The organism is Flavonifractor sp. An10, assembly GCF_002161215.1.
GTDB lineage: Bacteria > Bacillota > Clostridia > Oscillospirales > Oscillospiraceae > Flavonifractor > Flavonifractor avistercoris.
The window spans coordinates 113,012-228,354 of the sequence record NZ_NFMB01000006.1; the positions used below are offsets into that span (position 1 = coordinate 113,012).

A 115,343-nucleotide genomic window follows, 5' to 3' on the forward strand; every position below is an offset into this window, starting at 1 on the left:
CGTGCCCCGGCACGTCGGGGGCGCCCTCCGGCCGGAGGGCGTACCAGGTGCCGTCCTCCATCCAGTCCGGGCCGAAGCCCACCACCCGCTTCAGGCCGGACTCCCGGCGGAACCAGGCGTCCCGGGAGGGCTTCATCATCACCCGCTCCTGGATGAGCCGCCAGTCCAGGCCGGTGTCCCGGCCCAGCTCCACCGTCACCCAGGTGCCCACCACGAATTCGTGGTGGGTTTTCCCGTCCATGGGGAAGGAGTTGGTAAAGCCCGCGTCCCCCAGGCGCACCGGCCGGTTCCGCCAGCGGCCGGCGCCCCCCTCCTTGATCAGGACGGAGCCCTTGGCCTCGCTGGCGGCCACCAGCCTGGCCCGGCACAGCTCCTCCTCGGTCAGGGTGGGCTCCGCCGTGTGGCGGGGCTCCTCCAGCCGGCGGGCCAGGGTGTACTGCCCGCAGGCGTGGATGAAGGCGCGCTGATAGGCCCTGCCGGCGGGGCGCACCACCACCAGGTGGTAGATCAGGCTGGCCGCCACCAGAACCAGGGTCACCCGCCTGTCCACAAAGAAAAAGATCAGCGCCAGCACCGCCGCGGCCAGGTAGGCCAGATAGAGCAGCCGCAGCCGCCGGTATTGACGGCGCAGGCCGTCCACCAGTTCCAGGTTTTCCGCTTTCATCGCCAGACGCTCCTTTTATAATACGAATTGAAATACTGCGGGGCCCGGCCGTCCGGGCCGCCAGATTCAGTGTATCAAAGTTCTCCGCCGGAGACAAGGGATTGTGCGCCAAACTGGAACCCGGTGCAGATTGTGCGTTTTAGCCAAAAAATATTTCTGATTTTATTGCAGACTATCAAAAACAACGGGGAGATCCCAAGATTTTACAAAAAATGGAGAAATGATGATTTCACGGATGAAACGATTTCCGGGGTGATTTGAAAAATCCCGTTCAAATTGATGAACTGGCGACAGACTTTACAATTTTTTCACCGCGATTCAAGGCTATTTGCGAATAGAAATCCGGCCTTCCATCCTGCTATGATATGCACGGTAGTGAAGCGGTTCCCAGTTCAGCAACTCATTTCAGCAACCCAAACCCCAGGCAAGCAGCGACAAATCTGAAGAGATTGAAAGGAAGGAATGAACAATGAAGTTCAAAAAACTGATTGCTCTGCTTCTGTCCGCGTCCATGGCGGTGGGCCTGCTGGCCGGCTGCGGCGGCACCGGCGGCACCAGCAGCACCCCCAGCGGCGACGCCGGCTCCGGCACCGAGGAGAGCAGCGCCCCCGCTGACAACGCCTCCGGCGAGAGCAGCCTGAAGGGCAAGCGCGTGCGCGTGGTCATCGGCTCCACCTCCACCGGCGGCGACTCCTACATGATCGCCGACATGGTGACCCGCTATCTGGGCGAGGAGATGGGCTTCAACGGCAAGGTGGACGCCATCGGCAACGCCCAGGCTCTGGACACCATCTCCAAGGCCAAGGGCGACGGCACCACCATCATGATGTTCCACGACATGGCCTACCTGAGCGTCCTGTTCGGCGCCGTGGGTGAGCAGTACTCCCTGGACAACCTGACCGTGGGCCCCCGCATCGGCATCAACCCCGGCGGCTGCTTCGTGTCCCACGCCGACGCCCCCTACAACAACCTGAGCGAGGCCGCCCAGTGGCTGGCCGACAACCCCAGCGAGACCATCACCGTGAACATTGAGTCCGGCTCCGCCTCCCACCTGGACTTCGTGGTCTGGTACATGTGGGTGCAGGAGCAGTACGGCGACGAGGTGGCCAGCCGCATCCGCGCTCTGGTGGGCGGCACCACCGACGAGAAGAAGCAGCGCCTGTGGGACGGCAACGCCGACATCATCTACGCCGACTACTCCTCCTGCGTGGAGTTCACCCGCGAGGGCGTGGACGCCCAGTTGGCCATGAAGCTGTTTGACACCTGCGGCAACCTGGAGGGCTCCGGCGTCATCTCCATGGAGGAGGACGGCATCACCTTCAACGGCGAGCCCTTCGTGTTCGACAAGGACTTCTTCATGCTCTTCCCCAAGGATATGGACGAGGGCATCCTGAACGAGATCACCGCCGCCATGCAGAAGGTGTGCGAGAACCCCGACTTCCAGGCCGAGCTGGCCAACCTGCTGTACAGCAACGTGACCGCTGAGGACGCCGATCTGGAGGCCTCCCGCGCCTTCATCGAGAACAAGGCCGCCATCGCCCAGGAGATCATCGACGTGGCTCCCACCCTGGACGAGCTGACCTGATCCTCACCCTTTCCACCGCACCTGTATGGAATCGGGCGCCCCGCCGGGGCACGGCCGGAGTCTGGCCCTTCGGCGGGGCGCCCGCCCATTCCTGATGAAAGAGAGGTAACGAGATGCGTATCAACGTAGAGTACTCGACCCAGCACTGGATCTTCCCCATCATCACCATCGGCGTGCTGGTCATCCTGGGCGTGCTGCTCATCGCCCTGGAGGGCCGGGCCCGGGTGAAGGCGGGGGGCAGCTTCTTCGCCAAGCCCGGCCGCTTCTTCGCCGAGAACTATGACAAGTTCAAGTTCTGGGGCTGCATCGTGCTGATGATCGTCTATTTCTTCTTCCTGGACAAACTGGGCTTCACCTTCTGGTCTATGATCTGCCTGTATCTGTTCAACACCCTGTTTGCCAACAAGGCCCAGCTGAAGAGCGCCAAGTACCACGTGATCAGCGTGATCATCTCCGTGGTGGCCTGCCTGCTCATCAGCATCGTGTTCGGCACCCTGTTCGCAATCACCCTGCCCTCCGGACTCTTCACCATCGAGATTCCGTCCCTGGGCTTCATCCTGTACTGAGAAAGGCTGGTGAACGTTTATGCCATTCGCTTTTGGCCCTGAATATCTGGCCGTGGCGCTGTTCGGCGTCGTGATCGGCATCATCTTCGGCGCAATCCCCGGCATGACGGCCACCATGGCCGTGGCCGTGTTCCTCCCCCTGACCTACGCCTACTCCATGGAGATGGCCCTCTACCTGCTGCTGGGCCTCTACGTGGGCGGCATTTCCGGCGGCCTGGTTCCCGCCATTCTCATCAACATCCCCGGCACCCCCTCGTCGGTGTGCACCACCTTTGACGGACACCCAATGGCCCTGAAGGGCCAGGGCGAGCGGGCCCTGAAGATCGGCATCACCTCCTCCTTCATCGGCGGCATGATCTCCCTGGTGGTGCTGGCCCTGTTCACCCCCGTGCTGGCCGCCTGGGCCATCAAGTTCTCCGCCGTGGAAAAGTTCCTCATCATCCTCTTCGCCCTCACCGTCATCGCCGCCCTGTCCCGGGGTCAGATGCTCCGCGGCATCTGGATCGGCATGCTGGGCGTGCTCATTGCCATGATGAACCAGTTCTCCGTGAACAACATGTACCGCATGGTGCCCAAGTTCCTGGAGAGCCAGATGCAGAGCGGCTTCCAGCTCTTCCCCGTGCTCATCGGCCTGTTCGCCGTGTCCGAGATGCTGGAGCAGTGCGAGACCGGCATGCACGCCTCCTACAGCAAGGACGACACCCTGGAGATCAAGAACGACGTGAAGTTCAACTTCTTCCGGGACTTCAAGGGTCAGGTGATCAACGTCATCCGCTCCGCCCTGCTGGGCACCTTCATGGGCATCCTCCCCGGCGTGGGCGGCTCCGCGGCCTCCCTCATCGCCTACTCCCAGGCCAAGAGCTGGTCTAAGCACCCCGAGCTGCTGGGCACCGGCGTGCCTGAGGGCCTGATCGCCTCCGAGACCTCCAACAACGGCCTGACCGGCGGCGCCCTGGTGCCCCTGCTGAGCCTGGGCATCCCCGGCGACTCCACCACCGCCGTGCTCATCGGCGCCTTCATGCTCCAGGGCATCCAGGTGGGCCCCCTCTTCATCACCAACAACCCGGAGATCTGGAACACCGTGCTGGTGGCCCTGCTGTGCTGCAACATCCTGATGTACCTGGTCATGTTCTTCCCGGTGAAGCTGCTGGCCAAGATCATCCTGATCCCCCAGGAGCGGCTCTACCCCGTGGTGCTGATGATGTGCACCGTGGGCGCCTACGCCACCCTCAACGGCCGCATGTTCGACGTGTGGTGCCTGCTGGTCTTCGGCATCGTGGGCCTGCTCATCAAGAAGTTCCACTTCCCCGTGTCCTGCTTCCTCATCGGCTTCATCCTGGGCGGCGATTTGGAGGACTACTTCATCCAGGTGCTCACCACCTACAACGGCTATCTCACCGGCCTGTTCGTGCGCCCCATGGCCTGGGTCATCTGGGCGCTGATCATCCTGTCCGTCGTCTACGCCGTGCTGGACAACCGCAAGGCCAAGCGCCAGGCCGCGGAAGAGGCCGCCGCCAAAAAGTAAGAGAGGGGGTCGCGCTGTGAGCGCACCGCTGTACATCAAGGTCAAGGACGAGGACAACGTGGCCATCGCCGTGGAAGACATCGCCGCGGGCACCCAGGTGATGCCCGGCGTGATCACCCGGCAGGACATCCCCCAGGCCCACAAGATCGCCCTGACCGACATCCCCAAGGGGGGAGAGATCATCCGCTACGGGGTGGTTCTGGGCTACGCCAAGGATCCCATCCCCGTGGGGGCCTGGATCAACGAGCACATGCTGGAGCTGCCCCAGTCCCCCGGCCTGGACGACATGCCCTACGGCACCAACATCGTCCCCCCGGAGAAGCTGCCCGACCCGCCCCGCACCACCTGGCTGGGCTACCGCAATGAGCACGGCCCCGCCGGCACCCGCAACCTGCTGGGCATCGTCACCACCGTTCAGTGCGCCGCCGGCGTGGTCAACGTGGCGGTGGAGCGCATCAAGCGCGAGCTGCTGCCCAAGTACCCCAACGTGGACGGCGTGGTGGCGGTGAACCACCCCTACGGCTGCGGCGTGGCCATCAAGGCCCGGGAGGCCCACATCCCCATCCGGGCGGTGACCAACCTCATCCGCCACCCCAACTTCGGCGGGGAGCTGATGGTGGTGGGCCTGGGCTGTGAAAAGCTCACCTACGACATGGTGCTGCCCCCCGAGGACATCACCCCCGAGAACACCCTCACCCTCCAGGACTACCCCGGCCACGACGCCATGATGGACGCCCTGATGGCCATGGCGGAGAAGAAGCTGGAGAAGCTCAACCGGCGCCGCCGGGAGGAGCTGCCCCTCAGCGAGCTGCTCATCGGCATGCAGTGCGGCGGCAGCGACGCCTTCTCCGGCCTCACCGCCAACCCCAGCGCCGGCTACGCCGCCGACATGCTGGTGAAGGGCGGAGCCACCGTGCTGTTCAGCGAGGTCACCGAGGTGCGGGACGGCGTCCACCTGCTGGCCGCCCGGTGCCGCGACGCGGCCGCCCGCGACAAGCTGGCCGCCGAGATGAAGTGGTACGACGACTACCTGGACGCCGGCGGGGTGGATCGGGACGCCAACCCCACCCCCGGCAACAAGAAGGGCGGCCTGGCCAACATCGTGGAGAAGGCCATGGGCTCCATCGCCAAGTCGGGCACCGCCCCCATCGAGGAGGTGCTCTCCCCCGCGGAGAAGCCCCACAAGCACGGCCTGATCTACGCCGCCACCCCCGCCAGCGACATCGTCTGCGGCCCCTCCCAGCTGGCCAGCGGCATCGGCCTGCAGGTCTTCATGACCGGCCGGGGCACCCCCTACGGCCTGGCCGCCGCGCCGGTGATCAAGGTCTGCTCCCGCAATGAGATGAAGGAGCACTGGTTCGACCTCATCGACGTGAACGCCGGCCCCATCGCCACCGGGGAGAAGACCATCGCCGACGTGGGCACCGAGCTGTTCCACCTGATCCTGGACGTGGCCAGCGGCATCAAGCAGCCCTACTCCGACCAGTACGGGTTCCACAACGACCTGTGCATCTTCAACCCCGCGCCCATCACTTAAATACGGAAAGGTTTGTTTCGCATGGAAATCAGACAGGGGGGCGTGGTCTCGCGCCTGCTGGCCGACGTGGCCATTCCCCGCATGTTCCGGGCGGAACAGGTATTTCCCCGGGAGCATATCGCACCCGGGGAAATACCCTCTGTGGTGGAGCGTGAGCTCTCCAGAGAGCCCTTCCGCTCCAAAATCCGGCCCGGCATGACCGTGGCCGTCACCGCCGGCAGCCGGGGCATCGCCAACGTGGACATCATCACCCGGGCCGTGGTGGACTTCGTCAAGGCCCGGGGGGCCGTCCCCTTCATCGTGCCCGCCATGGGCAGCCACGGCGGCGCCACCGCCCAGGGCCAGCTGGACATCCTGGCCGGCTACGGCATCACCCCCGACACCATGGGCTGCGAGATCCGCAGCAGCATGGAGGTGGTGGAGCTGGGCGTCTCCGACACCGGCATGCCGGTGTACCTGGACAAAAACGCCTACAGCGCCGACGGCATCATCCTGTCCTGCCGCCTCAAGCCCCACAACGCCTTCCGGGGCCCCTACGAGAGCGGCCCCTGCAAGATGATGACCGTGGGCCTGGGCAAGCAGAGGGGGGCCGAGCGGGTTCACGCCGCCGGCATGGACAAGATCGGCGAGAACATCCCCTCCATGGCCAAAGTGGTGCTGGAAAAGGCCCCCATCCTCTTCGCCATCCCCTGCATCGAGAACGCCTACGACCAGACCTGGCGTATCGAGGCCATCGACAGGGACGACATCCTGACCCGGGAGCCGGAGCTGCTCCGGGAGGCCTTCGCCCGCATGCCCTCCCTGCTGGTGGGCGAGGGCGACGTGCTGGTGGTGGACGAGACGGGAAAAAACTACTCCGGCACCGGGGTGGATCCCAACATCACCGGCACCTTTTCCACCCCCTACGCCCACGGCGGCGTGAAAGTCCAGCGCACCTGCTTCCTGGATCTCAGCGCCGCCAGCCACGGCAACGCCCTGGGGGTGGGCCTGGCCAATGTGATCACCAGGCGGTTTTTTGACAAGATCGACCCGGAGATGATGTATCCCAACTGCATCACCTCCACCGTCCTCACCTCCGCCCGCATCCCCTGCGTGGTGGCCACCGACAAGGAGGCCGTCCAGATGTGCATCCGCACCTGCAACGGCATCGACCCCGCCCGGGTTCGGGTGATCCGCATCCCCAACAGCCTGCACATCGGCCATATCATGCTCAGCGAGGCCTACTATCAGGACATGCTGGCCGGGAAATGGCCGGGCCTCATTGCCCGGTCTGCGCCGGAGGAGCTCTCCTTCGACCCGTCCGGGGCGCTGACCACCCCCATCGAGGCGTAGGCATGGACAGCTTTTTCAAAATGGCGGACGTGCAGACGGTGCTGTTCATCTACATGGCGGTGGGCTTCGGGTGCCGCAAGGCAGGCATCTTCAACGACGCGGCCCGGGATAAGCTCACCGACTTCGTGGTGTTCGTCACCCTGCCCTGCATGATCTTCGAGTCCTTCCACATGGCCTTCAGCCTGGAGGCCCTCAGGCAGGGGGCCGTGGCCCTGCTTATCGCGGTGTGCATGGCCGGCGTGGCCCTGCTGCTGGGCAAGGTGCTCTACAACCGCTTCCCCTATGAGGAGAAGAGCATCCTCCAGTACGGCACCCTGGTGAGCAACTCCGGCTTCGCCGGCCTGCCGGTGGTCAGCGGGACTTACGGGGACGAGGGGCTCTTCCTGGGCTCCCTGTTCATCATCCCCACCCGCATCCTCATGTGGAGCGCCGGCATCTCCCTGTTCACCAGGGCCGACGCCAAACAGGCCGTTAAGAAGGTGCTGCTCAACCCCGGCATCATCGCCGTGGAGGTGGGCCTGGTGCGCATGGTGCTCCAGCTCCCCCTTCCCCACTTTGTGGACACGGCGGTGGACAATCTGGGGGCCTGCACCTCCCCCATGGCCATGGCCCTGGTGGGGGCCATCCTGGCCGACGTGCCCCTCAAGACCGTATTCGATCCCAAGAGCTTCTACCTGGTGGCGGTGCGGCAGTTCCTGCTGCCCGGCATCTGCCTGGCGGCCCTGCGGCTGCTGCAGGTGGATCCCCTCACCATCGGGGTGAGCGTGGCCCTCACCGGCATGCCCATCGGCTCCACCACCGCCATCCTGGCCCAGAAGTACGGGGCGGACGCCCAGTTCGCCTCCAAGTGCGTGTTCATCTCGACGCTGACCAGCCTGGTCACCGTCCCCATACTGACCCTGTTCCTTTAGGGCTTGTCTGAAACATGTCAACATGCCCGACCGACGGGTCTTTTGTCCCCTGGACGGCGCAATTTTTCCTTGAAATCCGCCGGGATTCCTGCGAAAGAATTGCTTGCCAGCGGCGCAAAACCCCTCGCCGCTGGGCACATCGCCAAGTTTCAAACAAGCCCTAGGAAGAAAGGACGAGAGCCTATGCAGCAGTCCTACGACGTAGTCGTCATCGGCGGCGGCGTGGTGGGCAGCGCCATCGCCCGGGAGCTGTCCCGCTGGCGGCTGCGCATCGCGGTGCTGGAGAAGGAGAGCGACGTGTGCACCCAGACCAGCGGCCGCAACACCGGCATGCTCCACGCCGGCTTTCTCTACAAGACCGGCTCCCTCAAGGCCATCTGCGCCGTGGAGGGCAACCAGGAGTTCGACGCCGTGGCCCAGGAGCTGGACGTGCCCTTCAAGCGCACCGGCAAGCTCATCGTGGGCTTCACCGACGAGCACCGGCAGCGGCTGGAGCACTTCATGGCCCGGGGCGAGGCCAACGGCGTGAAGGGCCTGGAGCTCATCGACCGCAAGCGGATGGACGAGCTGGAGCCCAGCGCCGGCGGCAACTTCGCCATGTGGTGCCCCGCCAGCGGCATCCTGGATCCCTTTGCCTACACCATCGCCCTGGCGGAGAACGCCGTGCGCAACGGCGTGGAGTATTTCCTCAACTGCGCCTTCCTCGGGGAGGAGCGCCAGCCGGACGGCACCCACCTGCTCCGCACGGAGAAGGGGGACTTCCGCACCCGGTGGGTGGTCAACAGCGCGGGGCTTCACTCCGCCGAGGTCAGCGCCCGGCTGGGCATCCCCGGCTACGTGATCAAGCCCGTGAAGGGCGAGTACTTCGTGCTGGATAAGCTGGCCGGGCAGTTTGCCAGAATCCCCGTCTACCCCGCCCCCAACCCGGACAACACCTTCGACACCCACGCCACCCCCACGGTGGACGGCAACGTGCTCATCGGCCCGGACAGCCAGCTGGCCCGGGACGACCAGGACTACGAGTCCACCCAGGCCGCCATGGACGGCCTGATCGAGAGCGGCTCCCGCATGTTCCAGCATATGGAAAAGAGCTATTTCATCCGCAACTTCGCCGGCATCCGGCCCAAGCGGGTCGACCCGGCCACCGGGACGGTGCAGGACTTCGTGCTGGAGACCCGGGACGAGGCCCCCGGCGTGGTGAACCTGGTGGGCATCGAGTCCCCCGGCCTCACCAGCGCCCTGCCCCTGGCCCGCCGGGCCGTGGCCCTGATCAGGGCTAAGGAGGAGCTGGTCCCCAATCCCGGCTTCGACCCCCGCCGCAAGGGCATCCGCCGCTTCATCGACATGAGCGACGGGGAGCGGGAGGCCGCCATCGCGGCCAACCCCGACTACGGAGAGATCTTCTGCCGCTGCGAGCAGGTGACAAAAGCCGAGATTCTCCAGGCCATCCACAACCCCCTGGGTGTCCACACCGTCAACGGGGTGAAGGTGCGCACCCGGGCCACCATGGGCCGGTGCCAGGGGGGCTACTGCGAGACCCGCATCACCGAGGCCCTCCAGCAGGAGCTGGGGCTGGACTGCCGGGACATCGAGCTGGGCCCCGCCGGCTCCTGGATGTTCACCGGAAGCGTGAAGGGAGGCGGCGAGGCGTGAACCTGGAATACCATCAGGCCGTGATCATCGGCGGCGGCCCCGCCGGCCTGGCGGCCGCCATCCGCCTGCGGGAGAAGGGCGTGGAGGACGTGGTGGTGCTGGAGCGGGAGGGCCAGACCGGCGGCATCCTCCGCCAGTGCATCCACGACGGCTTCGGCCTCACCCGCTTCGGCGAGAGCCTGTCCGGCCCCGAGTACGCCCAGCGGTTCGTGGACGAGGCCCAGCGCCTGGGCATCCCCTGCCTCACCGACACCACCGTCCTCAGGCTGGACGCAGACCGGACGGTCACCGCCTCCGGCCCTGCGGGCCTGCGGCACATCCGGGGGGACGCGGTGCTCCTCACCATGGGCTGCCGGGAGCGCACCCGGGGGGCCCTTGCCATCCCGGGCAGCCGGCCGGCGGGCATCTGGACTGCCGGCGTGGCCCAGGAGTACATCAACCTGCGCAACCGGATGGTGGGCCGGGAGGTGGTCATCCTGGGCAGCGGCGACATCGGCATGATCATGGCCCGCCGCCTCACCCTGGAGGGGGCCCATGTCAAGGGCGTGTACGAGGTGCAGCCCTACCCCAGCGGCCTGCCCCGCAACATCGAACAGTGCCTCAACGACTACAGCATCCCCCTGCATCTCAGCCACACCGTCACCGACATCCACGGCCGGGCGCGGCTGGAGGGGGTCACCATCTCCCGGGTGGACGAGCGCTTCCGCCCCATCCCCGGCACGGAGGAGCGGGTGGACTGCGACACCCTGATCCTCTCGGTGGGCCTGATCCCCGCCGGGGACATCGCCAACGGCTCCGGCCTGGCGGTGGACGGCCGCACCAGGGGCGCCTTTGTGGATGAGCACTACCAGACCAGCATACCCGGCGTGTTCGCCGCGGGCAACGTGCTCCATGTCCACGATCTGGTGGACTTCGTCTCTCTGGAGGCGGAGGCCCTGGCCGACGCGGCGGCGGAGTACCTGCGCAACGGCGCCCTGCCCCCCTGCCCCCTGGCGGTGCGCGCCGGGGACAACGTGGGCCACGTGCTGCCCCAGCATATCAGCGGCACCCGGGACTTCACCCTCTCCCTGCGGGTGAGCCGGCCGCTGAAAAAGGCCACCCTGACGGTGCGCCAGAACGGCCGGGAGGTGCTGCGGCGGGTGCTGGCCAAGGCCCTGCCCGCCGAGATGCTCCAGCTGTCCGTCAAGGCGGAGCGGCTGGACACGTCCGGCGATCTGGAGGTGAGCGTATCGTGACACGAACCTTTACCTGCATCGTCTGCCCCAACGGCTGTGAGATCACCGCCGAATACGATGGCGCCCGGGTGGGCGCCATCACCGGGGCCACCTGCCCCAAGGGGGAGGACTACGTCCGCCAGGAGCTCACCGACCCCCGGCGCACCATTGCCACCAGCGTCCCCGTGGACGGGGGCGGGCTGCCCCTGGTCAGCGTGCGCCTCAACCGCCCCATCCCCAAGAAGGACATCTTCCGGGTGATGGAGGCCGTCAATGCCGTCCGGCTCCAGGCTCCCGTCTCCATCGGCCAGGTGGTTCTGGCCGACGTGTGCGGCCTGGGCGCCGACGTAATCGTCACCAAAAACGTGCCCCGCGCCTGACGCGGGAACGTTTGGATAGTCCCAATCAAACTTTTTATGGTATACTGTTAAGGAGGAATTTCTTATGAAAATCGGACTCATCGGCCTTGGCATCATGGGCAAGCCCATGGCGAAGAACCTGCTCAAGGCGGGCTATGATCTGACTGTCAGCGATCTGAACAAGGCCGCCGTGGACGAGGTGGTGGCCGCCGGCGCCAAGGCCGCCACCAACGCGGAGATTGGCGAGACCTGCGACGTGGTGCTCACCATGGTGCCCAACAGCCCCCAGGTGAAGGCCGTCATGCTGGGCGAGGACGGCGTGGCCGCCCACATGAAGCCCGGCAGCGTGTTCATCGACATGAGCTCCATCAACCCCGTGGCCTCCAAGGAGATCGCCGCCGAGCTGGCCAAGAAGGGCATCGAGATGCTGGACGCCCCCGTGTCCGGCGGCGAGCCCAAGGCCATCGACGGCACCCTGTCCTTCATGGTGGGCGGCAAGCAGGAGGTCTTTGACAAGTACAAGGATCTGCTGGGCGCCATGGGCGCCTCTGTGGTGCGCTGCGGCGACGTGGGCGCCGGCAACACCACCAAGCTTGCCAACCAGATCATCGTGGCCTGCAACATCCAGGCCCTGTCCGAGGCCCTGACCCTGGCCAAGATGGCGGGCGTGGAGCCCGAGCTGGTCTTCCAGGCCATCAAGGGCGGCCTGGCCGGCTCCACCGTCATGAACGCCAAGGCCCCCATGATGATTGAAGGCAACGACAAGCCCGGCTTCAAGATCGACCTGCACATCAAGGATCTGAACAACGCCCTGGACTGCGCCCACACCGTGGGCTCCCCCCTGCCCATGACCGCCGCGGTGCAGGAGATCTTCCAGTGGCTGCACAACAACGGCTGCGGCCAGGACGACCACAGCTCCATCATCAAGTACTACAAGAAGCTCACCGGCATCGAGTCCCTGTGAGGCCCGACGACGAGAGGTGACTTTGCCATGAATACGGATTTTATCAAGGGCGTTGTGGTGCCCATACTCACCCCCATTGACGCCGACGAGCGCATCGACGAGGCCAGGCTCCGCGCCCAGGTGGACTACGTCATCGACGGCGGCGTGTCCGGCATCCTGGCCTTCGGCAGCAACGGCGAGTTCTACATGGTGGAGGAGGACGAGATGGAGCGGGGCCTGAAGCTCATGGTGGATCAGGCCGCGGGCCGCGTCCCCGTCTACTTCGGCATCGGCGCCATCAGCACCAGGAAGTGCTGCCGCCTGGCCCAAATGGCGGCGGCCAACGGGGCCGCGGGCATCAGCGTGCTCCAGCCCATGTTCCTCAAGCCCACCTATGCCGAGCTGCTGCGCCACTTCAAGACCATCGCCGAGAGCGTGCCCGGCGTGCCCATGCTGCTCTACAACAACCCCGGCCGGGTGGGGTACACCCTCACCGCCGACCTGGTGGATGAGCTGGCCCACACGGTGGACAACATCGTGGGCATGAAGGACACCAGCGGCGACATCACCCTCACCTCCGAGTTCATCCGCCGCACCCGGGACGTGGACTTCAAGGTGTTCGGCGGCAAGGATACCCTGCTCTATGCCAGCCTGTGCCACGGCGCCGTGGGCGGCGTGTGCACCGCGGCCAACTTCATGCCCGAGCTGATCACCGACGTGTACAACAAGTTCGCGGCCGGGGATCTCAAGGGCAGCCTGGAGGCCCAGTTCAAGCTCAACCCGGTGCGCCTGTCCATGGACGCGGCCAGCTTCCCTGTAGCGGCCAAGGACATGGCCAACCTGCGGGGCCGGGACGTGGGCGAGCCCTATCTGCCCAACCTCCCCACCCCGGAGGGGGCGGCCAGGGAGGGCTTCCGCCGCACCATGGCGGCCGCCGGCCTGATTTAACCCCATCCGTGGGGCTGTGTGGGAGGATAGCATGAAACTCAGACAAGACTGTGAGGAGATTGTCCGCCGGGCCATCGCCGCCGTCCAGCCGGACGCGGCGGTGCGCCGGGCCCTGGAGGGGAAGTCGTTTCCCGCCGGCCGGCTGGTGCTGGTGGCGGCGGGCAAGGCGGCCTGGTCCATGGCCCGCGCCGCCCACGACTGCGTGGGGGAGCGGCTGGACGGCGGCATCGTCATCACCAAGCACGGCCACGCCCAGGGGCCCATCGGCTCCCTGCTCATCCGGGAGGCGGGCCACCCCGTCCCCGACCACGACACCTTCTCCGCCACCGAGGAGGCCCTGGCCCTCACCAGCGGCCTGACGGAGGCGGACACGGTGCTCTTCCTGCTCTCCGGCGGCGGCTCGGCCCTGTTTGAGGCCCCCCTGGTGCCCCCGGCGGAGCTCCAGGACATCACCCGGCAGCTGCTCTCCTGCGGGGCGGACATCGTGGAGATGAACACCATCCGCAAGCGGCTCTCCGCCGTCAAGGGCGGCCGCTTTGCCCGGCACTGCGCCCCGGCGAAGGTGTTCTCCATCGTCCTGTCCGACATCATCGGCGACCCCCTGGATATGATCGCCTCCGGCCCGGCCTATCCCGACTCGTCCACCTGCGACGACGCCCGGGCCATCGCCGCCAAGTACGGCCTGCACCTCTCCCCGGCGGCGGCGCGCTGCCTGGAGGAGGAGACCCCCAAGACGCTGGACAACGTGGACACCGTGATCACCGGCAGCGTGCGGGAGCTGTGCGCCGCCGCCGCCGGGGCCTGCCGGGAGCTGGGGTATGAGCCGGTGGTGCTCACCGACAGCCTGGACTGCGAGGCACGGGAGGCCGGGGCCTTCCTGGCCGCCATCGCCCGCAGCCACCAGGATACCGGCCGCTCCCTGGCCTTCCTGGCCGGAGGGGAGACGGTGGTGCACCTGACCGGCACCGGCCTGGGCGGGCGCAACCAGGAGCTGGCCCTGTCCGCCGCGGCGGGCATCGCCGGCCTGGCGGACACCGCCGTGTTCTCCGTGGGCAGCGACGGCACCGACGGCCCCACCGACGCCGCCGGCGGCTTCGTCACCGGCCAGACCCGGGACGCGCTGGCCGGGCAGGGCGTGCGCATCTTCGATGTTTTGAAGGACAACGACGCCTACCACGCCCTGGAGGCGTGCGGCGGCCTGCTGCGCACCGGCGCCACCGGAACCAATGTGAACGACGTGGCGGTTCTTCTGATCCGCCGCTGACCTTCTTCCCAACCCTTTCCCAGCGCCCCCGACCCCAGCCGGAGCCGGGGGCGCACCCTTTTGACGGCCAAGGAGTGAACCGGACATGGACGTGAAACAGATGCTCTATATGGTGACCATCGCCCAGGAGGGCGGCATCAGCAAGGCCGCCGCCAAGCTGTTCATTACCCAGTCCGCCCTGGATCAGCAGCTGCTCAAGCTGGAGCACGAGCTGGGTACCCCCCTGTTCTACCGCTCCCGCAGCAGCTTTTCCCTCACCGAGGCGGGCCGGGTGTACGTGGACTACGCCCAGCGGATGCTGGAGCTGAAAAACGAGGCCTACCGCATCATCCACGATCTGGCCGGCCAGCGGCGGGGCACCCTCACCCTGGCCTTCGCGCCGGAGCGGGGGATGGAGATGTTCATGGACGTGTACCCCCGCTTTTACCGGGACTACCCCCAGGTGAAGGTGGTGCCCCGGGAGATGGGGGTGCGCCGGCAGCTGGAGCTGCTGGGCGGGGACGGGCTGGATCTGGGCTTCATCTCCAAGAAGGACGGGCCCCTGCCCGGTATCGACCAGGTGACCCTGTGCCAGGAGGAGTTCCTCCTCATCACCCCGCCGGATCACCCCCTGGCCGCCCGGGCCGCCCCGCCGGGGGAGCCGCTGACGGTGCTGGACGTGTCCTGCCTGCGGGAGCTGACCTTCTGCCTGATCTACCGCCAGTCCACCCAGCGGGAGGTCATCGACCCCCTCTTTGACGCGGCGGGGTGCAAGGCCAACCTGTTCCTGGAGACCGGCAGCAACCGGGCCAACATCTCCATGGTGCGCCGGGGCCTGAGCTGCTCCATCCTGCCCGCCCACTACGTCCGGGGGGTGGAGGACGTGGCCCGCTTCCGCCTGTCCGCCCACCCCACCTGGACGGTGACCGCCTGCAGCCGCCGGGGCCGCTACCTGTCCCAGGCCGCCCGGTACTTCATCCGCCTGGCGGGGGAATACTTTCAGTCCGCCGGGGCCGACCCCGGGGAAAAGGAGCTGAGCCAATGAGCACCATCTATGAGATCTTCGGCCGCGACGCCCACGCCATGACCATCGCCCTGATGGAGCGGGCGAAGGCGGCCGCCGCCATCCCCGCCGGGGCGTCCGTGGCCCTCAAGCCCAACCTGGTGGTGGCCGGCCGCCCGGAGGACGGCGCCACCACCCACGCCGGCGTCCTCTCCGGCGCCATCGAGTACCTGCGGGAGCACGGGGTGCGGGACATCTCCATCATCGAGGGCTCCTGGGTGGGGGACAGCACCGGCCGGGCCTTCCGTACCGCCGGGTACGACGCGGTGGGGCGGAAATACAACGTGCCCCTGTACGACCTCAAGGGGGACAAAACCCGCCGGGTGGACACCCCCCTGCGGCCCATGGACATCTGCTGCCGGGCCCTGGACGCGGGGTACCTCATCAACCTGCCGGTGCTCAAGGGCCACTGCCAGACCCGCATGACCTGCGCCCTCAAGAACTGCAAGGGCTGCCTGCCCGACCGGGAGAAGCGGCGCTTCCACGCCGAGGGCCTCATGGAGCCCATCGCCGCCCTGGCCGCCGCCCTGAGGCCGGCCCTCACCATCGTGGACAGCATCTGCGGCGATCTGGACTTCGAGGAGGGGGGCAACCCGGTGCCCACCGGCCGGATGCTGCTGGGCACCGACATGGTGCAGCTGGACGCCTACGGCTGCCGCCTCATGGGCCTGGAGCCGGCGCAGGTGCCCTACATCGGCCTGGCCGAGGGCTGGGGCGCGGGCAGCGCCGCCCTGGCGGAGGGGGATATCGTCCGCCTCAACACCCCCGCCGACGGGGCGGAGTACCCCGCCCCGTCGGGCACCGTGGCCGCCCTCACCCGCTCCGTCCAGGCCAAAAGCGCCTGCTCCGCCTGCTACGCCAGCCTGGTGCGGGCCCTGTACCGCCGGGGCGGCGGGAAGCGGGCCGTCGCCATCGGCCAGGGCTGGAAGGGCGTGCCCTTCGACGGGCTGGGCATAGGCGCCTGCTGCGACTGCGCCCGGGAGCAGGTGAAGGGCTGCCCGCCCTCCCCTGAGGACATCCTCCGCGCCCTGTGACGGCACCGGAAACCGAACTGACTCAGTGAACCGGCGCCCCGGCCTGGAAACAGGCCGGGGCGCCTTTCTGCCCGGGAGCGGTTAGAATCCACAAATTCCGGGCAGCAGATCCAGCACAATAGACAAATAAAGAAAAGCAAGGCGAATTTCTGTTGACTATTCTGTGAAATGTGATTACAATAATATCGTAGCAGTTGGAAACGTTTCCAGAAACGATTCCAGCCGCGCAATCTCATCAAGTTTTCTAGGAGGTCAATGGAAATGAAGAAGATTCTTGCACTGGGCCTCACTGCGGCCCTGTCCCTGTCTCTCCTGGCCGGCTGCGGCGGCGGCACCGGAACGCCCGCCGAGACCGGCTCCGCCGGAACGGATGCCCCTGCCGCTGAGACCGGCTCCGGCTCCGGCGGCTCCGTCTACTACCTGAACTTCAAGCCCGAGCAGGACGCTCAGTGGCAGGAGCTGGCGGAGATCTACACCGAGGAGACCGGCGTGCCCGTCAAGGTGGTCACCGCCGCCTCCGGCACCTACGAGACCATGCTGACCAGCGAGATGGCCAAGGACGACGCCCCCACCATGTTCCAGGTCAACGGCCCCGTGGGTCTGAACAGCTGGAAGGACTACTGCTATGACCTGTCCGGCTCCGCCCTCTACGGCGAGCTGACCAGCGACGATTACGCCCTGAAGAACGGGGACGAGGTGGCCGGCATCGCCTACGTCATCGAGTCCTACGGCATCATCGTCAACCAGACCCTGCTGCAGCAGGCCGGCTACACCGTGGAGGACATCCAGTCCTTTGACGATCTGAAGGCCGTGGCCGAGGACATCACCGCCCGCAAGGACGAGCTGGGCTTCTCCGCCTTCACCTCCGCCGGTATGGACAGCTCCTCCGACTGGCGCTTCAAGACCCACCTGGCCAACCTGCCCATCTACTTCGAGTACCAGGACAAGGGCATCACCTCCACCGACGCCATCGAGGGCACCTACCTGGACAACTACCGCAACATCTGGGATCTGTACATCAACAACGCCACCTGCGACCCCGCTGAGCTGACCGCCAAGACCGCCAACGACGCCGTCAACGAGTTCACCTCCGGCCAGGCCGTGTTCTATCAGAACGGCTCCTGGGAGTACGGCAACGTGGTGGGCGAGGGTAAGCTGTCCGACGCGGACGTGACCATGATCCCCATCTACATCGGCGTGGGCGACGAGGCCAACCAGGGCCTGTGCACCGGCTCCGAGAACTACTGGTGCGTCAACAAGAACGCCTCCGCTGAGAACATCCAGGCCACCCTGGACTTCATGTACTGGTGCGTCACCGACGAGACCGCCCTGCAGGCCATGACCGGCGGCGAGGGCGCCATGCCCTCCGGCGGGGCCGGTATGGCGTTCGCCATCCCCTTCCAGGCCGCTCCCGAGTCCAGCAACCCCTTCGTGGCCCTGGACGCTCAGATGACCGCCGACGGCAAGACCCCCGTGTCCTGGAACTTCACCACCATGCCCTCTGAGGAGTGGAAGAACGTGCTGGGTTCCGCCCTGGCTGTCTACGCCGCCGACCAGACCGACGCCAACTGGGATGCCGTGGTGTCCGCCTTCGTGGACAACTGGGCCGCCGAGTACGCCCTGGCCAACGGCTGAGGCTGTGTAAGCTGAACAAGAGAAAGCATTGGCTTTCCGGGGCCGCCGGAATGAGTCCGGCGGCCCCGGTTCTTAAACGCCGCCCGGGCAGGCCGCGCACCTGACTGGAGCGCGGTCTGCCCGGACGGCGCATTTTCAATTCTTTGAGGGGGGATCGGCTGTGCAAAAAGCCATCAGGAAATACTGGCCGATTTTTGTGCTGCCCACGCTGGCCGCCTTTACCATCGGCTTCATCATCCCGTTCATCCAGGGCGTCTACCTGGCCTTCTGCCAGTTCACCACCGTGCGGGACGCCACCTTCATCGGCATCTCCAACTTCATCCGGGCCATCAGCGACTCCACCTTCACCCACGCCTTCTGGTACAACTGCGCCTTCGTGGTGGTGAGCACCCTGGCCATCAACATCGGCGGCCTGGCCGTGGCCCTGATCCTCACCCGCGGCATCCGGGGCACCAACGCCTTCCGCACCGTGTTCTTCATGCCCAACCTGATCGGCGGCATCGTGCTGGGCTACATCTGGCAGATCCTGCTCAACTGCGTGCTCAGCCTGCTGGAGAAGCCCCTGCTCACCCTGGACGCCACCGCCGGCTTCTGGGGCCTGGTGATCCTCATGTGCTGGCAGCAGATCGGCTACATGATGATCATCTACGTGGCCGGGCTGCAGAGCGTGCCCGACACCCTGGTGGAGGCCGCGGAGATCGACGGCGCCACCCGCTGGCAGACCTTCTGGAAGGTGAAGCTGCCCATGCTCATGCCCTCCATCACCATCTGCCTCTTCCTGACCATCACCAACAGCTTCAAGCTCTTTGACCAGAACATGGCCCTCACCGGCGGCCAGCCCGCCCACCAGAGCGAGCTGCTGGCCTACAACATCTACTACACCTTCTACGGCCGCTCCGGGCCCCAGTGGCGCGGCATCGGCCAGGCCAAGGCCGTTATCTTCTGCGTGATCGTGGTGGCCATCGCCCTGATCCAGCTGCGGGCAACCCGCAAGAGGGAGGTACAGCAGTAATGAAACAGAAAACCCTGCGCTCCAACCGGATCTGGAGCATTGTGATGACCATCGTGTGCGTCATCTACATGTACCCCATCTTCATGGTGCTCATGAACTCCCTGAAGGTGGAGAGCGCCATCAGCACCAGCACCGCCTTCGACCTGCCCAACGCCGATACCTTCGCGGGCCTGGCCAACTATGAGAACGCCATCGGCTCCCAGGGCTTCCTGCTCAGCCTGTTCTACACCGCCTTCATCACCATCACCTCGGTGCTGGCCATCCTGATCTTCTGCTCCATGTTCGCCTGGTACATCACCCGGGTGAACAACCGCTTCACCAAGATCCTCTATCTGCTGTGCGCCTTCTCCATGGTGGTGCCCTTCCAGATGGTCATGTTCACCCTGTCCTCCCTGGCGGACACCCTCCACCTGAACACCCCCTGGGTGCTGTGGATCATCTACCTGGGCTTCGGCGCGGGCCTGGCGGTGTTCATGTTCTGCGGCTTCATGCGCAGCGTGCCCATCGACATGGAGGAGGCCTCCATGATCGACGGCTGCAGCCCCATCCAGACCTACTTCCATATCGTGTTCCCCCTGCTGCGCCCCACCATGATCTCGGTGGCCATCCTGGAGGCCATGTGGATCTGGAACGACTACCTGCTGCCCACCCTGATTCTGGACATCCAGAAGTACCGCACCATCTCCATGCTGATCCAGTTCTTCAAGGGCAGCTACGGCCGGGTGGAGATGGGCCCCATGATGGCATGCATCATGCTGGCCATCCTGCCCATCATTGTGGTCTATCTGCTGGCCCAGAAGCACATCATCAAGGGCGTCGTGGCCGGCGCGGTCAAGGGCTGAGCCGCCTCCGGGGAGCGGCCCCGCCGCTCCCCCGTCCCCTTCGGCTGTGCATGGATTTTTGAGAGGGATTGGGATGTGGTATGACCATCAAGGACATTGCCCGGCTGTCTGGATACAGCCTGGGCACCGTCTCCCGGGTGCTCAATGACCACCCGGACGTGAGCGAGCAGGCCCGGGAGCGGGTGCTGGCCGTGGTGCGGGAGCACGGCTTTCAGCCCAACTCCAACGCCCGCCACCTGAAAATGCAGGCCCAGTCGGCGGTGGCGGTGCTGGTAAAGGGCACCCAGAACCTGCTCTTTGCGGACATCCTGGAGCGGATCCAGTCCCGGCTCCAGGACAACGGCGAGGAGGTGTACGTGGCCTACCTGGACGAGGACGCCGACGAGGTGCAGTACGCCGTCCAGCTCGCCCGCCTCCGCCGGCCCAAGGGCTTTCTCTTCCTGGGGGGCGACCTGGAGTTCTTCCGCACGGAGTTCCGCCCCCTCACCGTGCCCTGCGTGCTGCTGACCAACAGCGCCCGGGGCCTGGGCTATGACAATCTGTCCAGCTTCACCACCGACGACGCGGCGGCGGCGGGCGAGGTGATCGACTATCTGTACACCTGCGGCCACCGGTGCATCGGCGTGCTGGGGGGCAACCTGTCCGGGGAGCAGATCAGCTCCCAGCGCCTGCGGGGCGTCTACGCCGCCATGGCCCGCAACGGCCTGGACTTCGACCCGGCCCGGCAGTATGAGCCCTGCCGCTACTCCATGGCGGAGGGCTACCGGGCGGCCAAGCGCCTGCTGGAGCGGGAGCCGGGCCTGACCGCCCTCTTCGCCCTGGGCGACGTGATCGCCCTGGGGGCCATGCGGGCCCTAGCCGACCAGGGCCTGTCCGTACCCGGCGACATCTCGGTGGTGGGGTATGACGGCACCTCCTCCGCCGCCTACAGCGTGCCCCGCCTGACCACCATCCGGCAGGACACGGCCCAGTTGGCGGAGCGGGGGGTGCAGACCCTGCTGCGGGGCATCCACTATGCCCAGCCCCCCATCCACGAGGCGGTGCCCTTCACCCTCCTCCAGCGGGAGAGCGTGCGGGTGCTGGGCCCGGCCCCCTGAACGTCAAAACCAAGAAAGAGTGTGTTGTGATGATGCGAAGTGCCGGCATTCTGATGCCGCTCACCTCCCTGCCCTCCCCCTGGGGGGTGGGCACCCTGGGGGCGGAGGCCCGCGCCTTTGTGGATTTTCTGGCCCGGGCGGGCCAGACGTACTGGCAGGTGCTGCCCATCGGGCCCACCAGCTACGGCGACTCCCCCTATCAGGCCTTCTCCTCCTTCGCCGGCAGCCCCTACCTCATTGATCTGGACGATCTGTGCGCCGAGGGCCTGCTGAAGCCGGAGGAGTATCAGGGCCTGGACTGGGGAGAGGATCCGGAGCGGGTGGACTACGGCCTGCTGTACCGGCAGCGCTTCCCCGTGCTGCGCCAGGCGGTGCGCCGCCTGCGGGCCCGGCGGCTGGAGGAGCTGGCCGCCTTCTGCGCCCGGGAGGCGGACTGGCTGGACGACTACGCCCTGTTCATGGCCCTCAAGGGCCGCCATGACGGCGCGCCCTGGAGCCAGTGGCCCGCCCCCCTCCGCCGGCGGGAGCCGGCGGCCCTGGCCGCCGCGGCCCGGGAGCTGGACGGGGAGCTGTGGTTCTGGAAGGGCGTCCAGTTCCTGTTCTTCCGCCAGTGGGAGGCCCTGAAGGCCCGGGCGGCGGAGCAGGGGGTCGCCATCATCGGGGATCTTCCCATCTACGTGGCCGAGGACAGCGCCGATGTGTGGGCCGACCCGTCCCAGTTCCAGATGGACGAGGCCCTCCGCCCCACCGGCGTGGCGGGCTGTCCGCCGGACGGCTTCTCCGCCGACGGCCAGCGGTGGGGCAACCCCCTGTTCGACTGGGAGGCCATGAAGGCCGACGGCTACCGCTGGTGGCTCCGCCGCATCTCCTTTCAGTTCCGCTTCTACGACGTGCTGCGCATCGACCATTTCCGGGGGTTTGAGGCCTACTACGCCATCCCCGCCGGGGCGGAGAACGCCAAAAAGGGCTTCTGGAAGCCGGGGCCGGGGCTGGACTTCTTCCGGGCCCTGGAGGCGGCCATCGGAAAGCGGCCCATCATCGCCGAGGATCTGGGCTTCCTCACCCCCGCCGTCCACCAGCTCCTCGCCGACACCGGCTTCCCCGGCATGAAGGTGCTCCAGTTCGCCTTCGACAGCCGGGACGGCGGCGGCCGGGCCTATCAGCCCCACAACTACCCCGCCAACTGCGTGGCCTATGTGGGCACCCACGACAACGACACCGCCCTGGGCTGGCTGGCCGAGGCGGAGCCGGCGGACGTGGCCCTGGCCCGGGAGTACCTCCACCTGGATCCGGCGGAGGGGGAGAACTGGGGCATGATGCGGGCCGTCTGGGCCAGCACGGCGGACTGCGCCGTGGTGCAGATGCAGGACGTGCTGGGCCTGGGCAACGAGGCGAGGATGAACACCCCCTCCACCCTGGGGGGCAACTGGCAGTGGCGGGCCCGGCCCGGCTTTGCCGCGCCGGAGCTGGCCGCCCGCCTCCACCGGCAGATGGAGCTCTATGAGCGCCTGCCGGCGGAACCCGCCGGATAAAAGCATCAAAAAAAGCGCCTGATGGAGACATCAGGCGCTTCTGTGTGTCGAAAAAGCGGCAAAGCCGCTTTTTCGAGAAAGACCACATGGCGGAAGAGGTTCGTTTTCTTTGAAAAAGTCGGCTCTTCCGCCATGAGAAGTGTCATTTCCGAGGCGCACCCCCCAGGGGGCCCTCTCTTGCCCCTTCGGGGCAATTCACCTTGTGTCCCCGGAAATGACGGATTTTGATTTGATTCCTGCGGCTGCCTGCGCCCGCAGGCGCGTTTCGAGGCCAACCGCCGTTTGCGGCGGCGCTTAGGCCGAGATGGCCGCAGGCTGCGCAGCCGTAGGCGGCCTTGCCGTCTTACGGATGCGGCGTGCCCCTTGCGGGTAAACTCTGCGAGGCTTTCCTTCGGGGGAGGGTTTTTCGGCAGCCTGACGACGTAAGTCATGTCTTTCTTTTTGGAAGAGTAGGTTAAAACCGATATTTCTTAATGGAGAAAAAAATGCCGCCCGCAGGGCGGCCGACCAGCTACGAGCCCAGCGCAGCGGGTCGCAGTTGGAAAGGGGGAGCAAGGGAGCGGGCGGATGACGTCTTTTTTGCCTCAGTCATTAAAAGACGTCGGAGCAAAGCGGACTTTGCTCCGACGTGGTACGAATGGCGATACAGAACTTTTCAAAAAATCCCGTAATATCAATGGTTTCCGGGCCTGCCGGATAGCAAATAACTTGTATTAGCCCCCCTATCGGGCGGCTGTTTTGATGACAGCCGCCCTTTTTCTATCCCCAAATCAAGTGTGCGTATTAGGGTGGGAAATCCCCTGATTTTTCACCTGTGGGCGGCGTAAACGAAGCCGCCCATATCCTTTCCCTCATGGGAGGCCAGGCGAAGATAACGCTGTTCGATCAGGAGAAAATCGCCGAGATCCACGACTACAACGTGGCAAAGGCTGCTCGGCAGGAGGGCCGTGAAGAAGGCATTCGTGCCATGGTCAGTACGCTCAGAAGTATGTCTGTGGAACAAAAGCAGATAGCACAAAAACTGGTAGAGCAGTTTGGACTTTTGCCCCAGGCTGCGGAGGAAAAAGTAAAACAGTACTGGAAGCAATAGTAGTAAAAGCTCCCCGCATTTTAAGAAGTAGTGTCAGGATTTTCAGCAGATGAAGATCCTGGCACTGTTTTATTTTGGAATATGATATACTCTGTGAATCTGGATATAGTGCAATTATGCCGACGGTGCTGCCGACTATAATGACTAGGACTATACCGAATATGACGACGGCTGGGACGATTAACTCTATCCGGCTGCGCAAACGATACCGATGCGGACGCGGCCAAGCTGCGCCGGTACCTGTCTGAGCGGAGCAAGATCCTGCCCCGCCGCACCACCGGCACCTGCGCCATGCATCAGCGCCAGCTGACCGAGGCCATCAAATGCGCCTGTCAGATTTCTCTGCTACCCTTCGTCACCGACTAAAAGCATGGACACCCCCGGGCCATTGACTGGCCCGGGGGTATGGATGGAATTTTTCAGGCGGAAACGGTGGTTCCGCAAGAAATTCTCCGACACATGATCCAGACACACCAAAGTCTAGCAGATTGAAACAGCACATCCGATTTGCACCATCGGTAAAAACTGCGTCATAAGAGGCTGGCTTTGGGGCGAGCACCCACAACGCATAGACATCCACCGCTTAAAGAGGGTAAGCTGCGGCTGTGGCACGCCCCCGCTGTTTGGAGGGAGAAGATTGATCAGAAGCCGAGCATGCGTTCCAGAAAGGTGCTACCCATATAGATGTTGGTACTGGAGATCGCGGAGACCCACATCCACGCTGTCAGGAAGGAACACAGGAACGTGCCCGTCCAGATAGATTTGGTGAGCTTATAGCAAATCCTGGAAACAAAGATGGTGATGGGAACAAAGATGATTGTAGCCCCGGTAACAGAGCCTTCGCTGATCAAGTTCACATAGAAATTGGTGGGGTCGGATCCGGTGTACATGCCGATGACATGAATTGCATGATTAATCCAGACGCCGAGTGACCCAATAACCACAGTGCCAATCAGCGGCATAACGAACTTCTTCTCCTTCAGGGACACCATGTTTACTGCCGCGTTGGTCACAAAATACACCGGGACCAGGAAGATCAGATAACGCAGAGCCTGGGTCCAGTGGATCAGTTGCATATCGGTAAAAACACACATCCATAGTCTGTAGTCCTGCCCGAACAAATAGCGGATCATAGCCATTGAGGCATAGCAAGCCATAAAAATTACTACCGACAAAAGCAGAGTCCGCAGGAACGCACTCCTGCTCATCTTGATGCCCAGAATCTCCAGTCCGTTCTTGTTGTGTATCCTTTTGTTTATCAAGACATAGGCGGCGATGAGCACCAGCAGGAGTATCGCAGACCAACTCATATAGACGTAAACAAAGTTCGCCGTTTTATCTAGCGGAAGGAACTTATTCGAAGGCATTAACACCACCAGTGGGTTACTCAGCATCTTCATGCTGTTGTTGCACAGGTAGCTGCAGAACGTGCAGATTATAACGATCAGAACCATAAATATACCGTACTGTGCCTTGCTGTATACGATGTAGTTTGAGGCGGGATGCTCCAAGGCAACAGGAGCGTAATAGGAGCCTTTAAGCAGCCACCCGATCAGGGCCACAGCAAAGCCCAGCATAGACAGCATAGCCGCAAAGTTGAGATACTCCCGCACGATCCAAATGATATTGTCGGCAGGGATCCCTTGATCTTCGGCAAGAGGCCCGTTGTTAAAGTCCACCACCTGCTGGGCATATTCCACCAACTTGCCTGCAGTGCTTTCGCAGAAGGACTCAAAGAACTCTGCGGAGTGGGTAGCGTGATCCACAGGGATGACGATGCGGGTGCTGCGCGCCTCGATCGCATCGAGGAGCGCATTGTTGTCAAGGATAGAAGCGGAGTCGAAGTCGCCCAACTGTACCCCGGTTCCGTCGGCTTCATTGACCACCTGAACCCAGGTATCCACGGGCAGAGTATCTCCCGTTTGGAAATAGCTGTTTGGGAAAACGGGGTCAGCTAGACTCATATAGTTGTGGTCCCAGTTGCCGCACAGGAGCGCGATGTTCGTCTGTAGATAGCGGGTCACCTCGTGCCCAGCAACGGACACTTTTTGGGGTGCGAGCGCGTCCACGATACCGATTCCGGTATTGCCGATGGACACCACGCCTTTAATGCGTGTATTGATATACTCGGAATACTCCTCGGACTTGGCGTCAAAGAATTTCCGCTGATCCTCGTTCAGATACTGGTCGGCCAGCACGAAAGCGTCTTGAGCGATCTCCTCTTCGGTGAAGGAAATACCGAACTCGTTATACATGAAATTAATCAGCATATCGTTTAAGGTGAAATAGGGGCAATCCAGCATGGCGGCGTAGCCGCAACGGTATCCTCCCTGAGAGTGTCCGGCAATAATGATCTTGGTGGGGTCGACGAAGGTAAGAGTCCGTACATAGTTCACGGCGTCCCACAGCCCTTGGGATGTGACCGCCATATTTTCAACGCCGCTACCGTCCTCATCGTACATGGGCTGGCCAGACAGTCCAGAGCCGTACGAGCTGACATTTAGGACTACATAACCGCGCCGGGAGAGCTCCTGCGCGAATCCATTCATCACATCTTTTGTACAACCGCCACCATGGGAGAGGACCACGCAGGGGAGACTACTGTTAGAGTTTGTATAGGCCGGAGTGTACAAATCGCCATCCTGCACAGCTCCGCGTGCGTCGAACTTAACTCTCTCAATATTTACCCGCCCAAAAGAAGTTTGTACCATGGAGGCCATGAAGCTAAAGATCAAAATCAGGCAGGCAAACAAAAGTGCATAGTGTTTGCATCCCTCTCTGGTCGATAGCGAAAAAAAACGTCTTTTCATCACATTCCCTCCTCAACGATAAAGTGATAGCGAAAGCAACCTGTACTGTATGATAGGACGCATCCGCCATATAGGCGGATACTATGGACGGTTTTCTCCCTTGACCACACCTCTTTTCGTGACTTTGTGTAAATGACCGGGCAGGGGCCATGCCCTGCCTGTTTTGTCCTTTTTTGTTTCCTCCCTGTATACTACCTCCAATCTGAAAACAGAATATGCAAAAGCGCGGCTGTCCCTCACAGCCGCGCTTCTCTTCACTCATGCGCATAAAAACATATTAGTTTTTCAAAACTAAAATAGCAGATTCACAAATTTCTGTCAATAGCATTTTCAATTTTATATATTTCGCACAATTATCTGTGTCGATTTTTGACAGTCCTGGCGTGCCGCAGGGGCTTGCAATTTTGCGGCGGAGCTGTTATGATAAAGATACCTCAGTGCAGAGAAATGATGAGATGCGCAGAGCGGGGAAATGCCGCTTTGCGCTTTTTTCTGCTGGGGCATTGTTTTCACATCGGGAGGAGAGGCACATGGAAACACCGCAGCTTTTGGAGCTTCTGGCCGCCGGGCCGGTCATTGCGGCGGTTAAGGACGAGGAAGGGCTGGCACAGGCGCTGGAGAGCGACGTCTCCGTGCTGTTTCTCCTCTACGGCGACATCCTGACCATCCGGGACACGGCGGAGCGGGTGCGGGAGGCGGGCAAGCGGGTCTTTGTCCATTTGGATCTGATTGATGGACTGGCCGCCCGGGAGATCTCCGCTGACTTTATCGCCCGCAGCACCAGTGCCGACGGGGTGATCTCCACCAAGGCGGCCCTGACCCGCCGGGCGCGGGAACTGGGTCTGGTGGCCATCCAGCGGATTTTTCTGCTGGACTCCATGGCGCTGAAAAACGTGGAGCGGCACTTCTCCCACGAGTCCGCCGACCTGGTGGAGGTGCTGCCCGGCCTGATGCCCAAGATTATCCGCCGCCTGTGCGACACCACCGGCAGGCCCATCATCGCCGGGGGACTGATCACCGACAAGGAGGACGTGACCGGCGCCCTGGGCGCCGGGGCGGTGGCTGTTTCCTCCACCAATCCCGCCGTGTGGCGCATGTAGCCCGGCCCAACTGTACATCGTTTGTTTCCGGAGAGTGAGAGCGAAACAGAGCCGCCCCCCTGTGGGGCTGTCCTGTCCCGCTCTTTTTTTCTTCTGTACCGGGGGGAGAGCTCCCCGCACCCTGTCTTGTGGAGGTTTTGCTATGTACGACGTCCTCATCATCGGCTGCGGCATCACGGGCGCGGCCACGGCCTTTGAGCTGTCCAAATACCGGCTCCGGGTGGGCATCCTGGAGCGGGAGAATGACGTGGCCGACGGCACCACCAAGGCCAACTCCGCCATTCTCCACGCCGGCTACGACCCCCTGCCCGGCTCCCTGATGGCCCGGCTCAATGTGCGGGGCGTGGCCCTGGCCCGGCAGCTCTGCACCGCCCTGGACGTGCCCTATTCCCCCTGCGGCTCCCTGGTGCTGGGCTTCACCCCGGCGGATCGGGAGGCCCTGGCGGAGCTGTACCGGCGGGGAAACGTCAACGGCGTGCCCGGCCTGGCCCTGCTCACCGGGGACGAGGCCCGGGCCCTGGAGCCCAGCCTGTCCCCGGCGGTGACCGCCGCCCTCCACGCCCCCTCGGCGGCTATCTGTTCTCCCTGGGAGTACTGCCTGGCCCTGGCGGAGACGGCGGTGCGCAACGGGGCAGAACTCCACCTGGAGACGGCAGTCACCGGCCTGTACCCCACGGAGACAGGCTGGCGGGTGGAGACCAGCCGGGGGGAGCTGGAGAGCCGGTGGGTGGTCAACGCCGCCGGGCTGGACGCCCAGGTCGTCCACGAGATGGCGGCCCCCCGTACCTTCACCCTTCATCCCTCCCGGGGCCAGTACTTCCTGCTGGACAAGAGCGAGGGGGATCGGGTGGGCCGGGTGATCTTCCAGTGCCCCAACGAACACGGCAAGGGGGTGCTGGTGACCCCCACAGTCCACGGCAACCTGCTGGTAGGCCCCAACGCCGAGCCGGTGGAGGGGGACGACACCGCCACCACCGCCGCCGGCCTGGATTTTGTGCGAGGAACCGCCCTGCGCTCGGTGCCGTCGGTGGACTTTCGGACTGTCATCCGCAGCTTCGCGGGGGTGCGGGCGGTAGCCGACACCGGGGACTTCGTCATTGAGGAGGCCGCGCCCCGGTTCCTGGATCTGGCAGGTATCTGCTCCCCTGGCCTGTCCGCCGCCCCCGCCGTGGGAGAGTACGCCGCAGAGCTGATGGGGCGGGCGGGCCTGCCCCTTGAGCGGAAGGCCAGCTTTCAAGCTTCGCGCCGCCGGGTGCGTTTCAAGGAGCTACCCGAGGGGGAAAAGGCCCGCCTGGCGGCGGAACGGCCCGACTACGGCCGGATCATCTGCCGCTGCGAGACCGTCACGGAGGGGGAGATCCTGGACGCCCTCCGCGCCCCCATCCCGCCCCGGTCGGTGGACGGGGTGAAGCGCCGGGTGGGCGCCGGGCTGGGCCGCTGTCAGGGCGGCTTCTGCGGCCCCCGGGTGGTGGAGCTGCTCTGCCGGGAGCTGGGCTGCTCCCCGGGGGAGATCGTGCAGGACAGGGCTGGCTCCTGGCTGCTGGCCCGGGAGACGAAGGGAGGAAAGACCGATGTATGATCTCATTGTCATCGGCGGCGGCCCCGCCGGTCTGGCCGCCGCCTGCGCCGCCTGGGAGGCGGGGCTGCATCGGGTTCTGATCGTGGAGCGGGACAGGGAACTGGGGGGGATCCTCAACCAGTGCATCCACAACGGCTTCGGGCTTCACTACTTCAAGGAGGAGCTCACCGGCCCGGAGTACGCCGGACGGTTTGTGAATATGCTCCGTGACACCGGAGTGGAGGTGCGGCTGGATACCATGGTGCTGGAGGTGGGGGCTGACCGCCGGGTTCATATGGTGGGGAAAGCCACCGGCTATCGGGTAGAGGAGGCACGGAGCGTCCTGCTGGCCATGGGCTGCCGGGAGCGCACCCGGGGGGCTATCTCTATTCCCGGCACCCGACCCGCCGGCATCTTCACCGCCGGAGCCGCCCAGCGGTATGTGAACATGGAGGGGTGGCTGCCCGGGGAGCGGGTGGTGATCCTGGGCAGCGGGGACATCGGCCTCATCATGGCCCGGCGCATGACCCTGGAAGGGGCCAAGGTGCTGGCCTGCGTGGAGGTCATGCCCTATTCCGGCGGCCTGAACCGAAACATCGTCCAGTGCCTCCACGACTATGACATCCCCCTCTATCTCTCCCACACCGTCACCGAGATCCGGGGAAAGAACCGGGTGGAGCAAGTGGTGGTGTCAAAGGTGGACGAGCAGCGGCGGCCCATTCCGGGGAGCGAGATGATCTTTGACTGTGACACCTTGCTGCTGTCGGTGGGGCTGATCCCGGAGAACGAGCTCACCCGCCAGGCGGGCATCGCCATCGACCCCCGCACCAGCGGCGCGGTGGTGTATGAGAATATGGAGACCTCCCTGCCCGGGGTGTTCGCCAGCGGCAATGTGGCCCACGTTCACGATCTGGTGGACTTTGTCACCGCCGAGAGCCAGCGGGCCGGGCGGGCCGCCGCCCGCTATGTGCTGGAGGGGGCGGGCCCGGAGGAGTCCGCACTGGAGGTGGTCAGCGGGGACTGCGTCACCTACACAGTGCCCCAGCACATCCGCCCAGGCCGGGTGGAGCAGGGGTGCGAGCTCTTTTTCCGGGTCAACCGGGTGTGCGGGCCCAGCCGGATTGCAGTCACCAGCGGCGGCCGCCAGCTGGCCGCCTTCCGCCGGGACTGCCTGGCCCCCGGCGAGATGGAACACATCACTCTACCCCGGGCACTGCTGGATAAGGCCGATGGAGCCATTACCATTGCCGTCGAGGAGGTGAAGGCCGGATGAAGGAACTCATCTGCATTGTCTGTCCCAGGGGCTGCCATCTGAAGGTGGACGAGGCCTGCGGCTACACGGTCACGGGCAATGGCTGTCCCCGGGGGGAGGCGTATGGAAAGCGCGAGCTGACCCATCCCACCCGGGTGATCACCTCCACAGTGCGCTGTACCGGCGGCGCATACCCCCGCTGCCCGGTCAAGACCAGCGGCCCCGTGCCCAAGGAGCGGATTTTTGACGTGGCGGCGGCGCTGGACGGTATCACGGTGGAGGCGCCTGTCCGGCTGGGGCAGGTAGTGGTAAAGGACGTCTGCGGCACCGGGGCCGACTTTGTGTCCACCCGGGCACTGCCGCAGACAGATGAGGCGGCGGGAGGCGCGTAATATGGGCAAGTACATTTTGGCCCTGGATCAGGGCACCACCAGCTCCCGGGCCATTCTCTTCGACCGGGAGCAGAACATCCTGGGGGTGAGCCAGCGGGAGCTGGCGCAGCACTACCCCCGGGAGGGCTGGGTGGAGCAGGACGCCATGGAGATCTGGTCTACCCAGTACGGCGTGATGATGGAGGCCATCGCCCGGTCGGGGGTGGAGCCGCCGGAGATTGCCGCCATCGGCATCACCAACCAGCGGGAGACCACCATCCTGTGGGACAGGGCCACCGGCCGGCCCCTGCACAACGCCATTGTGTGGCAGTGCCGCCGCACGGCGGAGCTGGTGGATCAGCTCCGCTCCGACGGGCTGGAGGAGCACATCCGGGCCGTCACCGGCCTGCTCCCCGACGCCTACTTCTCCGCCACCAAGCTCAAGTGGCTGCTGGATCACGTGGAGGGGGCGCGGGAGAAGGCGGCGCGTGGGGAGGTGCTCTTCGGCACGGTGGACAGCTGGCTGGTGTGGAAGCTCACCGGCGGGGCGGTTCACGTCACCGATGTGACCAACGCCTCCCGCACCATGCTCTTCGATATCCACAGGCTGGACTGGGACGACACCCTGCTGGAGGCTTTGGACATCCCCCGCTCCGTGCTGCCGGAGGTGCGCTCCTCCAGCGAGATCTACGGCTATACCGACATACAGGGGGTACGCATCCCCATCGCGGGCATGGCCGGCGACCAGCAGGCCGCCCTCTTCGGCCAGGGCTGCTTCTCCCCCGGGGACGCCAAGAACACCTACGGCACCGGCTGCTTCCTGCTGATGAACACCGGGGATACCCCCTGTGAGAGCAGGAACGGCCTGCTGACCACCATTGCCGTGGGCCTCAACGGCAAGGTGGAGTACGCCCTGGAGGGCTCGGTGTTCGTGGGGGGCGCGGTGATCCAGTGGCTGCGGGACGAGCTGCGCTTTTTCCCCGACAGCCGGGACGCGGAGTACTACGCCCGGAAGGCGCCCGACAACGGGGGCGTGTACCTGGTGCCCGCCTTCACGGGGCTGGGGGCGCCCTACTGGGACATGTACGCCCGGGGCATGCTCATCGGCCTCACCCGGGGCACCCGGCGGGAGCACATCACCCGGGCGGCCCAGGAGTCCATCGCCTACCAGGTGGCAGACCTGGCCCGGGCCATGGAGGCGGACACCGGGGTGCCCCTCACCAGCCTGAAGGCCGACGGGGGCGCCAGCCGGGACGGCTTCCTCATGCAGTTCCAGGCGGATATCCTGGGCCGGGCGGTGCTGCGTCCCGCCATCCGGGAGACCACCGCCCTGGGGGCGGCCTATCTGGCCGGCCTGGCCGCCGGCGTGTGGGAGAGCCGGGAGGAGCTCTCCCGCCTGTGGCGGTGCGACACCACCTTCTCCCCCGCCATGGACGCCCGGCACCGGGAGTGCCTGCTGGCGGACTGGCACCGGGCCGTGGAGCGCTGCCGGGGATGGGTAAATCAGGCCGATAGCTCCACGCTGTGAGATATCGCAAGATTCCCCCCTTTCGGAGCGGGGAGGATAAACGCTGATTTTGGGGGATGTTTTTCTGCATGCGGCAGACGCCCTCTGAAAAGTCGCCAGGCAGCATACCTACATGAAAACTCAGAGGAAGAACGCCTCCGAGGAGCCTTGGTTTGGGGCTCCTTGGGGGCGTTCCATTTTAGTGCTAGAATATAGGCTAGCCATCAGCAAATTGCCGCTACCGCAGACCATTTCACAGGACGGTGTGTTAGAAAAGTGTTAAAAACAAAAAAGCAAGTGGTCAAAAAGCGAAAAAAGTACCGCATTCCAACGGAATGCGGTACTTTTTGGTTGGGGGAAGGATTTGAACCTTCGATCTCCGGGTTATGAGCTGCTGCCGGCGGTTCAATCCGTTGATTTCAGACGCTTTCCGACCCCTTTTGTTCCGAAAATCTTCCAAATCCCGGAGGTCATATGCTCTCCGCTCCGCCGGGATTTTTCCTGTTCTGGGTCAGGTTATGGGTCAAGGCAGCAGCCCTGCCTCAAAATTTGCGCCGGATATAAACAAAGAAAAGTCCTATGTGCCTGCCCTGTCCTTGCCGGGCGGCATAATCCAGAACTTCATGGCCGGATAGCTGAGTATGACCTGCACCGCAATGTTGACCAGGTTGGCCAGCGTGGGCGCCAGCGGCTGGGGCACCCCCAGGCTCAGAAAGAGTGCCTGGCTGTAGGCCGGCAGGGCAGCGGAGAGCAGCACCAGCACCACCGCCAGCAGAATATACTTGGGCACCGCCCGGCGGAACTGCGCATTGGAGCGGAACACCAGATTTTTCTGGACAAAGAAGTTGACGGCCTGGGCGGCGGCCGTGGCCGCGAGAAAGCTCAGGAAGCCGCACAGGCCCAGGTCGTTGGCCACATCGGTGTAGTCGAAGAAGAGGAAGCGAAAGGGCAGCGTGCGCAGCGGGGTGAAGAGAAGGCCGGTACACAGCCACATGACCAGGAAGTTGACTATGGTGGCGCAGTTGGACAGCAGGTTGAAGAGGATAAATTCCCACAGGGTCGGGTGGGTGCCGATCCACCGTTTCAGGGCAGTCACGGCTCCGCCACCTTCTTTCGATCCATCCGGCGCTTCCGCCGCCAGGCCGCCAGCAGATGAACCGCCCCCCGGCAGAACCGGCCGTTGAAGAGCTCCACCAGAGCCCGCACCATGTCCATGTCCACCATGCCCGCCGTCATTTTGGCAACGGCCCGGAAGGGCATGCCTAGGCGGAACAGTGCGTTGAGATCCGGCTTGTCCGCCGGGGCGGCTCTATCCGCCTGGCGCCGGAGGATTCGGTACACCAACCGGCCCGCCCATCCTTTTGCATAACGGAGCTGGGAAAAGGTGTCGTTCTCGGTGAGAGGGGCGGCGCGGTTCCACCTGGCGGGAGGGATGGGCCGGCCCAGCAGGGCGGTGAATTCCTGGTCGGTGACCTGGTGAACCTGCCCTGTAATATAGTGGGGCAGCCCGGACAGGTCATAGGGAGCCGGTGCCCCGGAACCCTCTACGGACAGGGAGCCGGAGAGGCGGATGTCGGCGCAGGAGGCCCCCACCATCACCTGATAGATGCCCTCCTCTGCCTCCCAGCGGCCGGTTTTGACATTAAAATAGCGGAAGGCGTATGCATCCAGAGGAATGGTCACCCGGCGGGACTCGCCGGGCGCCAGAGAGACCTTGGCAAAGCCCTTCAGCTCCAGGGCCGGGCGGAAAAGCAGGCTGTCCGGCTTGGCAATATAGAGCTGGGCGACCTCCGCCCCGGCCGCAGGGCCGGTGTTGGTCAGGGTGAAGGACACCTGCCGGGACGTGGCCTCCAGGCCATCATAGGCAAAGCTGGTGTAGCTCAGCCCGAAGCCGAAGGGGAAGCGGACGGGCACCCGGGCGGTCTGGTAATAGCGGTAGCCCACGAAGGGCCCCTCCCGGTACTCGGCAGTGCGCTCCCGGCCGGGATACCAGGGGGCGCAGGGGGTATCCTCCAGCCTCATGGGCCAGCTCTCGGCCAGCTTGCCGGAAGGGGTGACCCGGCCGGTAAGCACGTCTGCCGCGCCGCCGGCCCCGGCCTGTCCCCCCAGCCCGCCCAGCAGCAGGGCCTTACAGTGAGCAATCCAGGGCGTCTCCACCGGCGCGCCGCAGGTGAGCAGCACCACCACGTCGGGGTTGACGGCGGACACGGCCTCCAGCAGCTTGATCTGGTTGTCCCGCAGGGCCAGGGACTCACGGTCGAGCCCCTCGGTCTCCGTCCGCTCGTCCAGGCCCAGATAGGCCAGAACCACATCCGCCGTCCGGGCCAGCGCCGCGGCCTCGGCCAGCAGGCCGGCGTCCTCCCCGCCGTGGCGGAGGAAGCCGGGGGCGTACCCCGCCACCTCCAGGCCGCTCTCCCTGAGACAGTCCAGAGGGCTGTCCACCCGGGTGGGATTGACACAGCTGGAACCGCCCCCCTGAAACCGCAGCCTGTCCGCGAAGTCCCCGATCACGGCCACCCGGGTGCCGGGGGCCAGGGGGAGCAGGCTGCCCTCGTTTTTCAGCAGCACCGCGCATTCCGCGGCGGCCCGGCGGGCAAAGGCGTGGTGGGCTTCCCGGTCGAAATCCGGGACGGAGCGCGCGGCCGCGGGCGTTTCCGGCAGATTGCGGAGCAGTTCTGCCGCCATCTTTGTTACCCAGGCGCTGTCCAGCCGCCCGGAGCGGACGGCTGCCAGCAGCTCCCTGTCAGCGGCGGGGCCGGCGGCGGGCATTTCCAGATGGCTGCCCGCCGCCACCCCGGCCGCATGGTCGTTGGAGCCGCCCCAGTCGGTGACTACACAGCCGCCGAAGCCCCACTCGTCCACCAGAATATCCCGCAGCAGCTGCCGGTTCTCGTTGGCATAGATGCCGTTGATGCGGTTGTAGGCGGACATGATCCATTGGGGATGGCCCTCCTTCACCGCGATTTCAAAGCCGGTGAGGTAGAGCTCCCGCAGGGTGCGCTCGTCCACCACGCTGTCGGAGTGCATGCGCAGGGTCTCCTGGCTGTTGACGGCAAAGTGCTTGGGGCAGGCGGCCGTCCCCTGGGACTGGATGCCCCGGATACAGGCCGCCGCCAGCTTGCCGGAGAGGCAGGGATCCTCCGAAAAGTACTCAAAATTCCGGCCGCACAGAGGGGAGCGCTTGATATTCAGCCCCGGCCCCAGCAGCACATCCACCCCCAGGGCGGCGGCCTCCGCCCCCAGATGCCGGCCGATCTCCTCCTCCAGGGCCACATCCCAGGCGTTGGCCAGGGTGGCCGGGGCGGGGTAGCAGGTGGCGGGCAGGCTGGGGTTGAGCCCCAGATGATCCGCCGCCCCCGCCTGCTTCCGCACCCCCAGCGGCCCGTCGGAGAAGCAGATGGACGGGATGCCCAGCCGGGGCATCGCCTTGCTGGTGAACTGGGTTCCGCCGGAGAGAAGGGCGCACGCCTCCTCCAAGGTCAGATGTTTCTCACGCTTGTCGTGATCCCTCGGCACCTTAAAGACTCCCCCGGTTCTTTTTATACCCCTTCAGCAGCAGGATTTCACCCGCCGCCAGGGCAGCGGCCAGCACCACGTCGATGACGATCATGCCCATCTTCCAGGGCTCCATCCGCACAGCCACCTCACCGGAGTATTCATAGCCGTTGGCAAAGGTGTAGAGAATGTTGTGGCAGGCGGTGCGCATATAGTTCAGGGAAGTGGCGCTGGTGTAGTCCTCCAGTTCCTGAGCGCCGCCCACGGCGGAGGAGAGCATCATATCACCGCCGTTGCGGATGGCCCGGTCGGCGCTCTTGTAGTTCTGCGCCTGGGCAAAGGAGTCGGTGACCACCACGCCCTGGAAGCCCCATTCACCCCGAAGCAGGTCGTTGAGCAGAGCGGAGCAGGAGCCTGTCCACTGCGTGCCGATGTAGTTCAGAGCGGACATGACCGCGGTGGCCCCGCCCTCCTTGACGGCCATCTCAAAGCCCTTCAGATAGAGCTCCCGGGCGGCCTGTTCCGTGCTCCAGACGCAGATCTGGTTCTCCCGGTTCTGCTCCAGATCGTTGAGGGCAAAGTGCTTGATGTAGCAGTACACGCCCTTGTCCTGGGCCCCCTTGGTCTCGGCGGCGGCCATATAGCCGGTAAGCATGCCGTCCTCCGAGTAGTACTCAAAGTTGCGCCCGGAGAAGGCGGAACGGTGGATGTTCATGGCCGGGCCATACCAGCCGTTGACGCCCAGCTCCCGGGCCTCCTGCCCGATTTGGGAGCCCCGCTCGTAGGCCAGATCCTTATTCCAGGTGCAGGCAATCAGGGTGGCACAGGGGAATGCGGTGCCGCTGTTGCCATTGAAGAAGGAGGACAGGCCTGCCGGGCCGTCCACATCTACGGTATATACCTTGCCGATATGACTGATGGCGCCGCCCTGGTAGCCGCCGGAGGAGATCATATAGCGCATGTCCTCCACGGTGAGCTGATCCAGCATATCCTCCCACAGGGGGTCGTCATAGTCCAGGCCGTACATGTCCTTCATGGTCAGGCCGTTGTCCTCTCCCATTACCGGCGCCACATCGCTGGGATCGTTCTCGGCAAAGGGGTCATAGTTGGAGTTGTTGACGTAGACCGCCTTGTATTCCTCCGGCATTTCGTAGCTGGAGGGGCCGGCGGTGGCCTCCTCGTAATTGGCAAAGCCGTCCGCCCGGCTCAGATAGGTCACGTCTCCCTCGATCCACTGGAAGAGGTCCTGGGCCGCCGCCTGGTCGGTGGAGCGGGGGTTGTCCTCACCATAGACAATGTCCTCATCCAGGGTATAGGTCTGCTGGGCCAGCACGGTGTGGGAGTCGGAGCGGATGCTCACGGTATAGTCCCCGTGCTCCAGCACATAACAGCCGTGTCCGTAGGAGTCATAGGACGCCATATCCTCCAGAGCAATGGAGAAAGAGATGGTCTGGCTCTCCCCCGGCTCCAGCAGGTCGGTCTTGGCAAAGTCAATCAGGTTGACGGACGCCTTTTCAATTCCGCCGTTGTAATAGGGCGGCGTATAGTAGACCTCTACCACGTCCTTGCCTGCCTGATCGCCGGTATTGGTCACCGTCACGTCAAAGATGAGGTTTCCGTCCCCGTCGGCAGTCATCGCCCCCATCTCCTGGGTGAACTGGGTATAGCTCAGGCCATAGCCGAAGGGATACTGCACAGCGGCATCGTAGTCCAGGAAGCCCTCCTCGTCCGCCGTCTCGTAGAATTTATAGCCCACATAGATGCCCTCTACATTGTGTACAAAGGAGACGATGGGGTTCCCCTCCGTGCCGAACTCCTCCATGTTCGTATAGCGGAAGTCACCGATGTTGTTGAAGTTATTGATGGAGGTCAGATCATATACCCAGGTATCCACCAGGCGGCCGGAGGGATTGACCGTGCCGTTGAGCACGGAGCCCAAAGCATTGAAGCCGGTCTGCCCGGGGCCGGCGATGGTGACCACGCCGCCGATGTTGTCGTACTCCTCCACCCAGCCCAGCTCAAATGCGTTGGCGCTGTTGTACACCACGACCACGTTTTCATAAGTGGAAGTGACATAGTCGACCATTTCCCGCTCGGTTTTGCTCAGCTCCAGGATCGTCTGGCCCTCTGTGAAGTCGCCGGGATTTCCTTCGTAGGTGACCGCTGTCACGTCGGTGGGCAGGTCAGCGCCCTCGCCGCCCACACGGGTGATCACGATGAGCGCCGTGTCGGAAAAATCCCGGGCGCTGTCCAGCAGTTCCTGGGGGTACTCACTCATCATGGGCTCCGGCAGCGTCCAGTCCTGCTCCACTCGGGCGATTCTGGGCCGGTCGGAGCGGTAGGAGACATAGAAGTCGGACAGCTCCGTGTTCAGCTCAAATCCGGCGTTTTCCAGGCCGTCCAGCAGGGTGACGGCGGTGGAGGTGTCTACCGCGCCGGAGCCCGTCCCGCCGTAACAGGGGTTGGTGGAGGCCCATCCGAACACATTCAGCCTGGTGTTCTGGGCCAGGGGGAGCAGGCCGTCGTTCTCCAGCAGGACAATCCCCTCCCCGGAGATCTCCTCAATCAGCGCCTCGCTTTCCGCCTTTGTCTCCGCGCTCAGCTCCGCAGGCACGGCGAACACCAGGCTCATCACGTTGCTCAGGGGGTTCAGGCAGATCAGGTTTGCGCCCAGCGCAAGGGTCAGGATGCAGGCCAGCACCGATTCGCCCCGCACCAGGCGCTTGACTGCGCGGGATTTTTTCCGCATGGCAATCCACAGGACAATGGTGGCCGCCAAAACGGCGAAGAATGGAATCAGATAGGGCAGCGCCTGCATGGTGTAGTCGTATACATCCTGCATATTCAGCACATCAGCCGCTCCGGCGGCGCCGGCCGCCGGCATCGCTGCCGCCAGCCCTCCCATACAGGCCGCCGCGGCAAGACATCTGTTCGCGCTTCTTTTCAACACGGGAAACTCCTCCTCGCTTCTGTATTGGGCCGGTTCCTTCCGGCACCTTACAGCAATACCCTAGCACAGTTTGGAGATCCGTGCGCGCGGCCGGCACAGACTGACGGGTTTTCAGCAAAATTTGCTGAAGCAATCATATAAAATGCACAAAAAGAGGCGGCGGTTTTTAGTTCAAGTGCCGCCGCCGGACTGTGGAAAGAGCACCCTCAGCTCGAACCAGCCTCCGCCGACCTGGACGGTGGCCGCCCCGCCGTATTTCCTGGCCACGTAGCGGATGCTCTTCAGGCCGTAGCCGTGGAAGCGGGGATCCCCCTTGGTGCTGGCGGGCAGGCCGTCCTCAAAGGCCAGCTGATCCTCGCAGTAATTCTCCAGGCGCAGCAGAACAAAGCCCTTCTGGGCCGATATGGTCATATGAATCAGCCGCTTTTCCGGGTCGGCAATCTTCTCCTCGTATTCAATGGCGTTGTCCAGGGCGTTACCCACCAGGGTGCACAGATCCATCACATCCATGAAGTCCAGCAGCCTTCCATCGGCCACGCAGGTGAGGGTGATTTGATTGCGCGCGCAGTAAAGGTCCTTGCTGGTGAGCACCGTGTCCAGCACCGAATTGTCCGTCTTGTTCTGGGCCTCGTACTGCCGGATGTCCGCCTCCATGGCGTCCAGGAAGGCCCCGCGCCGGGCGGCATCCGGCTCCGCCCGCAGCACGGCGATCTGGTGCTTGAGGTCGTGGTATTTCCGGTTGATCAGCTCGATGCTCTCCCTGGACTGCTGGTACTGGATGTACTGGTTCTGAAGCACATTCTGCACGGCCTCCAGTTCCCGGCGGATCCGGAGCTCACCGCACTGGAGCAGATGGGCGAACAGGATGGCCACGCCCCCCAGATCCACCAGGGTGCGGATGTTGAGCACCGCCGCCCCGTAGGGCCCGCTGAAGGGGGTGCGTGCGGAGACAAAGCTCAGGTTGCTGACGGCAAAGACCGCCACGCCGATGATAAAGGCGGAACCCAGTTCCCTCCCGGTGATGCCCAGGCGCTGCTCCGGGGTCAGATGCCGCCGCACCAGCCATCCCATCAGCAGGAAGACTCCGCCGTATACCCCCGCCAGCACCAGGAAGCCGGGGGCGCGCTGCGCGCCGTCCGGCCACAGGAAGCAGTGGAGCTGCCACTCCAGTGAGGCGGCCAGCTCGGCCAGCACGAAGGCCTGGACACAGAGGTAGCCCGCGTCCAGAGGGGCGGCGCCGCCGCAAAGCCAGAGAAACAGAAACATCAGGCCCACCGCCGCGGCCATGCATGGAATCCAGAAGGGGAGCGGAAGCCCGCCGGTGGGGCCCAGAAAGGCCCCCTGAACGGCCAGGGCTCCCGCAGCGGCCAGCCAAAACCGCCAGCCGCGCAGCCGCCCCCGCAGGGGCAGCACATAGATCAGGCAGGCGCACCACTCCGCCAGGGCGGTGTAAAGGCGGGGAATGTCCGGCATGGGGTTCATTTGACCACCTCGCCCAGATAGTTGGTCAGGGCCTCCATGAAGGCGGCCCGGCGGGGGCGGCTGAGCTGGAGCTGCTCCCCGTGAACCAGGGCGGAGCCGTCCTGCACCCCGTCTACGTGCTCCAGATTGATGAGATAGCCGTTGTTGCCGCGGAAAAAGTGAAGCCCCTCCAGCCGGGCCTCAACCTCCTTCATCGTCCCGGTGGAGGAGTAGACGCCCGCGGCGGTATGGTACAGCAGGGTGTGGCCCTGGCTCTCCACATAGTAGAGCAGGGACACGTCCACCTTCTGGCTGCCGCCCTTCACCGGGATCACGAGATACTTCCGTTCCCGGCGCTTCATGCGGGCGACCGCCCGCTCCAGCCGCTGGGTGAAGGCAAAATAGCTCACCGGCTTGAGCACATAGTCCAGCGCATCCACGGCATAGCCCTTGATGGCATACTGGGCCATGTTGGTGATGAAGATGATTACCACCTCGCTGTCCCGCCTGCGGATCTCTTCCGCCGCCGTCATTCCGTCCAGGAAGGGCATCTCCACATCCAGGAGGATCAGGTCAAACTGGGCCCGGTACCCCTCCACAATTTCGTCGCCATCGGTATAGACCGCCACCTCGATGGGCTCGCCGCTCTCCCGGCTGTACCGGCCCAGATAGTCCTGAAGCTGCCGGGCATAGCTGGGATCATCCTCTACGATTGCGATATGAAGCATACGGCTGCCCCCCTCCAAGATGTGGCTGTCTGCTTCTTAGTATAGCAGGAATCCCGCATTTTGCAAAAGCATATCGTGTGATATTCTGTAAGAAGTCTATGTCAATGCCTCACCCGTGAAAACGCAAAAGCTCCACACTGTCAGGGAAGCAAGTGTTCGCGTCAAGTCTAGATGACAGACATCACCCACCCACGTGTGGGGCAAGCAGAGCACCTGGCTTGCCGCAAGCGGCCGCCAAACGCCTTTTGCGGGCAGAAGCCCGCACCCACTTTGCACCGTGAGCATCCGGCGTACTCAAGCACGAGGCGGACAGGCAGGAGGAAACCGCTGTCGCGGCCGTGTGCACCCTGTGTGCCGGTTTCAGAGCGGAAGCGGGGCAAGCTGCCCCCGGAACGGGAATTTCGGCGGTGTTGGGCCGTGTGTGGGGCGGTGGCTGTCTGGGACAGCCATGACGCGGCGATCCTGGCCATCCAGAACATTCAATTCCAGAAGAAGAACGCCTCCGGGGAGTCCCGTTTCGGGTTCTCTGGGGGCGTTCGATTTTAGTACTAGGATAAAGAGAGGTGGTCGCAAGCGCCCCGCCTCCCGGCCTGAACGCCCCGCAGCGCGGGGCGTTCAGGCTGTCGCGGAAGATGCACCTTTTCGCCACAGCCGGCGGTTTTAGGTGGTCGTCAATTTGAAAAGTCCAGCGATCCCGGGGGTTAAATGTTGCCCGTAATATGGTGAGCCGTTTCCATTTCGCTTTTGCCGTGATGCATACCATCAAAAATTGTCTCCATCCGATCAGAAAGGACGTGCTGGGAATGACCCTGCGCACGTCCTTTTTGATTTATCTTCCTGCCGGCTGCGATGGTGGTATGTACCCCTTACGACGCGGGTAAAAATCAGGCATAAGCGCAATACGGGCACCTGACGTATCAGAAATATCAGTACTTTACATATTATTTACACAAAATTGACATCCGCCATGTCGCTGACAGTCCTGATTTTTGCTAGATTATTAAAATGGATATGTCATACCCTGGGATTCTACAGGGGCGACCCCGAAAATCCGGCAGACGGTTCGTATTCTTCTGCTGGAGGGGATGGAGGGATCGGAATGGTGCGGACAGAACACAGCATCGTGGGCCAGGTATATGAGGCGAAGACAGACCCGGAGGCGGCGGATCGCCTGATCGGCCAGTACATGGGCTTTATTCGCAGTGAGACGGTAAAATTCACTCACGCCGCCCCGGAGGACGGCCACGAGGACGAGCTGAGCATCGCCATGCTGGCCTTCTACGAGGCCATCCTGAGCTATGAAAAGGGGCGGGGGGCGTTTCTCCCCTATGCGGCCCGGGCCATCCGGAACCGGCTCATCGACCACTACCGGGCGGAAAAGCGGCACGGAAACGTGATCTCCCTCCACACGCCCCTGGGCACGGAGGAGGACGGCGGTGAGCTGCTGGACACCATCCCAGACACGGTGGATCATGCGGACGCCTATGAGACGCGCACGGCCAGCCAGCGGGAGATTCAGGAGTTCGGCGCCCAGCTGGCGGCCTTCGGCATCTCCTTTTCCGATGTGGCGGACAACTGCCCCCGGCAGGAGCGCACCCTGGCCGCCTGCCGCCGGGTGCTGGATCACGCCCGGGCCCATCCGGAGCTGCTGGATCGGCTGGTGGAGACGGGCCGCCTGCCCATGAACGAGCTGGCGGCGGGCTCCGGCACCGACAAAAAGACCATGGAGCGGCACAGGAAGTATCTGGTGGCCATTCTGCTGGCCTTCACCAACGGCTATGAGATCATCCGGGGGCACCTGCGGCAGCTGGCCCCGGCGAAGGGAGGGAGCGGAAAATGAGCTATCTGGTCATGGAAACCCACCCGGCCTACGCGGTGCTGCTGGACGAGGAGGGGCGCTTTCTGAAGGCGGCCAACCTGCGCTACCAGGTGGGAGACACCGTCCAGGACATTGTGGAACTGCAGCCGCCCAAGGCGAAGTCCCCCGCCCTGTGGAAGCCCCTGTCCGGCGTGGCCGGCCTGGCCGCCTGCCTCTGCCTGGTCTTCTTTGGCTACTACCAGCCCAACTACACGGCCTACGGCACGCTGCGCATCCAGATCAACCCGGATGTGGAGATGACGGTCAGCCGTACCGACCGGGTGCTGGGACTGGATGGCCTGAATGAGGACGGCGAGGCGCTGATCGCCGGCTACGCCTACCAGGGCAAAGACCGGGAGACCGCCGCCGGCGAGCTGGTGGAGCGGGCCATTGATATGGGCTATCTCTCCGACGGAGAAACCGTGTCCATCACCGTCACCAGCGCCGACGCCGATTGGCAGGCCCGGGAGGAACAGGAGGCCCGGGAGGATCTGGAGGAGCGTTACGGGCAGACCATTGTGATTCAGATCGGCCCCCTGGAAGAGGAGCCCCCTGCAACAGAGATCGTGATCCCGGTGACACCGCCCACGCCGGAACCCACGCCGGAGCCATCTCCGGAGCCGACTGCTCCGCCGGCGATTCCGGATAACACGGACTACGGCACCAGCGGCGATGGTGTGACTGACTACCAAGACACCGATTACGGCCCATACGCCGACGGCGTCACCGACTACACGGACACCGGCGGGGAAACGTACAGCGACGGCGTCACGGACTATGAGGCCCGGGATGACGACGACTGGGACGACAGCCGGGATGACGGCGACGACGATGACGATGATGACAGCGAGGATGATGACGACGGCGGGGATGACGACTGAGGCGCCGCAAATAAGCGGATAAAAATTTTGAAAGAAACCCCGGTTTGGGGGGCGGGCCCCCGTATTCTCCCCATGTAAGCCAAAGAGAAAAACTTTTTTGCAAGACCCCGTTTTTCAGGCAGCGGCTTCGTAATCTATCAGCAGAGAACACAAAACAAACTGTATTTTCTGAGGTGAATGAGATGAAAAAGAACTTCACTCCCAAGCTGTTTGGACTGGCCCTGACCACTGCCCTGACCCTGACCACCCTGACCGCCTGCGGAGGCGGCACCACCGCGCTCCAGCCGGGCACGGACGCCCAGGGCGCCGCCCTCACCCCCGCCCCGGAGAGCCCCGCCGCAAGCGTGGGCACCGTGCTGCTGAGCGTCAACCCGGAGATCGAGATGGACTACGACGAGGCGGGCAACGTGGTGGCCCTCAATGGCCTCAACGACGACGGGAAGGCCGTCCTGGCCTCCTACACCGGCTATGAGGGCAGGGCCTGCACCGCCGTCGTCGGCGAGCTGGTGAATGAGATCAACGCCGGCGGCTACTTCGATACCACCATCGACGGCCATGAGAAGAACATCGTCCTCAAGCTGGAGCGGGGCTCCCGGTATCCCAGCGACCAGTTCCTCAACGAGCTGGCCCAGGCGGTTCGCCTGGTGGTGGAGGCCGATCAGATCGGCTCCCAGACCGTGGCCCTGGACGATGACGACTACGATGATACATACGCCGACAAGGGTTACATCAACGCCCAGGCGGCGCAGGGTATCCTCTCCACCCAGCTGGGCCGGGATGATATCCAGTTCGTGGAAAAGGACTACGATCTGGACGACGGGGAGTACGAGGTGGAGTTTGTCATGGACGGCGTGGAGTATGAGTACGAGGTCAACGCCGTCACCGGCAAGGTCACGGAGATGGACGCGGACTACCAGGACTACGACGACACCGATTACGGCCCCGGCAGCGACGGAATCACGGACTATGCGGATACGGACTATGGCCCCAACGCGGACGGCGTCACCGACTACGACGACACGGACTACGGCCCCAATGCCGACGGCGTCACCGACTACGACGACACCGACTACGGCCCCAATGCCGATGGCGTCACCGACTACAGCGATGATGACTGGGACGATGACGGCGATGATGATTGGGACGACGATGATGATTGGGACGACGATGATGATTGGGACGACGACGATGACGACGACTGGGACGACTGAGTCCATCCGGCTGCGGCACGAGCTGAAGCACCAGATCTCTCCCCAGGAGGATCTGGTGCTCGCCGGCCGGCTGCGGAAGCTCTTCCGCCGCGACGCACACGCGGGCGCGGACGGAACCTACCGGATCACCAGCCTGTATTTTGACACACCCTATGACGCCGCCCTGCGGGAGAAGCTGGACGGGGTGGATCGGCGGGAGAAATTCCGCCTGCGGTACTACGGGGATGATCCCGCCTGGCTGAAGCTGGAGAAGAAGTATAAAATCAACGGCCTGTGCGGCAAGCGCAGCGCCCGGCTGTCCCGGGCGGAGGCGGAGGCCCTGCTGTCGGGGGAGCACGGCTTTTTGCTGGAGAGCGGCGACCCCCTGCTGCTGGAGTTCTACAGCAAGCTGCGGGGGAACGGCCTGGCGCCCCGTACCGTGGTCTGCTACGACCGGGAGGCCTTCGCCTATGCGCCGGGCAATGTGCGCGTCACCCTGGACCGGAACATCCGCACCGGACGCAGCGCCCTGGAGTTCTTCCAACCGGAGCGGTTCGCCCTCAGGCCCCTGGATGGATCCACGGTGCTGGAGGTCAAATACGACGCGTTTCTGCCCGAGCTGGTGCGCCTGGCGGTGCAGACCCCCAACCGGCGGGCCGGGGCCTGCTCCAAGTACGCCCTGTGCCGCCGGTTCGACTGAAAAACATACGGGAAGGAGTGGCCTCCATGACCACCTTTCAGGATATCTTCCAATCCAGCTTTCTGGAGCGGCTGGACAGCGTCTCCCTGCTGGATACCGCCATCGCCCTGGCGCTGGCCTTTCTGCTGGGCCTGTTCATCTTCCTGGTGTATAAGCGGAGCTACAGCGGGGTCATGTACTCCCCCAGCTTCGGCGTGACCCTCATCGCCCTCACCCTGATCACCACCCTGCTGATCCTGGCGGTGACCAGCAACATCGTCCTCTCCCTGGGCATGGTGGGCGCCCTGTCCATCGTCCGCTTCCGCACCGCCGTCAAGGAGCCCATGGACATCGCCTTCCTGTTCTGGGCCATCGCCGCGGGCATTGTGCTGGCGGCGGGGCTGATCCCCCTGGCGGTGGTGGGCAGCCTCTTTGTGGGCGTGGTGCTGCTGGTGTTCTCCCGGCAGAAAAACGGCGAGTCCCCCTACATCCTGGTGGTTCACTGCGCGTCCCAGGACGAGGAGGCCCAGGTTCGGGCGCTGGTGGAGGCCCGGGTGCGGCGGCTCAACCTGAAGAGCAAGAGTGTCTCCCCCGGTCAGATTGAGCTGAATTATGAGGTGCGCCTCCGGGACGCGGACACCGGCTTTGTGGGTGAGCTGGGTGCCATGGCAGGGGTGAGCCATGTGGTGCTGGTCTCCTACAACGGGGACTACATGGGCTAGGCCATGATCCGCCACCGACACATCGAGGGCATCTGCGCGCTGGCCATGGTGCTGGCCCTGACGCTGACGGGGCTGCTCTTTTTCGGGGAGCGCCTGGGGCTTCAGGCCGCCAGCGCCGCGCCGGAGTACGCCGCCCGCCTCTTTGACGGCAGCCGCGTCCACACTGTGGATATTCAGGTGGAGAACTGGGCGCAGTTCCTGGCGGACGCGCCGGCGGAGGAATACGTCCCCTGCACCGCCGTCATTGATGGAGAGACATTTCACCAGGTGGGCCTGCGGGCCAAGGGGAACAACTCCCTGCGGCTGACAGAGGAATACGGCCTGAGCCGGTACAGCCTCAAGCTGGAGTTCGACCACTATGTGGACGGGGGGAGCTACCACGGCCTGGACAAGTTCTCCCTGGACGCCTCCTTTCAGGACAACAGCTATCTGAAAACCTGGCTGGCGTACGACATGATGGCTTTCATGGGGGTGCCCGCCCCGCTGTGCAGCTATGTGTGGGTGACGGTGAACGGCCGGCCCTGGGGGCTGTTCCTGGCCATCGAGGAGCCGGAGGAGGCCTTTGCCCGGCGGAACTTCGGCGCGGATCACGGGCAGCTCTACAAGCCGGACTACACCTCCCTGAACGCGGAGAACGCCGACCTGGCCCTGCGGTATGTGGATGATGACCCGGCCAGCTACCCCAATCTCTTTGATAACGCCAAATTTGACGTGGACGCCGGAGATCAGGCCCGGCTGATCCGGGCCCTGCGGGTGCTGTCCACCGGGGAGAACCTGGAGACGGCGGTGAACGTGGACGAGGTGCTGCGGTATTTTGTGGTGCAGGTGTTCGTCATGAACTGGGACAGCTACCTGGGCCACACGGGGCACAACTACTTCCTCTACGAGGAGGACGGGGTGCTCTCCATCCTGCCCTGGGACTACAATCTGGCCTTCGGCACCTACGCCCTGGGCATGACCAATCCCATCCGCGACCCCAACGTGCTCCTCAACTGGCCCATCAACACCCCCGCCCGGGGGGAGACCATGCTGGAGCGGCCCCTCTACCACAACCTGATGAAGAACGACGAATATTTTGCCCGGTACCACGCCTATTTTGACCAGCTGCTCACGGAATACTTCGAGAGCGGCCGGTACGAGGCGGAGATCCGGGAGACCCAGGCGCTGATCGCCCCCTATGTGGAGGCGGATCCCACAGCCTTCTGCTCCTATGAGGAGCATCTGCTGGCGGTGGACACCCTGCTGGAGGTGTGCTGCCTGCGATCCGAGAGCGTCCGGGGCCAGATGGAGGGGCTCTATCCCGCCACGCTGGCCCAGCAGGCGGAGCACCCCGGCGCAGGGGTGGACGCCTCCCACATCGCCCTGGGGAATCTGGGGGATTTTGGGGATCTGGAGGATGCCAGGGCGCGGCAGGACATTGCCCTGGCCGCTCTGGAATGAACCGGGCCCATCCAGTCCATGATGTCCGGAACAGCTGCATATGAAAACATATCCCTCCGAGGCGGAATCGCCGCATCGGAGGGATTTTCACAGCGTATTTCGCCGGCTCAAACGTATTTTTGAAACATTCCTTCTGTGGTGTTGTGTATCGCTGCGAAGGAGGCGAAGGCCATGCGAAAAACACTGAGGATCTGTACTACGGCGAAATCCGGCCCCACAACCGGGAGATCAATATGGACTCCAAGCTGGAGAAAGCCATGGGCCGGGCGGAGGAGTGCGAGTAGAAACTCACCATCCTGTTGGAGAGGGAGGCTAAGGCCTTCCTGCTGGGGCTGATCGGCGCGGGCAATGAAGGCAGCAGCTCCCTAGCCCTGGAGCATTTCATCCGGGGTTTTCCGACTGGGGATGAAGCTGGCTGTGGAGGGCCTGGATGAGGTGGAGGGGGGTGGATAGAGCATGAGCAAGCGCAGGGCCAATGGGGAGGGCAACCTCCGCAAGCGGAAAGGCGGCCAAGGTTGGCCGATACACCGTGTTCCAGTGGATGGAGGAATGGTTTGAGCACTACGCCAAGATAAAAGTACGGCCATCCTCCCACCAGACCTACCGTGGGTACATCGACAACCACATCAAGCCCAATATTGGAAGAATCCCGCTGGAAAAGCTCACTTCTCCGGAACTACAGAAGTTCTACAAGAAGCTGCTGGCCAACGGTCGCGTAGACCGATTGGAATCCAGGCACCAGGCCAAAGGGCTGAGCCCCAAGACAGTGCGGAACATCCACCAGATCATCTCCTCTGCGATGAGCTTAGCCAAAGAGCAGAAACTAATCGTCGCCAATCCGGCGGAGGGCTGCGCCCTGCCCAGGCTGGAGCACCGGGAGATGAAAACTCTGCCGGTGGAACAGCTACAGTCCTTCCTGAGAGAGGCAAAAGAAAGCGGTGTGTATGAGCTCTACTACCTGGAGCTGGCCACCGGGCTCCGCCGGGGAGAACTTCTCGGTCTGAACTGGGAAGACATTGATTTGGAGCGGGGCGACCTCCGGGTTAAGCGGCAGATCGCCCGGATCAACGGCGAGGTGGTGGAGCCCCCCTGAAAACGAAAAACGCCTACCGCACCCTGCCGCTGGCAGAGGATACGATAGACGTCCTGAAAGCACAGAGAAAGAAAGCAGGGGGCAGTCCCTGGGCATTCCCCAGCCCCACCGGTAGGCCGATCTCCCCGGACAGCGTGCTGCATATGCTCCACCGGGTGCTGAAACGGGCGGGCCTGCCTAGGGTAAGGTTCCACGATTTAAGGCACACATTTGCCACCCTGGCACTGCAGAACGGGGTGGACGTGAAAACGGTGTCTGGAATGCTGGGACACTTCTCAGCGGGGTTCACCCTGGACACCTACGCTCATGTGACCACGGCCTCCCAGCGGCAGGCGGCCAAGACGATGGGCAGTGTCCTCTCCGGCAGTTTCCAGTCCTGACCGCTCCGAGATCCCGTATGGGTCACGGTTTGGGCCAGACGAAAACGGCAAAAATAATCAGCTCGGAAAAGTGATGAAAACAAAAAGAAACCCGCCAGAATCCACGGATTCTGACGGATTTATGAAACTGAACTTCCAACAGTGGAGACGGTCTGGAACTGACCATTCAAGCCTGCCATTTTCACCAAATTCTTCATCACGTACTAGGCAATTGAGCCATTCTCATTCCGGTATTTGAAATATTCGAGGGCAAAAGTATTGATGGTCGCCAAAATCAAATCAGACGAGCAAAATTGCCATCCTGCCAATTACTTTTTAAGCGCTTTACGGTTCGCTCATTGGCTCTTGATGATTTTTCAAAGACCGCTTTGAATATGGAGAAAATTCATGAATCTTGTAAAGCGGCTAGCCGTTACAAGACGCTGGTACAATACGCTCTGCCAGAACGGCTTACTATCAAACGGGATTCCCAGACTCAAGACGAACTTTACGAAGCCAACGCAAGCCCCAAAGAATTGAAGGGAAGAGAAGATTCCTATAGAAAAAGCGCCGAACTGCTGGCGAGGACAGCTAACGAACTTTGGCAACGTACCGGCGAATCTGACAATTCGCTTTTCTCTGAAGACACCCTTCAGCTGCAAGTTGAGTTTGACAAACTACAGGTAAAAGTTGCTAGAGCAGCCGAATTTTTCGGCAGAGAACCTCCTTTTTCTTCTGCTAATGAGATGAAGATGGCAATACAGGTTTATTACAATGCAGCAGACGAGAACCAGAGTGACCCCATAAAAGTGTACCAACTCGAAAATTCAATCATTTTGCATACAAATTTCTTTGTGGACTGATCATGCTGATGCTAAAAAATGACATAGAAGAAGCAGTCCCTGAAATTCGGAATCAGGCGCTAAAAAGACTGAACTATTCTTCCGCAAAATAGACAACGTCAGATTCACCTGCGTATGCAAGGGGGACCTTTGCGAGAACATGTATGGCTCCGTCCTCATAATGGACGGAAACGGCTCGAGGTCTGACCGTATTCTCAGATGGGGTAAACTGACGGCTTTTCTGATCCGTTTGTGCCCGGTGGACAACACCGCCTTCAGCGAATGACTGAACCATCTGTGGAAAGGATTCTCATACCACAAAAACACAGCCCCGGCTCCACAGAGCCGGGGCTGTGTTTTCCTATGGCAACATTTTGGACAGTACCTCTAGCAGGCAGCAAAAGCAAGATTCATTTGAGCAGCCTGGGGTAATCCGTTGTACCGTTTACTACCCGGTAGATGTAAACTGTGTCCCCGTTCACCCGATAAACTGCGACATACGTGTTCGTCAATACCAGCTTCCGGTAATTTTCTGCCGCCAGCAGAGGATCTGGATGGATCTGACCGATCAGCGGGAAGTCCCGGAGCCGCAAAATTGTCTGTCGGATGGTCTGGTAAATGCCCCGGGCGGACTGAACTCCCACCTGGGTGATGTGGAACTTGATGATCTCCCTGATATCCTGTTCCGCTGGGGCGAGATAGAGCAGCTTATACCTCTTCGTAGGCATGGAACAGTTCCTCCATCCCGGCGTCCAACTCCTCCTGCGTATACGCCGGGTCGCCTCTCAGACGGCTCATCTCCGCCTCGTAGATCTTGTCCCGATGGCGGTACATCTTCTCCCGCTCCTCAAAGGCGGCCATGCTCATAAACACCCCATCATCCTCCCCCTTATTGGTGATGAAGATGGGCTCCCCAGAGACCTTTGCTAATTCAGAGATTGCGGTATAGTCATTCCGAAGTGCGGACGATGGCCTGATTTTCATGCGACTCGCTCCTTATATATCGCTTTATTGATAATATTATATCAAAAGGATACACAACATGCAACAAGGAAGTTGTTGGCGCAAGATAAAATATATTGAAACATATATTTACAATAAAATCTGAATTTAATCAATATAAACGACGGTAAATTCAAATATTGTCCTACTTGTGTGCTTCATCCTGGGCCTGCGGTATCATTGCTATAGCTCGCAAGAGCCGGCGCGTCACCCCATCCACCCACCGGATTGCCTCGGTTTCCGGAGATCGAGAGCAATCCGGCACATGATACAAGGAGGTATCCTTCTATGTGCTACTATTCCCCCATACCTGCGGCCTATTATGGCCCCCCTTACATGCTGGTTCCACCTCAGTATGTGCAACAGGTCACCCAGATCTCGGACGCACTTATCCAGGCCAATTTGAAGAACTGGCAGCTTCAGCAGCAGATGGCACAGCGTCAGATGGCAGAGGAGGCCTACAGCAGTATGGCTGTGTCGAACAACGGGTGCACCTACACGGTGGGCAAGTCAAACAACGCGCTCCTGCTCATGAATGCATCTATCGTGTGGGCCTTCCACGTGATTCCGGAGCCGCTGTTTGACCTTCCGGAGTTTTACTGCATCAGACTATCCTGCATGGAGCGGGTATTGGTTTTGGACGCAGCGCACTACGGATCTGACCGTACCCTGCTCACTGCCTTCCAGGAGTGCCCCGTTGTTGATGTCTGCCTCCGCCGCACAACCAAGATCACAGCCGAGCTGTTGCGCACAGCGGTCTCCAAAGTGGTTCAATGCGTCCGTCTGGACTACTATGCCGGGTGGGGCAGCGCTGGAGATGGCAACCACCACTTTGCCGCCTTCGCTGGCTTTACCACCCATCGGTCAGGCCGGAGAAGCTCGGTACCCGCTGAGCCTGTTCCGCTCCAGAGTTCCGCTGCGGCAACGGCAACAACAGTATCCTGTCCCGGAAGGACCAACCGCTGTTTATCCTGGACGAGTATTGCTCTGCCAGCTCCAAAGCGAATGCGGCCGCCTTTGCTGAGATCCTGATCACGAGGCAGATTACCTGGGAACACCACAGGAAGCAAAGCAGCCTGCCGCTCCCGGCGATGCCGATGATTCTGTCGGATCATGCCTCCTCGTTGAGCTGCATGCCAGAGGCCTTTCTGATGGAGCTGACCCGGGGCAAGTTCGACAGGGAGGCCTGGGTGGGAAAAAGCGGCCTGCTCCAGTACCAGCAGGACTACTTGACAGCCTTTTTGGCCTACACAGAGGCCAATCTGGACACCCTGAAGTCCGCACTGCGGCGGCAAAGCCGGGACGTCTTGACAACGCCGTCTGCAGGATCCCTGAATGAGGCTTGCCGGCAGTTGCTGGGGATTCTGTCCGCCCTCGATGAGTTCCTGGCGGAATTTTACAGGGATACAGACCCGGAAAGCATCCCCTTGATTTGGGAGAGGCAGGAGGAACGATGGGATTGCCTGCTATCCCTGCTGAAGCAGACCTCGGAGCGTGGGCTGGCACATGTGCCCGCAGTCCAGGATTTCATCGATGTGGCCCGTTCGCACCTTCGTGCTGGGCGTTTGACCCTCACTCCCATGTCCGGTGAGAGATGTTCCACCGGGAATCCGTTGGTGTATTACGACCAGGACTTTCTCTGCTTCCCTTCAAATGCGTTCTAGCTTATCTGCCAAGCGATCACCCAGAGCAGGCCGTATGTCCTGTGCGCCTTGAAGAAGGAGGGGCTGCTCGCCGGAGCTCCCGCCAATTCAGAGACCCGGATGACCCGGATCAGCGTCTACAATGTCTATGGTGTGCGGGAGACTGTCTATGTCTACAAGGTCAATCGCAGTGCGTTTGAGGAGTTTGGAAATTCCCTCCAGCTGGAAGGGATGGCAGACGTATGAGAGGACAAGAGCTGAAGCTGCAAACTGGGAGGACCTTCCTCTGGTTCTGAGGATTGAGGGCCTGATGGATCTTCTCAGCATTGGTCGGAATAGCGCCTACACACTGGTCAACTCCGGGACAATCCAGTGTATCCGGGTTGGAAATCTGGTCCGCATCCCACGGCAGTGTGTGATGGACCATCTGAATGTGAAAACCTCGGCGTAAAGGAAAACGAGGGGACGGTCGCCGCAAGGCGACCGTCCCCTCTTAATCCGCCGGACAAAGCGGCGGGATTCAGGTACCCCAAATACGTTAAGATAGGATTTTGCCTGTTAGTTTAGTGGGTGATTGACGGGCCGTCGTGATACCGATAAAATAGATATGCCCATATCACGGCGAAATCGACTCAGCACCCGGAAAGGAGTTATCATGGCACGAAAATCAACTAGAGGTGCACAAGGTTCTGGCTCGATACGGAAGAGACCTGACGGACGTTGGGAGGCCCGGTACACATCCGGCGATAATCCCCAAACGGGGAAGCAGGTGCAGCACTCTATCTATGGGAAAGCGCAGAAAGAGGTTCGGGAAAAACTGCGCTCTATTACTGCAAAGATTGACAAGGGCGTCTATACGGAGCCAATAAGAATCACATTAGGAGAGTGGCTGGATACCTGGCTGAAAGAATATACCGGAAATATGAAGCCACACACCAAGAAGTCCTATGAGGCAACCGCAAAAACCACATCAAGCCAGTACTAGGTAAAGTGCGTATCCAAGAACTGCCCCCGATACACATCCAAAAGTTCATAAATGGACTGACCAACAGTAAGGATAACAGCAAGCCGCTGAATCCCAAAACGGCAAAAAATATCCATGGTGTGCTCCATAGCGCGCTACAGCAGGCCGTTAGGATTGGGTATCTGAGCGCAAATCCTGCTACTATGGCCATTTTACCCAAGCGATCTGCCTCAGAGATTAATCCTTTGAAGGACAAAGAGGTGGCTCAATTCCTAGCAGAGATCAAAGGACATAAATTTGAGTATCTCTACTTGGTAGACCTCTTTACCGGCATTCGGCAGAGTGAGATCATTGGCTGCAGTGGGATGACGTAGACTTCGACCAGGGCTGCGTGACCATACGGCGTCAGTTACAGTTTTTAGGCTCCAAATACGGTGGCTATCAGTTCACGAGCCCTAAAAACAATAAGATCCGACAGATTTATCCCGCAAAATTTGTAATGGATACGCTGCGCCAGCAGAAACGCCGCCAAGCAGAGATGAGGCTATTGGCGGGCCCTGCGTGGTCAAATCCAAATAGTTTGGTATTTACCGATGAGTTTGGAAAGCATCTGAACCACGATCTGGTTTACAGGCACCTGAAACGGCTCTTTATCAAAATGGGCTTGCCAAAACTGAGATTTCACGACCTCCGCCATAGCTATGCAGTGCTCTCCATCCAGGCGGGAGACGATATAAAAACAGTACAAGAGAACCTGGGTCATTACTCCGCCGCATTTACTCTGGATGTCTACGGACACGTCACAGAGCAGATGAAACGCAGTAGCTCAGAGCGAATGGAGCAGTACATCCACATGCTGGATAAGGCGCAATAAGGGTCAAAATAAGGGTCAACGTCGCGCCCAGAAATATTACGTAAATATTTAAGACGCGATTATGCAAAAAACAATAAAAGAAGGCTGCAATTCTTAACAAATTGCAGCCTTCTCTTGAAATGCCAGATCAATCTGGACATTTACAGCCCAAAAGGTCTGGACTTCTGTCCGGCGGCGCTTTTGCGCCGTACAAGCGTTTTCGCCGCAGGTGAAAACCTTGGCGCAGGGCGGATTCACTCCGCCCGAGCATGTAAAAGCGGTCAGGTAGAATAAATTTCGCAAAAATAAAAAGAGACATGGTTTGCAGATCTCTGGTAGAATGAAGTCGCGACACACCATTCGAAAGGAGACAGCAAACCATGTCCGAGAAAATTGTACAGCTAAACGAAGAAGTTATCAAGGGGCAGCTCAAGGAACTTGTACGCGGAAGTGTAGAGGAAACCCTCAACGAGCTGCTGGAGGCTGAGGCAGAGAAATTGACTCAAGCAGCCCGGTACGAGCGTAATGAGCAGCGCCAGGGCTACCGCAGCGGCCACTACAACCGCAACCTCACCACCACTTCCGGGGATGTCACCCTCAAGGTGCCTAAGCTGAAAGGGATCTCCTTTGAAACGGCTATCATTGAGCGGTATCGCCGCCGGGAAAGCAGCGTGGAAGAGGCTCTCATTGAGATGTACCTGGCCGGCGTATCCGTCCGGCGCGTGGAGGACATCACCGAGGCCCTCTGGGGCAGCAAGGTCTCACCCTCCACCATCAGTGAGCTGAACAAGAAAGCGTATGTCCACATTGAGGATTGGCGGAACCGCCCTCTGCAGGGCGGACGCTATCCGTATGTCTATGTGGATGGGATCTACCTGCGCCGTAACTGGGGTGGAGAGTTTGAAAATGTGGCTATTCTGGTGGCGATTGCGGTCAATGAGGACGGATATCGTGAGGTTCTTGGCGCTGCCGAGGGTATGAAGGAGGACAAAGCCAGCTGGGTCAGTTTCTTCCAGTGGCTGCATAGCCGTGGCCTGGATGGCGTGAAGCTCATTGTTGGCGACAAGTGCCTTGGCATGCTGGAAGCTGTGGGAGAAGTGTTTCCTGAGGCCAAATACCAGCGTTGTACCGTCCACTTTTACCGTAATGTGTTCTCGGTCACACCTCGCTCTAAGGTGAAGCTGGTAGCCAAAATGCTCAAGGCGATCCATGCTCAGGAGAGCAAGAAAGCTGCCCGGGAAAAGGCCAAGGCCGTGGTGGAGGAACTGCGCTCCATGAAACTGAAAGAGGCCGCCCAGAAGGTGGAGAATGGCATTGAGGAAACGCTGACCTATTGCGATTTTCCCAGTGAGCACTGGACCCGTATCCGTACCAATAATGTGATTGAGAGGCTGAACCGAGAGATCCGCCGCCGTACCCGTGTGGTTGGCAGCTTCCCGGACGGCAACTCAGCTCTAATGCTGGTTTGTGCCCGGCTGCGCCATGTAGCCGGTACTCAGTGGGGCAACAAGAAGTACATGAACATGAAGCACCTGGAGGCGACCTTGGAGGATGCCTCCATTGCTGGCTGACTTCATTTACGGCAGAGTCTGCGAACTAAAGTGCGAAAAATTCTTGACACGACCTGTAAAAGCAAAGGGTGGAGGCCGTCTCCGGCGGCCAAAACCCAAAAAGAAAGACACGACGTAAGGGTTAAGCCCCATAGGTACACAATGTGAACCTATGGGGCTTAAGCTATGTATGGGGGAAAGAGGCTATGCGATTTTACTCGTATAGCCTCTTTTGCTACAATTGAAGTATTCCTATCAGACACATCTGCACAAAATTTCTTGTTTGACACAATCCCGCTCGTAAGATGCCCGCCGAATATAAATGAGATGAGGGTATATACGCTGTACGTATGAAAGATATGTGATTTTCCCTTGGGCAAATTGATTATCGAGTTTTTCTAATTCCCGATCCGTTTCGCACAACATAGATGTCAAATTAGAACAATATTCGCATAATTTTTCGATATCCGTCATTAGACGATACCTCCTAAAAATGTTATGAGGCGTTAGCCCAGAGAGTATACCTCCACCGCCAACGCCCCATATCTGTTTTGTAGCATATCATACGGTAAGTAGGCTGTCAATATGCTTCACACAAAAATGTTCAGGAGAAATTCTCCTTCAGCAAATCTTTTGCGCGCTGATTGCCTTGCTCAGCAGACTTTTTCAGCCAATATTTTGCTTCTTCCCGGTTACAGGGAACACCTCGTCCATTCAGATAGCAGTATGCTAAGTTGCATTGGCCGACATTATCGCCACGTTCTGCTGCTATGGAATAATACTGCGCCGCTTTCTCTAAATCAGACGGGGTTCCTCGGCCCACCTCATACATCCACCCAAGATTTGTTGGCGCACCACATTGTCCTAATTCTGTAAGTGACACCCATTGTTCAATAGCCATTTCATATGCACTCTGTTTTTCATTGTCATCTGTGCAACCAAAATTTTCGATATTCATGAGCATATATGCGAAATCAAAAACTCTGTTAGGGCACCCATATTTCAGGACTTCTAAGCCCCAAAGTAAACCTTGCACCCAATCTTTTTTAAATGGTTCATCACCATTATAGTAACGTAGAAAGATAGATCCAGCCGCTCTGTAGAATCCAGTCTGGTACGCAGTCAGAAAATGTTGGACCGCAGAGAAGTAATCAATTTCTCCACAAGCATTGTTTAAATCTGTAACACCCAGCGCATATTCTGCGAATATATCCCCCTGTTCTGCAAGTTCCTGGACATATGGTAAAAACTGTTTTACTAATTTTTCATCCGGCGAATCGTAAAACAGAGCATATAGCAAGGAACTAATGCACTCGCCCGAATCATACCCAACTTTTAAATAGTCTTTCGCCAAATTATCATCTTTAATGTAATCTCCATTCTCATAGTATCCATCACACAACAGCCAATAGAGCAGAGCATTTGCTTTCCCATAGCCTGCATCAGATAGCTTTTCTAAGAGCGGACGTACTTCAACGGGATGGTATGTGCGGAACAATTCGGATGCTTCATAAAATAGAGCATCCAAATCTTCGGTATCGTTGCTATCATCCGCATCAGAGTCCGCATTCTCTGGAACAAGCAGTCCTCTGTCACAAGCCTCTCGCAGATTAAACAACATCTCCAAAATAAGATCATAACTGTTAACGGTCATACCCATATCAACAGTCGCTTCTTGGCGGATATACTTTTTCGTCAGTTCCTCGCGCAGCAGCGCCTCGTCCATTCGAATACCCTGCTGACTCAATTCATCTGTAATTGTTTCGACAACATACTGTTCCTCACCGCTTAAAAGTTCCAGTTTCTTCATTCCGCAAAGCGGAATTAGATATGCTTCTGGCATACGGGAAATTTGTAATCCTCCCAAAAGGTGCTGCCTCAAATGGCTATTTTCGTCAATAGATTTGATAAAATCGAAGAGTCCGATATTTGCTTTAGGAGAGATTCCAATGGTACCCATCGCCGTTTTCAGCAACAACAGGTCGGAAGTTGTCCAGTTACCCTTTGTAATGTCGTAAAAATCCCGGACGAGGCATACGATTTTAGTAGTATCATCTAAATCAGTATATTCCACTCCATCAAACAGCTGATACTCAATGGAGTTTTGCCAGTTCAGTAGATTGACATTTCGTTCCAAACGCTCCACACGATTTTCAAGCTGTATTACATCGCTACGGCTCTGCTTGAAAAAAGCCGCAAGGGTAGCGTAAACCTCATTGATTTCCCATTCTATTGCCACCACGGAGGCATTCAACTTATTATTGACGGCAGTAATCAAATCGAAAGTCATCAAATTTTGCTCAGCAAGACGTTGTATAGTTTGCTGCGCTGCATACTGGGCAATCGCTCTATTGTGATTGATCTTGTCCTGAAGTCTTTTATTGCTACCAGTGATCCCCCCGAGTAGCCGCCTCAGTCCCTTTTTTTGTGCAAGCTCCTGCTCATAATTTTCACCCATTGTGAGAGCAGAAACGCTTTCAAATACAAGGCGATTAATCTCCTGTCGATTACTCTTAAAACTGGCAATCATCGATTCAATATTGGTGTCCAGTTCAGTCCGATCCTCTTGATTGAGAAATGCCGGATCAATGATTTTCAGTTCCGTACTCATTTATATGCCCTCTCCTATCCTCCGTATGTTTCAGCATTTGCAACACGTAGCAATTATTCCACATAGACATCTCCCATTGAACTATCAAGTAAGATGCTGATTATAATTTTATTTTCTTGTTTCTCAATACTTACAATGTTCTTATCTTCAAAGCAATACTTGTAACCCGTGTTGAAAATCTTAGGAAGTATTTTATCCGCACACAAAAGGTCATCTGGACTTTCAACTGGATTTTCCAACTTAAAAGATAATTGCACATTATTCATATCAATGTGATTCTTAAATGCAATAATAATCTGTTTTTTCTGTTTCATAATTACGACTCCTTTTTAGCGTATTTGAGTGAGAGAAATAGCATGAAGTACTTTGCAAGTATTTTACCTCGCTTATTCAATTATCTATCCAATAACTTAGTCAACTCATCTTTCATTTTTTCCCGCTCAGAGCGGACTTTTTCAAGGGCGGATTGGAACTGCTTTTCGTCTGAAACCATTCGCTCTAATCTTCTTTCTCCCTGTTTTTGCACTAAATTTATCTGTTTTGCCGCATACATACCTTTGCGGGCCGCATGGAGGGATAGCTCTCGCCCGGTCACCTGTCTGCCAATCTCTACAGGATCAACTTTGGCTGGGGCCTCTGAGGAGAAAATACCTGCCCCGTTGGACGCATCTTCCACCAACACTCCAATTCCACGCACAAACTCTTCATCAGCAGGAAGGTATACCCTGGCACGTCCGCGAATTAACCGCTCAATTTGCTCTCTAACCAAAATATCAGCAAATTGTTCTTGATCAGTGCTTGCGAACATATCCAGAAGGGTTTCCCCTTGCAGAGCGCGCGTCAAATCTTCAAGAATAATATCAATCTCTTCCTGCGTCAACAGGTAATCTTGAGCCTGTTGACAGAAACTGTCTTCTATCATTTTGGTCAATGCGACAGCGTCATCTTCGATGAATTGTCCCACAATAGATCGAGTGGCACTCCCGCCTGCACTTCCGCCAGCCGCGCCTCCGGCCAAAGACACCAAAAAGCCTGCGATATTGCCTGCTCCGGGTGCAATCAAACTCAATACATACTTTCCAGCCAAAACACCTGCGGTTCCGCCTACAATTCCACCAGTTGTTGAAACAACATTTTTGAAAAGCTGCTTTCCTGAGATACGGCCCTGAAAAGCATTACGAATATCCTGAGCGGAAAGAACAGCTATCATTACGCTGGCGGTAATTAGATTTCCGCGAAGCAGCTTGGAAGCGTCATTCATCGCTGCGGCCCCGTAAATATTCGCTCCGCTACGAAGCGAATTTGAGATATACGCCGATGCTTTCGGGCCTATCATTTCCGTAATCTGCTTAGTAGGTGCCATCAACGCTTTAGGTAACGCCGTACGCATCAATTGGGATGTGACTACCGAGTTGATAAAAGCGATTCCACCAATTTGAATTCCTGAATAAAGCGCATTTTCAACGGCAAGGTCGAGGGAGTCTCCCCGCCATATACACTGGGCAAAAGCAATCAGAGTAGATATTCCAAGCGCACTCGCAGAGACAATAGCTCCATTGACGGCATCAAAAGTCAAAGATTCGATTGTGCCAAACTTTACAATATTTAAGGCCTGTTTGTAAGTAAACTGGCCTTTCCGCACCAAGTCCTTTGCATCGGCTGGATTTGTGACGCCTGGAACCTGTCCGCTTCTGATTCTGTTAGCCATGAGTTCAACAGCTTTTTCATACTGATCTGAAGGAACCTCCAACTGCATCGGAGAGCCGTCTAAATTGATATAACGGTACTTTCCTTGATTAAAAGCAGCAGCAACAGAATCAGCGGCTGTTTGACAGTATTTTGTTTGAATACGGATGCCATTGACCAATCGGTCTGCTCCATCTTTGGCATTGTCTCCGCCAACTATAGAAGCATCTTTTCCAGTTAATTTATCGTATAAGTGATTGGCTTGTTCCGCAGCATACCCATGGCCCTGTGCGGCATGGAATTTGTCCATGTGTGTTTGAAAAGCCGCTGAATTCATATCAGAGTTGACCGCACCTGAATATTGTGCTCCTGTTTGCTTATCCTTGTTACGTTTGGTAGAAAACATATCTTCCACAAGGCATCACCCCATCATAAAACTCAACAATTTAATAATAATCCGCCCGCAAGTTTATGTCAATTTTCCTTCTGTAAAATGGCCATATTTCATAGAGCTTTGTATTTTAAGATTCCCCAATAATATGATTATAGCACCGCAGGTGGACAATAATCGTCTCTTTTCACGCCCCCCCTGTTTTTTATACCGCCATTTGCAATTATCCACCATACTTGACAAGGTAGACAATAGTTTTCGTCCCTTACTCCTCGCCTGGCCTTGTTCACCAGCCGGAACGCCTCCCGCCAGCATTGCAGCTCGCTTCCTGGATACTGCCTGCGCAGGTGCTCCAGAGCCGTCTTTCTCGCTTTTGTCACGCCGTCCGGGGAGAGCATCTCCCGCAGGCCCATTTCGTCGGCGGACAGCTTCTCATAGCCGTAGACGCCGAAGGTGTGGCCCAGGATAGAGCGGTCCTTGGCGCTCAGGGAGCGGAACAGCGGTTCCAGCAGTTCCAGGCACACCTTCCGGTAGACGATCTGCTCCGCAGAGGCTCCCTGCCGGTGGGACAGGAGCCGCTCCAGAGGATCACCCTCCTCGTCCTCCTTCTGCAGGTCAAATACAGAGAGAAAATGGGTGTTGTATCCGATTAACCGTGCGGTTTCTGTTTCGGAGATGCCCGTCTGCGCGGCGATCTCCTCCACAGTTTTGACCTCCGTATGGTAAAGCCGCTGGGCCAGACGCACCCGCGCCATCTCGTCCTTGCTCAGGGCCATGACGCCCAGATTGGTCTCCAGATAGCGGTACATCCGTCCACGCAGGAAGGGGTAGAGCCAGGTGGTCACTTTCCCGGCCTCCTCGTCATAGCCGCCGGTCCGTATCCGCTCCCATAGCTCCAGACTCCCCTCCGCGCACAGATCCTCCAGCAATGTCACCGCTGCAGCATCTTTACACCCAAATTTTTTGGCCGCGTCCAGGGCGATGGCCCGGATAAAGTTCTCCAACTGTCCGTAGAGTTGATCAAAGGAACTGGCATCACCAGCCTGAACTCGCCAATACAGCTCCTCATTCGTCACAGACCACCGCCCCCTCTTTCTTCCTGTGGTGAAACTCAGGTGTTTCGTTTTGGTCTCCCTCTGGGCCTGCTCTTTCTCTGGACGCCGCACAGCGGATACAGGTTCTCTTTGGACAGAGAGGTGTTGAACGCCTCGTAGCTTGTCCCCGGTTTTGTCCAGGCCGTGTGGTAGAGCTCCTTGGCCTTCTCATGCAGCAGATCCCGTTCCTCTGCCGTAATGTTGCCACGTGACTTGTCCTTGTCGATTCGCTGGAAACAGCGGTAGAGGGCCTGGGACAGGGGGCTGTCCTCCGCCTCCTCCTTGACCTTCCGGAGTCGGTAGCCAAGCTGGGCGCAGGTGTACTTGGGATTGGTAGGGTTGGGCAGGTCGCAATATTTGGTGTGGTAGCCCTTTTGTAGCAGGAAATACCGCCCGCAGTTCTCGCAACGGCGGATCAGATGGCCGGCCTCCAGCCCCTTGTAGAAATCCAGTTTCAACATGGTCTGGAGCCGGTCTGCCTCGTAGTACTCGCAGACTTTAAAGATGCCGGAGCCGGGAGCCGTTTCCTGGGGACGCAGATGGATTCGCACGTCATCCGCGTAGGTAAAGAAACCGGACCCGTCCACAGGATTGGCGACCCACTTGTGGGCGCGCTCGTGGAACAGGAATTCATGCAGCGACGCCACATAGTTGTCCGGCGTCAGTTTCTCCAGCGGAGTGAGGCCCATCCGAACAAACGCCCGAAGCGTCTGACAGACCGACATGATATCCACCAAAAGTTTTCTATAATTCTCGCAGTAACGCTTATAATATCTCCACTTATCTCTCAGGGGGCCGGGCATGATCAGCAGCGCCCTGGTCTTTTCCGGAGGAGCCGGTGGGATTGGAGGTTGTGGCTCAGACGTGGTGTAGCGTTCCTCGTCCCACTGCAAAGTCAGGATATCTTCCTCGCCATAGTCCTCTGGGTGCTCCAGATAATCCTCGTAGTCCCCGATCGCGCCCAATATATTCCAATCCCGTTCCCCCAGTACGAAATCCTCCTCCGGGAACAGGGAATACTGCTCCGTGAGCGTCCGCGCCTCATAAAGAACTTCCGCGCCAGACTGGATCAGACGAAAAATTCTGTGCTGGAGCAGGGATTCGTGGAGCCGGATCATCTCCTCGTTAGCGTCAAACCAGTCCTGCATCCGGCGATCCTTCTCATAGCGCCTCATGCTGTCTATCGCCCTGTCCAACATCCGCCGCAGTTCGTGGTACTCCTCCGGGGAGATATTCAGAACCTCCGCAGTCAGTTCCCCCAGGGGATACTCCCGGTCGTTCAGACCCAAAACTTTTTCCCCGATGTAGAAAGCGAGGGATGTAAACACAGAGGTCACCTCTTTTGTGTCCGCAAGCAGTTTTAATTTGTCTGCTGTTTCTCTGAGTGTATCAAAAAAATCTCCACAATACAAGTAGAAGGGTGAGGATCGAGCGCCGGCGGTCCCCACCCTTACTCTTTTTGGAAGGGAGATTTTTATGAAGAAGTTAGACACCATTGATGCGGATACCCTGCTGGGCATTCCCTACGAACCGCTCTCATTCATCGTGGAGGAACTGCTGCCCCAGGGCCTCCACCTGCTGGCGGGTGCGCCGAAGATCGGCAAGTCTTGGCTGGCCCTGTGGCTTTGCCTCCGGGTGGCACAGGGGGAACCTCTCTGGAATTTTGCCACAAAACCATGCGAAGTTCTGTACCTCTGCCTGGAGGACAGCTTTCAGCGCATCCAGAGCCGCCTCTTTGATTTGACCGAGGACGCGCCATCCACGCTGCACTTTGCCGTCATGTCGGAGCAGCTCCACAGCGGTTTGGTGCAGCAGATGGAGCGGTTCCTCCGGGAGCACCCGGCTACCGGGTTGGTGGTCATCGACACCCTCCAGCGTGTCCGGACAGCGAGCAATGAAGCCAATCCCTACGCCAGCGACTACCGGGACATCGGCGTACTGAAAGCCCTGGCGGACCGGCACCGCATCGCTGTCCTGCTGATTCACCACCTACGAAAACTGAGTGACGAAGATCCCATGAATATGATCTCCGGCACCACAGGCCTGAGCGGCGCCACGGACTCCAACTTCGTGCTCCGCAGGAGCAAGCGCAGAGAGAACACGGCCACCCTCTACTGCACGGGAAGGGACATCTCCTATCGGGAGTTGTCCCTGGAGTTCGACGGTGAGAGCCATGTGTGGAACCTGCTTTCGGACGACTGCGGGGAGGCGGAGCAGTCCTGTGGGCAGATACTTTTTCTTCTCTCTGCCTTGCTGCGGGAGCGGCCAGAGATCTGCGCCCCTGCCAAGGCCCTGCTGGAAAAGATCGACCCTGACGGTACGGAGGGCCTGACGCCCAATAGCTTCTCTCACAAGCTCCGCAAAAGTGTTGACGCTCTAAGGCGGAGCGGCATCGTGGTAACCTTCCGAAAGAGCAACGGAGAGCGGCTCATCTGCCTGAAAAGGGCCGATGGTGTCGATGATCCCACTGTGGAAAACACCGTCACCATCGACCCTGCCAATTGAGTTGTGGAAGAAAATGCGACTGGGGCCGGGGATGCGGATTCCTCCCTTTCGGGAGGGCAAGCATCGCGTCCGGCTATACGCCGGCCACAGTTCCGGGACGCTGCCCCGAACCCCAGTTTTCACGGGGAGCTATCGAGGAAGGAGTCTTAATGCAGAGAGAAAAGAAAACGGAGATTATCACCCTGCGCGTGACGCCGCAGGTCAAAGAGCGCATCCGGGCCAAGGCGCGGGAGCTGAACCTGACCGTCACCGACTACCTGTGTCTCTGTGGGCTGGGTAAGAGGATTGTCCGGGTGGACGGTCTGGACAAGGTGCTGTCCGAACTGAAAGCCCAGGGTCGAAACCTCAACCAGCTCACCACCCTGGCCAACATGGGCAAGATCACCATCGTGTACGGAGACAGGCTGGCGGAGGGCTACGCCCAAATCAGCGAACAGCTCCGGCAGCTCCTGCGGGAGGTGACGTGAGATGGCTACTTTTACCGTCGTCAAGAACCGGGGCGGAGGCCGGGGCGCGCTGGGCGGAGTGCTGCGATACACCCAGCAGGACGAAAAGACGCTGTGGAAAGGGCAACGGTTAGCGACAGGCTGGAACTGCACCGCCCAGTCCGCTCTCTCCGAGATGCGGCTCACCAAGGATCGATTCCGAAAAACGGACGGGCGGCAGTGCTATCACTTTGTCCAGTCCTTTGCGGAGATAGACGACCTGACACCCCAGGAGGCCCACGCCATTGCTCTGGAGCTGGCCCAGCGGGAGTTCCCTAACTTCGAGGTGCTGGTGGCCACTCATATCGACACCGACCATCTGCACAGCCACCTGATCGTCAACAGCGTCAGCTTCCAGGACGGCAGGAAACTCCATCAGAGCGCCGCCGGCCTCCAGGCCCACCGGCTGGCCAGCGATGAGATCTGTGCCACCCACGGCCTGGAGATCCTACCGCCGCCTCAGAGACAGGTCAAGCAGAAACGCATGAGCAGCCGGGAATACCGCTCCGCCGCCAAGGGCGAGAGCTGGAAGTTCCGGCTGATGAACACCATCGACCAGTGTATGCGCTATGCCGCTACCAAGGAAGATTTTATCTCCCTGATGGAGAGCGAGGGCTACCAGGTGCGGTGGACAGATAGTCGGAAGAACATCACTTACACCACGCCGGAGGGTACGAAGTGCCGTGACGACCGACTCCACGACAGAAAGTACACCAAGGAGGTCATGGAATATGAGTTCCGAATCCGAGCAGAGATTATCTCTGGAGGAATTGAAACAGCGGAATCGACCCCAAGCTATGCAGACGCCGCCTACGCCGCCGAACACTCCCACGAGGCAGGACTGGAACGATCTGCTGGCGGCGCTCACGGCCCTGTACCGGCTGGAGAGCACCAACAGCGGCCGGCTGGAGCGCCTGGAGGCCAGCGTTGCGGCACAGGAGGCCCTGTTTCGGGCGTTGAGCCGACAGGCGGGGCAGCTTCCCACCCAGGCCCAGCTGGAGGCGCTGGCGCGGGATGTGGCCCAAATGAGGGCGGAGCTGAAACAGGCTGGGAAGAAGAAAGAGTTTTCTGTTTCTCCGCCCAGTTTGGAGACGGCACTGTCCGTCCTGATCTGGCTGGCCCTGATTTTGCTGGGCACGCTGGTGGGCATGGTGGTCCTGCGGACGATCTGGTCCGGCTTGGCCGCGCTCTGGAGCGCGGTGCGGACGCTGATCCCGTGAAGGACGCCACTACCACGCACCAGCACGGCGACAGGAAAGCCCTCCGCAGGGAGAAAGAGAAAAAGATCGCCCTTGGCCATAAGGAGGACGATCATGAGGAAGAACCGACTTGGCAGCAGACTATGAGCTGAGGCCAACCGTTCCCTGATATGGGAAGAAAGGCGAATATGAAAAAAGATTACGAGGAGTATCGGGACACCGGCGTTCTGGGCGGCTACCACCCGGAGATGGCCGTACTGCAGGAGCAGCGCGGTGGTGAAATTCTGACCACATTCCGTGACACCAATTACCAGCAGCGGGAGGATTACCTGGAGAGCCAGCGGGAGATGCTCATCCGGGGGAAAGTGTTTCATGTGACCTCCGTATTTCCCAACCAAGCCATAGCGACGCCCACGGACAAGCTGCTCTCCCTCATCGACGCGGAGTTTTCCGAAAAGGGCCACAGCGCCTGATGTTTCAGTAGACTTAGGGGAGCCGGTGAGGTATACTGTTGCTGCCCCATACCGGCTTGCCCCAGGAAAAGGAGGTTACAAAATATGGCAAGCCAAAAATATAATATCCTCTATGGCCGGCTCAGTCAGGAGGACGAGCGGCAGGGGGAGTCCAACTCCATCCACAACCAAAAGCTGTTTCTGGAGAAGTACGCGGCAGACAATGGATTTGAGAACACCCTGTTCCTGTCTGACGACGGATACTCCGGGACCAACTTCGACCGGCCCGCGTGGAAGAAAATCGTGGAGATGATCGAGGACGGTGAGGTGGAGACCCTGATCGTCAAGGATCTCAGCCGGCTGGGACGGGAGTACCTGCAGGTGGGACAGCTGACGGAACTCTATTTTCCAGAGAAGGGCGTCCGGTTCATCGCAGTCAACGACGGAGTGGATTCCCTGGTGGAGAGCAGCAACGACTTCAACCCCATCCGCAACTGGGCCAACGAGCTCCACGCCAAGGACACCAGTAAGAAGGTGCGCGATGTTAAGAAGGTGCAGGCGGAGAATGGAGAACGGCTGGGAGCCAAACCGCCCTACGGCTATAAGAAAAAAGACGCACAGTCCAAAGAGATCATACCGGATGAGGCGACCGCCTCCGTGGTATGCCGTATCTTTGAACTGTGCGCCGCAGGGAAAGGCCCTAACCAGATCGCCAGAATCCTGACCATGGAGCAGATCCTGAACCCAACTAACCAGTACTACCAGGCCACAGGGAGGGCCTGCAACCACTTGGACACGACCCGCCCACATAGCTGGTGCGGCAAGACGGTAGCCAATATCCTGGAGAACATCGTCTACCTCGGCCACACGCTCTCCCTGCGGCGAACAACGCTCTCCTACAAAAACAAAAAGCAGATCCGCAGGCCGGAGAGCGAGCAGATCCTGGTGAAGAACACCCACGCGCCGCTGATATCTCAAGAGCTGTGGGATATCGTGCGGGATGTACGGGCGCACAAACGCCGCCCACCCAAGCACATGGAGGAGCCAAACCTGTTCTCCGGCCTGGTCTACTGCGCCGACTGCGGACAGTACTTGGTGCTCTGCCGGACGGAAAAGATGCGGGAGGATCAGTACTACTTCCGGTGCTCCACTTATGGCAAGCGAGGGAAGGACGCCTGCAGCCCCCATCAGATCCGGGAGGCCGACCTGAAACAGATCGTGCTGGACGATCTGCACAGGGTGACCCACTTCGCACGGATGAAAGAGCGCCAGTTTGCGGAGTACATCAACCAGAAAAACACCCTGGAGCTGCGGCGGGAGATCAACCGTGTGCAGAAGGAGTTGGACGCTATGCGCCGCAGAGATGGGGAATTGAGCGCCCTGTTCAAGCGGCTCTACGAGGACAATGTGCTGGGGCGGGTGACCAACGAGCAGTTCCGGATGCTCTCCACCGACTACAATGCAGAGCAGAAAGAGCTGGAGTCGGCCATCCCCGCGAAGGAGGAGCAGTTGGAGCGGCTGAAAACCTCGGTCGCCAATGTGGATGCCTTCATCGAGAAGGCCAAGCAGTACACCGCCATCGATGAACTGACGCCCCAGCTGCTGCGGCTGTTCATCCAGAGCATTGAGATCGGGGAGCGGTCGAAGAAACACTCCCGCTCCGCTGGCCAGAGCGTCCGGATTGTGTACCGGGACATTGGCGCGCTGGATACGCCCATGCGGGAGGGCGACTCCGCTCCACACATGACAAAACAAATCACAGAAAAAGAAGAAATTATGCGGTTGTTGGCATGAAAACACAGAGGCGGACGGCTTCCACCGTCCGCCTCTGTGCCCAATGATCTGCCAGGTTCAGAAAATGTACCTGTGGGAATCATCAGAAGCCGTGTCTTTCTTTTTGGTACGCCCGAAGGGACTCGAACCCCCAGCCTTCAGAACCGGAATCTGACGCTCTATCCAATTGCGCTACGGGCGCATTTCTCAACGTGCCTGATTATTATAGCAGTCTTTTCCCGGTTTGTAAAGAGAAAATTTCCACATTCCCCGCGGTGCGGCCTTGCCAAGGGGGCGGCCGGGGCGTACAATAGGACGGTCAGGGCCGGAAGGGCTCCAGGTACACCGCCATGGAGCGGCTCATCTCCCGGGAGAAGTCCGAGTTGTACTTGCGCCTGCAGAAGGCGTCCAGCCAGTCGGCGTAGGGCCGCGCCCCGGCGCTGCCGGCCAGCATGGCCTCCAGTTCGCCGGCATCCATGCGCCGGTAGGCATTTTCGTGGACGATGTGCTCCAGGGCGCGGCGGGCGGGCTTGGCCCGCTCCAGCTGCTGGGCCGTGGGGTAGCCGAACACCGCCATGGCGGCGGGCACCACGTACTCCGGCAGGTTCAGCAACTCCCGGTGCGTCTCCGCGTGCTCCAGGATGTCCCCAATGTAGCAGGAGCCCAGCCCCAGGCTCCAGGCGGCGGTGACGGCGTTCTGGGCGGCGATGTTGGCGTCGGACAGGGCCAGCCACAGATCCCCCGCCTCCGGCTTCCGGGGCGCGCAGCCCCCGGCGGCGAAGGCGTCGTACCACTTCTGGCAGTCGGCGCAGAAAATCAGCACCATGGGCGCCCGGCCGATGAAGGGCTGGTGGTCGCAGGTGTCGGCCAGGGTGTCCTTGAGGGCCTGGTCGGTGATGTCCAGGATGGTGTAGAGCTGCTGGTTGCCGGCGGTGGGGGCGGCACAGGCCGCCTCCAGCACGGCCCGCTTCACCTCCAGCGGCACGGGGGTGTCGGCAAAGGCCCGGACGGACTTGCGGGCGTGGAGCTGCGCGAGAACCTCATTCATGATAAAATTCCTCCCAGGATGTGATAAGGATGAAGGAAATGGAATATACGGTGGAGGCGGGCGGCCCCCTGCTGCCCTTCCTGCTGGAGCGGGTCAGGGGGAGCCGCAACCACGTCAAGTCCCTGCTCACCCGGGGCCAGGTGGCGGTGGACGGGAAAACGGTTACCCGCCACGACCATCCCCTGACGCCGGGGCAGCGGGTGGCGGTGCTGGCCGCGCCCCGGCCCGCCGCCCCCTTCCCAGTGCTCTATGAGGACGGCCGGATCCTGGTGGTGGACAAGTCCGCCGGGCTGCTGAGCATGGCCAGCGACCGGGAAAAGCTGCGCACCGCCTACCGCATGGCCACCGACTACGTGCGGCAGAGCGACCCCAGGGGCCGGGTGTTCATCGTCCACCGGCTGGATCGGGACACCTCCGGCGTGCTCCTCTTCGCCAGGGACGAGGAAACCAAGCGGGCCTTTCAGGATCAGTGGGACGCCCTGGTGCGCCGCCGGGGCTATCTGGCGGTGGTGGAGGGCCGCCCGCCCAGGGAGGCGGACACGGTGCGCACTCTCCTGCGGGAGAACGCCGCCCACAAGGTCTACTCCGTCCGCTCCGGCGGCAAGGAGGCGGTGACTCACTACCGCACGGTTCAGAGCGGCTCCCGCTATACCCTGCTGGAGGTGGACATCGACACCGGCCGGAAGAACCAGATCCGGGCCCACCTCAGCGAGCTGGGCTGCCCCGTGGCGGGGGACAAAACCTACGGCGCGGCCGCCGACCCCCTGGGCCGGCTGTGCCTCCACGCCCACGAGCTGCGCCTCACCGACCCCTTCACCGGGGAGGAGCGGGTCTTCCGGGCGGAGCCGCCCAGGGGCTTCCGGAGCCTGACCCGGCCGGGGCGGTAAATCCGCCCACATTGTACCACAGCGGTACAGCCGCCGTCCAGCACCTCCCGGAGGCAGACAGCAGCGCGCCGCCCCTGTTTCCAGGGGCGGCGCGCCTGCGTCAGGGCCGGTGCGTCCCGTCCGGCGGGGCGAAGGGGGCCAGGATGGCCTCCAGCTCCGGATCGTCCCGGAGGAAGGAGAGCTCCTCGTCCTCCCGGATGGACTTGACCATGCCGGGCAGGAGAACCGCCCCCACGGGGGTTGCGTCCCCGCCGTTCAGGTGGGGATAGAGCCCGCCGTCGTCCCAGGGCTGGTTCAGCCCCTCCACCAGCGCCCGCAGGGCGGAGAGGGCACCGTCCCGATCCCGCTCCGCCACCGCCTGCTGGAGCCGCCCCGCCGGGGCGGTGCCCGGGGGCATGGCGTACCGCTCCGCCGTCTCGGTGATCAAGGCGGTCAGGCGGCGGCCGGCCTCCAGCTCCCCGGCCCGGAGAGCCAGCTCCTGGAGGCTCACCAGGGCCTCATAGCACTCGGTGGCGGCGTTGAGCAGGTGCCGCTCCCACAGCTCCGCCGCCTCCTCCGTGCGGCCCGTCCGGCGGAGCAGCCCGGCCTTCAGGGAGTCCCGGTAGGGCCAGCGGTCGGAGAGCTGCCCCAGCAGCTCCTCCGCCCGGCCGTACTCCTCCCGCTCCATGTGCCGGCCGATGAGCAGGTGGAGGGCCTGATCCCGCACGTCCCGGTCCTCGCTGTCCGCCAGGGCCTCGTTGAGCTCCCCCAGCCGCCGCCTGTACGGCTCCGGCTCCTCCACCGCCAGGGTGAAGAGAAGCCCGTTGAGGGTCATGGACAGGCTGACAGCCAGGCTGTCGCACCCCGGCCACTCCTGCCGCCGCGCCTCCGCCCAGCGGAAGGCGCTGTCGATGCCCTCCGCCTGGGCAATTTCGTACAGCTCCCCTGTCATGCGGGCAATCTCATCCCCCGTCAGCTCCTCCCGGAAGGAGAGCAGGCTGTTGAGATCCGTCCCCAGCAGCCGGGCCAGGGGGGCCAGCAGGGCCAGGTCGGGGCAGCTGGCCCCCCGCTCCCACTTGTTGACCGCCGGGGCGGTCACCCCCAGGGCCTGGGCCACCTGCTCCTGGGTCAGGCCCTTTTCCTTCCGCATGCGGCGGATGTTGGCGCTCAGCTTCATGAATACCACGCCTCCTTTTCTGCCTCTATCCTACCAGAGGGTCGGCGCGGGGACAAGAGCGCCGTATTCAGCTTTTGGGCGGGAAATTGAAACCGCCGGTTAAACGCCGCCCGGGGCCGCCTCATCTGAGGCGGCCCCGGGCGGTTGCAGCCTGTCGAAAAACCTTTTTCGACAGGCTGCTGAACTTTTTGAAACTTTTTCCAAGTTTCAAAAGTTATTTGATCCAACGCGAAAGGGAACCCTGACGGTTCCCTTTCACACTATCCTTCCCTCCGAATCCTTCGGTCGGGGTATCAACAGCATCAACCGCCCGGAGCCGCTTCAAACGAAGCGGCCCCGGGCGGTTGTTTTCTATATGGGGAGGTGTGGAATGCGGATGAGGGTTACAGCTTGACCACCCAGCCGAAGGGGTCGGGCCGGGTGCCCCACTGGATGCCGGTGAGGGTGTCGTACAGCTTCTGGGCCAGGGGGCCGATCTTGCCCCCGTTGACCACCACGTGCTTGTCCTCCCAGCCCATCTCGCCGATGGGGGAGATGACGGCGGCGGTGCCGGTGCCCCAGGCCTCCTTCAGCGCGCCGCTCTCGCCGGCGTCGAAGAGCTCCTGGGCGGGGAGCTGCCGCTCCTCCACCTTCAGGCCCCAGCTCTTCAGCAGCTCAATGCAGGACTTGCGGGTGATGCCGGGCAGGACGGAGCCGGTGAGCTCCGGGGTGACCACCGTGTCCCCAATCTGGAACATGACGTTCATGGAGCCCACTTCCTCGATATACTTGCGGTGGACGCCGTCCAGCCACAGCACCTGGGCGTAGCCGTTCTCCTCGGCCCGCTCGCCGGCGCGGATGGAGGCGGCGTAGTTGCCGCCGCACTTGGTGTAGCCGGTGCCGCCCCGGACGGCGCGGACGTCCTCGCTCTCCACGTAGATCTTCACCGGGTTGATGCCCTCGGCGTAGTAGGCGCCCACCGGGCAGGTGATGATGGCGAAGATATAGTCGTGGGCGGCGTGAACCCCCAGGGAAGGGGTGGTGGCGATGATGAAGGGGCGGATATACAGGGAGGTGCCCGGGGCGCTGGGCACCCAGTCGGCCTCCAGCCGCACCAGCTGCTCCACCGCGGCCACGAAGTCCTCCTCCGGGATCTGGGGGATGCACATGCGGTCACAGGAGGAGTTGATGCGCCGGGCGTTCTCGATGGGACGGAAGAGCTGCACCCCGCCCTCGGGGTTGCGGTAGGCCTTCAGGCCCTCAAAGACCTCCTGGGCGTAGTGGAACACCATGGCGGAGGGATCCAGGGCGATGGGGCCGTAGGGGACGATGCGCCCGTCGTGCCAGCCCTGGCCGGCGGTATAGTCCATGACGAACATGTGGTCGGTAAAGGTCTTGCCGAACACCAGCGTGCTGGGGTCGGGCTTGGGCTTGAGCACCGCGGCGCGCTGCACAGGATATTCCTTCATGAGAATGGCCTCCTCAGTGTGGTACCAATTTGATACCCTAAAGTATGCGCTTTTCCGCGGGAAAAGAATGTAAAGCGTGATACAATAGGAGAAAAGTTGTTGGATCCCGGGGCCGCCGCCGGGGCAGGTACTTGTTTTTGGCGGCGTTGTCTGATATAATAAAATCTCTTATAATGTGTGCTCTGTGCGTAATGAGAAACGGCCTGGGAGGTGTCTCATGCGGAAAAATAAGCTGACCCATCTGCTGGAGCCCGGCATGCGGCTCTATTTCGTGTTTCTGCTGCTGTTCGCGGCGGCCTCCGCCCTGTTCAGCGTCCCCATCGCGGTGATCGAGGCGGCGGTGGTGCTGGTGCTCTATCTGTATCTCCGCCGCACCAACGCCCAGCGGCAGAAGGAAATCCTCAAGTATATCGACTCGGTGACCTGCAACATGGACACGGCCACCAAGGACACCATGGTCAACGCCCCCCTGCCCATGGTGATCTTCCGGCCGGAGAACGACGAGGTGATCTGGTCAAACGACCGCTTCCTCCAGCTCACCGGCGAGAAGGAGCACCTGTTCGACACCAAGCTCACCGCCGCGGTGCCCGACTTCTCCTCCCGCTGGCTGATGGAGGGCAAGACCGAGTGCCCCACCGAGGTGCGCATCGGGGAGCGGCGCTTCCTGGTGTTCGGCCACCTGGTGCGCACCGAGGAGCAGGGGGCCCGGGGCTACCTGGCCACCACCTACTGGGTGGACGTCACCGACTTCGCCCAGGTGCGGGACGACTTCTACGCCACCCGCCCCGTGGTGGCCATCCTCACGGTGGACAACTACGAGGAGCTGATGAAGGGGGCCAACGACTCGGCCAAGTCCGCCATGCGCAGCGGCATTGACGACCGGCTGAGCCAGTGGGTGGCCCCCGCCCAGGGCCTGTTCTGCCGGTATGAGCGGGATCGCTATCTCTTTGTGTTTGAGGAGCGGTTTCTGGCCCAGTTCCAGGAGGGGAAGTTCTCCATCCTGGAGACCGTGCGGGAGGTGGCCAGCCCCTCCGGCATCCAGGCCACTCTGTCCATCGGCATCGGCAAGGACGCGGAGAGCCTGGGGGAGCTGTTCCAGTACGCGGCCCTCTCGGTGGAGATGGCCCTGAGCCGGGGCGGCGACCAGGTGGTGGTGAAGAACCGCTTCAACTTCGAGTTCTTCGGCGGGCGCACCAAGGAGCTGGAGAAGCGCACCAAGGTGAAGAGCCGGGTCATGGCCAACGCCCTGGGCGAGCTGATGGCCGACGCCTCCAGGGTGTTCGTCATGGGCCACAAGTACCCCGATCTGGACTGCATCGGCGCCGCCGCCGGCGTGTGCGCCATGGCCCGCAAGAAGGGGGCCCCGGTGCACATCGTCCGGGAGTCCGGCCAGAACCCGGCCAGCGAGATGTCCGACCGGCTGGGGGCCCTGCCCGAGTACAAGGACGTGTTCATCAGCGCCCAGGAGGCCATGATCCAGGCCGACGCCAACTGCCTGCTGGTGGTGGTGGACACCAACCGGCCGGAGCAGGTGGTGAGCCAGGATCTGCTGGAGGCGGTGCACAAGGTGGCGGTGATCGACCACCACCGCCGGGCCTCCTCCTATATCGCCGACGCGGCCCTCAACTTCCATGAGCCCTATGCCTCCTCCGCCAGTGAGCTGGTCACCGAGCTGCTGCAGTACCTGCTGGAGCCCGCCGACCTGCTCAAGACCGAGGCGGAGGCCCTGCTGGCCGGCATGGTGCTGGACACCAAGCAGTTCACCATGCGCACCGGCAGCCGCACCTTTGAGGCCGCCGCCTTCCTCCGCCGCTCCGGCGCGGACACCGGCGACGTAAAGAAGCTGTTCCAGAACGATCTGGAGGGCATGATCGCCAAGTACGACATCATCCAGAACGCGAAAATGGTCAAGGCCGGCATCGCCGTGGCCAAGGTGGATCACACCGTGGGCCGGGTCACCGCCGCCCAGGCCGCCGACGAGCTGCTCAACATCTCCGGCGTGGACACCTCCTTTGTCCTGTTCCCCGACCAGGAGGGACGGGTGATCCTCTCCGCCCGCAGCATGGGGGACGTGAACGTGCAGGTGGTGCTGGAGAAGCTGGGGGGCGGCGGCAACGCCGCCACCGCCGGCGCCCAGGTGCCGAACAAGTCGGTGGACGAGGTGCACCAGCTGCTCCTCCAGGCCATCGAAGCGTATTTGGAGGACGAATAAGAATTGATAATTGAAAATTGACAATGGATCATTGTCCGCGCGAAACCAGACTGCGTCACGAACCGCATGCCGCGGTGACCGCCCTAATTTTCAATTCTCAATTGTCAATTATCCATTGGATTCAGAAAGGAACGGGATACCATGAAAGTGATTCTGCAGCAGGACGTGAAGGGCCAGGGCAAGAAGGGCCAGCTCATCGAGGCCAGCGACGGGTACGCCCGCAATTTCCTCCTGCCCCGCAAGCTGGCGGTGCCCGCCACGGCGGAGAACATCAACACCATGAAGATGCAGGAGAAGGCTAAGAAGGCCCAGGAGGCCGCCGAGAAGGCGGAGGCCGAGGCCACCGCCGCCAGGCTCAAGGAGCTCACCGTCAAGGTGGCGGCCAAGGGGGGCAACGGCGGCCGGCTGTTCGGCGCGGTGACCAGCAAGGAGATCGCCGACGCCCTCCAGGCCCAGCACGGCATCACCATCCCCAAGACCAAGATCGTCCAGGACGAGCCCATCAAGACCTTCGGCGGCTATGAGCTGAAGGTGAAGCTGGGCTATGAGGTCACCGGCACCCTGAAGGTGGTCGTGGCCGAGGCCTGAGCGGGCCGCCGAGGGCGGCGGCCCCTACGGGTATGCGTGGCCGCGGCCGCCATATATGGCGGCCCTACGTGTATGAAACCAAACAGCATATATGTAGGGCCGCGATAAATCGCGGCCGCCAGCGCGGCCCCGTCTGTAGGGGCGGATATCATCCGCCCGCTGTTTCCAGTCCCAGGAGGTGAGAACATGCCAGGTGAAGAGGAGCTGCTCAGCCGCCAGATGCCCCACAGCACGGAGGCGGAGCAGAGCGTGCTGGGCTCCATGCTCATCGACGCCCGGTGCGTGCCCGAGGTGATCGAGGCCCTCAAGCCCGAGGACTTCTACCTGCGCACCAACCGGGAGATCTACGAGACCATCTACTCCATGTTCAACTTCTCCCTCACCATCGACCCGGTGACGGTGCTGGAGCACATGCGTCAGAACGGGGTGTACGACGAGAACACCTCCCGCAATTATATTCTCCAGCTCATGGAGATCACCCCCACGGCGGCCAACGTGAAGGAGTACGTGGCCATCGTGAAGGACAAGGCCCTGCTGCGGCGCATCGCCGAGACGGCGGGGGAGCTGACCGCCCTGGTGCAGGAGGGCACCGGCACGGGCCAGGAGGTGCTGGAGGCCGCGGAGCAGCGCATCTACGCCATCCGGCAGGGACGGGCCGCCCAGGGCCTGACCCACATCTCCAGCGTGATTCTGGGGGTGTACGAGCGGCTCAACGAGCTGGCCGCCAGCGACGCGGCGGTGCCCGGCCTGTCCACCGGCCTGCCCGACGTGGACATGGCCATCTCCGGCCTGAACAAGTCCGATCTGATCCTCCTGGCCGCCCGGCCGGGCATGGGCAAGACCTCCTTCGCCCTGAACCTGCTGCTCCACGCGGGCAAGTTCTCCGGCAAGACGGTGGTGTTCTTCTCTTTGGAGATGAGCCGGGAGCAGCTGTGCATGCGCCTCATCTCCAGCGAGTCCTTTGTGGACAACAAGAAGCTGGTCACCGGCAAGCTGGGGGAGGACGACTGGACTAAGATCGCCGCCGCCTCCGCCGCCCTGAACCAGACCCAGATCTTAATCGACGACAACCCGTCCCTCTCCGTGGCGGACATGAACGCCAAGTGCCGCCGGGTGGATAACCTGGGCCTGGTGGTCATAGACTACCTCCAGCTCATGACCTCCGCCGGCGGGCCCCAGCGCAGCGGCGACAACCGCCAGCAGATCGTCTCCGACATCTCCCGAGCTCTGAAGATCATGGCCAAGGAGCTCAACGTGCCGGTGGTGTGCCTGTCTCAGCTCTCCCGCGGCCCGGAGAGCCGCTCCGACAAGCGGCCCATGCTCTCCGATCTCCGCGAGTCCGGCGCCATCGAACAGGACGCCGACATCGTCATGTTCCTCTACCGGGACGACTACTACAACGACGACAGCGAGAACCACAATCTGGCCGAGTGCATCATCGCCAAGAACCGCCACGGCGAGACCCGCACCGTGGAGCTGCAATGGCTGCCCGAATATACGACATTCTCCAGTATTGACCGGAGGCACGAGGAATACTAAGAGAATTGATAATTGACAATGGATAATTGATAATGATATTGGGACGAGGCCATGGCGCACAAAATTGATGGGAGTTCTCCCTGTTTGTGCCGTGCATGGCTGGGTCACATCGAATCGGCTGCCGATTATATCCATCATTATCAATTCTCAATTATCCATTCTCCATTTCTGGAGGGAGGTGAGCGCGGTGCTGGAGCGGATCCGCGCCCTGACAGCGGAATACGACATGCTGCCCCGGGGGGGCGCGGTGCTGTGCGCCGTGTCCGGCGGGGCGGACTCCATGTGCCTGCTCCACCTGCTCTCCTCCCTGGCAAAGGAGGGGGGCTTCCGGGTGAGTGCCGCCCACTACAACCACAGCCTGCGGGGGGCGGAATCCGACCGGGACGCCGCCTTTGTGGCCGAGTGGTGCGCCCTGCGGGGCATCCCCTGCATCGTGGGGGCGGGCGACGTGGGCCGGGAGGCCGAGCTGCGGGGCCTGGGGGTGGAGGAGACCGCCCGGCAGATGCGCTATGAGTTCCTGCGCACCGTGGCGGACACCACGGGGTGCGACCGCATCGCCACCGCCCACAGCGCCGACGACAATCTGGAGACCCTGCTGCTCCACCTGGTGCGGGGGGCGGGGCTCCACGGACTGGCGGGCATCCCGCCCCGCCGGGGGGACATTGTGCGCCCCCTGCTCACCACCGCCCGCGCCGACATCATGGCCTACCTGGAGGAGCACCATGTCCCCCACGTGGAGGACTCCACCAACACCGACGAGGCCTACGCCCGCAACCGCATCCGGCGGCAGGTGGTGCCGGTGCTGCGGCAGCTCAATCCCCGCCTCACCGAGAGCGCGGCGGAGACCATGGGCTACCTCCGGGCCGACGACGACTTTCTCAATGCCCAGGCCGCGGCGGCCTGCCGGAACGCCCGATGGGCGGAGGACGACCTGGTCATCGAGGCCCGGTACATCGCCCAGCTGCCCGCGGCCATCGCCCCCCGGGCGGTGCGCCGCCTGCTGGAGATGATGGGGGACGGGGGGGCTGTCAACTGCTCCGCCGCCCATCTGAAGGCGGTGGTGGGTCTGGCCCGGGGGGACGACCCCTCCGCGGTGGTGCACCTGCCCGGCGGGCGTCTGGCCCAGCGGGTGTACAAGGAGCTGCTGCTCACCACCCAGTCGCCCCCTGCCCCCTTCCTGCCCACCCCCTGGCGCTGGACGGGAGACGAGGTGGCGGGCACGCCCTGGCGGGTGCGCTGCCGCCCGGTGCGCTGCCCCGACGGGAGCGACCGGCAGCCCGGGGCCCTCTACCTGGCCCGGGAGGCCCTGGCGCCGCCGCTGGTGCTCCGGCCCCGGCAGACGGGAGACGAGATCTCCCTGCCCCGGCGGGGGGGAACCAAGAGCCTGAAAAAGCTGTTTATCGACGAAAAGGTGCCCCGGCGGGAGCGGGAGCGCATCCCGGTGCTGGCCGACGGCCGCGGCGTGGCCGCCGTGGCGGGCTTCGGCCCCGACCAGGGGCGCACCGCACAGCCGGGTCAGAGCGCCTATGAAATTCTGTTCTGGAAAAAAGATGATAAAGGGAGAGGCTGACAACATGGAACATTTACTGGACAGAGACGTGGAGCGGGTGCTCTTCTCCGAGGAGGAGCTGCGCCGGAGAGTGGCGGAGATCGCCGCCGAGATCGACCGGGACTACGCGGGGAAGGAGCCCCTGCTGGTCAGCGTGCTGCGGGGCTCCTTCGTGTTCATGGCGGATCTGGTGCGCCAGATCCATCTGCCCTGCACGGTGGACTTTATGGCCGTGTCCTCTTACGGCTCGGGCACCTCCAGCTCCGGCCAGGTGAAAATCGTCAAGGATCTCAGCGAGCACATCGAGGGCAGGGATCTGATCGTGGTGGAGGACATCCTGGACAGCGGCAACACCCTGAGCTATCTGCTCCAGCTGCTCCAGGCCCGGCGGCCCGCCTCGGTGCGGCTGTGCACCCTGCTGGATAAGCCCTCCCGCCGCACCAAGCCGGTGGAGCTGCACTACTCCGGGTTCACCATCCCCGACTACTTCGTGGTGGGCTACGGCCTGGACTACGACGAGAAATACCGCAACCTGCCCTACATAGGGGTGCTGAAGCCCTCGGTGTACGGGGGCGAATGAGCTTCGCCGAACGGCGGAATCTGCCCGGAAAGGACGTGTGCCCAGCTTGAAATTCAGAGGAAGCCTCCGCGATGTGGGCTTTTACCTGCTCATCGCCGTGATCCTGCTCCTGACCATCTTTGCGCTCCGTGGAGGGAGCGACGCCCGTGACCCGGTCACCTACGGCCAGATACGCCGCCTGCTGGAGCAGCAGCAGGTGTCCAACGTGGTGCTGGAGGACAACCGGGTGACCCTCACCCTGAAGGAGCCCCAGGACGGCCAGTACACCGTCACCTATGACGTGGGGAGCCGGGACCAGTTCCTGGAGGACTTCAACGACCTGATCGTCCAGCAGTTCCGCAGCGGGATCCTCCTGGACTATGACTACCGCCAGGGGTGGGTTCCCCCCTTCTGGGTGTCCTTCCTGCCGTGGATCGCCATCATTGTGGTGTTCTTCCTGCTGTGGTACTTCATGTTCCTCCGGCAGGCCGGCGCCGGCGGCGGGGGCGGCGGAGGCGGCGGCGTGGATCGCTCCGCCCGGTTCGGCCGGGCCCGCACCCGCACCATCTCCGACGAGCAGAAGAAGGTCACCTTCGCCGACGTGGCCGGCGCCGAGGAGGAGAAGGAGGAGCTCCAGGAGATTGTGGAGTTCCTGAAGGATCCCAAGCGCTACCTGGAGCTGGGGGCCCGCATCCCCAAGGGCGTGCTGCTGGTGGGCCCGCCGGGCACCGGCAAGACCCTGCTGGCCAAGGCCGTGGCCGGCGAGGCCGGGGTGCACTTCCTGTCCATCTCCGGCTCCGACTTTGTGGAGCTGTACGTGGGCGTGGGCGCCTCCCGCGTCCGGGATCTGTTCGACCAGGCCAAGCGCAACTCCCCGGCCATCGTGTTCATCGACGAGATCGACGCCGTGGGCCGGCAGCGGGGCGCCGGCCTGGGCGGCGGCCACGACGAGCGGGAGCAGACCCTCAACCAGCTGCTGGTGGAGATGGACGGCTTCGGCTCCAACGAGGGGGTGGTGGTCATGGCGGCCACCAACCGGCAGGACATCCTGGATCCCGCCCTGCTGCGCCCCGGCCGGTTTGACCGGCAGATCTATGTGGGCTACCCGGACATCAAGGGCCGGGAGGCCATCCTCAAGGTTCACGCCCGCAACAAGCCCCTGGGGGACGACGTGTCCCTGGCGGAGCTGGCCAAGGGCACCGGCGGCTTCACCGGCGCGGATCTGGAGAACCTGATGAATGAGGCCGCCCTCCTCTCCGCCCGCAAGCGCCACCGCTTCATCGGCATGGCCGAGCTCAACGAGGCGGTGATCAAGGTCATCGCCGGGCCGGAGAAGAAGAGCCGGGTGGTCATCCAGCGGGAGCGGAAGCTCACCGCCTACCACGAGGCGGGCCACGCCATCGTGATCCACGACCTGCCCACCCAGGATCCTGTCCACGAGATCACCATCATCCCCCGGGGCATGGCCGGCGGCATGACCATCTCCCTGCCCCAGGAGGACGTGACCTTCCAGTCCAGGCAGCAGCTCACCGAGCACATCGCCGTCTGCCTGGGCGGCCGGGCCGCCGAGCAGCTGGCCCTGGGGGACATCTCCACCGGCGCGGGCAACGACCTGCAGAGGGCCAGCTCCATCGCCCGCAACATGGTCACCCGGTACGGCATGAGCGACAAGCTGGGCAACGTGGTGTTCGACTCCGGCCACGACGAGGTGTTCATCGGCCGCTCCATGGCCCAGACCAAGAACTACTCCGAGGAGGTGGCCGCCCTCATCGACGAGGAGGTCAAGGCCCTCATCGACGGGGCCTACGCCAGGTGCGGGGAGATCCTCACCCGGCGGCGCCGCGAGCTGGACATCGTGGCGGAGTACCTGCTGCAATACGAGAACATGGACGCCAAGACCTTTGCCCAGGTCTTTACGGATCCGGAGCACCTCCAGCCCCCCGCCGCCTACAAGGCCGTGGAGGCCGACGCCCGGGAGGAGAGCCGGGAGATCGCGGAGAAAGAGGCGGAACATGGGGAGGATTGACACGTTGCTGGGCGACATCACCCAGGTGAAGGCGGACGCCATCGTCAACGCCGCCAACTGCACCCTGCTGGGGGGCGGCGGCGTGGACGGGGCCATCCACCGGGCCGCCGGGCCGGAGCTGCTGGCCGAGTGCCGCACCCTCCACGGCTGCGCCACCGGCCAGGCCAAGATTACAAAGGGTTATAAACTCCCCGCAAAATACGTGATCCACACCCCCGGCCCCATCTGGCGGGGCGGCGGGCAGGGGGAGGACGGCCTGCTGGCCTCCTGCTACCGCAGCAGCCTGGAGGTGGCAGCGGAGCACGGCTGCAAGACCGTGGCCTTCTCCGCCATCTCCACCGGGGTGTACCGCTTCCCGCTGGAGCGGGCGGCCGCCATCGCGGTGGGCGCCGTGCGGGAGTTCCTCTCCCACAGCGGCCTGCCCGAGACCGTCACCTTCGTCTGCCTCCTGCCCGAGGTGAAGGCGGCCTTCGACCGGGCTTTGCAGGAATCCTAGAAAACCAGGCGGCGCGTGCCCAGGCACGCGCCGCCCTTTTTGTATCCCAAAACCACTCGCTAGGCGAGTGGTAGAAAAAAGCCTATGGCGATAAAGAAGATAGAAAAACTCCCTTTGCTATAATGAAAGTGCGGTCTGCCAACTGCACAAAGAATAGCAAAGGGAGGGCATTCAGATGGGACTGAATGACATCAATAGTTTATCTCATACGCGATGGAATTGCAAATATCATATTGTATTTGCGCCGAAGTACCGTAGGAAAGTATTTTACAAAGAAAAGAAAGCAGCAATAGGGAAGATACTGCGGCGGCTGTGCGAGTGGAAAGGGGTAAGAATCATAGAGGCGGAAGCGTGCCCCAACCATATTCACTTGTTTGTAGAGATACCGCCGAAAATCTCGGTGTCGCACTTTATGGGGTATCTGAAAGGGAAGAGCAGCACAATGCTGTATGAGCAATTCGGCGAGTTGAAATACAAGTATCGAAACCGGGAATTTTGGTGTAGAGGGTACTACGTGGATACGGTGGGGAAAAATGAGAGCCGAATTGCGGAGTATGTGAGGAACCAGCTAAAAGAGGACGAGATGGGAGAGCAACTGAGAATTCCATCTAGTGGCCCGTTTACGGGCGGCAAGTAGCAGTCCTCACGCAGCTGGCAGACCGTATTACGCGTTGCACGCGTCCGCGAGGAACAAAGGGCTATGCCCGCACAGTGACAACCACCAGCTTCGCTGGTGGATGTGTTCATTTCGACGCAGTCAGTGTAAGAAAACCGTAAGAAACGGCGGGGCCGGGATGTGCTATAATCTGAAGCAGCGATGGAAAAAGGGGGGTATGATGCCATGCCAGTGGAGACGCCAGCGCGGCGGAGGCGGCCGGCCCGCCGCCGGCGCAGCCCCATCCCCTGCCTGGCCGCTCTGGTGCTGGTGCTGCTGGCGGTGAAGTGGATCGACCCCTTCGCGCCCCGAACCATCCCCGTGCCGGACACGCCGGAGTGGGTCACGGTGGAGCTGCTCCCCCTCAACGAGTACTCCCGGCCGGGCACCCCTCTGGAAAAAGTCAACGGCATCGTGGTGCACTACGTGGGCAATCCGGGCACCACGGCGGAGCAGAACCACAGCTACTTCGAAAACCTGGCCCAGACCGGGGAGACCTACGCCAGCAGCCACTTCCTGGTGGGGCTGGACGGGGAGATCATCCAGAACGTGCCCCTGGACGAGATCGCCTACTGCTCCAACGAGCGCAACGACGACACCATCTCCATCGAGTGCTGCCACCCCGACGACAGCGGGGCGTTTACCCAGGCCACCTATGACTCCCTGGTGCGGCTCACCCGGTGGCTCATGGAGGAGTACGGCCTGGAGACCGGCCAGGTGATCCGCCACTACGACGTGACGGGGAAGATCTGCCCCAAGTCCTTTGTGGAGCACCCGGAGGAGTGGGAGCAGTTCCTGGCGGATCTCTCTCAATAGTCCGTTTTATAGGACGGCGCTTCTTTTATACTGTACTCACAACGAGACAGAAAGGAGCGCTGACCGATGAATTACGAGATTCGTTACGTACGTGGACATGTGGAGGTTTACGACCAGGCAGGCCGGTTCCGGTTCTCCGCCGACTCCGAGCGGGAGGCGCTGGAGGAGCTGGAGCAGGACTCCGCCGCATAATTGAGAGCAAAACAACGGGCGTCCGGCCAAGAGGCCGGACGCCCGTTGTGATACGTGGTTCAGTCCGGGATGTACGCCCGGATGCGCAGGGTGACGCCCAGCTCCTCACAGAGCTTCCGGCACCGCTCCACGTCCTCCGGGGTCTTGTCCTTGTCCACGATGGTCATCACCACGTGGGGGACGTACTCCCGGCACTTGCGTGCGAAGTCCAGCATGGCGTCCCACGCCTTCACCCCGTCCCGGGGCTTGGTGACGGCGCAGTACTCCTCCGGCGTGGAGCCGTTGAGGGAGATGGAGATGGTGTCAATGCGCCCGGCCAGCTCCGGCGTCACGTCCCGGCCCAGGAACAGGTTGGCGTGGCCGTTGGTGTTGATGCGCACCGGCGGCAGGTTGGGCACCCGCTTTTTCAGCTCGTCCACCAGCCACAGGATGTCGTCGGTGCGGTACATGGGCTCGCCAAAGCCGCAGAACACCAGCTCCCGGTATTTGCTGTAGTCCCGGGAGAGCAGGTTGTCCAGGGCCTCCTGCCGGGTGGGCTCGTGCTCCAGCCACAGGTCGTCGGCGTAGATGGAGCCCTTGTGGCCGTTGTGCCGCAGGCAGAACACGCAGGCGCAGTCGCACCGGTTGGTCAGGTTCACGTAGAGCGCACCCTCATACTCATAGGAAATGGTCTCCATGACAGATTACCTCCGTTTGATGATAAAATGTGGACGGCGGGGGCAAGCCCCCGCCCTACAGGGCGATGCCGAAGAACTTCTTTCCGTTGGCCAGGGTGATCTCCTCCACCTCGTCCCGGGTCAGGCCCCTGAGCTGGGCCACCGTCTCGGCGGAGCGGGCGATCATGGTGGAGTCGCACCGCTGGCCCCGCCAGGGCTCGGGGGCCATGTAGGGGGCGTCGGTCTCCAGCATGAGCCGGTCCAGGGGCAGCCACTTCAGGATCTCCGGGGCGCGGCGGGCGTTCTTGAAGGTGATGTTGCCGGTGAAGGAGAGCATCCAGCCCCTGTCCACCAGCACCTTGGCGTCCTCGATGCTACCGGAGTAGCAGTGGAACACCCCCCGGGCGCTGGGGTGGGCCCGGACGATGTCCAGGCTGTCTTTATGGGCGTCCCGGTCGTGGACGATGGCGGGGAGATCCAGCTCCTCCGCCAGGGAGAGCTGGGCGTCGAACATGTCCCGGGAGAAGGCCCGCTCCTCGGGGGTCTTGACCCAGTAGTAGTCCAGGCCGATCTCCCCCACCGCCACCACCTTTTCGTGGGCGCACAGGGCCTTGATCTGGTCCACATGGGCCAGGGTCACCCCCTCCAGGTTCTCCGGGTGGTAGCCGGCGGCGGCATAGAGGAAGGGGTAGCGCTCCGCCAGGGCGATGGACTGCCGGGAGGACTCCAGATCGCAGCCGGGGCAGACCACCAGGGCCACCCCCCGCTCCGGCAGGGAGGACAGCAGCGCGTCCCGGTCGGCGTTGAAGGCGTCGTCGTAGTAATGGGCGTGGGTGTCGAAAATCATAGCACAGACCTCGCAATTGGATGGTTCAAACTCTCCCCCTTATCATAGCGCGAAACGGGGGAAAATACAAGGAGGCGGCGCGGGTTTTCCGCGCCGCCTCCTTGTCTAGGGTTCGGCCAGGGAGAGGGTGAGCGCCGCCCTGGCCCCCGTCCCCGTGTTGGAGAGGGCCAGTTCCCCGCCGTGGCGGGCCGCCACCTGCCGGGGTGAAGCGGGCGGCGTTGTCCAGCAGGTTGAGCACCGCCCGATCCACGTCCGCCCGGCACAGGGGGCAGGGCTGGGAGGCGGGGCAGTCCAGGATGAAGTCCAATCCCCTGGGGGAGCACAGATCCCGGCCGGCGGCCGTTAGCTCCACGCTCTGCCAGAGGGATAGCCCATCGCTGCCTGATTATTGCCGCTTGACAAAACAACGCTTTCTGCATATACTGATCATATCAAAACAATTTGATGTGAGGCAAAAACATGAGGACAGTATATCAGGAACAAGCAAAAGTATTTAAAGCGCTCTGCGACCCTAAGCGGCTTGCAATTCTGGAACAGTTAAGGAGCGGTGAAAAGTGTGCTTGTGTCCTGCAAGAGCCGTTGGATTTAACGCAGTCCGGCCTTTCCTACCACATGAAAATCCTCTGTGATTCCGGCATCGTCGTCAGTCGTCAAGAGGGCAAATGGACGCACTACCGACTGAGTTCTTCAGGCAGGGACTATGCAATAGAACTGCTGAAAAAATTGACAACTCCAGATGTAGAACAAGAGAGTACCTGTCCCCGTTGTGGATAGAAACGCCATCTAATTTAGATGGCGTTTCCTTCGGCACAATACATCAAAAAGTTTTGATATGTTGTCCATGAAATAGAAAGTGAGGTTTTTGTATGGGCGTATGGGACTTTATTCAAGATCAGGTGCTTGGCATGAAATGGCTGAACGAACTTCTCGGCGTAGGGCTGTCGGCACTGGGCTTGGATGTAAATGGGCGCGTTGGCGGCAGCGTCCAGTTTTTTATCTACGATGTCTTGAAAATCACGGTGCTGCTCTGCATATTGATTTTTGCAATCTCCTATATTCAAAGTTATTTTCCGTCAGAGCGAAGTAAGCGCATTTTAGGTTGTTTTCATGGGATCTGGGCGAACATCATCTCCGCTCTGCTGGGAACAGTGACCCCCTTTTGCTCCTGTTCCTCTATCCCGCTGTTCATCGGTTTTACCAGTGCGGGACTTCCCTTGGGTGTGACGTTCTCCTTTTTGATTTCATCACCGATGGTCGATTTAGGAAGTCTTGTCTTGTTAATGAGCATTTTCGGTGCAAAAGTGGCGATCGTCTATGTGATCCTTGGGCTTGTGATCGCGGTGATCGGCGGCACCATGATCGAGAAACTGCATATGGAAAAGTACGTTGAAAGTTTTGTGCTTTCGGCTGGCAGCGTTGATATTGAGTCTCCTGACCTGACGATCCGGGAAAGGCTCACCTATGCAAAGGAACAAATGCTTGGCACCTTCAAGAAAGTGTTCCCCTATATTCTGGTTGGTGTCGGGATCGGTGCGCTGATCCACAACTGGATACCGGAAAGTTGGATCGAAACCGTACTTGGCAGCAACAATCCTTTTGGCGTGATCCTCGCTACAATCGTTGGGATCCCCATGTACGCAGATATTTTTGGCACCATTCCTGTTGCAGAGGCTTTACTTTCTAAGGGGGCACAACTGGGGACAGTTCTTTCCTTTATGATGGCGGTTACTACCTTGTCCCTGCCGTCCCTTATCATGCTCCGCAAGGCTGTGAAACCCAAACTGCTGGCGCTGTTCATTGGCGTTTGTGCGGTTGGCATTATTTTGGTCGGCTATCTGTTCAATGCGTTTCAATTCATTTTGATTTAATTTAAGGAGGTCATTCACAATGGGATTGTTTGGTAAGAAGAAAGAGGAAAAAAGTTGTTGCTGTGGCGATAGTTGCACACCTGAAAAGATGGCGCAGGCAGAAGCCGCAAAAACAACTGCCGGGGTCAAAGTGCTGGGGTCTGGCTGTGCGAAGTGCCATGCGTTGGAAGATGCCACCAAAGCGGCGCTCGCGGAACTGAATATGGACACGACCATAGACCATGTAACAGACTTCTCGCAGATCGCCGCCTTTGGCGTGATGACCACCCCTGCCCTTGTGGTAGATGGCAAGGTCGTGTCCTATGGCAAGGTTTTGAAAAAAGATGAGGTAAAAGCCCTCATTCAGAAGGTCAGGGGATGACGTATGGGTCAAAAACCCAAGGTGGCGTTTATCTGCGTCCACAATTCCTGCCGGAGCCAGATCGCCGAGGCACTCGGAAAGTATCTGGCCTCCGATGTATTTGAAAGTTACTCCGCTGGCACAGAGACTGTGCCGCAGATCAACCAGGACGCAGTTCGGCTGATAAAACAACTCTATGGTATTGACATGGAGCAGACGCAATATAGCAAATTGCTGAACGAACTTCCGCCCGTAGACATTGTCATAACGATGGGGTGCAATGTGGCCTGCCCCTATCTGCCCTGCAAGCACCGGGAGGATTGGGGGCTTGACGATCCGAGCGGTTCCGGGGATGCGGCATTTATACAGACAATCAAACAAATTTATAACAATGTATTAAATCTCAAGAACCGCTTGCAAATGGGTGATAAGGGTATAGAACGACATCACACCTCAGAGGAACTGTAAGCGGACTTGGAATGAGTAGAGGAACAGCCCCCCGGAAATCATCCGGGGGGCTGTTCCTTTTCTCTAATCCTAGACCGGGGCCAGCGACCGAACCAGGGTGCGGCCCAGCACCACGCCGGCCAGGCACAGGGCCACGCTGGCCAGCACATAGCCGCCGCCTTTCAGCCACTGCCCGCGCTCCAGCAGGCCCACTGCCTCCAGCGAGAAGGTGGAAAAGGTGGTGAAGCCGCCGCACACGCCGGTTTTGAGGAAGAGCACGGCGGGGGCGGGGAGGGCGGAGCGCTCCGCCAGGGCGGCAATGGCCCCGATGGCCGCCGCCCCCAGGAAGTTGGTGAGCAGGGTGGCGAAGGGAAAGGCGGCGGGAAAGGGGGCCAGGCTCAGCAGCCACCGCCCCGCGGCCCCCAGGGCCACCAGCAGAAGGTTGGTCAGCACGGCTCGTCCGCTTCCTCCCGCTCAAAGATCAGATCCAGCCACTGGGGAATGCCAGATCCCATATACTCCATGGGCACATATCCCACATAGCGCCAGCCGTCCCGGGCCCGGGCGTCGATGACCTCCCGGTGCCGGCAGTCGCTGTTGTCAAACATAAAGCCGCTTATTTTGATGGACTCGTACTCGTAGCGGTACACGGCTGTCTCCTCAGCACAGGCCGTAGCCGGCGGGCACCTTGTCGTCCAGCATGATCAGATGGAGCTTCTCGGAGCCGTCGGGCTCCTCCTTCACGGCGGAGATGAGCATGCCGTTGGACTCCAGGCCCATCATCTTGCGGGGGGCCAGGTTGGTGCAGGCCACCACGGTCTTGCCCACCAGCTCCTCGGGCTCATAGTACTCGTGGATGCCGGAGAGGATCTGCCGGGGCTTGCCCTCGCCGCAGTCCAGGGTGAAGCAGAGCAGCTTCTTGCTCTTCTTCACCGCCTCGCAGGCCAGGATCTTGGCGGTGACAAAGTGAACCTTGTTGAAGTCGTCGATGGTGATATACTCGGGGGCCTTCTCCTCCGCGGCGGGGGCGGCGGCCTGGGCGTGCAGCTCCTCCAATGCTTTCAGCTCCTTTTCCATGTCGATGCGGGGGAACAGGTTCTCCCCCTTGCTCACGGGCGCGCCGGTGGGGAGCAGGCCCCACTGCCCGGCGGCCTCCCAGGTGCGCAGGCCCTCCTCCGCGCCGATCTGGGCAAAAATCTTCTCACAGGTGGCGGGCATGAAGGGGGTGAGCAGCACCGCCGAGATGCGCACGCACTCCAGCAGGTTGTAGAGCACGTGGGCCAGCCGGGGCTTGTTGACCTCGTCCTTGGCCAGCAGCCAGGGCTTGTTCTCGTCGATATACTTGTTGGCCCGGCCGATGAGCTTGAACACCTCCGCCAGGGCGTTCTGGAAGGCGTACTGCTCCATGGCGTCCTCATAGGCGTCCCGCAGGCCGGCGGCCAGGGCCACCAGCTCCGCGTCGTACTTCCGGGGGTCGTCCTCCGGGAAGTTCAGGACCATGCCAAAGGTGCCCTTGGCCTGGGTCACCATGCCGGCCAGGTCGCGCTCGTCCTCGGTGGCGCCGCTGTCCTCCGGCAGGTGGGGCCCGAAGTACTTGCCCACCATGGCGGTGGTGCGGCTCACCAGGTTGCCCAGGTCGTTGGCCAGGTCGGTGTTGATGGTCTGGATCAGCAGCTCGTTGGAGAAGTTGCCGTCGGTGCCGAAGGGGAAGGTGCGCAGCAGGAAGAAGCGCAGGGCGTCCACGCCGAAGCGCCCGGCCAGCACGTAGGGATCCACCACGTTGCCCTTGGACTTGCTCATCTTGCCGCCGTCCAGCAGGAGCCAGCCGTGGCCGAACACCTTCTTGGGCAGAGGCAGGCCCAGGCTCATGCAGAAGGCGGGCCAGATGATGGAGTGGAACCGGACGATCTCCTTGCCCACAAAGTGGACGTCGGCGGGCCAGTACTTGTCGTAGTCATGATACTTGTCGTTCATGAAGCCCAGGGCGGTCATGTAGTTGAACAGGGCGTCCACCCACACGTACACCACGTGGCCGGGGTCGAAGTCCACCGGCACGCCCCAGGTGAAGGAGGTGCGGGAGACGCACAGATCCTCCAGGCCGGGCTTGATGAAGTTGTTCACCATCTCGTTGACCCGGCTGCGGGGCTCCAGGAAGTCGGTGTTCTCCAGCAGATCCTGGATTTTATCGGCGTACTTGGACAGGCGGAAGAAGTAGGCCTCCTCCTCCGCGTCCACCACCGGGCGGCCGCAGTCGGGGCAGCAGCCGTCCTTGAGCTGGGACTCCGTCCAGAAGGACTCGCAGGGCTTGCAGTACTTGCCCACATACTTGCCCTTGTAGATGTCGCCGTTGTCGTACATGGCCTTGAAGATCTTCTGGATGGCGGAGACATGGTAGTCGTCGGTGGTGCGGATGAACCGGTCGTTGGAGATGTTCATCAGCTTCCACAGATCCTTGACCCCCTGGGGGCCCTCCACGATGCGGTCTACAAACTCCTTGGGGGAGACGCCGGCCTCCCTGGCCTTGTCCTCGATCTTCTGGCCGTGCTCGTCGGTGCCGGTGAGGAACATCACGTCATAGCCGGTGAGGCGCTTGTACCGGGCCATGGCGTCGGTGGCCACGGTGCAGTAGGTGTGGCCGATGTGCAGCTTGTCCGAGGGGTAGTAGATGGGGGTGGTGATATAAAAGGTCTTTTTCTCAGGGTTCATCGGGCGTTCCCTCCGTCGTGTCATTGGTATCGTTTTCCGCCTGGGCCGGAAGCTCCGGCCGGCCGGCGTTGTACAGCAGGGTGATGGCCGACACCGCCAGGTAGACGATGGCGAAGGCGTAGAGCAGGGTGAAGCCCAGCTCATGCCCGTCGGCCAGGGTGGTGATGGAGAAGTAGATCCCCAGCAGGGCGAAGAGCACCGCCCAGAAGGGGCGGCCCTTGGTGAAGGCGAAGGCGGCGTGGAAATAGAGCCCCAGCAGGGAGGCGATGATGGCGAAGAGCTCAAACACGTAGTCCAGCTGCACCGGGTCGCCGGCCCGCACCTGGTAAGCGGCGATGAGCCACACGCAGCAGGCGTAGGCGGGCAGCAGCAGGGTGAAGTTGAGCTTCCCCCTGCCCAGGCCCTTGAAGTTGTTCTGCACGGTGCCCATCACGCAGAAGCCGGCCGCCAGGGCCAGAGCGGCCACCAGCAGGTTGGTGTACACCCGGTCGGGCCCGGCCTGGAGGAACTCGTACACCAGCAGGGCCGCCGCGGCCAGCAGCAGGAAGGCGCTGAGGATGCCGGCGGTGGCGTAGGCGGTGTTCCCCTTGGCCTGGAAGGCCTGGTCATAGCCGGTGAAGGCCGGGTATTTGCCCCGGCACAGCAGGGCCAGCACAACGGCCATGACCACCGACAGCACAATGAGGGCCATGGTGGCCGGGGCCCCGTCGATGGGCAGGCCGGTGTCCGCCTCAAAGGCGGTGGCCAGCTCCCAGCGGCGGAAGGCGAAGCCCACCACGCCGCCCGCGGCGGCCACGGCGGGCAGCAGGATTTCTTTTCGCATAGTCCGCGTCCTTTCGGAGTGAAGTGATATCGAAAATATAGTATAGCACACTTTGCCAAAAAGTGCACCATTTTTGTGGATTTCTCGGCGCCGCAGATGGCCGGTGTCTCCGGCCGCAGCCGGAGGCGCAAAAAGCCCTTTTGGGATTGACATATCTTTGTTTTGTGCTATAACTGCCTTTGTAGAACCTGTAAAAGTGCCGGCGCATGGTATGAAATGGGCGGCTCGGGGAAGCGCCCACGGCGGGAGGTCGGAAGAGATGAGGCATGGGAATTTCTGCAAACAGTGCGGGACGGAGAACGCCCCGGAGGTGCGGTACTGCCAGGGCTGCGGGGCATGGCTGGATCCCAGGCCGCCCCTGCTGGACTCCCTGGATCTCCGCTGGCTGGCCGGCGTCGGGCGGCGGGACGTGAACGTGGCGCCCCTGTTCACCGCGGAGCCGGCGCCCGGCCCGGCGGCCCGGGCCAGGGTGGTTCCCCTCCCGGACGGAAGCTGGTACTGCCCCGACTGCGGGAGGAAAAACGCGCCCCGCGCCCTCTTTTGCGGAGGCTGCGGCCGGGAGCTGTAAACATATATCTTGTCATGCCATGCGGCGGCGGGAAGAGGACTCTTCCCGCCGCCGCGCTGTGTCACAGCCGCAGGCCCTTGATGTCCTTGATGCGGGAGAGGATGATGTTGCAGCTCAGGCCCGTCACCCCCGGCAGGCGGTGGATCACCCCGTCCAGGAAGGCCTCCAGCTCCTCCTGCCCCGCCGCCACGGCGTGGACGTGGAGCTTGTTGTTGCCCGACACCTGGTAGATCTGGGTCACCGTCTCGTTGTCCCGCAGGGTGTCCACCACCCGGGGGAACCAGGCGGGCTCCACCTCAATCTCGAAGTAGCAGGACACCGCCCCGCTGATGCGCTGGGGGTTGACGATGGTGGTGTACTCCTCGATGACCCCCCGCTCCTCCAGGGCGCGGATGCGGGCCTTCACCGCCACCCGGGACAGGCCCACCGCCTCCCCCAGGTCGGAGTAGGACATGCGGGCGTTGTGGATGAGCAGCTCCACAATGCGCCGGTCGGTATCGTCCAGGCCGCTGAGAAACACGCCGACCCCTCCTCTGTCACAGTCTGCCTGTATCTTATCCCGGTATGGAGAAAAACGCAAGCATCCCCTTGTATTTTCCGCAGGAATTTGCTATGATACTTACGAAAAGAAATTTATAACTTGCGTTTTGAAAGGAGAGAGGGCCGTGCAGGTGGATCTCACCCGGGGCGGCATCACCCGCCCCATGCTGGCCTTTGCCGCGCCCATGATCGCGGGCAACCTGCTCCAGCAGTGCTACAACATCGCCGACACCCTCATCGTGGGCCGGGCCCTGGGCCCGGCCGCCCTGGCGTCGGTGGGCTTCGCCTTCACCCTGATGACCTTCCTCACCTCGGTGCTGCTGGGCCTGTGCATGGGCAGCGGGGCCCTGTGGTCCATGCTCTACGGCGCCGGGCGGGAGGAGGAGCTGAAGCGGTGCCTCTTCGCCTCCTTTGTGTTCATCGGGGCGGTGGCGGTGGCCCTCAACATCGGGGTGCTGGCGCTGCTGGAGCCCGTCATGTCCCTGCTCCAGACCCCGGCCGAGGCCTGGGAGCAGACCCACGCCTACCTGCGGGTGGTGCTGCTGGGCATCTGCTTCACCTTTGTGTACAACTACTTTGCCTGCCTGCTGCGCTCGGTGGGCAACTCGGCGGCCCCGCTGGTGTTCCTGGGGGTGTCCACGGCGGTGAACATCGCACTGGATCTCTGGTTTGTGCTGGGCCTGGGCTGGGGGGTGGCCGGCGCCGCCGGGGCCACGGTGATCGCCCAGGGGGCCTCCGCCGCGGGCATCGCGTGGTACAGCTGGCGGCGGGTGCCCTTCCTCCGCCTGGAAAAGCGCCACTGCGCGGTGCGGCGGGGGGAGCTGGGGCGCATCATCAACTACTCCCTGCTCACCTGCGTGCAGCAGTCGGTGATGAACTTCGGCATCCTGATGGTGCAGGGGCTGGTGAACTCCTTCGGGGTCAATGTCATGGCCGCCTTCGCCGCGGCGGTGAAAATCGACGCCTTCGCCTATCTCCCCGTCCAGGACTTCGGCAACGCCTTCTCCACCTTCGTGGCCCAGAACACCGGGGCGGAGCAGCCGGAGCGGGTGCGCCGGGGCCTGCGGGCCGCCGCGGCCACCTCCCTGGTGTTCAGCCTGGCGGCCTCGGCCCTGGTGTGCCTCTTCGCCGCCCCCCTCATGACCATCTTCGTCAGCCCGGAGGAGGCGGAGATCATCGCCATCGGCGTGCAGTACCTGCGCATCGAGGGGGCCTGCTACTGCGGCATCGGCATCCTGTTCCTGTTCTACGGCCTGTTCCGGGGGATCGGGCGGCCGGGGGTGTCGGTGGTGCTCACCGCCGTCTCCCTGGGCACCCGGGTGGCCCTGGCCTACCTCCTCTCCCCCATCCCCGCCGTGGGCCTGCTGGGCATCTGGTGGGCGGTGCCCATCGGCTGGGGCCTGGCGGATCTGATCGGGCTGGGGTTCTGGCTCCGCCGGAAGAGGGCCGCGCCCGCCCTGTAAAGCAGCACCGCCGGATCGCAGACGCGATCCGGCGGTGCCGTATGGTTCGGATTACTGGGCGCTCTGGCTCTCCAGATACTCGTCGTAGGTCATCTTCCGGTCGATGAGCTGCCCCTCGGGGGTGAAGTCGAACACCCGGTTGCACACGGTCTGGATGAGCTGGTGGTCGTGGGAGGCCACCAGCACGTTGCACTTGACGGCCTCCAGGCCGTTGTTCAGGGCGGCGATGGACTCCAGATCCAGGTGGTTGGTGGGCTGATCCAGCAGCAGCACGTTGGCCCCGGAGAGCATCATGCGGGAGAGCATGCACCGCACCTTCTCGCCGCCGGAGAGCACCTTCACCGGCTTGTACACCTCGTCCCCGGAGAAGAGCATCCGGCCCAAAAAGCCCCGGAGATAGGCCTCGTGGGGGTCGGAAGACCACTGGCGGAGCCACTCCACCAGGTTGTCGTCGCAGTCCTGGAAGAACTGGGTGTTGTCCTTGGGGAAGTAGGAGAAGGTGGCGGTCTGGCCCCACTTGACGGTGCCCTCGTCGGGCTCCATCTCGCCGGTGAGGATCTGGAACAGGGCGGTGTGGGCGTTCTCGTTGTCGCCCACGAAGGCGATCTTGTCCCCGTGGCCCACGATGAAGCTCACCTTGTCCAGCACCTTCACCCCGTCGATGGTCTTGCTGACGTCGGTGACGAACAGGATGTCCTTGCCCACCTCCCGGTCGGGGGAGAAGGCCACCCAGGGGTAGCGGCGGGAGGAGGCGGGGATCTCCTCCAGCGTGATCTTCTCCAGCAGCTTGCGCCGGGCGGTGGCCTGCTTGGACTTGGACTTGTTGGCGGAGAAGCGGGAGATGAACTCCTTGAGCTCCTGGGCCTTCTCCTCGTTCTTCTTGTTCTGGTTCTTCATCAGGTTCTGCATCAGCTGGGAGGCGTCGTACCAGAAGTCGTAGTTGCCCACATACATCTTGATCTTGTTGTAGTCGATGTCCACGATGTGGGTGCAGATGGTGTTGAGGAAGTGCCGGTCGTGGCTCACCACGATCACGGTGCCCTCAAAGTCCAGCAGGAAGTCCTCCAGCCAGTTGACCGCGTTGATGTCCAGGTTGTTGGTGGGCTCGTCCAGCAGCAGGATGTCCGGATTGCCGAACAGGGCCTGGGCCAGCAGCACCTTCACCTTCAGCCGGGGATCCAGGGTGGCCATGGCGCTCTGGTGGTACTCGGTGCCCACGCCCAGGCCCTGTAGGATGCGGCTGGCGTCGCTCTCCGCCTCCCAGCCGCCCAGCTCGGCGAACTCCTCCTCCAGCTCGCAGGCCCGGATGCCGTCCTCCTCCGTCATCTCCTCCTTCTCGTAGAGGGCGTCCTTCTCCTTGCCGATGTCATAGAGCCGCTGGTTGCCCATGATGACCGTGTCCATCACGTTGTAGGCGTTGTAGGCGTTCTGATCCTGCTTGAGCACCGACATGCGGGTCTTGGGCAGAATGGACACCTCGCCGGAGGTGGGCTCCAGCTGGCCGGAGAGGATCTTCAGGAAGGTGGACTTGCCGGCGCCGTTGGCGCCGATGATGCCGTAGCAGTTGCCCTTGGTGAACTGGAGATCTACGTGGGAAAAGAGGGGCTGGCCGCTGTAGGCCAGGCCCAGATCGGAAACTGTAATCATGTCGTACTCCTTATGATTGATAAAAACGGAACATTACCATGCGGAGCGCATTATACCATAGATCCCCCGCGGGGGCTAGAGAAAAAATGGACAAGACCGCCCTTTTGTGGTGTAATAGATTGCATAAAGGAGCGCAAGGAGGTAAAAAGCGGTGGATGAGACGAGACGCTGCCCCTGGGCGAAGTCAGAGCACGAGGCCGCCTACCACGACGAGGAGTGGTGCCGGCCCTGCCGGGACGACAAGGCCCTGTTCGAGCTGCTGGAGCTGGAGGGCTTCCAGGCGGGGCTGACCTGGCGGCTGATCCTGGAGCGGCGGCAGGCGCTGAACGCCGCCTTCGCCGGGTTCGACCCGGCGGTGCTGGCGAACTGGGGGGAGGCGGAGATCGCCGCCGCTCTGGCCGCGCCGGGGGTGATCAAAAACAGGAGCAAGGCCCGGTGCGCCGTCACCAACGCCCGGGCCTTTCTGCAGGTGCAGGAGGAGTGGGGCAGCTTTGCCGGCTACCTGTGGCACTGGGTGGACGGCGTGCCGGTGGATCACAGGCTGGAGCGGACGGAGGACATGCCGGCGGAGGACGACCTGTCCCGGCGGGTGAGCGCCGATCTGAAACAGCGGGGCTTCCGCTTTGTGGGGCCGGTGATTATCTACTCCTACCTCCAGGGGGCGGGGCTGATCAACGACCACCTGGTCACCTGCCCCTGGCACGACCGGGTACAGGAGGAGATGCCATGAACAGCCTGTTCGTCTGCCCCCACTGCGGCGGCCCTCTGGAGCGGGGGGAGCGGGCCTACGCCTGCCCCCGCGGCCACAGCTTCGACATCGCCCGGGAGGGGTACGTCCATCTGCTGCCCGCCAACCGGAAGCACGCCAAAAACCCCGGCGACGACAGGGGCATGGCCGCCGCCCGGAGCCGCTTCCTGTCCAAGGGCTACTACGCCCCCCTGCGGGACGCCCTGTGTGGGCTGGCCGGGGCCTGCGCCGGGCCGGGGGAGGGGGTGCTGGACTCCGGCTGCGGCGAGGGGTACTACACCGCCGGGCTGTGGGAGGCCCTGGAGCGCCCCCGGCTGGCGGGGGTGGATCTCTCCCGGCCGTCGGTGCGCCTGGCCGCCCGTCGGGTGCCCGGGGCGGAGTTCGCCGTGGCCTCGGTGTACCACCTGCCTCTGGCGGATGCCTCGGCGGGCCTGGTGCTCAACTGCTTCTCCCCCCTGGCGCTGGAGGAGTTCCGGCGGGTGCTCCGCCCCGGCGGCGCCTTCCTCTATGTGGTGCCGGGGGCCGGGCACCTGTGGGAGCTGAAGCAGGTGCTCTACGACAGCCCCTACCCCAACAAGGAGGAGAACATCCCCTATGAGGGGTTCTCCTATGAAAGGGTCGTCCCGGTGGAGACCGTGATGGACGTGGCCGGGGAGGATCTCCGCGACCTGTTCCAGATGACCCCCTACTACTGGAAGACGCCCAAGGCGGGGGCGGAGCGGCTGGCCGCCCTGGACGGCCTGCGGGTCAGGGCGGAGTTCCGCATTCACGTGTTCCGGAAAGCCTGACGGCCCCAGTGTCTCCGCCGCGCGTGCGCCGTCTGCCGGGCCCGTAGGGGCGGATATCATCCGCCCGAAGCGTTCCCCCGCTGGGGGGAAGGTGGATGACCGAAGGCCAGACGGATGAGGGGTTCCCCCGTTCCCACGCCGTGGTGCCCCCTGCGGGGCGCGCCGCTTTTTTGAAGGTGGCTTCGCTGGATTTTTATCGGAAGCGCCCCCGGCGCCTCCGACGCGGCGGGCGCCCCCATTTCTTCCCGAAGAAATGGGGGGAAAGAAGGGCCGGGGGGCTTCGCCTATTTTGAGGTGGCTTCGCATTGATTTTCATCGAAGGCGCCCCCGGCGCCTTCGACCCCAGCCCCCCAATACGGGGGCTCATGGCGGCGGTGGGCTGTACGCACAGGGCAGAGACCGGGCGTGCATTGCCGCCCGCATCGTCGGCACAAGTTGCGGATCGCTCGCTTCGCCGCAAGCGGCAAAGCTCGTTCCCTCCACTGTGCCTCCTCTCCCCACCGAACCCGCTTCGCTGGGCTTCGGCGGGGGCCCCGTTATTGGTCACGTTACAGGCGCTGCCGCGCCTCGGGTGGCACGCATCGGGGTTACCCTGCAAGCCCTGAGAGCAGCTGCGCTGTACCGGCTTGGCCCGCCGGGCCGCCGTCGGTACCATGCCGCTGAAATACCGGGGCGGTTGCTGTGGCTTGGAAACGGCGCGCCGGGGTCGTCGCGCCTCACGTAGGGGCGACCCGTGGTCGCCCGCCCCGAGCGGCGGCCCCACGAAGTAAGGCCGCCGCCGAACGTTACCTGTAGGACAGCTTGGGGGCATCCAATAGGGAGCCGCAGCTCCCCTGATTGGTCGTTTTAAGGGTGGGTGCAGGGCGGGGAAATCGAAATCCCCGCCCCCTTCTTCCCCACTTTCTTTGGAAAGAAAGTGGGGCCGCCGGAGGCCGGTGCCTCCATGGGGCGGGCGGATGATATCCGCCCTACAGGCGGCGCGTCAAGGATGCCGCGCCCTACAACGTCCCGTGTCACACAAAATGTCCCACAATGTGTGGTGCTTACAAACGCCACAATTTGCCATACATTAAACTTGGTGATTTGTATGGCAAGAAAGTTTCAACTGCCTTCGGTTCCAGAGACAACCCCGAAAAACATCCGTTTTCCAAATGAGATTATCCAGCAGGTGGATGAGGCGATCCAGGGCACCAACGTGACCTTTTCCCGGTTTGTGATAGAGGCCACCCGGGTGGCGCTGGAGAGTATGCGGGAGGAGGACGGCGAAGATGAGAGCTGACTGGGAAACCGCCTTTGAAAACTGCCCGCCCTATGGGGAGGGCAAGGGAGCTTACACCCAAGAGGACTTCAAGTGCATGATGGAGATGGAGCGGAACATGGAGGCCCTTCTGCACTGGCTGGAGTCGGAGGGCAGCTTTTTCCTGGATCAATATCTGAGCTGCTACCGCCAACATGTCCGCCGCCAGTGCCGGTATTACTTCTACCGGGGGATGCTCCATGGCACCCGGGAGGCCCTGGACGTGTGGAGCGAAGAGCACGGGGGCTGATCTCCGCCTCCGGAAGCCGACCGGGCATGTCAGGAGATGGTCAGCGGAGCGGGCTGTCCCCCTCCGGCCAGTCCAGACCCAGGTTCTGTCGGATGGCGGCGCGCAGGGCCGCCATGTCCGGGTCGGCCCAGAAGAAGCGCAGCTTCTCCTCCGCCACGGTGCTCCCCTGGGGCTGTCCGCCCAGGACAAAGACGGCGAAGGTGTCGGCGATGTCCTCGTGGAAGTAGTTGGCGCCGTAGCGGCTCACGTAGTGGGTGGGGTTGGCGTCGTAGTCCCCCACGCCGGTGTCCCCCAGATCGCTCCAGAAGGCGTCGTAGAACCCCTTGCGGAAGGAGCCCTCAATAAAGGTGGCCGGGTCGTGGGTGCTGTCGCCCTTGGTCAGATCCACCTGGGTCTCGTCCTCCAGCAGCACATGGCCGTACTCGTGGAGGATGGTGTAGGTCAGCTTGCTCCAGTCCCGCTTCTCCCCGTTCTCGTCGTACACGTCGTAGTAGTCGATGCTGATGGCAAACCGGGTGTTATCGGAGACGCCGTCCACCTGCACCGGGGAGGTGTAGGCCAGGATGTTGCTGGTGCCGTCGGTAAACAGGTTGAACTGGGCGATCTTCTGCCGGGCCTCCAGGGGGAGGATGGAGCACAGATAGTCCCACACCAGGGCGTCCTCCGGGTCGGTGATGCTGGCCTGGCCGCCGCTCACCGGGTAGGAGGAGAGCACGTTGGTGATGCCCACGGAGTAGTTGCCCACCGTCACCAGGCAGCCCGCCTCGTCGCTGGAGAGGGTGATGTACTTGCTGTAGACCGGGTCGGCCCAGCTGGCCTGCCCGTCCTCCTGGGAGGTGGGGGCGCCGTACATGGCCTCAATGAGCGTCCGTACCTGCTCCGCCGTGCAGCCGGTCTCCTCCGGCCGGATTTCGATGCGCTCCAGGAAGCCGTTACGGTACTGGTAGTAGGTGTTCATGGGGGTCTCCCCGTCGAACCAGCGCATGGAGTAGCGGTAGCTCTCATACACGTCAGTCCAGCCCTCGCCGGAGATCTCCCAGGTGTCCGCCAGCTCCCCGGCGGCGCCGATGTAGGCCTCGGTGTCGGCCCGGGAGCTGCTGAAGTAGATCACGTTCTGCCGGGTCTGGCGGTAGGTGCAGCCCTCCCCCTGCTCCCGGGCCAGCGCCCGGCAGGAGCCGGTCTCAGGGGAGCAGATCTCCGCCGCTGCGGCCACGGCGGTCTCCGCCGCGCCTGCGATGGCGTAGGGATTCAGCTGCTCCGCCGTGTCCGCCGCCGAGTGGTACAGATAGCCCTGCCCGTCCTGCATCAGCAGGACGGAGGGCACGCCGGCCAGCTGCAGGGAGGCGTGGTCGCTGGCGGTCTCCGCGTCCCGCGCCAACTCCGGATCCTTCTCCTGGAGCAGGTCGCTGACCCAGTTGGCCTCCCCGTCCATGGTGCACACCAGGGTGCCGCCGGAGCCCAGGCCGCCCAGCATGTCAAACTGGATGGCCCCGATCATCCGCCCCTTCTCCTCCTCCGTCAGGGCGGCGGTGTAGGCCCGGGAGCCGTTCTTGCCGTTCTCCTCGTCGGTGAAGCTGATGAAGCGCAGCTCCGTGTCGGTGTCCGCGTCCTTCAGCGCCTCCGCCGCGTAGAGCAGGGCGGCCGCGCCGGAGGCGTTGTCATTGGCCCCGTAGGCGGTGGGCACGCTGTCGTGGTGGGCGGAGAGAATCAGAATATCGGCGTCAGGGGAGGACGCCTCTTTCACAGCGACGACATTGTTCCCGGAGCGGCCCTGGCTGTCGGTGTAGGGCTGGAGGGTGACGGTGTAGCCCATGGCCTCAAAGCGCCCCTTCAGGTACTGGACGGCGTCCGCCTCCCCCTGGGAGCCGATGGGCCGGTGGGCGGCGGTGAGGGCCTCCAGATCTGCCCGGAGCCGGGTCACATCGGGCAGGGTGTGGGCCCGCTCCAGCATCACCAGGGCCTCCGCCGCCGTAATCGTGCCGGAGGGGGCCAGCCGGCCGCCGCTCTGCCCGGCCATCACGCCGGCCTGGAGGGCCCAGAGCACCGGCGTCCGGGCCCACTCTCCCACGGCTCCGGCGTCCCGGAACTGATCCAGCCCCTGAACTGCCGCGCCGGGGGAGCCGGCCCGCCGCCAGAGGATGGCGGCGAACTCCTGCCGGGTGACGGAGCGGTCGGGCTCGTATTTTCCGTCCCCCACGCCGGTGAGATAGCCCCGCTCCGCCGCCCAGGTCACCGCGTCGGCGTTGTCACCGGACACGTCGGTGAAGGGGCACTCCCCTGACACCGCGGGCTTCCCCGCCGCCTCGTAGAGCAGCTGGGCCGCCATGCCGCGGGTGACGGTCTCCTCCGGTTGGCTCAGGAATTCCTGGCTGATGGACGCCTCCCGGCCCCAGCTCAGGGCCTCCTCCGCCCAGGCCGGCCAGGCATCCGCCGCCCCGGCACCCTGGGGGAACAGCAGTGCGCCGCACAGCAGCAGGGCACAAATCCGTTTCATAAAACCACCTCGACCACACAGAATGGATTGGTATGATATAGACGCTCCGGCACCCCAAAAAGTTTCCCGCATTCTCGATGAACCCGTGTATGGCCAACCTGTACGCGCTGCCGCAGATACTCGGTGCCGGACGAGAACACCATCTGGGGCGAGAAAATTGCGGACATTACCAGCGCAAAAGCGCGCGGCGCATCATCGCCGCGCGCTCCAGCCTGTTGCTGCCGGGCGCCCCGGGCCGCTTTGCCGCTCAGGCCCCCAGCAGCCGCGCGAATCCTATGGCCGCTATGCAGAGGGTTCCCGCCGCACAGGCCGCCAGCGACAGGATGAACAGGAGGAAAAAACCGATGGGGATGAGAGAGAAGGGGGCGGAGAGCAGCTCCATGGCGCCGGGCCGCAGTGCGCACCCCCCGGTCACGGTGTCGCGGTACAGTGTGTACCGGTCGCCGGGCCTGTATCGCTTGCGGGACATCCGGTGGCTGGGGAACCAATGGAGCTGCTCACCCTCCACGGTGTACTGAAAAAAGGGGTAGTAGCTGACGTCCTCATCGCCGGTCTCCCGCCAGATGATCCCGACGCACTGGGCATCCACCTCCTCAAACCGGTGCAGGACGCGGGCCTTGAGCAGCCAGACCACCGGCTCGGCGGCCGTCCGGAGCAGGGAGGGCATCAGGCCCCGGACACAGGCATAGGCGCAGGCCCCGCAGACCAGCCCGATCAGCGCGCAGACGGCGCTGCCGGCCAGGTTGGGGGCCTCCACACGGTAGGCGGCCAGCTCCGCCAGGAGTCCGAATCCATCCAGCAGCAGAGCCAGCCCCGCCGCGGTGCAGAGACAGCCCAGCGCCGTGAACACGCACCAGTGGGTGCGGGCCTCCTTCCGCAAAATCCACTCCCTGCTGTCCCGGTCAAAGAGGATGGGGAGCTTCTGCCCCGGAACCGGCGCAAGGATGATCCCCGGGAACTGCCGGCGCTCCTCGTATGCCCTGCCCCGGTCGGTGAAGCAGAGCGTGGCCTCGGTGGACGATTTGTGGTCGTTGATCTCCGTTTTCCGCTGCCGCGCCTCCTGATACCGCACGGATTTCACCACGGCCAGCAGGCGGACGGCGCCGCGCCACCGGGCGCGGCGCCGGTACTGCCGGGCGGCCAGACACAGAAACAGGCCGCCCAGGAGCAGGCATGCCGCGATTCCCACTGCCATTGCAGATCCCTCCGATCCCTGTGCTCCGAACGTTCTTCTGGTGTCACAATCATTATACCGGAAGACGCTTTTACGGGCGATACAGGAATCGTCAGCTCTTCGTCAGGTTTCTGTAAAGTTTCCTTCCGCAGCCCTGCAAGCACCCGACGCCCTGCGGGCGAGCCTCAGCAGAAACGCCCGCAGGAGAGAGCCTCCGCGCAGGCGGTGCCCCCCTGCCCAGCGCGTCCGCCGCCAAAGTCATAACCACCAGCTAAGCCGGTGGCTTGAGTTGGCCCTATAAGGGCCTATTACCGGCATGCGTCTCAAGACGCACTGAATTTTATTTCACTCGCATTATTTGCCCCGCAGCCCGTAAACGGGCAACCGCCGTTCTAGGGCTTGTTTGAAACATGTCAACATGCCCCATCGGCGGGCCTTTTGCCCCCTGGACGGCGCAATTTTTCCTTGAAATCCGTCAGGATTCCTGCGAAAAAATTGCTTGCCAGCGGCCCAAAATCCCTCGCCGCTGGACACATCGCCAATTTTCAAACAAGCCCTAACCAAAGCATTTCTTCACTGATAATTTGCTGTTAGCAACTCGCTTCACTCGATGCTTGAAGCTAAAGCTTTTTTACGGGACACCTCCACCGGCAGAGCCGGTGGTTTCCCTACCCAAAAAGAGAAGCTACATTTCAGCCTCGTTTATAAGACTGAAATGTAGCTTCCGGCTTGGTGCGCCTGAAGGGACTCGAACCCACACGCATCACTGCACGAGAACCTAAAGGTGATGTCACCTTAGTGAAAATATACCGTCAATGGCGCCGAAGCGGTTTAGGTTCAGGTTTATCTCTGCCCTCTTCCGATCTCCAGGCCCTTCTCGAAGGCCTGCTTGTTGAGGGGCAGGAGCTTGGGCTTGGAGGAGAGCTTGTGCTCGATGGTCTGCCAGACGATATCGGGGGCGATGACCTCGGTGTAGCCCACGTAGACCCCCAGCATGATCACGTTGAGGACCTTGGCGTTGCCCAGCTCCAGGGCCAGCTCGGTGACGGGGGCCTTCACCAGCTTCACGTCGTCCCGGCCGATGTCGTCGGAGACGATAGAGCTGTTGATGAACAGGGTGCCGCCGCTCTTCAGCTTTCCGATGAACTTGGCCAGGGAGGGGCCGTTCATGACGATGAGGTCGTCCATCACGTCCCCCAGGGGGGCGCCGATGGGCTCGTCGGAGATGACCACGTAGCAGTTGGCGGTGCCGCCCCGCTGCTCCGCGCCGTAGGAGGGGAAGAAGGTGACGTTTTTATCGGTGGAGTTGCAGGTGGCGTCGGCCAGAAACTTACCCAGGGTCATGACGCCCTGGCCGCCGAAGCCGGCCACACACAGGTTGGTTTCCATGTTCTCTCCTCCTTTACCGGTCACGGATGACGCCCAGCGGGAACTCGGGCAGCATCTTTTCCTCGATGAAATCCAGGGCGGCTAGGGCATCCATGCCCCAGTTGGTGGGACAGCTGGTGACGATCTCCACCATGGAGAAGCCCTTGCCGTCCAGCTGGTTCTGGAAGGCCTTGCGGATGGCCTGCTTGGTCTTGTTCACATTGGCCGGGGTGTTGCAGCTGGTGCGGGCCAGATAGGCCGGCGCGGTGAGCTGGTTGAGGATCTCGCACATGTGCATGGGGTAGCCGTGCTCCTTGGGATCCCGGCCCATGGGGGCGGTGGAGGCCTTCATGCCCACCAGGGTGGTGGGGGCCATCTGGCCGCCGGTCATGCCGTAGATGCCGTTGTTGACAAAGATCACCGTGATGTTCTCCCCCCGGTTGGCGGCGGACATGGTCTCCGCCAGGCCGATGGAGGCCAGATCGCCGTCCCCCTGGTAGGTGTACACCAGGGTGTCCGGGTTGGCCCGCTTCATGCCGGTGGCCACGGCGGTGGCCCGGCCGTGGGGGGCGGTGGTGTTGTCGTAGGCGATGTAGTCCATGTGCAGGCCGCAGCAGCCGATGCCCAGCACGCAGGCGGCCTTCTCCACCACGTTCATCTCCTCCAGCACCTCGCCGATGAGCTTGATCACCGTGGAGTGCATGCAGCCGGGGCAGAAGCCGGAGACCTTGTCCTCCTGGATGGTCTTGGTTCTCGAATAGATCAGTTCCATCTTACTTCCCCTCCACGATTTTCTTGGCCGCGGCCAGCACCTTCTCGCGGCTCATGATGTTGCCGCCGGAGCACAGGCAGGTCTCGATGGGGCAGCGATCCTTCACGCCCACCATCACGTCCTTGACAAACTGGGCGGGGATGGACATCTCCACATCCAGCACGGCCTTCACCCTGCCGTAGTCGATGTGGTCGTAGGCGGCGTAGGGGAAGGGGTTGACGGTGATGGGGCGGATCAGGCCGGCCTTGATGCCCTGGGCCCGGAGAATGTCCACCGCGGATTTGCAGATGCGCCCGGAGATGCCGTAGCCGGTGAGCACCACTTCGGCATCCTCCAGCCGGTACTCCTCCACCTGCACGTCCTTCTGCCAGGACCGGTAGAGCGCGGCGGCGTCCTCGTTGGCCTTCTGCATGTCCTCGGTGCGCCAGTGGCCGGGCTCGATCCAGGAGCGGTGGGCGTAGTCCAGCGGGTGGCCCACGCAGGCCCAGCTCTGCTTGGAGGCCTTGATGGCTGCCACCTCCTCGTCGCTCTTCATCTCAGGCAGCACCACCGGCTCCATCATGGTGCCGATAACGCCGTCGGCCAGGATGAGGACGGGGTTGCGGTCCCGGTCGGCGTAGTCAAAGGCGGCGTAGGTCATGTCCACCGCCTCCTGGACGGAGGAGGGGGCAAAGACCAGCATCTGGAAGCCGCCGTTGCCGCTGGCCTTGGTGGCCTGGAGGTAGTCCATCTGGGCGGGCTGGATGGAGCCCACGCCGGGGCCGCCCCGGGAGATGTTGGCGTACACCATGGGGATGCGGGCGGCGGCGCAGTAGGAGATGCCCTCGCTCTTCAGGGCGATGCCGGGGCTGGAGGAGGAGGTCATGGAGCGGGTGCCCATGGAGGCCGCGCCGTACACCATGTTGACGGAGGCCACCTCCGACTCGCCCTGGACAAAGACGCCGCCCACCTCGGGCATGCGGCGGGAGAAATACTCGGGAATTTCGTTCTGCGGGGTGATGGGGTAGCCGGCGAAGAACCGGCAGCCCGCCCGCACGGCCGCCTCGGCAATGGCCTCGCAGCCCTTCATGAATACTCTTGCCATGTTGTCTTACCCCCTTATTTGTACACGTTGATCGCGCCGTCCGGGCACATGCGGCCGCAGATGGCGCAGCCGATGCAGTCCTCCGGGCGGGCCGGGGTCACATACTCGTACCCCTTGGAGTTGACCTTGGTGCCGATCTCCAGCACGTGCTTGGGGCAGAATTTCACGCAGTAGCCGCAGCTTTTGCACCGCTCGGCCACAATTTCCACTTTTGCCATATCGTCAGGCTCCTTCCTCAAGCGGGCCGCCGGCGTTGAGCCAGGGCTCGGAAAAATACAAGCGCAGGGGGAACAGCGGGAGATCCACCCGCCCGGCCAGGCTGGGACACAGCTCCTCCGCCGCGCAGGCGAAGCGGATGGGCCGGTAGGGCTCCACCAGCTCCTTTACCCTCCGGTGGCCCTCCAGGAACTCCTGGGCCGTTGTGCCCGGGCCGGTGTTGGGGTTGCTGACCAGGTGGAGCTGGTCCAGGCGGACGTGGGATACCCCCAGGATCTTCCCCAGAGTCTCGTCGATCTGCTCGATGGCCTCCATCCAGGGGCGGTAGGCGTTGAGCACATAGAGCACCGCCGTGTCCGGCCGGTTGAGCAGGGGTGCGTACCAGCCCACGGCCCGGGCGCCGATGTAGTCCCCGCCCACGTCCAGCACCGTGCAGGCGTTTGGATCCCGCAGCAGAGGGGACACGCCGCCTGCCTGGGTGGGGGCGTCCATGAATTGCTCCTCAAAGTGGCAGACGACACCGCTCTTTTCAAACACCCGGGCCTGATCCCGGGAGCGGAAGAGGGGCTTGGTCATGTCCAGATCAAAGAAGTGGACGGGCTTCTCCTGTTCCGAGGCCAGGCAGAGGGCGAAGTTGATGGACAGCTCGCTCTTGCCGCTCCCCGCGCCCCCCAGAAATACATAATTTTTCTTGCCCGGTATGGATACGTTCATGGTTTTCCGCCTCCTGACACGGGGGAAAGGCATTCGCCTCTCCCCCGCGCGTATGGTCTATTTCCCGTCTTACACGGGGCAGAGCAGGTTGGCCAGGGGGTTATAGAACACCAGGCCACAGATCATCAGGACCACCACATTGACAAAGGAGACAATCAGCAGCTGGACGAACACCTTGTTCTGATACTCCTTGGTAAACTCATCCTTCAGCTCACTGCCCAGGGCACCCATGATCAGGGCGCCGCCGGTGGACATAGGCGAGGTGCCGGCCAGGGCGCCGCCCGCCGCCACGGCGGACATGAGGGCCACCGGGTTGACGCCGCCCACCTGGGCCGCCAGATCGGCACACATGGGCATCATGGTGGGATAGACCACGCTGAGGGCGGAGCTGACCAGGCTCAGCAGGCCGGCGGACAGGCCCATCAGCGGTGTGGCGCTGAGGGAGTTCATAACGGAGGCCAGGGCGTCGGTCATCAGGGAGATGCCGCCCATGAGATCCACGATGTTCAGCAGAGCGCCCACACACAGCACCATGATGATGGTGTTCCAGGGCATGGCCTTGATGCAGACGTTGTCATCGGCCACCCGGAAGAGCAGAAGAATCGCCGCTACGGACAGAGCCGCCATACCGATATTCACGCCCACGAAGATGATGAGAATCAGCATCAGCAGGATACCGCCCAGGGCCGCCAGCTGCTTGCCGTTGAATTTTTCGGCAACCTGCATCGCCACGCCCTCGGGAGCCTTCACCTTGTAGCCTTTGAACATGATGAAGAGAATCACACAGACGATGATGCTGGTGATGGCGGTGATGAGCATGATGGCCGGGTTGGCAAAGTGTTCAAAGCCGCTCTCATTCACCGCATTGATAATGATGGCGCCCTCCGGTGTCAGGGGGGAGAACCGGCCGGACAGCATACCGGAAATGCCGATCAGGGCCATCATCAGGGGATTATAGCCGGTCTGCCGGGCGATGGACACCGCCAGAGGCGGGATGATGGCCAGCACGGGTACGCCGCCGGGGCCCACAGCCACCAGGACGAAGCCGGTGATGGGGATCAGGATGGGCAGCAGCCAGATGCGCTTGCCGGCCAGAGCCACGATCTTCCGGGCCAGCAGATCCAGTGCGCCGGTGTTGGTGACAATGGAGAACAACAGGGTGATTCCCACCAGAGTGGTGAACAGGGAGACGCTGACACCGGCGATCAGATCATTATCAGACAGGCCGAATACCCGGACAGCGATAACGCCCAGGGCCATGGCCAGGACACCGATGTTGTTTTTCCGTACGAAAGCCAGGATAATGGCCGCAAAGAAGAAAACGATAGACAGGATTGCCATAATTGTACCGCCTCTCTTTATACTCGCCCCTCAGCCGAGGAGGCTGTGTTTTGGGTAAACTCAGCTGTGCCTGCACACCGCGCCCTGGCAACTGACCACGGCGGCCTGGATCTCGGCCGCCATCTCGGCGGCAGCCTGGTTGGCCAGCTCCAGATTCAGGCCGGTCTCAATTCCCATGGCGTGCATGAAGTAGATCAGATCCTCGGTGGCTACGTTGCCCTTGGCGCCGGGCACAAAGGGGCAGCCGCCCATGCCGGCCAGGGAGGAGTCGAACAGGGTGATGCCCTCCAGCAGGCCCACATAGGCGTTGGCGATGGCCATGCCGTAGGTGTCATGGAGGTGGAGGGAGAGCCGGTCTACGTCGGCGCACTCCTTCACGGCCCGGATGACCCGCCGGGTGTTCTCCGGGGTGCTCAGGCCGGCGGTGTCCGCCAGGCCGAACTCCTCCACACCCACGCTCTGGGCCTCCCGGATGATCCAGCGGATGCGCTCCAGGGGCACCTCGTCCCCGAAGGGGGAGCCGAAGATGCAGGGGATGCCCAGCACGATGTGCAGGCCCTGGGCGTGGCTGGCCAGCTCCTTGAAGGCATCCATGGACTCCTGAATGGTACGCCGGGAGTTGCGCAGGTTGTGCTCCTCGCTGGCGGAGAGGACAAAGTTCACATTGTGAACCCCGGCGGCCCGGGCATCCTCCACGCCCCGTTTGTTCAGGGCCAGGACAAAGGCGGTGACACCCTTCTGATCCAGGTAGTCCTTCACGCCCTGAAACACCTCTTTGGCATCCCCCATCTGTGGCACGTACTTGGGGCTCACAAAAGAGGTGATCTCCATCTTACGGGCGCCGTAATCCACCATCTTTTTGATGTACTTGATTTTGATGTCGGCGGGAATATGCACTGGGTGGTTCTGCCAGCCGTCTCTGGGGCAGACCTCGGAAACCAAAACCTTTTCAGGCAGCTTGCTCATGATACAACCTCCTCAATTCATGGCGCCGATCTCGCGATAGTGAGCCAGCTGTTCGTCGGTGAAACCCAGCGCCTTGAAGATGTCCTCGTTGTCCTCGCCCAGGTCGGGGGCGGCCTTGTAATACTGGCAGGGGGTTTCCTCCATCTTGATGGGGTTGCCCAGGACCGTCAACTCGGCGGGAGCCTCGGGATGATTTTTGGGCGCGGGCACCTTTACCAGCATCTCCCGTACCTCCACGATGTTTTTGTCCTTGCACACCCGCTCGCAGTTGTAGATGGGGCCCACGGGGATGCCGGCCTTGTCGATGATTTCCACCACCTCATCCACCGTCTTGTCGGAGGCCCATTGGTTAATGATCGCCTTCAGCTCGTCTGCGTTTTTCTTGCGGCTCTCGGTATCGATGTACTTGGGATCCTGGGCCAGCTCCGGCATGCCCATGGCGGCGGACAGGTTTTGGAAATGCTTATCTGTGCCGGAGGCGATGACGAAGTAGTCATCCTTGGCCTTGAAAGAGTCGTAGGGGGCGCTGGAGATATACTTGTTGCCCGTAGGCACGGGAGAGACCCCCTCATAGAGGTACTGCATCATTTTGGCCTCCATGCCGGAGACGATGGAGTCCACCAGGGCCACGTCGATGTGGTTGCCCTTGCCGGTTTCATTGCGCTTATAGAGGGAGGCACAGATGGCAAAGCTCGCATTCAGGGCTGCGAACATGTCACCGATAGCCATGCCGGCCCGGGTAGGCTCAGAGCCGGGCCAGCCGGTAATGCTCATGGAGCCGCCCATGGCCTGGGCGATCAGGTCATAGCCGGGCCGGTGGGAGTTGGGGCCGTACTGGCCGAATCCAGAGATGGAGGCGTAGACCAGACGGGGGTTGAGTTCCCTGCACTCCTCCCAGCCGAAGCCCAGCCGCTTCATAACGCCGGGGCGGTTGTTCTCGATGAGCACATCGGCGGACTTGATCAGCTCGGCAAAGAGCCTCTTGCCCTCTTCCTGCTTCAGATCCAGGGCCACACCCCGCTTGTTGCGGTTCAGATTCTGAAAGTACATGCTCAGGCCGGAATTCTTTTCCTTGGGCCGGGCGTTTCGAACGAAGTTGCCGCCGCTGCGCAGGTTCTCAAACTTGATCACGTCGGCCCCCATGTCGGCGAAATACATGCCCACATACGGCCCCGCCAGGAAGTCGGTGAAGTCAATTACCCGGACACCTTTCAACAGTTGCTCACTCATACAATTCATCCTGCCTTTCTTTTTTGAGGTGGAATCGCTTTCGTCCCTGCTCTTAACGCAAGGGGCGTGCCAAGTCTTTAAACCCTTGCAATGGCAGGGGTTTTGTGGATTGCTTCTTTTTCGGAGAGCCGGAAAATGTTTTATTTAGTTTACGTTAGTTAACGCTATTTGTTGGAGCGCAAAAAAACTGGACCCGCCCCGGTTGGGGGCGGATCCAGTTTTTTGGTGGATTATATGGGCGAGGTTCTACGCCGCAGCCACAGGAGCAGAGACAGCAGTACCGGGGCCGCCGTCAGGAGGGCGGCCGCCCGGAAGCCGGTGAGATCCAGGGTTCCACCCGCCGATACCGCCGTGGCCGCCAGCACCAGCAGCGTGGAGCACAGGGAGCCACCGATCTGCCGCAGGGAGTTCAGGATAGCCATGCCCTGGGATGCCTCGTCCAGAGGCAAGGTGCTAACGGCATAGGCGGTGAGAGGCATGAGCAGGAAGGCCAGTCCGGCGGAGCGGGCGGCATATATCAGGGCGGCCAGGGCCGGGGCGGTGCCGGCGGACACAGCGGCGAACCCCCCAGTGCCGGCCAGCAAGAGCACCAGCCCCACCGCCGCCACCCTCTGAATGCCGAAGCGGTCGGTGAGCCGGCCGGTCACCGGGCTGAGGGCGGCCAACAGCAGAGAGCCGGGGAGCAGCACCAGGCCGGATACAGTGGCGGAGCGGCCGCAGATGGCCTGCACATAAAGGGGAACCAGGATGGTGCCCGAGGTCATGGCGGTATAGGCCAGCACCATCAGGGCGGTGCCCACCACCATGGATCGGTGGCGGAACAGGGCCAGGTGGAGCAGGGGTGCGGGCTCCCGCAGCTGTACCCGGATAAACCAGACCAGCAGTCCCCCTCCGACCAGCAGCAGAATCAGGGTAAGGGCAGCAGACGTGCCCGCCTCTCCCAGCCGGGTCACCGCCAGCATAAAGGTGGAGAAGCCGGCGCCGTATAGCACGGCGGAGCCCAGCCGGAGGGGCGGCCGCCGGGGTACGCCCACCTGCCGAAAGGTGAAGATCCCCGCCGTGGCTACTGCCAGGGCGGCCAGGAGGAGCAGCCAGAACAGGCTGCGCCAGCCGAAAGCGTCCACCAGCACGCCGGCCACAGAGGGCCCCACCGCCGGGGCGAAGCCGATCACGATGCCGGAGAGGCCCAGAGCCCGTCCCTGCTGCTCCGCCGGATAAAGGTGGAGCAGGATCATCTGCAAAACAGGGATCAGTACGCCGGAGCCGCAGGCCTGGATAGCCCGGGCCAGGAGCAGTGCCCAGAACGCCGGGGCTAGCAGGGCCAGCAAGCACCCGCCCACGAAGAGCAGGAGGGACACCTCCAGCAACACACGGGTACGCACCCGCTGAAACAGGTAGGCGGTCAGGGCGGTGATCACCCCCAGGATCAGCAGGTAGATGGTGGTGAGCCACTGGCCCACCAGAGCGCTGATCTGGAACTCCGCCAGGATGACGGGCAGGGCGGAGGTGAGCATGTTCTGGCTCAGGGAGCCCAGGAAGGCCCCCACCATGAGCACCGGGATCATCCACCGGTCTCTGCGCTCACTCATGGAATCCGCCCCCCTCCATGCGGTGGAGCTGCTCCAGCGCGCAGGTAATGAGAAACTCATAGCTCTCCCCGGCGGGTGGCTCCATGTGGCTCAGATAGCCCCGGTTCTCCAGGGTGGCGAATCCGTGCATCAGGCTCCGCAGATACCGCTGGCAGTGGACCTGCTTCTCCGGTGTCAGCTCATAGTCCTCCAGAACCCGCTGTACCGGCCCGGTGATCTGGGCGGCGGCCGCCGCCACCGCTTCCCCCGCCATCCTAGGGAGGGTCAGCACCACCCGGTATACCTCCGGATTGGCGTGGACGTAGTCCCGGTAGGCATGGAACAGGGCGGTCACCGCCTCGTCTCCCGTCCTGCCCTTCAGTGCGCGGTAGAGGGCCCTGTTCATCTCGTCCATCACGTGGCAGGCTACCCGGGCCAGCAGTTCCTCCAGAGAGGAGACGTGGTTATACAGGGAGGCGGACTGGACATGCAGCCTGCGGGCCAGTCCCCGCAGGGAGAATCCCTCCAGCCCCTCCTCCGCAATCAGGGAAACGGCCTCCCGCAGGATGTCCGTCTCCTCCAAGCCCTTTCGGCCCATGGCTGTCCCCTCCCTATAAACTAGCAATGATAGTTTTAAGCGGTCAAAAAAGCGGCGCCGCTCCTTTGACTGGGCACTGCAATTGCCACGCCCAAAATAAACTGCTGATGATAGTTTATCTTATCACAGACGTTCACCCCTGTCAACCACCGGTTACTCCTTCTCCTTCTGCCCCTCCAGCTTCTTGAACAGGGCGGTACGGCTGATTCCCAGGACCTTGGCGGTTTGGGTCTTGGTCAGGCCCCGGTTGAGCAGGGACTGGATTACCAGATTCTCTACCGTCCAATTCAGTTCTTTCAGATCCACACGAAAATCGTCCCCCACGATCAGAGATTCTGCGGCCTCGGCATTCTCGGGGAAGAGGGCCTCCAAGGTATCCGGCCCATCCCCCCGCACAGCATATCGCTGGGCCACATTGCGCAGCTCCCGGACATTTCCCCACCAGTTGTGGGTTATCAGGGCCTTCTCCAGCTCCTGAGACAGCCGAACCTCCCGCATGGGGCGGCCCTGCAGCTCGGAGATAAAGCTGCGGAACAGGTAGAGAATGTCCTTTGGCCTTTGATTCAGGGGCGGGATACGCACCTCCAGCACGTTGAGCCGGAAGAACAAATCCCGGCGGAAGGCGTCCCGCCGTACCATCTGCACCAGGTTCTCGTTGGCGGCGGTGATGATGCGCACGTCCAGAGGGATGATGTAGTCCGAGCCCAGGCGCATGACCTCCTTCTGCTCGATGACCCGAAGGATCTTGGCCTGAGTGCTCAGGGACATGCTGTTCACCTCGTCCAGAAACAAGGTGCCCCGGTGGGCCAGCTCAAACAGGCCGGCTTTGCCCTCCTTTCGGGCGCCGGTGAAGGCCCCGGCCTCATAGCCGAACAGCTCGCTCTCCAGCAGGCTCTCGGTGAGGGCGGCACAATTTACTGCTACGAAGGGGCAGTCCCGCCGGGCGCTGGCGTTGTGGATGGACTGGGCAAAGAGTTCCTTTCCAGTACCGCTCTCCCCGTAGATCGTCACTGTGTTATCACTTTTGGCGCATTCCTGGGCCCATTGGATCAGGCGGCGCATGGAGTCCTCCCGTGTGAGGATGTCGTCAAAGTGGTATTTGGCGGTCAAGCCCCGCTTGCTCAGCTGGAATCTGAGGTTCTTCTCCAACTCTTGAATCTTGGTCACATCCCGCAGGGTGAGCAGGGTGGCGCCCACCGGCACATCCCCGGCCAGATCGGTCACCGGGGCCACCTTGACAGACAGGGTATGGCTGCCGGCCTGTACCAGCTGCTCGGAGCGTTTGCCCTGGCTGTAGGCCTTCTGCACCGCGGCGAACTGGGGCAGGCTTTGACACAGCTCCCGGCCAGCCAGGGCATGGTAGGGCTGCTCCAGCAGTTCCTCCGCCTTGCGGTTGCATAGGGTGACCCGGCTCTTGGTGTCCAGCACCACCACCCCATCCTCCACATTGGCCAGGATGGTGGCAAACTGCTGGGCCTTGGCGGCCTCCTTGTCCCGCTCCCGGAGGATGTGCAGGGCGTTTTCGTAGGACTCCCGCAGGCTGTCCGGGCTGCTGCGCAGCTGGATGGCGTCAAAGCCCCGCGCCGCCGCCGGTGTTAGGGTAAAGCCGCCGCCGATGATCAGAGTGCGCTCCGGGGCCTCCAGGTTTTTCATAAACTCCAACATCTCCTCCACCGGGGAGTAGCGGAAGCAGTGAACCTTCTCCGGCAGCAAGGCCCGGCAGCGGTCGTAGTCGAAGTTCACCCACTCCGACAGCACCAGCCAGATGGCCTCATACCGGTCGATCACCCCGCTCAGCTCCGGCAGGATGTCCTGGGCGCCGATGGTCAGCGCCACCAGCGGCACGGGGATGTTGCTGTCCTGCAGATCATGGAAGCTGCCGCCCCGGGTAATGAGGGCCTGGGCCCCCGCCCGGATCAACTCCTCCGCGGCCTCCAGCGCCTCGTTGGGCCGAACCGTACGCACCAGCACCTCTCCCCGGGCCACTTCCCGGGGAAAGAGCACCTCGCGGACCTGGTTGACCTCCTCCTCGGCAAACAAAATAAAGCCTACGATATGCCGCACTGTCATCCCTCCTCTTTGGACTTAGGAAAATACAATCTGCTTTCCTGCATACGATTTCTCAGATTCAGTTCTGGTTGAGTTTCTGTTTCAACCAGTCTGCAATTTCCGCTTTGGCTTTGCCATCCGCCATCCCTTCATACGCGGCCAGCGCCTGATCCCGCAGCCGCTCTGCCTCCCGGGCCCAGAGGTCAAATTCCGCCCTGCTCATGGTCCCCTTCCGGGTGCGGGCGAAGTACTTCTTATAGGCACGCTGATGGATCTTCCAGATCTCGTTGTTGCGCACCTTGTCCTGGAAGCTGGCGGCAGCGCCGATCTCCCGGCAGGTCTTGTCCTCCTGCCCTGGTGCGGGGCCGTCACAGTAGGAATAGGTCGCCCCCGGCGTCTGTAAAAACCAGCGGCCGCAGTTGGAGCACCGCTTCGGCACAAATCCCTTCTGCATTCCCTTCATGAGTTCCACGTAGACAAAGTCCAGCAGGCGGCCGAAGTACATCCTCTCCACAATCTCCGCCTCCCGGCCCTGACCGCGAAGCCTGTATTGGCTTCTCACCTGCGGTGGATCCACCTCCGGGTTCTCCCCCAGGCTGACGCCGCTGATAAATGCCCCCAGCCCTCGCTCATCTATCTGCTCCGCCAGAGGTTCTTTCCTCTGGCCTTTTTTCTTTTCAAACACCCTGCCGGCAGTCAGCGTGTCGAGAAACCAGGTATACCTCTTCTGGATGAACCGGATATCGTCGAGCTGCTGCTGCATGAAGGAGGGCAGTCTGTCTCTCTCGTCAACCACAAACTCCGCAAAGGTGTCCCGTGCCCCGCCGACGGCAAAGTCCTCCGCCTCCATAGCATCGCAGGCGCGGAAATCCCCCAAATACAGACGGTACAGCGGCAGGGAGCCAAACCCCTTCTTCATCTCCATGTAGGCACGGGGAGCGGCGCCGAGATCCTTCTGTTGGATCACAAAATTCAGTCCGTCCAATAGGCGCTGAAACGGCACGGTGTCCAGGTTGAGAACCTCCGTCAGGACGGCGCCATACGGCTGCGGCTCCGGAGCGGACTCCACCCAGTAGCAGGATGCTCCGAACTCCACCCTGATATTGGTATGGGGCCGGTGCAGATCCAGCAGGTCTTTTCCTAAAATGGCCATAGCTGTCCTCCGCAGTAGATTATGTAATTCCGCCAATATAGTGTATCTTATAAAAGACTACATTATCTATTTACAAATGTCAAGAGCTATGTTAAGATCAAAATAGAAAATGAACATATAAAAAACAAAATCGAAACCAGATTAACAAGGAGGTCAATATGAAAAAGC

At 62.0% G+C, this 115,343-nt stretch carries 109 protein-coding genes and 1 tRNA gene (2 of these 110 running past the window's edge); 70 read left to right on the top strand and 40 right to left on the bottom strand.

Annotated elements, in window-relative coordinates; translation table 11 throughout:
- Positions 1-664, bottom strand: partial view of a hypothetical protein gene (locus tag B5E42_RS11805; RefSeq protein WP_087239891.1) — the 5' portion only. 212 nt of this gene lie to the left of the window's left edge; only the first 664 of its 876 coding nucleotides appear in the window; it begins with the start codon at positions 662-664; its stop codon lies off the left edge, out of view.
- Positions 665-1,133: 469 nt separating this feature from the next.
- Here B5E42_RS11805 and B5E42_RS11810 point away from each other — a divergent pair, with 469 nt between their 5' ends.
- The 21 genes from B5E42_RS11810 to rpsR all read left to right on the top strand — a co-directional run bounded on the left by B5E42_RS11810 (position 1,134) and on the right by rpsR (position 24,151).
- Positions 1,134-2,249 (top strand): hypothetical protein, encoded by a 1,116-nt coding sequence (locus B5E42_RS11810; protein WP_087239893.1) that lies wholly within the window; start codon positions 1,134-1,136, stop codon positions 2,247-2,249.
- Positions 2,250-2,362: 113 nt separating this feature from the next.
- Positions 2,363-2,815 carry a tripartite tricarboxylate transporter TctB family protein gene (locus B5E42_RS11815; protein WP_087239895.1) on the top strand — a complete coding sequence of 151 codons (453 nt, stop codon included), beginning with the start codon at positions 2,363-2,365 and terminating at the stop codon, positions 2,813-2,815.
- A 19-nt stretch (positions 2,816-2,834) separates the two neighbouring features.
- Positions 2,835-4,340, top strand: a complete 1,506-nt coding sequence (locus B5E42_RS11820) for a tripartite tricarboxylate transporter permease (protein ID WP_087239897.1) — start codon at positions 2,835-2,837, stop codon at positions 4,338-4,340.
- Between the two features lie 16 nt (positions 4,341-4,356).
- Positions 4,357-5,877, top strand: a complete 1,521-nt coding sequence (garD, locus tag B5E42_RS11825; RefSeq protein ID WP_087239899.1) for a galactarate dehydratase — start codon at positions 4,357-4,359, stop codon at positions 5,875-5,877.
- Positions 5,878-5,898: 21 nt separating this feature from the next.
- Complete coding sequence (locus B5E42_RS11830; RefSeq protein ID WP_087239901.1) at positions 5,899-7,209, top strand: lactate racemase domain-containing protein; 1,311 nt, start codon at positions 5,899-5,901, stop codon at positions 7,207-7,209.
- A 2-nt stretch (positions 7,210-7,211) separates the two neighbouring features.
- Positions 7,212-8,120, top strand: a complete 909-nt coding sequence (locus B5E42_RS11835) for an AEC family transporter (protein ID WP_087239903.1) — start codon at positions 7,212-7,214, stop codon at positions 8,118-8,120.
- Positions 8,121-8,303: 183 nt separating this feature from the next.
- Positions 8,304-9,773 (top strand): NAD(P)/FAD-dependent oxidoreductase, encoded by a 1,470-nt coding sequence (locus tag B5E42_RS11840; RefSeq protein ID WP_087239905.1) that lies wholly within the window; start codon positions 8,304-8,306, stop codon positions 9,771-9,773.
- On the top strand, positions 9,770-11,008 hold the full coding sequence (locus tag B5E42_RS11845; protein ID WP_087239907.1) for an FAD-dependent oxidoreductase: 1,239 nt from the start codon (positions 9,770-9,772) through the stop codon (positions 11,006-11,008). Before B5E42_RS11840 ends, B5E42_RS11845 begins: the two co-directional genes overlap by 4 nt.
- Entirely contained in the window at positions 11,005-11,367 is a 363-nt protein-coding gene (locus B5E42_RS11850) for a DUF1667 domain-containing protein (protein WP_087239909.1), read from the top strand. Before B5E42_RS11845 ends, B5E42_RS11850 begins: the two co-directional genes overlap by 4 nt.
- Before the next feature lie 64 nt (positions 11,368-11,431).
- A complete protein-coding gene (garR, locus tag B5E42_RS11855; RefSeq protein WP_087239911.1) occupies positions 11,432-12,310 on the top strand; it encodes a 2-hydroxy-3-oxopropionate reductase in 879 nt (292 codons plus the stop codon).
- Positions 12,311-12,337: 27 nt separating this feature from the next.
- A complete protein-coding gene (locus B5E42_RS11860) occupies positions 12,338-13,237 on the top strand; it encodes a dihydrodipicolinate synthase family protein (RefSeq protein ID WP_087239913.1) in 900 nt (299 codons plus the stop codon).
- 31 nt (positions 13,238-13,268) lie between these two features.
- A complete protein-coding gene (locus B5E42_RS11865; protein WP_087239915.1) occupies positions 13,269-14,501 on the top strand; it encodes a glycerate kinase in 1,233 nt (410 codons plus the stop codon).
- An 85-nt stretch (positions 14,502-14,586) separates the two neighbouring features.
- Positions 14,587-15,525, top strand: a complete 939-nt coding sequence (locus B5E42_RS11870; protein ID WP_087239918.1) for a LysR substrate-binding domain-containing protein — start codon at positions 14,587-14,589, stop codon at positions 15,523-15,525.
- Positions 15,522-16,577: a DUF362 domain-containing protein gene (locus tag B5E42_RS11875; RefSeq protein WP_087239920.1), complete on the top strand. Its 1,056-nt coding sequence runs from the start codon at positions 15,522-15,524 to the stop codon at positions 16,575-16,577. The genes B5E42_RS11870 and B5E42_RS11875 overlap by 4 nt, the downstream gene beginning before the upstream one ends.
- A gap of 261 nt (positions 16,578-16,838) precedes the next feature.
- Positions 16,839-18,212, top strand: coding sequence for an ABC transporter substrate-binding protein (locus B5E42_RS11880; RefSeq protein WP_343214190.1), 1,374 nt, complete (start codon positions 16,839-16,841; stop codon positions 18,210-18,212).
- 160 nt (positions 18,213-18,372) lie between these two features.
- Positions 18,373-19,224 (top strand): sugar ABC transporter permease, encoded by an 852-nt coding sequence (locus tag B5E42_RS11885; protein WP_087239924.1) that lies wholly within the window; start codon positions 18,373-18,375, stop codon positions 19,222-19,224.
- On the top strand, positions 19,224-20,066 hold the full coding sequence (locus B5E42_RS11890; protein WP_087239926.1) for a carbohydrate ABC transporter permease: 843 nt from the start codon (positions 19,224-19,226) through the stop codon (positions 20,064-20,066). Before B5E42_RS11885 ends, B5E42_RS11890 begins: the two co-directional genes overlap by 1 nt.
- Positions 20,067-20,146: 80 nt before the next feature.
- A complete protein-coding gene (locus B5E42_RS11895) occupies positions 20,147-21,163 on the top strand; it encodes a LacI family DNA-binding transcriptional regulator (protein WP_087239928.1) in 1,017 nt (338 codons plus the stop codon).
- 26 nt (positions 21,164-21,189) lie between these two features.
- Positions 21,190-22,695 carry a 4-alpha-glucanotransferase gene (gene malQ / locus B5E42_RS11900; RefSeq protein ID WP_255397022.1) on the top strand — a complete coding sequence of 502 codons (1,506 nt, stop codon included), beginning with the start codon at positions 21,190-21,192 and terminating at the stop codon, positions 22,693-22,695.
- An 814-nt stretch (positions 22,696-23,509) separates the two neighbouring features.
- Entirely contained in the window at positions 23,510-23,785 is a 276-nt protein-coding gene (locus tag B5E42_RS11905) for a hypothetical protein (RefSeq protein WP_087239932.1), read from the top strand.
- A gap of 171 nt (positions 23,786-23,956) precedes the next feature.
- Entirely contained in the window at positions 23,957-24,151 is a 195-nt protein-coding gene (gene rpsR / locus B5E42_RS11910; protein ID WP_087240246.1) for a 30S ribosomal protein S18, read from the top strand.
- A 275-nt stretch (positions 24,152-24,426) separates the two neighbouring features.
- Here the strand turns inward: rpsR and B5E42_RS11915 are convergent, their stop codons facing one another.
- On the bottom strand, positions 24,427-26,595 hold the full coding sequence (locus B5E42_RS11915; protein ID WP_087239934.1) for a prolyl oligopeptidase family serine peptidase: 2,169 nt from the start codon (positions 26,593-26,595) through the stop codon (positions 24,427-24,429).
- Positions 26,596-27,125: 530 nt separating this feature from the next.
- Here B5E42_RS11915 and B5E42_RS11920 point away from each other — a divergent pair.
- The 5 genes from B5E42_RS11920 (at position 27,126) to glpK (ending at position 32,404) form a co-directional block, all read left to right on the top strand.
- Positions 27,126-27,695 carry a glycerol-3-phosphate responsive antiterminator gene (locus B5E42_RS11920; RefSeq protein ID WP_087239936.1) on the top strand — a complete coding sequence of 190 codons (570 nt, stop codon included), beginning with the start codon at positions 27,126-27,128 and terminating at the stop codon, positions 27,693-27,695.
- 142 nt (positions 27,696-27,837) lie between these two features.
- Complete coding sequence (locus tag B5E42_RS11925; RefSeq protein WP_087239938.1) at positions 27,838-29,274, top strand: NAD(P)/FAD-dependent oxidoreductase; 1,437 nt, start codon at positions 27,838-27,840, stop codon at positions 29,272-29,274.
- Positions 29,267-30,526, top strand: a complete 1,260-nt coding sequence (locus B5E42_RS11930) for an FAD-dependent oxidoreductase (protein WP_087239940.1) — start codon at positions 29,267-29,269, stop codon at positions 30,524-30,526. The genes B5E42_RS11925 and B5E42_RS11930 overlap by 8 nt, the downstream gene beginning before the upstream one ends.
- A complete protein-coding gene (locus B5E42_RS11935) occupies positions 30,523-30,897 on the top strand; it encodes a DUF1667 domain-containing protein (RefSeq protein ID WP_087239942.1) in 375 nt (124 codons plus the stop codon). The genes B5E42_RS11930 and B5E42_RS11935 overlap by 4 nt, the downstream gene beginning before the upstream one ends.
- A 1-nt stretch (position 30,898) precedes the next feature.
- Positions 30,899-32,404 carry a glycerol kinase GlpK gene (gene glpK, locus B5E42_RS11940; protein WP_087239944.1) on the top strand — a complete coding sequence of 502 codons (1,506 nt, stop codon included), beginning with the start codon at positions 30,899-30,901 and terminating at the stop codon, positions 32,402-32,404.
- Between the two features lie 556 nt (positions 32,405-32,960).
- Here glpK and B5E42_RS11945 read toward each other — a convergent pair.
- The 5 genes from B5E42_RS11945 to B5E42_RS11965 form a co-directional block, all read right to left on the bottom strand.
- Positions 32,961-33,479, bottom strand: coding sequence for a GtrA family protein (locus B5E42_RS11945; protein WP_087239946.1), 519 nt, complete (start codon positions 33,477-33,479; stop codon positions 32,961-32,963).
- Positions 33,476-35,899: a glycoside hydrolase family 3 C-terminal domain-containing protein gene (locus B5E42_RS11950; protein ID WP_242967116.1), complete on the bottom strand. Its 2,424-nt coding sequence runs from the start codon at positions 35,897-35,899 to the stop codon at positions 33,476-33,478. The genes B5E42_RS11945 and B5E42_RS11950 overlap by 4 nt, the downstream gene beginning before the upstream one ends.
- 1 nt (position 35,900) lies before the next feature.
- Complete coding sequence (locus B5E42_RS11955) at positions 35,901-38,720, bottom strand: glycoside hydrolase family 3 N-terminal domain-containing protein (protein WP_087240251.1); 2,820 nt, start codon at positions 38,718-38,720, stop codon at positions 35,901-35,903.
- Between the two features lie 279 nt (positions 38,721-38,999).
- Positions 39,000-40,310, bottom strand: coding sequence for a sensor histidine kinase (locus tag B5E42_RS11960; protein ID WP_087239949.1), 1,311 nt, complete (start codon positions 40,308-40,310; stop codon positions 39,000-39,002).
- Entirely contained in the window at positions 40,307-41,017 is a 711-nt protein-coding gene (locus B5E42_RS11965) for a LytTR family DNA-binding domain-containing protein (protein WP_087239952.1), read from the bottom strand. Before B5E42_RS11965 ends, B5E42_RS11960 begins: the two co-directional genes overlap by 4 nt.
- 1,099 nt (positions 41,018-42,116) lie before the next feature.
- Here B5E42_RS11965 and B5E42_RS11975 point away from each other — a divergent pair.
- The 10 genes from B5E42_RS11975 (at position 42,117) to B5E42_RS12010 (ending at position 50,102) form a co-directional block, all read left to right on the top strand.
- Positions 42,117-42,857 carry a sigma factor gene (locus B5E42_RS11975; protein WP_343214191.1) on the top strand — a complete coding sequence of 247 codons (741 nt, stop codon included), beginning with the start codon at positions 42,117-42,119 and terminating at the stop codon, positions 42,855-42,857.
- Positions 42,854-43,756, top strand: a complete 903-nt coding sequence (locus B5E42_RS19215; RefSeq protein WP_087239956.1) for a hypothetical protein — start codon at positions 42,854-42,856, stop codon at positions 43,754-43,756. The genes B5E42_RS11975 and B5E42_RS19215 overlap by 4 nt, the downstream gene beginning before the upstream one ends.
- Before the next feature lie 182 nt (positions 43,757-43,938).
- Positions 43,939-44,967, top strand: coding sequence for a PepSY domain-containing protein (locus B5E42_RS11985; RefSeq protein WP_087239958.1), 1,029 nt, complete (start codon positions 43,939-43,941; stop codon positions 44,965-44,967).
- Positions 44,945-45,646, top strand: a complete 702-nt coding sequence (locus tag B5E42_RS11990; protein WP_242967117.1) for a polyphosphate polymerase domain-containing protein — start codon at positions 44,945-44,947, stop codon at positions 45,644-45,646. The genes B5E42_RS11985 and B5E42_RS11990 overlap by 23 nt, the downstream gene beginning before the upstream one ends.
- Before the next feature lie 26 nt (positions 45,647-45,672).
- Positions 45,673-46,347, top strand: a complete 675-nt coding sequence (locus B5E42_RS11995; protein ID WP_087239960.1) for a DUF4956 domain-containing protein — start codon at positions 45,673-45,675, stop codon at positions 46,345-46,347.
- A 3-nt stretch (positions 46,348-46,350) separates the two neighbouring features.
- Positions 46,351-47,787: a CotH kinase family protein gene (locus tag B5E42_RS12000; RefSeq protein ID WP_087239962.1), complete on the top strand. Its 1,437-nt coding sequence runs from the start codon at positions 46,351-46,353 to the stop codon at positions 47,785-47,787.
- A 143-nt stretch (positions 47,788-47,930) separates the two neighbouring features.
- Complete coding sequence (locus B5E42_RS19660) at positions 47,931-48,071, top strand: hypothetical protein (RefSeq protein ID WP_242967118.1); 141 nt, start codon at positions 47,931-47,933, stop codon at positions 48,069-48,071.
- 191 nt (positions 48,072-48,262) lie between these two features.
- On the top strand, positions 48,263-48,880 hold the full coding sequence (locus tag B5E42_RS19665; RefSeq protein WP_242967119.1) for a site-specific integrase: 618 nt from the start codon (positions 48,263-48,265) through the stop codon (positions 48,878-48,880).
- Positions 48,877-49,260, top strand: coding sequence for a site-specific integrase (locus B5E42_RS19670; protein WP_255397028.1), 384 nt, complete (start codon positions 48,877-48,879; stop codon positions 49,258-49,260). The genes B5E42_RS19665 and B5E42_RS19670 overlap by 4 nt, the downstream gene beginning before the upstream one ends.
- 374 nt (positions 49,261-49,634) lie before the next feature.
- Complete coding sequence (locus B5E42_RS12010) at positions 49,635-50,102, top strand: hypothetical protein (RefSeq protein WP_087239964.1); 468 nt, start codon at positions 49,635-49,637, stop codon at positions 50,100-50,102.
- Positions 50,103-50,491: 389 nt separating this feature from the next.
- Here B5E42_RS12010 and B5E42_RS12015 read toward each other — a convergent pair whose 3' ends face one another.
- The gene (locus B5E42_RS12015) at positions 50,492-50,809 is read right to left on the bottom strand and encodes a type II toxin-antitoxin system RelE/ParE family toxin (protein WP_087239966.1); all 318 of its coding nucleotides are present in this window, start codon (positions 50,807-50,809) and stop codon (positions 50,492-50,494) included.
- Entirely contained in the window at positions 50,790-51,065 is a 276-nt protein-coding gene (locus B5E42_RS12020) for a type II toxin-antitoxin system Phd/YefM family antitoxin (protein WP_087239968.1), read from the bottom strand. The genes B5E42_RS12015 and B5E42_RS12020 overlap by 20 nt, the downstream gene beginning before the upstream one ends.
- 306 nt (positions 51,066-51,371) lie before the next feature.
- Here B5E42_RS12020 and B5E42_RS12025 point away from each other — a divergent pair, with 306 nt between their 5' ends.
- The 7 genes from B5E42_RS12025 (at position 51,372) to B5E42_RS12045 (ending at position 56,114) form a co-directional block, all read left to right on the top strand.
- Positions 51,372-52,115, top strand: a complete 744-nt coding sequence (locus B5E42_RS12025; RefSeq protein ID WP_087239970.1) for a hypothetical protein — start codon at positions 51,372-51,374, stop codon at positions 52,113-52,115.
- A 119-nt stretch (positions 52,116-52,234) separates the two neighbouring features.
- Complete coding sequence (locus tag B5E42_RS12030) at positions 52,235-52,747, top strand: hypothetical protein (RefSeq protein WP_141242531.1); 513 nt, start codon at positions 52,235-52,237, stop codon at positions 52,745-52,747.
- A gap of 148 nt (positions 52,748-52,895) precedes the next feature.
- Positions 52,896-53,177, top strand: a complete 282-nt coding sequence (locus B5E42_RS20050) for a helix-turn-helix domain-containing protein (RefSeq protein WP_343214192.1) — start codon at positions 52,896-52,898, stop codon at positions 53,175-53,177.
- A gap of 204 nt (positions 53,178-53,381) precedes the next feature.
- Positions 53,382-53,711 carry a hypothetical protein gene (locus B5E42_RS19675; protein ID WP_242967120.1) on the top strand — a complete coding sequence of 110 codons (330 nt, stop codon included), beginning with the start codon at positions 53,382-53,384 and terminating at the stop codon, positions 53,709-53,711.
- A 5-nt stretch (positions 53,712-53,716) separates the two neighbouring features.
- The gene (locus B5E42_RS19680) at positions 53,717-54,064 is read left to right on the top strand and encodes a hypothetical protein (RefSeq protein ID WP_242967121.1); all 348 of its coding nucleotides are present in this window, start codon (positions 53,717-53,719) and stop codon (positions 54,062-54,064) included.
- A gap of 17 nt (positions 54,065-54,081) precedes the next feature.
- A complete protein-coding gene (locus B5E42_RS19685; protein ID WP_242967122.1) occupies positions 54,082-54,564 on the top strand; it encodes a tyrosine-type recombinase/integrase in 483 nt (160 codons plus the stop codon).
- 359 nt (positions 54,565-54,923) lie between these two features.
- Positions 54,924-56,114, top strand: coding sequence for an IS256 family transposase (locus B5E42_RS12045; protein ID WP_087237682.1), 1,191 nt, complete (start codon positions 54,924-54,926; stop codon positions 56,112-56,114).
- A 583-nt stretch (positions 56,115-56,697) separates the two neighbouring features.
- On the opposite strand, the gene B5E42_RS12050 is transcribed toward B5E42_RS12045, so the two are convergent.
- From B5E42_RS12050 to B5E42_RS19220, 5 genes are all read right to left on the bottom strand, one after another.
- Positions 56,698-58,704: a tetratricopeptide repeat protein gene (locus tag B5E42_RS12050; RefSeq protein WP_087239974.1), complete on the bottom strand. Its 2,007-nt coding sequence runs from the start codon at positions 58,702-58,704 to the stop codon at positions 56,698-56,700.
- Between the two features lie 53 nt (positions 58,705-58,757).
- Positions 58,758-59,018 carry a hypothetical protein gene (locus tag B5E42_RS12055; RefSeq protein ID WP_087239976.1) on the bottom strand — a complete coding sequence of 87 codons (261 nt, stop codon included), beginning with the start codon at positions 59,016-59,018 and terminating at the stop codon, positions 58,758-58,760.
- Between the two features lie 80 nt (positions 59,019-59,098).
- Positions 59,099-60,805: a hypothetical protein gene (locus B5E42_RS12060; protein WP_141242532.1), complete on the bottom strand. Its 1,707-nt coding sequence runs from the start codon at positions 60,803-60,805 to the stop codon at positions 59,099-59,101.
- A 128-nt stretch (positions 60,806-60,933) separates the two neighbouring features.
- A complete protein-coding gene (locus B5E42_RS12065) occupies positions 60,934-61,857 on the bottom strand; it encodes a sigma factor (protein ID WP_087239980.1) in 924 nt (307 codons plus the stop codon).
- Positions 61,858-61,892: 35 nt separating this feature from the next.
- A complete protein-coding gene (locus B5E42_RS19220) occupies positions 61,893-63,203 on the bottom strand; it encodes a DUF6076 domain-containing protein (RefSeq protein WP_087239982.1) in 1,311 nt (436 codons plus the stop codon).
- 148 nt (positions 63,204-63,351) lie between these two features.
- On the opposite strand from B5E42_RS19220, the gene B5E42_RS12075 reads away from it, so the two are divergent.
- The 5 genes from B5E42_RS12075 (at position 63,352) to B5E42_RS12095 (ending at position 68,310) form a co-directional block, all read left to right on the top strand.
- The gene (locus tag B5E42_RS12075; protein ID WP_087239984.1) at positions 63,352-64,380 is read left to right on the top strand and encodes an AAA family ATPase; all 1,029 of its coding nucleotides are present in this window, start codon (positions 63,352-63,354) and stop codon (positions 64,378-64,380) included.
- Positions 64,381-64,529: 149 nt separating this feature from the next.
- On the top strand, positions 64,530-64,847 hold the full coding sequence (gene mobC / locus B5E42_RS12080) for a plasmid mobilization relaxosome protein MobC (RefSeq protein ID WP_087239986.1): 318 nt from the start codon (positions 64,530-64,532) through the stop codon (positions 64,845-64,847).
- A gap of 1 nt (position 64,848) precedes the next feature.
- Complete coding sequence (locus B5E42_RS12085; protein WP_087239988.1) at positions 64,849-66,216, top strand: relaxase/mobilization nuclease domain-containing protein; 1,368 nt, start codon at positions 64,849-64,851, stop codon at positions 66,214-66,216.
- Between the two features lie 36 nt (positions 66,217-66,252).
- Positions 66,253-66,537, top strand: a complete 285-nt coding sequence (locus tag B5E42_RS12090; protein ID WP_087239990.1) for a hypothetical protein — start codon at positions 66,253-66,255, stop codon at positions 66,535-66,537.
- An 84-nt stretch (positions 66,538-66,621) separates the two neighbouring features.
- The gene (locus tag B5E42_RS12095; RefSeq protein ID WP_087239992.1) at positions 66,622-68,310 is read left to right on the top strand and encodes a recombinase family protein; all 1,689 of its coding nucleotides are present in this window, start codon (positions 66,622-66,624) and stop codon (positions 68,308-68,310) included.
- A 104-nt stretch (positions 68,311-68,414) separates the two neighbouring features.
- Here the strand turns inward: B5E42_RS12095 and B5E42_RS12100 are convergent.
- Positions 68,415-68,491 (bottom strand) — tRNA-Arg (locus B5E42_RS12100).
- 117 nt (positions 68,492-68,608) lie between these two features.
- Entirely contained in the window at positions 68,609-69,337 is a 729-nt protein-coding gene (locus tag B5E42_RS12105; RefSeq protein ID WP_087239994.1) for a nitroreductase family protein, read from the bottom strand.
- Positions 69,338-69,366: 29 nt separating this feature from the next.
- Between B5E42_RS12105 and B5E42_RS12110 the strand changes: the two genes are divergently transcribed.
- Positions 69,367-70,224: an RluA family pseudouridine synthase gene (locus B5E42_RS12110; protein WP_087239996.1), complete on the top strand. Its 858-nt coding sequence runs from the start codon at positions 69,367-69,369 to the stop codon at positions 70,222-70,224.
- A 100-nt stretch (positions 70,225-70,324) separates the two neighbouring features.
- Here the strand turns inward: B5E42_RS12110 and B5E42_RS12115 are convergent, their stop codons facing one another.
- Positions 70,325-71,380, bottom strand: a complete 1,056-nt coding sequence (locus B5E42_RS12115; protein ID WP_087239999.1) for a helix-turn-helix domain-containing protein — start codon at positions 71,378-71,380, stop codon at positions 70,325-70,327.
- 383 nt (positions 71,381-71,763) lie between these two features.
- Entirely contained in the window at positions 71,764-72,828 is a 1,065-nt protein-coding gene (locus tag B5E42_RS12120; RefSeq protein WP_087240000.1) for a branched-chain amino acid aminotransferase, read from the bottom strand.
- A gap of 217 nt (positions 72,829-73,045) precedes the next feature.
- On the opposite strand from B5E42_RS12120, the gene B5E42_RS12125 reads away from it, so the two are divergent.
- From B5E42_RS12125 to B5E42_RS19880, 10 genes are all read left to right on the top strand, one after another.
- Positions 73,046-75,040 carry a DHH family phosphoesterase gene (locus B5E42_RS12125; RefSeq protein WP_087240002.1) on the top strand — a complete coding sequence of 665 codons (1,995 nt, stop codon included), beginning with the start codon at positions 73,046-73,048 and terminating at the stop codon, positions 75,038-75,040.
- 141 nt (positions 75,041-75,181) lie between these two features.
- Entirely contained in the window at positions 75,182-75,628 is a 447-nt protein-coding gene (rplI, locus tag B5E42_RS12130; RefSeq protein ID WP_087240004.1) for a 50S ribosomal protein L9, read from the top strand.
- Between the two features lie 186 nt (positions 75,629-75,814).
- Positions 75,815-77,167, top strand: coding sequence for a replicative DNA helicase (gene dnaB / locus B5E42_RS12135; protein ID WP_087240006.1), 1,353 nt, complete (start codon positions 75,815-75,817; stop codon positions 77,165-77,167).
- Positions 77,168-77,354: 187 nt separating this feature from the next.
- Positions 77,355-78,737 (top strand): tRNA lysidine(34) synthetase TilS, encoded by a 1,383-nt coding sequence (gene tilS, locus B5E42_RS12140; protein WP_087240009.1) that lies wholly within the window; start codon positions 77,355-77,357, stop codon positions 78,735-78,737.
- Positions 78,738-78,741: 4 nt separating this feature from the next.
- Positions 78,742-79,296 carry a hypoxanthine phosphoribosyltransferase gene (hpt, locus tag B5E42_RS12145; protein ID WP_087240011.1) on the top strand — a complete coding sequence of 185 codons (555 nt, stop codon included), beginning with the start codon at positions 78,742-78,744 and terminating at the stop codon, positions 79,294-79,296.
- 46 nt (positions 79,297-79,342) lie between these two features.
- Positions 79,343-81,301, top strand: coding sequence for an ATP-dependent zinc metalloprotease FtsH (gene ftsH, locus B5E42_RS12150; protein WP_242967123.1), 1,959 nt, complete (start codon positions 79,343-79,345; stop codon positions 81,299-81,301).
- Entirely contained in the window at positions 81,288-81,797 is a 510-nt protein-coding gene (locus tag B5E42_RS12155; RefSeq protein WP_087240015.1) for an O-acetyl-ADP-ribose deacetylase, read from the top strand. Before ftsH ends, B5E42_RS12155 begins: the two co-directional genes overlap by 14 nt.
- 181 nt (positions 81,798-81,978) lie before the next feature.
- The gene (gene tnpA / locus B5E42_RS12160) at positions 81,979-82,434 is read left to right on the top strand and encodes an IS200/IS605 family transposase (RefSeq protein WP_141242463.1); all 456 of its coding nucleotides are present in this window, start codon (positions 81,979-81,981) and stop codon (positions 82,432-82,434) included.
- Positions 82,435-82,638: 204 nt separating this feature from the next.
- Positions 82,639-83,268, top strand: a complete 630-nt coding sequence (locus B5E42_RS12165) for a peptidoglycan recognition family protein (RefSeq protein WP_087240017.1) — start codon at positions 82,639-82,641, stop codon at positions 83,266-83,268.
- 66 nt (positions 83,269-83,334) lie between these two features.
- Complete coding sequence (locus B5E42_RS19880) at positions 83,335-83,460, top strand: hypothetical protein (RefSeq protein ID WP_255397024.1); 126 nt, start codon at positions 83,335-83,337, stop codon at positions 83,458-83,460.
- A 59-nt stretch (positions 83,461-83,519) separates the two neighbouring features.
- Here B5E42_RS19880 and B5E42_RS12170 read toward each other — a convergent pair whose 3' ends face one another.
- Together B5E42_RS12170 and B5E42_RS12175 are read right to left on the bottom strand one after the other, a co-directional pair.
- Positions 83,520-84,137, bottom strand: coding sequence for a TatD family nuclease-associated radical SAM protein (locus B5E42_RS12170; RefSeq protein ID WP_087240019.1), 618 nt, complete (start codon positions 84,135-84,137; stop codon positions 83,520-83,522).
- A gap of 55 nt (positions 84,138-84,192) precedes the next feature.
- Complete coding sequence (locus B5E42_RS12175) at positions 84,193-84,963, bottom strand: TatD family hydrolase (protein WP_087240021.1); 771 nt, start codon at positions 84,961-84,963, stop codon at positions 84,193-84,195.
- 459 nt (positions 84,964-85,422) lie between these two features.
- Here B5E42_RS12175 and B5E42_RS12185 point away from each other — a divergent pair, with 459 nt between their 5' ends.
- The 4 genes from B5E42_RS12185 to B5E42_RS12200 all read left to right on the top strand — a co-directional run bounded on the left by B5E42_RS12185 (position 85,423) and on the right by B5E42_RS12200 (position 87,639).
- Positions 85,423-85,737, top strand: coding sequence for a metalloregulator ArsR/SmtB family transcription factor (locus tag B5E42_RS12185; RefSeq protein ID WP_087240023.1), 315 nt, complete (start codon positions 85,423-85,425; stop codon positions 85,735-85,737).
- Between the two features lie 92 nt (positions 85,738-85,829).
- A complete protein-coding gene (locus tag B5E42_RS12190; protein ID WP_087240025.1) occupies positions 85,830-86,831 on the top strand; it encodes a permease in 1,002 nt (333 codons plus the stop codon).
- A 19-nt stretch (positions 86,832-86,850) separates the two neighbouring features.
- Entirely contained in the window at positions 86,851-87,192 is a 342-nt protein-coding gene (locus B5E42_RS12195; protein ID WP_087240027.1) for a thioredoxin family protein, read from the top strand.
- 3 nt (positions 87,193-87,195) lie between these two features.
- The gene (locus tag B5E42_RS12200; RefSeq protein ID WP_087240029.1) at positions 87,196-87,639 is read left to right on the top strand and encodes an arsenate reductase ArsC; all 444 of its coding nucleotides are present in this window, start codon (positions 87,196-87,198) and stop codon (positions 87,637-87,639) included.
- A gap of 69 nt (positions 87,640-87,708) precedes the next feature.
- Here B5E42_RS12200 and crcB read toward each other — a convergent pair whose 3' ends face one another.
- The 4 genes from crcB to B5E42_RS12220 are packed head-to-tail and all read right to left on the bottom strand — an operon-like array spanning position 87,709 to position 91,147.
- A complete protein-coding gene (gene crcB, locus B5E42_RS12205) occupies positions 87,709-88,071 on the bottom strand; it encodes a fluoride efflux transporter CrcB (protein ID WP_343214193.1) in 363 nt (120 codons plus the stop codon).
- Positions 88,065-88,268: a DUF4177 domain-containing protein gene (locus tag B5E42_RS12210; RefSeq protein ID WP_242967124.1), complete on the bottom strand. Its 204-nt coding sequence runs from the start codon at positions 88,266-88,268 to the stop codon at positions 88,065-88,067. The genes crcB and B5E42_RS12210 overlap by 7 nt, the downstream gene beginning before the upstream one ends.
- Before the next feature lie 10 nt (positions 88,269-88,278).
- Positions 88,279-90,324 carry a methionine--tRNA ligase gene (gene metG, locus B5E42_RS12215; protein WP_087240031.1) on the bottom strand — a complete coding sequence of 682 codons (2,046 nt, stop codon included), beginning with the start codon at positions 90,322-90,324 and terminating at the stop codon, positions 88,279-88,281.
- Positions 90,314-91,147 carry a hypothetical protein gene (locus tag B5E42_RS12220; RefSeq protein ID WP_087240034.1) on the bottom strand — a complete coding sequence of 278 codons (834 nt, stop codon included), beginning with the start codon at positions 91,145-91,147 and terminating at the stop codon, positions 90,314-90,316. Before B5E42_RS12220 ends, metG begins: the two co-directional genes overlap by 11 nt.
- 259 nt (positions 91,148-91,406) lie before the next feature.
- Between B5E42_RS12220 and B5E42_RS12225 the strand changes: the two genes are divergently transcribed.
- Entirely contained in the window at positions 91,407-91,715 is a 309-nt protein-coding gene (locus tag B5E42_RS12225) for a zinc ribbon domain-containing protein (protein WP_162613977.1), read from the top strand.
- Between the two features lie 61 nt (positions 91,716-91,776).
- Here the strand turns inward: B5E42_RS12225 and B5E42_RS12230 are convergent, their stop codons facing one another.
- Positions 91,777-92,235, bottom strand: coding sequence for an Lrp/AsnC family transcriptional regulator (locus B5E42_RS12230; RefSeq protein ID WP_087240039.1), 459 nt, complete (start codon positions 92,233-92,235; stop codon positions 91,777-91,779).
- Between the two features lie 145 nt (positions 92,236-92,380).
- Here B5E42_RS12230 and B5E42_RS12235 point away from each other — a divergent pair, with 145 nt between their 5' ends.
- The gene (locus B5E42_RS12235; protein ID WP_242967125.1) at positions 92,381-93,718 is read left to right on the top strand and encodes an MATE family efflux transporter; all 1,338 of its coding nucleotides are present in this window, start codon (positions 92,381-92,383) and stop codon (positions 93,716-93,718) included.
- A 51-nt stretch (positions 93,719-93,769) separates the two neighbouring features.
- Here B5E42_RS12235 and B5E42_RS12240 read toward each other — a convergent pair whose 3' ends face one another.
- Positions 93,770-95,365 carry an ATP-binding cassette domain-containing protein gene (locus B5E42_RS12240; protein WP_087240041.1) on the bottom strand — a complete coding sequence of 532 codons (1,596 nt, stop codon included), beginning with the start codon at positions 95,363-95,365 and terminating at the stop codon, positions 93,770-93,772.
- Between the two features lie 151 nt (positions 95,366-95,516).
- On the opposite strand from B5E42_RS12240, the gene B5E42_RS12245 reads away from it, so the two are divergent.
- The 4 genes from B5E42_RS12245 (at position 95,517) to B5E42_RS12265 (ending at position 98,448) form a co-directional block, all read left to right on the top strand.
- On the top strand, positions 95,517-96,095 hold the full coding sequence (locus tag B5E42_RS12245; protein ID WP_087240044.1) for a DNA-3-methyladenine glycosylase I: 579 nt from the start codon (positions 95,517-95,519) through the stop codon (positions 96,093-96,095).
- The gene (locus tag B5E42_RS12250; RefSeq protein ID WP_087240046.1) at positions 96,092-96,901 is read left to right on the top strand and encodes a putative RNA methyltransferase; all 810 of its coding nucleotides are present in this window, start codon (positions 96,092-96,094) and stop codon (positions 96,899-96,901) included. Before B5E42_RS12245 ends, B5E42_RS12250 begins: the two co-directional genes overlap by 4 nt.
- Positions 96,902-97,988: 1,087 nt before the next feature.
- Entirely contained in the window at positions 97,989-98,180 is a 192-nt protein-coding gene (locus tag B5E42_RS19985; RefSeq protein ID WP_087240050.1) for a YlcI/YnfO family protein, read from the top strand.
- Complete coding sequence (locus B5E42_RS12265) at positions 98,170-98,448, top strand: hypothetical protein (protein ID WP_087240053.1); 279 nt, start codon at positions 98,170-98,172, stop codon at positions 98,446-98,448. Before B5E42_RS19985 ends, B5E42_RS12265 begins: the two co-directional genes overlap by 11 nt.
- Before the next feature lie 40 nt (positions 98,449-98,488).
- On the opposite strand, the gene B5E42_RS12270 is transcribed toward B5E42_RS12265, so the two are convergent.
- From B5E42_RS12270 to B5E42_RS12335, 14 genes are all read right to left on the bottom strand, one after another.
- A complete protein-coding gene (locus B5E42_RS12270) occupies positions 98,489-100,942 on the bottom strand; it encodes a M20/M25/M40 family metallo-hydrolase (RefSeq protein ID WP_162613978.1) in 2,454 nt (817 codons plus the stop codon).
- A 247-nt stretch (positions 100,943-101,189) separates the two neighbouring features.
- Complete coding sequence (locus B5E42_RS12275; RefSeq protein WP_087240057.1) at positions 101,190-102,137, bottom strand: hypothetical protein; 948 nt, start codon at positions 102,135-102,137, stop codon at positions 101,190-101,192.
- An 822-nt stretch (positions 102,138-102,959) separates the two neighbouring features.
- Positions 102,960-103,505, bottom strand: a complete 546-nt coding sequence (locus B5E42_RS12280; RefSeq protein ID WP_087240059.1) for a 2-oxoacid:acceptor oxidoreductase family protein — start codon at positions 103,503-103,505, stop codon at positions 102,960-102,962.
- 13 nt (positions 103,506-103,518) lie between these two features.
- Positions 103,519-104,256: a thiamine pyrophosphate-dependent enzyme gene (locus B5E42_RS12285; protein ID WP_087240061.1), complete on the bottom strand. Its 738-nt coding sequence runs from the start codon at positions 104,254-104,256 to the stop codon at positions 103,519-103,521.
- Position 104,257: 1 nt separating this feature from the next.
- Entirely contained in the window at positions 104,258-105,340 is a 1,083-nt protein-coding gene (vorB, locus tag B5E42_RS12290; RefSeq protein WP_087240063.1) for a 3-methyl-2-oxobutanoate dehydrogenase subunit VorB, read from the bottom strand.
- 14 nt (positions 105,341-105,354) lie between these two features.
- The gene (locus tag B5E42_RS12295; RefSeq protein ID WP_087240065.1) at positions 105,355-105,558 is read right to left on the bottom strand and encodes a ferredoxin family protein; all 204 of its coding nucleotides are present in this window, start codon (positions 105,556-105,558) and stop codon (positions 105,355-105,357) included.
- A 4-nt stretch (positions 105,559-105,562) separates the two neighbouring features.
- A complete protein-coding gene (locus tag B5E42_RS12300; protein ID WP_087240067.1) occupies positions 105,563-106,270 on the bottom strand; it encodes a hypothetical protein in 708 nt (235 codons plus the stop codon).
- 69 nt (positions 106,271-106,339) lie between these two features.
- Positions 106,340-107,611 (bottom strand): SLC13 family permease, encoded by a 1,272-nt coding sequence (locus B5E42_RS12305; RefSeq protein WP_087240069.1) that lies wholly within the window; start codon positions 107,609-107,611, stop codon positions 106,340-106,342.
- 60 nt (positions 107,612-107,671) lie between these two features.
- Positions 107,672-108,577, bottom strand: coding sequence for a hydroxymethylglutaryl-CoA lyase (locus B5E42_RS12310; RefSeq protein WP_087240071.1), 906 nt, complete (start codon positions 108,575-108,577; stop codon positions 107,672-107,674).
- 12 nt (positions 108,578-108,589) lie between these two features.
- A complete protein-coding gene (locus B5E42_RS12315; RefSeq protein ID WP_162613979.1) occupies positions 108,590-109,807 on the bottom strand; it encodes a CoA transferase in 1,218 nt (405 codons plus the stop codon).
- A gap of 230 nt (positions 109,808-110,037) precedes the next feature.
- The gene (locus tag B5E42_RS12320) at positions 110,038-111,396 is read right to left on the bottom strand and encodes a DHA2 family efflux MFS transporter permease subunit (protein WP_162613980.1); all 1,359 of its coding nucleotides are present in this window, start codon (positions 111,394-111,396) and stop codon (positions 110,038-110,040) included.
- The gene (locus B5E42_RS12325) at positions 111,389-111,973 is read right to left on the bottom strand and encodes a TetR/AcrR family transcriptional regulator (protein ID WP_087240078.1); all 585 of its coding nucleotides are present in this window, start codon (positions 111,971-111,973) and stop codon (positions 111,389-111,391) included. The genes B5E42_RS12320 and B5E42_RS12325 overlap by 8 nt, the downstream gene beginning before the upstream one ends.
- 153 nt (positions 111,974-112,126) lie before the next feature.
- Positions 112,127-114,037: a sigma 54-interacting transcriptional regulator gene (locus B5E42_RS12330; RefSeq protein ID WP_162613981.1), complete on the bottom strand. Its 1,911-nt coding sequence runs from the start codon at positions 114,035-114,037 to the stop codon at positions 112,127-112,129.
- A gap of 64 nt (positions 114,038-114,101) precedes the next feature.
- A complete protein-coding gene (locus B5E42_RS12335; RefSeq protein WP_087240082.1) occupies positions 114,102-115,175 on the bottom strand; it encodes a DUF6076 domain-containing protein in 1,074 nt (357 codons plus the stop codon).
- A 158-nt stretch (positions 115,176-115,333) separates the two neighbouring features.
- Here B5E42_RS12335 and B5E42_RS12340 point away from each other — a divergent pair, with 158 nt between their 5' ends.
- Positions 115,334-115,343: the 5' portion of an AAA family ATPase gene (locus B5E42_RS12340; protein WP_087240084.1), read on the top strand. Its footprint extends 1,025 nt past the window's final position; the window shows 10 of its 1,035 coding nt (coding positions 1-10); its start codon is at positions 115,334-115,336; the stop codon falls past the right edge of the window.

Coding starts and splice junctions, on each gene's coding strand:
- B5E42_RS11810 (WP_087239893.1), top strand. CDS start 1,134: ATGAAGTTCAAAAAACTGATTGCTCTGCTTCTGTCCGCGTCCATGGCG.
- B5E42_RS11815 (WP_087239895.1), top strand. CDS start 2,363: ATGCGTATCAACGTAGAGTACTCGACCCAGCACTGGATCTTCCCCATC.
- B5E42_RS11820 (WP_087239897.1), top strand. CDS start 2,835: ATGCCATTCGCTTTTGGCCCTGAATATCTGGCCGTGGCGCTGTTCGGC.
- B5E42_RS11830 (WP_087239901.1), top strand. CDS start 5,899: ATGGAAATCAGACAGGGGGGCGTGGTCTCGCGCCTGCTGGCCGACGTG.
- B5E42_RS11835 (WP_087239903.1), top strand. CDS start 7,212: ATGGACAGCTTTTTCAAAATGGCGGACGTGCAGACGGTGCTGTTCATC.
- B5E42_RS11840 (WP_087239905.1), top strand. CDS start 8,304: ATGCAGCAGTCCTACGACGTAGTCGTCATCGGCGGCGGCGTGGTGGGC.
- garR (WP_087239911.1), top strand. CDS start 11,432: ATGAAAATCGGACTCATCGGCCTTGGCATCATGGGCAAGCCCATGGCG.
- B5E42_RS11860 (WP_087239913.1), top strand. CDS start 12,338: ATGAATACGGATTTTATCAAGGGCGTTGTGGTGCCCATACTCACCCCC.
- B5E42_RS11865 (WP_087239915.1), top strand. CDS start 13,269: ATGAAACTCAGACAAGACTGTGAGGAGATTGTCCGCCGGGCCATCGCC.
- B5E42_RS11870 (WP_087239918.1), top strand. CDS start 14,587: ATGGACGTGAAACAGATGCTCTATATGGTGACCATCGCCCAGGAGGGC.
- B5E42_RS11875 (WP_087239920.1), top strand. CDS start 15,522: ATGAGCACCATCTATGAGATCTTCGGCCGCGACGCCCACGCCATGACC.
- B5E42_RS11880 (WP_343214190.1), top strand. CDS start 16,839: ATGAAGAAGATTCTTGCACTGGGCCTCACTGCGGCCCTGTCCCTGTCT.
- B5E42_RS11890 (WP_087239926.1), top strand. CDS start 19,224: ATGAAACAGAAAACCCTGCGCTCCAACCGGATCTGGAGCATTGTGATG.
- B5E42_RS11895 (WP_087239928.1), top strand. CDS start 20,147: ATGACCATCAAGGACATTGCCCGGCTGTCTGGATACAGCCTGGGCACC.
- B5E42_RS11915 (WP_087239934.1), bottom strand. CDS start 26,595: ATGAAAAGACGTTTTTTTTCGCTATCGACCAGAGAGGGATGCAAACAC.
- B5E42_RS11920 (WP_087239936.1), top strand. CDS start 27,126: ATGGAAACACCGCAGCTTTTGGAGCTTCTGGCCGCCGGGCCGGTCATT.
- B5E42_RS11925 (WP_087239938.1), top strand. CDS start 27,838: ATGTACGACGTCCTCATCATCGGCTGCGGCATCACGGGCGCGGCCACG.
- B5E42_RS11930 (WP_087239940.1), top strand. CDS start 29,267: ATGTATGATCTCATTGTCATCGGCGGCGGCCCCGCCGGTCTGGCCGCC.
- B5E42_RS11935 (WP_087239942.1), top strand. CDS start 30,523: ATGAAGGAACTCATCTGCATTGTCTGTCCCAGGGGCTGCCATCTGAAG.
- glpK (WP_087239944.1), top strand. CDS start 30,899: ATGGGCAAGTACATTTTGGCCCTGGATCAGGGCACCACCAGCTCCCGG.
- B5E42_RS11955 (WP_087240251.1), bottom strand. CDS start 38,720: ATGCAGGATGTATACGACTACACCATGCAGGCGCTGCCCTATCTGATT.
- B5E42_RS11960 (WP_087239949.1), bottom strand. CDS start 40,310: ATGAACCCCATGCCGGACATTCCCCGCCTTTACACCGCCCTGGCGGAG.
- B5E42_RS11965 (WP_087239952.1), bottom strand. CDS start 41,017: ATGCTTCATATCGCAATCGTAGAGGATGATCCCAGCTATGCCCGGCAG.
- B5E42_RS11975 (WP_343214191.1), top strand. CDS start 42,117: ATGGTGCGGACAGAACACAGCATCGTGGGCCAGGTATATGAGGCGAAG.
- B5E42_RS19215 (WP_087239956.1), top strand. CDS start 42,854: ATGAGCTATCTGGTCATGGAAACCCACCCGGCCTACGCGGTGCTGCTG.
- B5E42_RS11985 (WP_087239958.1), top strand. CDS start 43,939: ATGAAAAAGAACTTCACTCCCAAGCTGTTTGGACTGGCCCTGACCACT.
- B5E42_RS11990 (WP_242967117.1), top strand. CDS start 44,945: ATGACGACGACTGGGACGACTGAGTCCATCCGGCTGCGGCACGAGCTG.
- B5E42_RS11995 (WP_087239960.1), top strand. CDS start 45,673: ATGACCACCTTTCAGGATATCTTCCAATCCAGCTTTCTGGAGCGGCTG.
- B5E42_RS12000 (WP_087239962.1), top strand. CDS start 46,351: ATGATCCGCCACCGACACATCGAGGGCATCTGCGCGCTGGCCATGGTG.
- B5E42_RS19665 (WP_242967119.1), top strand. CDS start 48,263: ATGGGGAGGGCAACCTCCGCAAGCGGAAAGGCGGCCAAGGTTGGCCGA.
- B5E42_RS12010 (WP_087239964.1), top strand. CDS start 49,635: ATGGAGAAAATTCATGAATCTTGTAAAGCGGCTAGCCGTTACAAGACG.
- B5E42_RS12015 (WP_087239966.1), bottom strand. CDS start 50,809: ATGCCTACGAAGAGGTATAAGCTGCTCTATCTCGCCCCAGCGGAACAG.
- B5E42_RS12020 (WP_087239968.1), bottom strand. CDS start 51,065: ATGAAAATCAGGCCATCGTCCGCACTTCGGAATGACTATACCGCAATC.
- B5E42_RS12025 (WP_087239970.1), top strand. CDS start 51,372: ATGTGCTACTATTCCCCCATACCTGCGGCCTATTATGGCCCCCCTTAC.
- B5E42_RS12030 (WP_141242531.1), top strand. CDS start 52,235: ATGGAGCTGACCCGGGGCAAGTTCGACAGGGAGGCCTGGGTGGGAAAA.
- B5E42_RS20050 (WP_343214192.1), top strand. CDS start 52,896: ATGTCTACAAGGTCAATCGCAGTGCGTTTGAGGAGTTTGGAAATTCCC.
- B5E42_RS19675 (WP_242967120.1), top strand. CDS start 53,382: ATGGCACGAAAATCAACTAGAGGTGCACAAGGTTCTGGCTCGATACGG.
- B5E42_RS12045 (WP_087237682.1), top strand. CDS start 54,924: ATGTCCGAGAAAATTGTACAGCTAAACGAAGAAGTTATCAAGGGGCAG.
- B5E42_RS12050 (WP_087239974.1), bottom strand. CDS start 58,704: ATGAGTACGGAACTGAAAATCATTGATCCGGCATTTCTCAATCAAGAG.
- B5E42_RS12055 (WP_087239976.1), bottom strand. CDS start 59,018: ATGAAACAGAAAAAACAGATTATTATTGCATTTAAGAATCACATTGAT.
- B5E42_RS12075 (WP_087239984.1), top strand. CDS start 63,352: ATGAAGAAGTTAGACACCATTGATGCGGATACCCTGCTGGGCATTCCC.
- mobC (WP_087239986.1), top strand. CDS start 64,530: ATGCAGAGAGAAAAGAAAACGGAGATTATCACCCTGCGCGTGACGCCG.
- B5E42_RS12085 (WP_087239988.1), top strand. CDS start 64,849: ATGGCTACTTTTACCGTCGTCAAGAACCGGGGCGGAGGCCGGGGCGCG.
- B5E42_RS12090 (WP_087239990.1), top strand. CDS start 66,253: ATGAAAAAAGATTACGAGGAGTATCGGGACACCGGCGTTCTGGGCGGC.
- B5E42_RS12095 (WP_087239992.1), top strand. CDS start 66,622: ATGGCAAGCCAAAAATATAATATCCTCTATGGCCGGCTCAGTCAGGAG.
- B5E42_RS12105 (WP_087239994.1), bottom strand. CDS start 69,337: ATGAATGAGGTTCTCGCGCAGCTCCACGCCCGCAAGTCCGTCCGGGCC.
- B5E42_RS12110 (WP_087239996.1), top strand. CDS start 69,367: ATGAAGGAAATGGAATATACGGTGGAGGCGGGCGGCCCCCTGCTGCCC.
- B5E42_RS12115 (WP_087239999.1), bottom strand. CDS start 71,380: ATGAAGCTGAGCGCCAACATCCGCCGCATGCGGAAGGAAAAGGGCCTG.
- B5E42_RS12120 (WP_087240000.1), bottom strand. CDS start 72,828: ATGAAGGAATATCCTGTGCAGCGCGCCGCGGTGCTCAAGCCCAAGCCC.
- B5E42_RS12125 (WP_087240002.1), top strand. CDS start 73,046: ATGCGGAAAAATAAGCTGACCCATCTGCTGGAGCCCGGCATGCGGCTC.
- rplI (WP_087240004.1), top strand. CDS start 75,182: ATGAAAGTGATTCTGCAGCAGGACGTGAAGGGCCAGGGCAAGAAGGGC.
- dnaB (WP_087240006.1), top strand. CDS start 75,815: ATGCCAGGTGAAGAGGAGCTGCTCAGCCGCCAGATGCCCCACAGCACG.
- hpt (WP_087240011.1), top strand. CDS start 78,742: ATGGAACATTTACTGGACAGAGACGTGGAGCGGGTGCTCTTCTCCGAG.
- B5E42_RS12155 (WP_087240015.1), top strand. CDS start 81,288: ATGGGGAGGATTGACACGTTGCTGGGCGACATCACCCAGGTGAAGGCG.
- B5E42_RS12165 (WP_087240017.1), top strand. CDS start 82,639: ATGCCAGTGGAGACGCCAGCGCGGCGGAGGCGGCCGGCCCGCCGCCGG.
- B5E42_RS19880 (WP_255397024.1), top strand. CDS start 83,335: ATGAATTACGAGATTCGTTACGTACGTGGACATGTGGAGGTTTACGAC.
- B5E42_RS12170 (WP_087240019.1), bottom strand. CDS start 84,137: ATGGAGACCATTTCCTATGAGTATGAGGGTGCGCTCTACGTGAACCTG.
- B5E42_RS12175 (WP_087240021.1), bottom strand. CDS start 84,963: ATGATTTTCGACACCCACGCCCATTACTACGACGACGCCTTCAACGCC.
- B5E42_RS12185 (WP_087240023.1), top strand. CDS start 85,423: ATGAGGACAGTATATCAGGAACAAGCAAAAGTATTTAAAGCGCTCTGC.
- B5E42_RS12190 (WP_087240025.1), top strand. CDS start 85,830: ATGGGCGTATGGGACTTTATTCAAGATCAGGTGCTTGGCATGAAATGG.
- B5E42_RS12195 (WP_087240027.1), top strand. CDS start 86,851: ATGGGATTGTTTGGTAAGAAGAAAGAGGAAAAAAGTTGTTGCTGTGGC.
- B5E42_RS12200 (WP_087240029.1), top strand. CDS start 87,196: ATGGGTCAAAAACCCAAGGTGGCGTTTATCTGCGTCCACAATTCCTGC.
- metG (WP_087240031.1), bottom strand. CDS start 90,324: ATGAACCCTGAGAAAAAGACCTTTTATATCACCACCCCCATCTACTAC.
- B5E42_RS12220 (WP_087240034.1), bottom strand. CDS start 91,147: ATGCGAAAAGAAATCCTGCTGCCCGCCGTGGCCGCCGCGGGCGGCGTG.
- B5E42_RS12225 (WP_162613977.1), top strand. CDS start 91,407: ATGAGGCATGGGAATTTCTGCAAACAGTGCGGGACGGAGAACGCCCCG.
- B5E42_RS12240 (WP_087240041.1), bottom strand. CDS start 95,365: ATGATTACAGTTTCCGATCTGGGCCTGGCCTACAGCGGCCAGCCCCTC.
- B5E42_RS12250 (WP_087240046.1), top strand. CDS start 96,092: ATGAACAGCCTGTTCGTCTGCCCCCACTGCGGCGGCCCTCTGGAGCGG.
- B5E42_RS19985 (WP_087240050.1), top strand. CDS start 97,989: ATGGCAAGAAAGTTTCAACTGCCTTCGGTTCCAGAGACAACCCCGAAA.
- B5E42_RS12265 (WP_087240053.1), top strand. CDS start 98,170: ATGAGAGCTGACTGGGAAACCGCCTTTGAAAACTGCCCGCCCTATGGG.
- B5E42_RS12270 (WP_162613978.1), bottom strand. CDS start 100,942: ATGAAACGGATTTGTGCCCTGCTGCTGTGCGGCGCACTGCTGTTCCCC.
- B5E42_RS12275 (WP_087240057.1), bottom strand. CDS start 102,137: ATGGCAGTGGGAATCGCGGCATGCCTGCTCCTGGGCGGCCTGTTTCTG.
- B5E42_RS12280 (WP_087240059.1), bottom strand. CDS start 103,505: ATGGAAACCAACCTGTGTGTGGCCGGCTTCGGCGGCCAGGGCGTCATG.
- B5E42_RS12285 (WP_087240061.1), bottom strand. CDS start 104,256: ATGGAACTGATCTATTCGAGAACCAAGACCATCCAGGAGGACAAGGTC.
- vorB (WP_087240063.1), bottom strand. CDS start 105,340: ATGGCAAGAGTATTCATGAAGGGCTGCGAGGCCATTGCCGAGGCGGCC.
- B5E42_RS12295 (WP_087240065.1), bottom strand. CDS start 105,558: ATGGCAAAAGTGGAAATTGTGGCCGAGCGGTGCAAAAGCTGCGGCTAC.
- B5E42_RS12300 (WP_087240067.1), bottom strand. CDS start 106,270: ATGAACGTATCCATACCGGGCAAGAAAAATTATGTATTTCTGGGGGGC.
- B5E42_RS12305 (WP_087240069.1), bottom strand. CDS start 107,611: ATGGCAATCCTGTCTATCGTTTTCTTCTTTGCGGCCATTATCCTGGCT.
- B5E42_RS12310 (WP_087240071.1), bottom strand. CDS start 108,577: ATGAGCAAGCTGCCTGAAAAGGTTTTGGTTTCCGAGGTCTGCCCCAGA.
- B5E42_RS12315 (WP_162613979.1), bottom strand. CDS start 109,807: ATGAGTGAGCAACTGTTGAAAGGTGTCCGGGTAATTGACTTCACCGAC.
- B5E42_RS12320 (WP_162613980.1), bottom strand. CDS start 111,396: ATGAGTGAGCGCAGAGACCGGTGGATGATCCCGGTGCTCATGGTGGGG.
- B5E42_RS12325 (WP_087240078.1), bottom strand. CDS start 111,973: ATGGGCCGAAAGGGCTTGGAGGAGACGGACATCCTGCGGGAGGCCGTT.
- B5E42_RS12335 (WP_087240082.1), bottom strand. CDS start 115,175: ATGGCCATTTTAGGAAAAGACCTGCTGGATCTGCACCGGCCCCATACC.